Source organism: Acidovorax sp. FJL06 (assembly GCF_003852545.1).
In the GTDB taxonomy this organism is placed as follows: Bacteria; Pseudomonadota; Gammaproteobacteria; order Burkholderiales; family Burkholderiaceae_C; genus Acidovorax.
On the sequence record NZ_QAJR01000033.1, the window covers coordinates 1 to 87,737 of the forward strand.

General features: G+C 67.3%; 76 protein-coding genes and 1 riboswitch. Of the genes, 53 read left to right on the forward strand and 23 right to left on the reverse strand.

Annotated elements, in window-relative coordinates; all coding sequences use genetic code 11:
- Positions 1-206: 206 nt before the first annotated feature.
- The gene (locus DBV10_RS18055; RefSeq protein ID WP_124514988.1) at positions 207-1,325 is read right to left on the reverse strand and encodes an MBL fold metallo-hydrolase; all 1,119 of its coding nucleotides are present in this window, start codon (positions 1,323-1,325) and stop codon (positions 207-209) included.
- A gap of 122 nt (positions 1,326-1,447) precedes the next feature.
- Here DBV10_RS18055 and DBV10_RS18060 point away from each other — a divergent pair, with 122 nt between their 5' ends.
- The 8 genes from DBV10_RS18060 to DBV10_RS18095 all read left to right on the forward strand — a co-directional run bounded on the left by DBV10_RS18060 (position 1,448) and on the right by DBV10_RS18095 (position 9,470).
- Complete coding sequence (locus DBV10_RS18060; protein WP_124514989.1) at positions 1,448-1,843, forward strand: MerR family DNA-binding transcriptional regulator; 396 nt, start codon at positions 1,448-1,450, stop codon at positions 1,841-1,843.
- A gap of 42 nt (positions 1,844-1,885) precedes the next feature.
- Positions 1,886-2,347 (forward strand): PaaI family thioesterase, encoded by a 462-nt coding sequence (locus DBV10_RS18065; protein ID WP_124514990.1) that lies wholly within the window; start codon positions 1,886-1,888, stop codon positions 2,345-2,347.
- Between the two features lie 42 nt (positions 2,348-2,389).
- Positions 2,390-3,580, forward strand: a complete 1,191-nt coding sequence (locus DBV10_RS18070; protein ID WP_124514991.1) for an isovaleryl-CoA dehydrogenase — start codon at positions 2,390-2,392, stop codon at positions 3,578-3,580.
- Positions 3,581-3,633: 53 nt separating this feature from the next.
- Positions 3,634-4,290: a carbonate dehydratase gene (gene can / locus DBV10_RS18075; protein ID WP_124514992.1), complete on the forward strand. Its 657-nt coding sequence runs from the start codon at positions 3,634-3,636 to the stop codon at positions 4,288-4,290.
- Between the two features lie 165 nt (positions 4,291-4,455).
- Positions 4,456-6,261, forward strand: a complete 1,806-nt coding sequence (gene aceK, locus DBV10_RS18080) for a bifunctional isocitrate dehydrogenase kinase/phosphatase (protein ID WP_124514993.1) — start codon at positions 4,456-4,458, stop codon at positions 6,259-6,261.
- A 59-nt stretch (positions 6,262-6,320) separates the two neighbouring features.
- A complete protein-coding gene (locus DBV10_RS18085; RefSeq protein ID WP_124514994.1) occupies positions 6,321-7,514 on the forward strand; it encodes an acetyl-CoA C-acyltransferase in 1,194 nt (397 codons plus the stop codon).
- Between the two features lie 118 nt (positions 7,515-7,632).
- Entirely contained in the window at positions 7,633-8,301 is a 669-nt protein-coding gene (locus tag DBV10_RS18090) for an SDR family oxidoreductase (protein WP_124514995.1), read from the forward strand.
- 38 nt (positions 8,302-8,339) lie between these two features.
- Positions 8,340-9,470 carry an acyl-CoA dehydrogenase family protein gene (locus DBV10_RS18095; RefSeq protein ID WP_124514996.1) on the forward strand — a complete coding sequence of 377 codons (1,131 nt, stop codon included), beginning with the start codon at positions 8,340-8,342 and terminating at the stop codon, positions 9,468-9,470.
- A gap of 3 nt (positions 9,471-9,473) precedes the next feature.
- Here DBV10_RS18095 and DBV10_RS18100 read toward each other — a convergent pair whose 3' ends face one another.
- Positions 9,474-10,664: a hypothetical protein gene (locus DBV10_RS18100; protein WP_124514997.1), complete on the reverse strand. Its 1,191-nt coding sequence runs from the start codon at positions 10,662-10,664 to the stop codon at positions 9,474-9,476.
- A gap of 618 nt (positions 10,665-11,282) precedes the next feature.
- Between DBV10_RS18100 and DBV10_RS18105 the strand changes: the two genes are divergently transcribed.
- Positions 11,283-12,323: a DUF4369 domain-containing protein gene (locus DBV10_RS18105; protein WP_124514998.1), complete on the forward strand. Its 1,041-nt coding sequence runs from the start codon at positions 11,283-11,285 to the stop codon at positions 12,321-12,323.
- 36 nt (positions 12,324-12,359) lie between these two features.
- On the opposite strand, the gene DBV10_RS18110 is transcribed toward DBV10_RS18105, so the two are convergent.
- The gene (locus DBV10_RS18110) at positions 12,360-12,839 is read right to left on the reverse strand and encodes a DUF421 domain-containing protein (protein ID WP_124514999.1); all 480 of its coding nucleotides are present in this window, start codon (positions 12,837-12,839) and stop codon (positions 12,360-12,362) included.
- 129 nt (positions 12,840-12,968) lie between these two features.
- Here DBV10_RS18110 and DBV10_RS18115 point away from each other — a divergent pair, with 129 nt between their 5' ends.
- The 4 genes from DBV10_RS18115 (at position 12,969) to DBV10_RS18130 (ending at position 16,448) form a co-directional block, all read left to right on the forward strand.
- Positions 12,969-13,667, forward strand: a complete 699-nt coding sequence (locus DBV10_RS18115; RefSeq protein WP_124515000.1) for a DUF4197 domain-containing protein — start codon at positions 12,969-12,971, stop codon at positions 13,665-13,667.
- A gap of 188 nt (positions 13,668-13,855) precedes the next feature.
- Positions 13,856-14,272 (forward strand): YchJ family protein, encoded by a 417-nt coding sequence (locus DBV10_RS18120; protein ID WP_124515001.1) that lies wholly within the window; start codon positions 13,856-13,858, stop codon positions 14,270-14,272.
- Positions 14,273-14,322: 50 nt separating this feature from the next.
- Positions 14,323-14,979, forward strand: a complete 657-nt coding sequence (locus DBV10_RS18125) for an HAD family phosphatase (RefSeq protein ID WP_124515002.1) — start codon at positions 14,323-14,325, stop codon at positions 14,977-14,979.
- A 23-nt stretch (positions 14,980-15,002) separates the two neighbouring features.
- Positions 15,003-16,448 carry a patatin-like phospholipase family protein gene (locus DBV10_RS18130; protein WP_233589975.1) on the forward strand — a complete coding sequence of 482 codons (1,446 nt, stop codon included), beginning with the start codon at positions 15,003-15,005 and terminating at the stop codon, positions 16,446-16,448.
- A gap of 30 nt (positions 16,449-16,478) precedes the next feature.
- On the opposite strand, the gene DBV10_RS18135 is transcribed toward DBV10_RS18130, so the two are convergent.
- Together DBV10_RS18135 and DBV10_RS18140 are read right to left on the reverse strand one after the other, a co-directional pair.
- Positions 16,479-17,153, reverse strand: a complete 675-nt coding sequence (locus tag DBV10_RS18135) for a glutathione S-transferase family protein (protein ID WP_124515004.1) — start codon at positions 17,151-17,153, stop codon at positions 16,479-16,481.
- Positions 17,154-17,639: 486 nt separating this feature from the next.
- A complete protein-coding gene (locus tag DBV10_RS18140) occupies positions 17,640-18,644 on the reverse strand; it encodes an AraC family transcriptional regulator (RefSeq protein ID WP_124515058.1) in 1,005 nt (334 codons plus the stop codon).
- A gap of 214 nt (positions 18,645-18,858) precedes the next feature.
- On the opposite strand from DBV10_RS18140, the gene DBV10_RS18145 reads away from it, so the two are divergent.
- The 14 genes from DBV10_RS18145 (at position 18,859) to DBV10_RS18210 (ending at position 33,527) form a co-directional block, all read left to right on the forward strand.
- On the forward strand, positions 18,859-20,589 hold the full coding sequence (locus DBV10_RS18145) for an AMP-binding protein (protein WP_370451199.1): 1,731 nt from the start codon (positions 18,859-18,861) through the stop codon (positions 20,587-20,589).
- A gap of 14 nt (positions 20,590-20,603) precedes the next feature.
- Positions 20,604-22,211: a carboxyl transferase domain-containing protein gene (locus DBV10_RS18150; RefSeq protein ID WP_124515006.1), complete on the forward strand. Its 1,608-nt coding sequence runs from the start codon at positions 20,604-20,606 to the stop codon at positions 22,209-22,211.
- A gap of 25 nt (positions 22,212-22,236) precedes the next feature.
- Positions 22,237-23,118, forward strand: coding sequence for a dienelactone hydrolase family protein (locus DBV10_RS18155; protein WP_124515007.1), 882 nt, complete (start codon positions 22,237-22,239; stop codon positions 23,116-23,118).
- Positions 23,119-23,126: 8 nt separating this feature from the next.
- The gene (locus DBV10_RS18160) at positions 23,127-23,651 is read left to right on the forward strand and encodes a DinB family protein (RefSeq protein ID WP_124515059.1); all 525 of its coding nucleotides are present in this window, start codon (positions 23,127-23,129) and stop codon (positions 23,649-23,651) included.
- Positions 23,648-24,454 (forward strand): enoyl-CoA hydratase/isomerase family protein, encoded by an 807-nt coding sequence (locus DBV10_RS18165; protein WP_124515008.1) that lies wholly within the window; start codon positions 23,648-23,650, stop codon positions 24,452-24,454. Before DBV10_RS18160 ends, DBV10_RS18165 begins: the two co-directional genes overlap by 4 nt.
- A gap of 11 nt (positions 24,455-24,465) precedes the next feature.
- Entirely contained in the window at positions 24,466-25,185 is a 720-nt protein-coding gene (locus tag DBV10_RS18170) for a DUF4126 domain-containing protein (RefSeq protein ID WP_124515009.1), read from the forward strand.
- A 2-nt stretch (positions 25,186-25,187) separates the two neighbouring features.
- The gene (locus tag DBV10_RS18175) at positions 25,188-27,215 is read left to right on the forward strand and encodes an acetyl/propionyl/methylcrotonyl-CoA carboxylase subunit alpha (protein WP_124515010.1); all 2,028 of its coding nucleotides are present in this window, start codon (positions 25,188-25,190) and stop codon (positions 27,213-27,215) included.
- A gap of 228 nt (positions 27,216-27,443) precedes the next feature.
- On the forward strand, positions 27,444-28,364 hold the full coding sequence (locus DBV10_RS18180) for a glyoxylate/hydroxypyruvate reductase A (protein ID WP_124515011.1): 921 nt from the start codon (positions 27,444-27,446) through the stop codon (positions 28,362-28,364).
- A 32-nt stretch (positions 28,365-28,396) separates the two neighbouring features.
- Positions 28,397-29,311 (forward strand): hydroxymethylglutaryl-CoA lyase, encoded by a 915-nt coding sequence (locus tag DBV10_RS18185; RefSeq protein WP_124515012.1) that lies wholly within the window; start codon positions 28,397-28,399, stop codon positions 29,309-29,311.
- A 166-nt stretch (positions 29,312-29,477) separates the two neighbouring features.
- Entirely contained in the window at positions 29,478-29,987 is a 510-nt protein-coding gene (locus DBV10_RS18190; RefSeq protein ID WP_124515013.1) for a YbaK/EbsC family protein, read from the forward strand.
- Entirely contained in the window at positions 29,984-30,241 is a 258-nt protein-coding gene (locus DBV10_RS18195; RefSeq protein ID WP_124515014.1) for a DUF1289 domain-containing protein, read from the forward strand. Before DBV10_RS18190 ends, DBV10_RS18195 begins: the two co-directional genes overlap by 4 nt.
- 80 nt (positions 30,242-30,321) lie before the next feature.
- On the forward strand, positions 30,322-30,984 hold the full coding sequence (locus DBV10_RS18200; protein WP_124515015.1) for a 2-hydroxychromene-2-carboxylate isomerase: 663 nt from the start codon (positions 30,322-30,324) through the stop codon (positions 30,982-30,984).
- A 75-nt stretch (positions 30,985-31,059) separates the two neighbouring features.
- A complete protein-coding gene (locus DBV10_RS18205) occupies positions 31,060-32,889 on the forward strand; it encodes a DUF294 nucleotidyltransferase-like domain-containing protein (protein WP_124515016.1) in 1,830 nt (609 codons plus the stop codon).
- Complete coding sequence (locus DBV10_RS18210) at positions 32,886-33,527, forward strand: 3'-5' exonuclease (RefSeq protein WP_124515017.1); 642 nt, start codon at positions 32,886-32,888, stop codon at positions 33,525-33,527. The genes DBV10_RS18205 and DBV10_RS18210 overlap by 4 nt, the downstream gene beginning before the upstream one ends.
- A 121-nt stretch (positions 33,528-33,648) precedes the next feature.
- Here the strand turns inward: DBV10_RS18210 and DBV10_RS18215 are convergent, their stop codons facing one another.
- The 4 genes from DBV10_RS18215 to DBV10_RS18230 form a co-directional block, all read right to left on the reverse strand.
- A complete protein-coding gene (locus DBV10_RS18215) occupies positions 33,649-36,330 on the reverse strand; it encodes a bifunctional acetate--CoA ligase family protein/GNAT family N-acetyltransferase (RefSeq protein ID WP_124515018.1) in 2,682 nt (893 codons plus the stop codon).
- A 145-nt stretch (positions 36,331-36,475) separates the two neighbouring features.
- Positions 36,476-37,405, reverse strand: a complete 930-nt coding sequence (locus DBV10_RS18220) for a histone deacetylase family protein (RefSeq protein ID WP_124515019.1) — start codon at positions 37,403-37,405, stop codon at positions 36,476-36,478.
- Between the two features lie 187 nt (positions 37,406-37,592).
- Positions 37,593-39,326: a cation acetate symporter gene (locus DBV10_RS18225; protein WP_124515020.1), complete on the reverse strand. Its 1,734-nt coding sequence runs from the start codon at positions 39,324-39,326 to the stop codon at positions 37,593-37,595.
- A 5-nt stretch (positions 39,327-39,331) separates the two neighbouring features.
- A complete protein-coding gene (locus DBV10_RS18230) occupies positions 39,332-39,640 on the reverse strand; it encodes a DUF485 domain-containing protein (RefSeq protein ID WP_124515021.1) in 309 nt (102 codons plus the stop codon).
- Between the two features lie 411 nt (positions 39,641-40,051).
- Here DBV10_RS18230 and DBV10_RS18235 point away from each other — a divergent pair, with 411 nt between their 5' ends.
- Positions 40,052-41,710, forward strand: coding sequence for an MFS transporter (locus DBV10_RS18235; protein ID WP_124515022.1), 1,659 nt, complete (start codon positions 40,052-40,054; stop codon positions 41,708-41,710).
- A 195-nt stretch (positions 41,711-41,905) separates the two neighbouring features.
- Positions 41,906-42,103, forward strand: a complete 198-nt coding sequence (locus tag DBV10_RS18240; RefSeq protein WP_124515023.1) for a hypothetical protein — start codon at positions 41,906-41,908, stop codon at positions 42,101-42,103.
- Positions 42,104-42,239: 136 nt separating this feature from the next.
- Here DBV10_RS18240 and DBV10_RS18245 read toward each other — a convergent pair whose 3' ends face one another.
- Complete coding sequence (locus tag DBV10_RS18245; RefSeq protein ID WP_158616829.1) at positions 42,240-43,358, reverse strand: ABC transporter substrate-binding protein; 1,119 nt, start codon at positions 43,356-43,358, stop codon at positions 42,240-42,242.
- A gap of 123 nt (positions 43,359-43,481) precedes the next feature.
- Positions 43,482-44,597 (reverse strand): ABC transporter substrate-binding protein, encoded by a 1,116-nt coding sequence (locus DBV10_RS18250; protein ID WP_124515024.1) that lies wholly within the window; start codon positions 44,595-44,597, stop codon positions 43,482-43,484.
- 222 nt (positions 44,598-44,819) lie between these two features.
- Between DBV10_RS18250 and uvrA the strand changes: the two genes are divergently transcribed.
- Both uvrA and DBV10_RS18260 read left to right on the forward strand, forming a co-directional pair.
- Entirely contained in the window at positions 44,820-50,693 is a 5,874-nt protein-coding gene (gene uvrA, locus DBV10_RS18255) for an excinuclease ABC subunit UvrA (protein WP_124515025.1), read from the forward strand.
- Between the two features lie 223 nt (positions 50,694-50,916).
- Positions 50,917-51,270 (forward strand): hypothetical protein, encoded by a 354-nt coding sequence (locus tag DBV10_RS18260; RefSeq protein ID WP_124515026.1) that lies wholly within the window; start codon positions 50,917-50,919, stop codon positions 51,268-51,270.
- A 36-nt stretch (positions 51,271-51,306) separates the two neighbouring features.
- On the opposite strand, the gene ctlX is transcribed toward DBV10_RS18260, so the two are convergent.
- Positions 51,307-52,266 (reverse strand): citrulline utilization hydrolase CtlX, encoded by a 960-nt coding sequence (gene ctlX, locus DBV10_RS18265; RefSeq protein WP_124515027.1) that lies wholly within the window; start codon positions 52,264-52,266, stop codon positions 51,307-51,309.
- Between the two features lie 127 nt (positions 52,267-52,393).
- On the opposite strand from ctlX, the gene DBV10_RS18270 reads away from it, so the two are divergent.
- The 3 genes from DBV10_RS18270 (at position 52,394) to DBV10_RS18280 (ending at position 55,492) form a co-directional block, all read left to right on the forward strand.
- A complete protein-coding gene (locus DBV10_RS18270) occupies positions 52,394-52,825 on the forward strand; it encodes an Lrp/AsnC family transcriptional regulator (RefSeq protein WP_124515028.1) in 432 nt (143 codons plus the stop codon).
- A gap of 133 nt (positions 52,826-52,958) precedes the next feature.
- Positions 52,959-53,921: a tripartite tricarboxylate transporter substrate binding protein gene (locus DBV10_RS18275; protein WP_124515029.1), complete on the forward strand. Its 963-nt coding sequence runs from the start codon at positions 52,959-52,961 to the stop codon at positions 53,919-53,921.
- Between the two features lie 80 nt (positions 53,922-54,001).
- Positions 54,002-55,492 carry an NYN domain-containing protein gene (locus DBV10_RS18280; protein WP_124515030.1) on the forward strand — a complete coding sequence of 497 codons (1,491 nt, stop codon included), beginning with the start codon at positions 54,002-54,004 and terminating at the stop codon, positions 55,490-55,492.
- A gap of 22 nt (positions 55,493-55,514) precedes the next feature.
- Here the strand turns inward: DBV10_RS18280 and DBV10_RS18285 are convergent, their stop codons facing one another.
- From DBV10_RS18285 to DBV10_RS18300, 4 genes are all read right to left on the reverse strand, one after another.
- On the reverse strand, positions 55,515-56,324 hold the full coding sequence (locus tag DBV10_RS18285; RefSeq protein WP_124515031.1) for an HAD-IIB family hydrolase: 810 nt from the start codon (positions 56,322-56,324) through the stop codon (positions 55,515-55,517).
- Between the two features lie 47 nt (positions 56,325-56,371).
- Positions 56,372-58,000 carry a peptide chain release factor 3 gene (locus tag DBV10_RS18290; RefSeq protein WP_124515032.1) on the reverse strand — a complete coding sequence of 543 codons (1,629 nt, stop codon included), beginning with the start codon at positions 57,998-58,000 and terminating at the stop codon, positions 56,372-56,374.
- A gap of 124 nt (positions 58,001-58,124) precedes the next feature.
- Complete coding sequence (locus DBV10_RS18295; RefSeq protein WP_124515033.1) at positions 58,125-58,901, reverse strand: SDR family oxidoreductase; 777 nt, start codon at positions 58,899-58,901, stop codon at positions 58,125-58,127.
- Positions 58,902-59,062: 161 nt separating this feature from the next.
- Positions 59,063-60,667: a winged helix-turn-helix domain-containing protein gene (locus DBV10_RS18300; protein ID WP_158616830.1), complete on the reverse strand. Its 1,605-nt coding sequence runs from the start codon at positions 60,665-60,667 to the stop codon at positions 59,063-59,065.
- A 147-nt stretch (positions 60,668-60,814) separates the two neighbouring features.
- Between DBV10_RS18300 and DBV10_RS18305 the strand changes: the two genes are divergently transcribed.
- The 6 genes from DBV10_RS18305 (at position 60,815) to DBV10_RS18330 (ending at position 66,445) form a co-directional block, all read left to right on the forward strand.
- The gene (locus tag DBV10_RS18305) at positions 60,815-61,177 is read left to right on the forward strand and encodes a group 1 truncated hemoglobin (RefSeq protein WP_124515035.1); all 363 of its coding nucleotides are present in this window, start codon (positions 60,815-60,817) and stop codon (positions 61,175-61,177) included.
- A gap of 17 nt (positions 61,178-61,194) precedes the next feature.
- On the forward strand, positions 61,195-62,040 hold the full coding sequence (locus DBV10_RS18310) for a class I SAM-dependent methyltransferase (RefSeq protein WP_124515036.1): 846 nt from the start codon (positions 61,195-61,197) through the stop codon (positions 62,038-62,040).
- Between the two features lie 254 nt (positions 62,041-62,294).
- Positions 62,295-62,374, forward strand: a riboswitch (S-adenosyl-L-homocysteine riboswitch).
- 68 nt (positions 62,375-62,442) lie between these two features.
- On the forward strand, positions 62,443-63,879 hold the full coding sequence (gene ahcY, locus DBV10_RS18315; protein ID WP_124515037.1) for an adenosylhomocysteinase: 1,437 nt from the start codon (positions 62,443-62,445) through the stop codon (positions 63,877-63,879).
- Positions 63,880-64,041: 162 nt separating this feature from the next.
- Complete coding sequence (locus DBV10_RS18320; RefSeq protein ID WP_124515038.1) at positions 64,042-65,040, forward strand: TlyA family RNA methyltransferase; 999 nt, start codon at positions 64,042-64,044, stop codon at positions 65,038-65,040.
- On the forward strand, positions 65,037-65,888 hold the full coding sequence (gene metF / locus DBV10_RS18325; protein WP_124515039.1) for a methylenetetrahydrofolate reductase [NAD(P)H]: 852 nt from the start codon (positions 65,037-65,039) through the stop codon (positions 65,886-65,888). Before DBV10_RS18320 ends, metF begins: the two co-directional genes overlap by 4 nt.
- Positions 65,888-66,445, forward strand: a complete 558-nt coding sequence (locus tag DBV10_RS18330) for a septal ring lytic transglycosylase RlpA family protein (protein ID WP_124515040.1) — start codon at positions 65,888-65,890, stop codon at positions 66,443-66,445. Before metF ends, DBV10_RS18330 begins: the two co-directional genes overlap by 1 nt.
- A gap of 50 nt (positions 66,446-66,495) precedes the next feature.
- Here DBV10_RS18330 and DBV10_RS18335 read toward each other — a convergent pair whose 3' ends face one another.
- Positions 66,496-67,383, reverse strand: a complete 888-nt coding sequence (locus DBV10_RS18335; protein WP_124515041.1) for a 23S rRNA (adenine(2030)-N(6))-methyltransferase RlmJ — start codon at positions 67,381-67,383, stop codon at positions 66,496-66,498.
- A 267-nt stretch (positions 67,384-67,650) separates the two neighbouring features.
- Between DBV10_RS18335 and DBV10_RS18340 the strand changes: the two genes are divergently transcribed.
- The 6 genes from DBV10_RS18340 (at position 67,651) to erpA (ending at position 72,487) form a co-directional block, all read left to right on the forward strand.
- Complete coding sequence (locus tag DBV10_RS18340) at positions 67,651-69,603, forward strand: serine/threonine-protein kinase (RefSeq protein WP_124515042.1); 1,953 nt, start codon at positions 67,651-67,653, stop codon at positions 69,601-69,603.
- Positions 69,604-69,782: 179 nt separating this feature from the next.
- Positions 69,783-70,214, forward strand: a complete 432-nt coding sequence (gene rplM / locus DBV10_RS18345; RefSeq protein ID WP_026437700.1) for a 50S ribosomal protein L13 — start codon at positions 69,783-69,785, stop codon at positions 70,212-70,214.
- Between the two features lie 11 nt (positions 70,215-70,225).
- Entirely contained in the window at positions 70,226-70,618 is a 393-nt protein-coding gene (gene rpsI / locus DBV10_RS18350) for a 30S ribosomal protein S9 (RefSeq protein WP_011804080.1), read from the forward strand.
- A gap of 155 nt (positions 70,619-70,773) precedes the next feature.
- Positions 70,774-71,484 (forward strand): DUF6776 family protein, encoded by a 711-nt coding sequence (locus tag DBV10_RS18355; RefSeq protein WP_124515043.1) that lies wholly within the window; start codon positions 70,774-70,776, stop codon positions 71,482-71,484.
- A 178-nt stretch (positions 71,485-71,662) separates the two neighbouring features.
- Complete coding sequence (locus DBV10_RS18360) at positions 71,663-72,061, forward strand: polymer-forming cytoskeletal protein (protein ID WP_124515044.1); 399 nt, start codon at positions 71,663-71,665, stop codon at positions 72,059-72,061.
- A gap of 60 nt (positions 72,062-72,121) precedes the next feature.
- Positions 72,122-72,487 carry an iron-sulfur cluster insertion protein ErpA gene (gene erpA / locus DBV10_RS18365; RefSeq protein WP_056414289.1) on the forward strand — a complete coding sequence of 122 codons (366 nt, stop codon included), beginning with the start codon at positions 72,122-72,124 and terminating at the stop codon, positions 72,485-72,487.
- 102 nt (positions 72,488-72,589) lie between these two features.
- Here the strand turns inward: erpA and DBV10_RS18370 are convergent, their stop codons facing one another.
- Together DBV10_RS18370 and DBV10_RS18375 are read right to left on the reverse strand one after the other, a co-directional pair.
- Positions 72,590-73,699 carry an anhydro-N-acetylmuramic acid kinase gene (locus tag DBV10_RS18370; protein ID WP_124515045.1) on the reverse strand — a complete coding sequence of 370 codons (1,110 nt, stop codon included), beginning with the start codon at positions 73,697-73,699 and terminating at the stop codon, positions 72,590-72,592.
- 47 nt (positions 73,700-73,746) lie between these two features.
- Positions 73,747-75,117, reverse strand: coding sequence for a M23 family metallopeptidase (locus DBV10_RS18375; RefSeq protein ID WP_124515046.1), 1,371 nt, complete (start codon positions 75,115-75,117; stop codon positions 73,747-73,749).
- A gap of 203 nt (positions 75,118-75,320) precedes the next feature.
- Between DBV10_RS18375 and tyrS the strand changes: the two genes are divergently transcribed.
- A complete protein-coding gene (gene tyrS, locus DBV10_RS18380; RefSeq protein WP_124515047.1) occupies positions 75,321-76,553 on the forward strand; it encodes a tyrosine--tRNA ligase in 1,233 nt (410 codons plus the stop codon).
- A 90-nt stretch (positions 76,554-76,643) separates the two neighbouring features.
- On the opposite strand, the gene DBV10_RS18385 is transcribed toward tyrS, so the two are convergent.
- The gene (locus DBV10_RS18385; protein ID WP_124515048.1) at positions 76,644-77,645 is read right to left on the reverse strand and encodes a LysR substrate-binding domain-containing protein; all 1,002 of its coding nucleotides are present in this window, start codon (positions 77,643-77,645) and stop codon (positions 76,644-76,646) included.
- A 135-nt stretch (positions 77,646-77,780) separates the two neighbouring features.
- Between DBV10_RS18385 and DBV10_RS18390 the strand changes: the two genes are divergently transcribed.
- On the forward strand, positions 77,781-78,356 hold the full coding sequence (locus DBV10_RS18390) for a DUF2917 domain-containing protein (RefSeq protein ID WP_124515049.1): 576 nt from the start codon (positions 77,781-77,783) through the stop codon (positions 78,354-78,356).
- Positions 78,357-78,461: 105 nt separating this feature from the next.
- Entirely contained in the window at positions 78,462-78,857 is a 396-nt protein-coding gene (locus tag DBV10_RS18395) for a DUF2917 domain-containing protein (protein ID WP_124515050.1), read from the forward strand.
- Between the two features lie 142 nt (positions 78,858-78,999).
- Here DBV10_RS18395 and DBV10_RS18400 read toward each other — a convergent pair whose 3' ends face one another.
- Entirely contained in the window at positions 79,000-79,653 is a 654-nt protein-coding gene (locus DBV10_RS18400) for a TetR/AcrR family transcriptional regulator (protein ID WP_124515051.1), read from the reverse strand.
- A 246-nt stretch (positions 79,654-79,899) separates the two neighbouring features.
- On the opposite strand from DBV10_RS18400, the gene fabF reads away from it, so the two are divergent.
- From fabF to DBV10_RS18415, 3 genes are all read left to right on the forward strand, one after another.
- On the forward strand, positions 79,900-81,192 hold the full coding sequence (gene fabF / locus DBV10_RS18405; RefSeq protein ID WP_124515052.1) for a beta-ketoacyl-ACP synthase II: 1,293 nt from the start codon (positions 79,900-79,902) through the stop codon (positions 81,190-81,192).
- A 157-nt stretch (positions 81,193-81,349) separates the two neighbouring features.
- Complete coding sequence (gene glmU / locus DBV10_RS18410; protein WP_124515053.1) at positions 81,350-82,780, forward strand: bifunctional UDP-N-acetylglucosamine diphosphorylase/glucosamine-1-phosphate N-acetyltransferase GlmU; 1,431 nt, start codon at positions 81,350-81,352, stop codon at positions 82,778-82,780.
- A gap of 161 nt (positions 82,781-82,941) precedes the next feature.
- Positions 82,942-83,754: an ATP-binding protein gene (locus DBV10_RS18415; RefSeq protein WP_124515054.1), complete on the forward strand. Its 813-nt coding sequence runs from the start codon at positions 82,942-82,944 to the stop codon at positions 83,752-83,754.
- A gap of 10 nt (positions 83,755-83,764) precedes the next feature.
- On the opposite strand, the gene DBV10_RS18420 is transcribed toward DBV10_RS18415, so the two are convergent.
- Both DBV10_RS18420 and DBV10_RS18425 read right to left on the reverse strand, forming a co-directional pair.
- Entirely contained in the window at positions 83,765-84,817 is a 1,053-nt protein-coding gene (locus DBV10_RS18420) for a diguanylate cyclase (RefSeq protein WP_124515055.1), read from the reverse strand.
- Between the two features lie 181 nt (positions 84,818-84,998).
- Positions 84,999-85,490, reverse strand: a complete 492-nt coding sequence (locus tag DBV10_RS18425) for an Lrp/AsnC family transcriptional regulator (RefSeq protein WP_124515056.1) — start codon at positions 85,488-85,490, stop codon at positions 84,999-85,001.
- A 127-nt stretch (positions 85,491-85,617) separates the two neighbouring features.
- Between DBV10_RS18425 and glmS the strand changes: the two genes are divergently transcribed.
- On the forward strand, positions 85,618-87,558 hold the full coding sequence (gene glmS, locus DBV10_RS18430; protein WP_124515057.1) for a glutamine--fructose-6-phosphate transaminase (isomerizing): 1,941 nt from the start codon (positions 85,618-85,620) through the stop codon (positions 87,556-87,558).
- Positions 87,559-87,737: the final 179 nt, after the last annotated feature.

Consider the following 87,737-nt stretch of genomic DNA (forward strand, 5'->3'; position numbering starts at 1 on the left):
GTCAGGCTCTTACAGCCCAAATCGCCCTTCTGCTCTTCCGAGTAGAAGGGCGTTTTGCTTTTGGGCACCGGGATAATCGAAATCTCCAAACAATGAACAGCGGAGCGGCTGTTTATTTGAAGCATGGCGCTTGATGCTTGGGCTTTGTGGGTGATCAGCTCATCATCTCCTGCACAAATCTCGATCCAGGCGCCGGTGCTGACGGGCTATCGCGCGATGTGTACAGCGCAATCCCCGGCGTCCTCCACCAGGCCGCGTGCGAGTTGAAACCGGTGAACCCCGCCGGAGTCCAGAACGCGTTGCAGTTCCCCGTCCAGCCATAGGCAGTGCAAATGGGCCAAGGCCTCCCCCATGGCGAAGGTCATCTGGTGGGCGTCGAGTTGGCGCTTGAACATGATCGGCAGCACGTCGAATGCAGACAGTGGGCCTTGCCGGGCCGCGGCAAGGATTTCATCGAGCCGATCCCGATGGTGGCTTTGCAACTGGTGGATGCGCTCGTGCAGGCCTTGGAAGGGTTTGCCGTGGGAGGGGAGCACCAGTGTTTCCGCTGGCAAATCCAGGTAGCGCAGCAGGGATGTCAGAAAAAGCCGCAGCGGATTCGACTCCGGCTCTGCGGCGTGAACGCTGACATTGGTGGAGATGCGCGGCAAGACCATGTCGCCGCTGATGAGGGCTGACAGCTCCGCGCAGTACAGCGCAATGTGCTCGGGCGCATGCCCGTAGCCGCTGATGCATTGCCAGGTGCGTCCTCCGATCTCGATGCCATCCCCGTCCATGAGTCGGCGGAAGCGGGATGGCAGCGCGGGAACAAGGGTTGGAAAGTACGACGCCCGCCCTCGCACATGCTGGAGAAATTCCTCATCCTGCATGCCATGTAGGGTGTAAAAATCGGCGCCGGCCTCGCCGCCAAAACCGTTGCGGTCGTACACAGCGGTTCTGGCCACATGGTAGTCGGTGGCGCTGATCCACAGGCGCACATTCCAGCGTTCGCACAGCCAATGTGCCAAGCCGATGTGGTCTGGGTGCATGTGGGTGACGATGACCCGCAAAATGGGCAGTCCTTCCAGGCTGTTGGCAAACACTTGTTCCCACTGGGCCCGGGTGGTCGCGCTGTCGATGCAGCAGTCCACTACGGTCCAGCCATCCACCAGGGCGCCGTGCACATCGGGCTGCCGGTCCCGCAGCAGCCACAGGTTGATATGGTCAAGCGCAAACGGGAGGCCCATGCGCACCCATTGGACGCCGGGAGTGACCTCCATGGCCACCCCTTCGCAAGGCAGGGCATCGCCCAATGGATAGTGGATCTGGTGTTCAAGTGGATTCATGGCCATGGTCGTATGCGTTAGCATTGACGTTAACGTAAACGTCATGCATCCGATGCATTGTAGGGACCGATAGCCCACGGGCTGTCTCCTGCGCGAAACCGCACCGGACGCACGCAGCACACATGGCCACCACCTACACCATCAGCGACCTCGCCAAAGAGTTTGACCTCACCACCCGGGCCATCCGCTTCTACGAAGACATGGGCTTGCTGCAGCCCGAGCGCACCGGGGCTGCGGGCCGCAACCGCGTCTACAGCGCGCGGGACCGCACCCGCCTGCGCTTGACCTTGCGTGCCAAGCGCCTGGGCCTGTCCCTGACCGAGGCCAAGGAGATCATTGATCTCTATGACAGCCCCCGCGACACCGGCGTGCAACTGCGCAAATTCCTCGATGTGCTGGTGCTGCACCGCAAGCAGCTGGAAGAGCAGATGGCCGACTTGCGGGCCAACCTCGAAGAAGTCCAGGAGCACGAGGAAGAGGCCCGGACGTTGTTGCTCAAGGTAGAAAAGCAAAAATGATTCATAATTGACGTTTACGTAAACGTAAATCAGGAGACCGTCGTGACCACGACCCCTTTCGAACCCCGCTGCGCCGACTATGCCGACCGCGTGCGCGCCAGTTTTGCGCGCCAGGGGGCGATGCAGACCCTGGGGGCCCGCCTGGGCCTGCTGGCGCCCGGGGCGGTGGACATCGAGCTGTCCTGGGCCCTGGGGCTGACCCAGCAACACGGTTTCCTGCACGCGGGCATGGTCGCCACGGCGCTGGATTCGGCCTGTGGCTACGCGGGATTCACCCTGATGGGGGCGGATGCGGCCGTCCTCACGATCGAGTTCAAGATCAACCTGCTGGCCCCGGCGAAGGGCGAGCGGTTTCGCATGGAAGGCCGGGTCATCAAGCCCGGCCGCACCATCACCGTGTGCGAAGGCCGGGCCTTCGCCATCGACGGCAGCCAGGAAAAACTGGTGGCCACCATGGGTTGCACCCTCATGGCCGTCACTGGGCGCGACGCCATCCAGGGCTGAGCCCACCATCCTTTCCCTTATCTATTCTGAGGAGACACCCCCATGAGCATTCCCGCCAACCTGCCTGGCCTGAACTTCCAGCTGGGCGAAGACATCGACGCGCTGCGCGACGCCGTGCGCGACTTCGCCCAGGCCGAGATCGCCCCGCGTGCGGCCGAGATCGACCACAGCGACCAGTTCCCCATGGACCTGTGGCGCAAGATGGGCGACCTGGGCGTGCTGGGCATCACCGTGCCTGAGCAATACGGCGGCGCGGCCATGGGCTACCTGGCCCACATGGTGGCGATGGAAGAAATCTCGCGCGCCAGCGCCTCCGTGGGCCTGTCCTACGGGGCGCACAGCAACCTGTGCGTGAACCAGATCAACCGCAACGGCAACGAGGCGCAGAAGGCCAAGTACCTGCCCAAGCTGATCAGCGGCGAGCATGTGGGCGCCCTGGCCATGAGCGAGCCCGGCGCGGGCTCCGACGTGATCAGCATGAAGCTCAAGGCCGAGGACAAGGGTGGCTACTACCTGCTCAACGGCAACAAGATGTGGATCACCAACGGCCCCGACGCCGACACCCTGGTGGTCTATGCCAAGACCGAGCCCGAGCTGGGCGCGCGCGGCGTCACGGCCTTTCTGATCGAGAAGGGCATGAAGGGCTTTTCGATTGCGCAAAAGCTCGACAAGCTGGGCATGCGCGGCAGCCACACCGGTGAACTGGTGTTCCAGGATGTCGAGGTGCCCGCCGAGAACGTGCTGGGCGGCCTGAACCAGGGCGCCAAGGTGCTCATGAGCGGCCTGGACTACGAGCGCGCAGTCTTGACCGGCGGCCCTCTGGGGATCATGCAGTCGGTGATGGACAACGTCATCCCTTACATTCACGACCGCAAGCAGTTCGGCCAGAGCATTGGCGAATTCCAGCTCATCCAGGGCAAGGTGGCCGACATGTACACCGTGCTCCAGGCGGGGCGCTCGTTTGCCTACACCGTGGCCAAGAACCTGGACATGCTGGGCACCGACCATGTGCGCCAGGTCCGCAAGGACTGCGCCAGCGTCATTCTGTGGTGTGCCGAGAAGGCCACCTGGATGGCGGGCGAGGGCGTGCAGATCTTCGGCGGCAACGGCTACATCAACGAGTACCCGCTGGGCCGCCTGTGGCGCGATGCCAAGCTGTACGAGATCGGTGCCGGAACGAGCGAGATCCGTCGCATGCTGATTGGCCGCGAGCTGTTTGCTGAAACCTGCTGACCTGCCGCCCCTCGCCGCAGGCCGATCCACCTTTTGAAAGAGCCAGAAAAACCATGCCCGCATCCATCGAAGACCTGTTTGCCCACAACCGCGCCTGGGCGGCCCAGATGGAACGCGAGCGCCCTGGCTTTTTCACGGGGCTGCTGGCACAGCAAAAGCCCAAGTACATGTGGATCGGCTGCTCCGACAGCCGCGTGCCGGCCAACCAGATCACCGGGCTGGAGCCGGGCGAAGTGTTCGTGCACCGCAACGTGGCCAACGTGGTGGTGCCCACCGACCTCAACTGCCTGTCCACCATCCAGTACGCGGTGGACCAGTTGCGGGTTGAGCACCTGATGGTGGTGGGCCACTACGGCTGCGGCGGTGTGCTGGCGGCGCTGGAGGGCACGCGCGTGGGCCTGGCCGACAACTGGATCCGCCATGTGTCGGACGTGCGTGACCGCCACCGCGACCTGATCGCCTCCATTGCACCCCAATGGCGCCACGACGTGCTGTGCGAGCTGAACGCCATCGAGCAAGTGGTCAACGTCGCCCAGAGCACCGTGATGCTCGACGCCTGGGGCCGGGGCCAGAAGGTCACGCTGCATGGCTGGTGCTACGGCCTGAAAGACGGGCTCATCAACAACCTGCACATGACCGTGGACAGCACCGAAGGCCTGGAGTCGCTCTACAAGGCGGCGATTGCCGGCGTGGCTGCCGTGAAGAGATGATGCACCCCCTGAGTCGCTTCGCGCCTTCCCCCTCTCTCTACGCGCTGCGCGCTACGGGAGGGGGACGCAGCCAGCGGCCTGGCAAAGCCAGTTCCGCGGCCACCTCGCCTGGGCCGTGCCAGTGTCAAGGGCTGCCGGTCGTACTTGGCGCCACGGGCCGTTGAAATGTTCCCGCAACGCCTCGATGCCCCCCAGGCCTATGGCATTGCCAAGGCCATGATGGACGGCTTCAACCGCCATTACCGGCTGTTCCGCACCGAGTCCGCGCGGGCCAAGCACCGCTTTGAAACCAGCGACTGGCACGGCCAGCAGCGGGCGCAGCGCGAGCGCATCGAGTTCTACGACCTGCGCGTGAAGGAGTGTGTGCGCCGGCTGGAGAAAGAGTTCGAGGCGGGCGCGCAGCCCATGGACGTGTGGCACCAGGTCAAGCTGCACTACATCGGCCTCTTGGTCAACCACCACCAGCCCGAGTTGGCCGAGACCTTCTTCAACTCGGTCACCACCAAGATCCTGCACCGCACGCATTTTCACAACGACTTCATCTTTGTGCGGCCCGCCGTCAGCACCGAATACATCGAGAACGACGAACCCGCCGCGCGCCCCACCTACCGCGCCTACTACCCCACGCGCGACACCCTGCCCGAGACGGTGCAGCGCATCGTCGAGAACTTCCAGCTCCAGCGCGAGTTTGCCGACCTGCCGCGCGACACTGCCTGCGTGGTGGCCGCCATGCGCAGTCGCCTGGACAAGGTCAAGCTGCGCACCAACTTCCAGGTGCAGGTGCTCACCAGCCTGTTTTTTCGCAACAAGGGCGCCTATGTGGTGGGCAAGATCATCAACGGCTTCAACGAGGTGCCGTTTGCGCTGCCCATCCTGCACGACGATGCCGGCCGCTTGTTCATCGACGCCGCGCTGTTCGGCGAAGACGACATGCAGATGCTGTTCAGCTTTGCGCGTGCCTACTTCATGGTGGACATGGAGGTGCCCAGCGCCTACGTGCAGTTCCTGCGCAGCCTCATGCCGCGCAAGCCGCGCGCCGAGATCTACAACGCCCTGGGCCTGGCCAAGCAGGGCAAGACGCTGTTCTACCGCGACTTCCTGTACCACCTCAAGCACTCCAGCGACCAGTTCCGCATCGCGCCCGGCATCAAGGGCATGGTGATGCTGGTGTTCGACCTGCCGAGCTTTCCCTTTGTGTTCAAGCTCATCAAGGACTACTTTCCGCACCAGAAGGAAACCACGCGCGAGCAGATCAAGGCCAAGTACCTGCTGGTCAAGCAGCACGACCGCGTGGGCCGCATGGCCGACACGCTCGAATACAGCGAGGTGGCCTTCCCGCGTGACCGTTTTGACGACGCGCTGATTGCCGAGATCGAGAAATTTGCCCCCAGCCAGCTCGAAATCAGCGACCGCGATGGCGACGGCCAGACCGAGGTCATCATCAAGCACCTGTACATCGAGCGGCGCATGATTCCGCTCAACATCTACCTGCAGGAAGCCTTTGACACCGGCCTTGCCGACCCGCGCGCGCGCCAGCAGATGGAGCACAGCGTCATCGAATACGGCAACGCCATCAAGGACCTGGTGGCCGCCAACATCTTCCCCGGCGACATGCTCTGGAAGAACTTCGGCGTCACGCGCAACGGCAAGGTCGTGTTCTACGACTACGACGAGATCGAGTACCTCACCGACTGCAACTTCCGCCGCGTGCCCACGCCGCGCAACGAGGAAGAAGAGATGAGCGGTGAGGTCTGGTACAGCGTGGGCCCGCGCGATGTGTTCCCTGAGACCTTCGGCCCTTTCTTGCTGGGCAACGACGCCGTGCGCGAGGTTTTCATGCAGCACCACGCCGACCTGCTCGATGCCGCCTTCTGGCAGTCGCACAAGGAGCGCATCCAGGCGGGCCACATGTTCGACGTGTTCCCCTACGACACGGAGCGGCGCTTTGCGCATGGCGCTGCGGTCCGCTGACCACCGGTTTCACCCCCCCCCCATTTTCTTGTCCGAATCATCCTCAGGAGACCTTCACCATGTCCGCATCCCCCCAAGACCCCATCGTCATCGTCGGCGCCGCACGCACCCCCATGGGCTCGCTGCAGGGCGACTTTTCCAGCCTGGCTGCGCACGACCTGGGCGGCGCCGCCATCCAGGCCGCCATCGAGCGCGCCGGTGTGTCGCCCGACGCCGTGGGCGAAGTGCTGTTTGGCAACTGCCTGATGGCAGGGCAGGGCCAGGCACCCGCGCGCCAGGCGGCGTTCAAGGGCGGGCTGCCCAAGGGCGCTGGCGCGGTCACGCTCAGCAAGATGTGCGGCTCGGGCATGAAGGCCGCCATGATGGCGCACGACATGCTGCTGGCCGGCTCGCACGACGTGATGGTGGCAGGCGGCATGGAGAGCATGACCAACGCCCCCTACCTGCTGCAAAAGGGCCGTGGCGGTTACCGCCTGGGCCATGACCGCATCTTTGACCACATGATGCTCGACGGCCTGGAAGACGCCTACGAAGCGGGCCGCAGCATGGGCACCTTCGGTGAAGACTGCGCCGCCAAATACAGCTTCACGCGCGAACAGCAGGACGCCTTCGCCACCGCCAGCGTGCAGCGCGCCAAGGCCGCCACCGAGTCCGGCGCGTTTGCGGCCGAGATCGTGCCCGTCACCGTCAAGACCCGTGCGGGCGAGACCGTGGTGTCGGTGGACGAAGGCCCGGGCAAGGTCAAGCTCGAAAAGATCGCCACCCTGAAGCCCGCGTTCAAGAAGGACGGCACCATCACCGCCGCGTCCAGCTCCAGCATCAACGACGGCGCCGCCGCGCTGGTGATGATGCGCGAATCCACCGCCAAAAAGCTCGGTTGCAAGCCCGTCGCCCGCATCGTGAGCCATGCCACCCACGCGCAAGAGCCCGAGTGGTTTGCCACCGCCCCCCTGGGCGCCACGCAAAAGGCGCTGGCCAAGGCCGGCTGGGCTGTGGGCGACGTGCAGCTGTGGGAGATCAACGAGGCCTTCGCCGTGGTGCCCATGGCGCTGATGAAAGAGCTGGATTTGCCCCACGACAAGGTCAACGTGAACGGCGGCGCCTGCGCGCTGGGCCACCCCATCGGCGCCAGCGGCGCGCGCATCATGGTCACGCTGATCCATGCGCTCAAGGCGCGCGGCCTCACCAAGGGCCTGGCCACGCTGTGCATTGGCGGCGGCGAGGCCACGGCCGTGGCGCTGGAACTGGTGTGACCGCAGCGCCCGGGAGCCGCCGGGCGCTTCCGGGGCAGGCTGGTTTTCAGCCTGCTTCTGTTTTGATAGCTGCTACCGCCCGATGGACGGGCGGTAGCGGCCTAATTTGTTCAAGGCAATGAATTCCATACTTGTCATCGGAGCCTCGCGGGGCATTGGCCTGGAGTTGGTGCGCCAGTACACCGAGGCGGGTCGCCGCGTGATCGCCACCGTGCGCGACGCTGCGGGCCGCGAGCGCGTGCAGGCCCTGGGCGCCGAGGCGCTGACGGTGGACGTGGCCCACCCCGCCAGCGTGAGCGGCCTGGCCTGGCAGCTCGATGGCGAGAAGATCGACATCGCCTGGTATGTGGCCGGCGTGATCCGCCGCCCGAACGCCCTCACGCCGCCCACGCAACAGGACTTCGATGCCGTCATGCACACCAACGTGCTGGGCGCGATGCAGGCCATCCCGCAGGTGGCGCCGCTGGTGGCGGATGCGGGCGGGGTGTTTGCGTTTATCTCGTCCTCCATGGCGCAGATCGGCAGCGTGCCCAACAGCAGCGCCTGGCTGTACCGCACCAGCAAGGCCGCACTCAACATGGCTGTGGCGGCCGCGCAGCACGACTACCCCGGCGCCACGCTGGTCACCATCGACCCCGGCTGGGTGCAGACCGACATGGGCGGCGACGGCGCCCCGCTCACGGTGGAAGACAGCGTGCGCGGCCTGCGCAGCACGGTGGCGGGCCTCACGCCCGCCGACCAGGGCCGCCTGCTGCACCACGACGGCCGCCGCGCCGCGCACTGGTAATTCATCTTTCAACGAACAACGACTTTCGGAGACACCCCATGCTGCTGACCCAAGACCAGGAAATGATCCGCGACGCGGTGCGCGACTTCGCCCAGACCGAGCTGTGGCCGAACGCCGCGCGCTGGGACAAGGAACACCACTTCCCCAAGGACGCCCACCAGGGCCTGGCCGCCCTGGGCGCTTATGGCATCTGCGTGCCTGAAGAGTTCGGCGGTGCCCATCTCGACTACGTCACGCTGGCCCTGGTGCTCGAAGAGATCGCAGCCGGTGACGGCGGCACCAGCACCGCCATCAGCGTGACCAACTGCCCCGTCAATGCCATCCTCATGCGCTACGGCAACGCCCAGCAAAAGCGCGACTGGCTCACGCCGCTGGCGCGCGGCGAAATGCTGGGTGCGTTCTGCCTGACCGAGCCGCATGTGGGCTCCGATGCCTCAGCCCTGCGCACCACAGCCGTGAAGCAGGGCGACGAATATGTGATCAACGGCGTCAAGCAGTTCATCACCAGCGGCAAGAATGGCCATGTGGCCATCGTGATCGCCGTCACCGACAAGGGCGCAGGCAAGAAGGGCATGAGCGCCTTCCTGGTGCCCACCAGCAACCCCGGCTATGTGGTGGCGCGGCTCGAAGACAAGCTCGGCCAGCACAGCAGCGACACGGCGCAGATCAACTTTGACAACTGCCGCATCCCGGCCGAGAACCTGATCGGCGCCGAGGGCGAGGGCTACAAGATCGCGCTGGGCGCGCTCGAAGGCGGCCGCATCGGCATCGCCGCGCAAAGCGTGGGCATGGCGCGCAGCGCGTTTGACGCGGCGTTGGCGTATTCGAAAGAGCGCGAAAGCTTCGGCACCGCCATCTTCAACCACCAGGCCGTGGGTTTCCGGCTGGCCGACTGCGCTACGCAGATCGAGGCCGCGCGCCAGCTCATCTGGCATGCCGCAGCGCTGCGCGACGCCGGCAAGCCCTGCCTGAAGGAAGCCGCCATGGCCAAACTGTTTGCCAGCGAGATGGCCGAGCGCGTGTGCAGCGCCGCCATCCAGACGCTGGGCGGCTACGGCGTGGTGAACGACTTCCCCGTGGAGCGCATCTACCGCGACGTGCGCGTGTGCCAGATCTACGAGGGCACGAGCGACGTGCAGAAGATCATCATCCAGCGCGCGCTGGCGTGAGCCTCAACCCTTCATGCGCAGTTCGCGCTCCAGCATGGCCAGCCGCTCGGGCTCGGCATGGTGGCGGGATACGGGGTAGGCGCCCGCAAACGCCTCGCGCGCGGCTTCGGGGCGGCCGCTCCAGGCCAGGGCCAGCGCGTAGTCGCAGGTGCACACCGCCAGCGACGGCCAGGCGCCCGGGGCCTTGGGCACCAGCGCCAGGAACTGCGCGCAGGCCTGGCCCAGGTGGCGGGCGGCCTCGCTCGCCAGGGCCGGGTCGCGCAGTGCGATCAGGCCCCGCACCCAATCGATGAAGGCCTGGCCATGGGGCGGCAGCAGCTCCGTCCTGGTGGCGTCCAGCAGGCGCTGTGCTTCATCGGTGTGGCCGGCCCGTGCTTCGCCCAGGGCCAGGTCCAGCTGCAGGACGGGTTCTGTGGGGCGCAGCGCAATCAGCTCGCGCAGGCGGGCCGTGAAGCCGGCGTGGTCGCCCGTGGCCAGGGGCAGGGTGTAGATGCGCGCCAGGAATTCGCCTTCGTCCGGGGGGCGCATTGGATGGATGCGCAGCCGCAGGATGGCGGCCTCCACCCCCTCGGCGCGTGCATCGAACCAGGCCATGCGCACGGCCGCGTCCCAGGCGGGCTGGCGCAGAAACCGATGGCGTTCCGCCGCATCGGCCAGCCGCTGGGCCAGCACCTTCAGGCGCGGCAGATCGCCCGTGGCGTGTGCGTGCAGCACCTGCTGGTACATGCGCTGGAACCGGTGCAGGTAGGCAAACACCGCAAACGGCACCAGCATGGCCGCAACCAGCCCGCCCAGCACCCACGGGCTCCACTGGCGCCACAGGGCCAGCGCGATCAGCACCGCGCACCCCAGCAGCCAGCCCCGGTTTTTGCGCAGCAGCTGGCGCAGCGTGGTCCACAGGCCCGGGTGCTCCATGGCCTCGATCTGGTCCCGCGCCAGCTGGCGCAGGGCCTTGACATCCAGCGTCCCCAGCACCTCGTCCGCCATCTCGGTCATCGCGCGGGCATGCAGCCCCGAGGTGTGCAGCCGCACCTGGCTCAGCGGGGGCTGCAGGGCGGCAATGGCCTGCAGGGCCTCTTCGGCCGTGCGGGCGTGGACAAACCCTTCCGTGGGGCGGCCCTGGTGGTCTTGGGCCTGGTACAGCCAGCGGGGATGGGCGCCTGGCGAAGGGCGGGGTGGGTCTGCTGTGTTCAACGCGGGGCTCCCTGGTGGTGGTGGCGGGCAGTTTGGGCAGCGCCGCACTATGCAGGGTTTTGCGGCCACGCCCGGCCTCCGTCCGGACGGCCGGGCTTCCGTGCTGGACCATCGGCAGGTCTGGCGCGGTGTCGGGGGGTGTCAGCCAGGTTGTGAGCACGGTGCGCAGTTCGCCTACATCAACAGGCTTCTTCAGCACCCGGTAGCCCTTTGCCTCGGCGTCCCGCAATTCGGGGGCATCGAACTCGTCACTCACCATGGCCCCCGGGCCCTGGGGGCACTGCGCCAGCAGGGCGTGCAGGATGTCGAAGCCGCTTTCGCTGGAGCGCAGGAGCTGATCGCACAGCATGGCATCGGGCACAACCCCGGCATCTATCTGGGAGAACGCCTTGCTGGCGTCAGACGCAAGCGTGGAGGGCTATGCCGCGACCTGGGCATTGCGGGCAAAACCTGTTACACACAGAACGGACATTGGGGATTCGTTCACGGCCCCTGGCCCATGCCGAGGCATATGGACTATGTTTAGCAGTGCATAGGAGCTCTCTTTGTAGACTATCTGAGGGGCCGGGAGGGCTGTGTGGCCCCGTTCCTTCATCTATAGCAGAGAGATTCCTATTCATGACAAGTCATCGCTCAAAAATTACCCAATGTTTCCCGTGGATTGCCCGTGAGGTTGTTCTCGGGGCGGTCATCGTGTTCCTTGTCGGGTGCGGTGGCGGTAGTGACGGTGCGGCGCCACCAAGGACGGAAGGCGCATACACGGTAGGAGGTGTGGTGAGTGGCCTAGCTGCGGGTAAGACTTTGGTTCTGCAGAACAGCGGTGGGGATGATCTGGGCGTGAGTTCCAATGGCAGTTTTTCGTTTGTGACCCGGGTGGACAGTGGCGTGGCATATACCGTCACCGTCAAAACGCAACCCGATGGGCTGCGATGCGCTGTGTCTCAAGGTGCGGGCGCGGTTACGGCCAATGTCAGCAGCGTGTCGGTGCGTTGCGAGGCCCTGCCGGCTGCCATGTACACGGTGGGAGGGGCGGTGGTCGGTCTGGCCAGTGGCGGTGGCGTGGTACTGCAGAACAACGGTGGTGAAGACGTGTCGGTAGGCGGCAACGGGGGCTTCACATTCCCGACAGCGATGGTCGCGGGGGCTGGCTATTTAGTCACCGTCAAGACGCAGCCTTCCTGGCAGACATGCACCATACAAAACGGTGCTGGCACCGTGTCCACCGCCAATGTGCAGGCGGTGCAGGTAAGTTGCGATGCGCTGATTGCTCCGCTGGAGGGCTTTTGGGTGGCAGACCTGTGTCTGCCCATGGCGCTGGGACATGCGTGGACTATTGCGCGCCAGGGGGAGTCGCAGGTCCATGTGAAACAAATGGGTGTGGCCTATGAGAATGGCTCTTGCTCAGGCGCCTTCCGAACCTGGACGCCTTCGGACATGGGCAACGCCGTGTTTACCAAAGTCACATCTTCCGGTCCTTTGACCGCTTTCTGGGGCAAATGGCCCCAAGGAAATGGCGACTACGACTTGGCCATCTGGACCCGTGTCGGGCCCTATCTGTGCTTCCTGCGCGACAACCCCGAATGGCCCAGCACCATGGCGGAAGTCGAAGCAAGAACGGCAGGTGCCATAGCAGGCAAAGCCTGCGCGAGACAGCGTTGAGCGCGATGGCGCAGCGCGAGCGTAGGCGCAATGTCTTTACGCGTCGCCGCCCTTGCGCCGCAGCACCACCGTGATCTGCCCATTGGTCTCAATCGTCGCCCGCTCCACCTCGTGCAGGTGCAGGCAGCCGCTGGCGCGCAGGGCGGCCTCCAGGTCGTCGGTGGAGAGCAGCTCCTGGCGCATGAGGGTGCTGTTCACCTGCCCACCCTGCACCAGCACCTGGGGGGTGCCGTCGATGAGGCGCGCCATCCACGCAAAACGGAAGGTCAGCTGCGCCAGCACCACGTGGCAGACGAGGAGCGTGCTGGCCGAGACCAGGCCGCCCACCAGCGAGTTGTCGCCCGCGTTCATCGAGTTCTGCACGGCATTCGACAGGATCAGCAGCAGCACCAGGTCAAACGGTGCGTACTGCCCGGTCTGGCGCTTGCCCGTGAGGCGCAGGAACACCAGCAGGAACACATAGACCACCACGCCGCGCAGCACGAACTCCCACCACGGCACATTCATATCCCACATCGCAAGGCTCCTTTGCACAGGTTCTTCGTTGGAAGGGTGTTTCGCTCGCCAGTCTACGGGGCTGAGCGAAAATCCCCCGCTACCGCCTGCCGCGCAGGCCGCCCCCCTTTCCGAGAAAGAAGCCGCTCCATGCAACGCCGCCACCTCCTTCAAACCAGCGCCCTGAGCGCCCTGCTGTGCGCCACCTGGCAGCAGGCCTGGGCCTTGTCGCTGGGCGACCTCTCCAGCGCCGACGCGTCCAGCGGGCTCAAGGCCGCCTTGTCGCAGGGCGCGCAGGCGGCGGTGTCGCTGCTGGGCCGCAATGATGGATTTCTGGGCAACCCCAAGGTGCGCATCGGCCTGCCGGGCTACCTGGAGGATGCCGCCAAGGTGATGAAGTCCCTGGGCCAGGGCAAACGCATCGACGAGCTGGTGGTCTCCATCAACCGCGCGGCCGAGGCGGCCGTGCCCATGGGCCAGGACCTGCTGGTGGGGGCCGTGCAGAGCATGACGGTGACCGATGCCAAGAACATCCTCACCGGCGGTGACAACTCGGTCACGGCCTTTTTTGCCGACAAGACGCGTGCGCCGCTGGGCCAGCGCTTTTTGCCCGTGGTGAACGAGGCCACGGAAAAGGTCGGCCTCACCCAGAAGTACAACGCCTTTGCGGGCAAGGCCGCCAGCTTTGGCCTGCTCAAGGCCGAAGAGGCAAACCTGGCGCAGTACGTGACCGGCAAGACGCTGGACGGCCTCTACACCATGATCGGCGAGGAAGAACGCCGCATCCGCCAGAACCCGGCGGAGGCCGGCAGTGCCATCGTCCGCAAGGTGTTTGGCGCGATGAAATGAGGCACCCCGGAGTCGCTTCGCGCCGACACCCCCTCCCGCATTGCTGCGCAATGCGGGAGGGGGCGCCCCCAGCGCGTGAGCTGGATACGCCGCCTTCGCGGCGGGGCGGCCCTTGTGCGGGGGCACTGGCCCTCGCCGCGCCAAGTCCAGAGCAGCGCTACCGATAGTGGATATGGCAATCTAAACCCATGGCACACCCTGAACCCACCGACGCCTGCCCCTGCGGCCAGCTCAACGTGCGCCAGAAGCCGCTGGCCTATGCCGACTGCTGCGGCCGGTACGTGGCGCATTTCGATACCACGCCCGCCCCCGATGCGCCCAGCCTCATGCGATCGCGCTACACCGCCTTTGTGTGCGAGCAGGCCGACTACCTGCAGGCCACCTGGCACCCCAGCACCCGGCCCGCTGCGCTGGACTTCGACCCCGGCACCAAGTGGCTGGGGCTCGCAGTGCGCAGCCACCGCGCCACGGGCGCCGACCGTGCCGAGGTGGAGTTTGTGGCGCGCTACCGCGTGGGCGGGCGCGCCGTGCGCCTGCACGAGACCAGCCGCTTCGTGCGCGAAGGCGGGCGCTGGTTCTACGTGGATGGCGACATCCGCGGCTGATGTTTAAATAAAAATGCTCTCCAGCGCTTGACCAGCAAGCGCTATATGCTATGAAATTTGAAGCAATCCTGTTTGACTGCGATGGTGTGCTGGTGGACAGCGAGCCCATCACCAACGGCGTGCTGCGCGACATGCTGGCCGAGGCCGGCTGGGCCCTGACGCCCGAGGAATGCATGCGCCTCTTCATCGGCAAGACGGTGCGCAGCGAAGCGGCCCGCATTGAGGCGCACACCGGCCAGCCGCTCACCGACGCCTGGATGGCCGCCTTCTACGCGCGGCGCAATGCCGAGCTGGACCTGCGCCTCACGGCCATCGCGCATGTCCACGGCGCCATCGAACGCGTGCACGCCCACCACGGCGGGCGCATCGCCTGCGCCTCGGGGGCCGACCGGTACAAGGTCGAGATGCAGCTGGCCAAGGTGGGGCTCACGCCCTACTTTGCGGGGCGGGTCTTCAGCGGCCACGAGATGCCTGCCACCAAGCCCGCGCCCGATGTCTACCTGGCCGCCGCAGCCGCCCTGCAGGTGGCGCCAGCGCGCTGCGCGGTGGTGGAAGACACGGTCACCGGCGTCACGGCGGGCGTGGCGGCCGGGGCCACGGTGTTTGCCTACGCGCCGCTGGACGACGGCGACGCGGCGCTGCGCGCGGCCGGCGCGGTGCAGGTCTTCCGCAGCATGGCCGAGCTGCCAGGCCTGCTGGGCTGCTGATTCCGGCCGACGGAGGGATGGCGATGCGACACATTGCGCGGTGGGTGGCGCGGGGGGCGGTGGTGCTGGGCGCCGTGGCGGCGCTGGCCGGCTGTTCGTCGGTGAAGCCCTGGGTCAACGAACCCCTGCCGCCAGAGGACCAGGGCGTGCCAGTGCGCCAGTCCGAGCGCGATCCGACCATCCTCGTGGCGGTCACGCTGTCGGGTGGCGGGGCGCGTGCCGCCGCGTTTGGCTTTGGCGTGCTGACCGAGATGCAGGCCACGCGGTTCGCCTGGAACGGCCGCGACACCACCTTGCTGGATGCGACCGATGTGGTCAGTGGCGTGTCGGGCGGCAGCATCGTGGCGGCCTATTTCGCGGCCCATGGCATCGAGGGGCTGCCTCGCTTCGAGCAGGACTTTCTGCGCCAGAACTTCCAGAACAGCCTCATCACGCAGGCGCTGCGGCCCGGCAACCTGATCGACCTGACCTCGCCCTGGCTGGGGCGCACCCACCTGCTCGCGCGGCGGCTCGACGCGCTGTATGGCGGCCTCACCTTTGGCGACGTGGAGCGCCGCCCGCGCCACCCGCAGCTGTTCATCACCGCCACCGACATGTCGCTGGGCACGGGCTTCGAGTTCACCTGGGAGCAGTTTGCGCTCATCTGCTCGGACCTGCGCAAGGTGCCGCTGTCGTTTGCCGTGGCCTCGTCATCGGCCGTGCCGCTGCTGCTCAGCCCCATGACGCTCAAGAACTACGCCGACCAGTGTCCCGCGCGGCAGTCCTCCCTGGCCACCCTGGCCGGTCGCGCGCAAGCCGGCGCAGGCGACTACCGGGCCCGGCTGTACCGCGCGCACGAACTGAGCTACGCCGATGCGCAGCGCAAGCCCTACATCCATTTGGTTGATGGCGGCCTGGCCGACAACCTGGGCGTGCAGCGCCTGCTCGACCGGGCCCTCGCGGGTGGTGGCCTGCGCCAGACCTTCAGCGAAGTCGGCATCCCGCCCGGCACCATCCGCAAGCTGGTGCTGATCACCGTCAATGCGGAGCGCGACCCCTCGGTGGACATCAACCAGAGCGACAAGGTGCCCAACATGGTGCAGGTGGTGGATGCCCTGCTGTTTGGCACCGGCGCGCGCGCCACGCGCGAGACGCAGGAGTTTCTGCGCGACATCACGCGGCAGTGGCAGCAGTCCCTGGCTGCGGGCTCTACCGGCAGCACCGATGTGTTTGCGCCCGATGCCGAGATCCACGTCATCCCCGTCAACCTGCGCGACGCGCCCGACGACATCGCCCGCCGCCGCCTGCTGCAGGTGCCCACGGCGTTGTCGATCACCTCCGACGAGGTCACGGACCTCATCGAGGCCGGTGGCAGCGTGCTGCGGCACTCGCCCGAGTTCCGGGCGCTGGTGCAATCGCTGCTGCGCCCGGCGCCGCATGTGCCCAATGCACCGCTTGCACTGCCTGCGGGGCTGCAGGCCAAGGAGTGAGGGCGCGCGCTCAGGGGCGCTTGAGGTCTGTCAGGGCCGCGTATCCGGCGCCGGGGTTGTCGGAACGCCTTGCACCTCTGCCGCCCGCATCTGCACCTCCATCGCGCGCTGATAGGCAGGTCGCTGCTGCAGCCGCTGCCAATACGCCTGCGTAGCGGGCCCAAACTGCGGCGCCAGCCCCAGGTGCTGCCCCAGCAGCAGCGCATACCCCACCGCCACATCGGCCGCCGTGAAGCGGCCCGCGCACAGGTGCTCGCTGCCGCTGTGGGTCAACGCCGCTTCTACGGCGCGCAGCCGGGCCAGAAACCAGCGGCTGTAGTCCTCCACCACCTGCGGCTGCTTGCGCTCTGCAGGCTCAAACCGGCCATAGCGCAGCACCAGCGTTTGTGGAAAAGTCAGCGTGGCATCGCTCATGTGCAGCCAGTTCAGGTAGGCGCCAAATGCCGGGTGCGTGGGCGCCACGTCCAGCCCCGCATCGGGGTGCGTGGCGGCGAGGTACTGGCACATCGCCGCCGACTCGGTCATCCGCACATCGCCCTGTACCAGCAGCGGCACCGTGCCCAGCGGGTTCTCGTCCAGAAACCACCGCGCCTTGGCGCGCGGCGGGAAGGGGAGCATGTGGAGCTGGTAGGGGAGTTGCAGCTCTTCGAGCATCCACAGGGGGCGGAAGGAGCGGGCGCTGACGCAGTGGTGGAGGTGGAGCATGGGTGTGGGTTGGCTTGAAAGAACGCTGGTTGCGCTTTTTATCTCATCCCCAAAACTGCTTCCAGTTGCGGGCGTTTCACAGTCCGGTATCTGTTTCGCGCGGTCCCGCGCTGTGAGGGCGACCGGAGCCAACGTATTCTCGGCAACTCCTCTCAGCTTTGCTCTGGGCGAATCAAGCCATTCGTTGAGCAGCTTTCCTCCCTTTGATGCGTTGCAGCCTATGCAGCACAGCGCAATGTTCTCAATTGTGGCAATGCTGATGTCATTGATGATGTGCTCCCAAGAGCGCATTTTTGCTCTCTCAAGGCCAAACTCAGAGCCGCAGTAAACGCAGCGATGGTCCCGCTTTAGAACAGCCTCTTCGATCTCTTTGGGGATGCCCCATTGATTTGCCATCTACTCTCCAACTTGGGTTTTTGTGTGGACTTGATTGCACCAAGGTTTTGCACATTGGAGTTAGGCCAATGAAGACGCCTTTCTGATGTTCTACACCCTCACCACCCTCCGAAACTCCCCCGGCGACTGCCCCGTCCACCCCCGGAACGCCCGGATAAAGCTCTTCTCGTTCTCAAACCCCGCCGCCTCCGCCACCTGCTTGATGGGCCGCTGCGTGCGGTGCAGCAGCTCCACCGCGCGGGTGCGGCGCACGTCATCCTTCAGGCCCTGCAGCGTGGCGCCTTCTTCCTTCAACTGCCGGTGCAGCGTGCGTGGCGACACGTGCAACAGCGCGGCCAGTGATTCGGCGCTGTGCTGAGGCAGGGCGTGGGCGGGCTGCCCCGGCAGGGGCGCGGCCAGCAGCTGGCGCACGCGCTGCACCAGCAGGCGGTCGCGGCGGTAGTGCAGCACCGTCAGGGGCAGGGCGTGCTGCAGCATCTGACGCAAGGCCTGTTCGTCGCGGCGCAGGGGCAGTTGCAGGTAGCGGGCGTCAAAGTGGATGGCGGTACGTGGCGCGTGGAAAGTGACGGGGCCCCGGAACAGCACGGCGTAGGCATCGGCATGCGGCGGCGGGTCAAACGCAAACTCCGCCGCGATGAGGGGGATGCGCGAGTCCACCATCCAGCAGGCCAGGCCGTGGGCATTGCGCAGCACCGACACCAAGCAGAACTCGCGCAGCGCGCCCAGGTCGCGCGCCTCGGTGATGCGCAGGGTGGCGGTGTCCCCCTCGGTGCTCAGCTGCAGCGCGATGTCGTCGGTCAGCAGCCCATGGTGCCGGCACCAGCGCGCCAACGCCACCCGCAGCGTGGGCGAGCTGATGGACGCCCGCGCCAGCATGCCGTAGCTGCCCCAGGGCAGGCGGCGGCTGAACCAGCCCAGCGCCTCGTCGTCCAGCTCCTGCATGGCCGCGTCCGAGACCTGCTCCATCTGCCAGGCGGTGATGCGGGCCTGCTCGTCCTGCAGCAGCTGCGGCGCGATTTGTGCCTGGGCCAGCGCGCGTTCGGGGGCCATGCCCCGGCGTTGGTACGCCAGTGCAATGGCGCGCACGAAGGCCATGGGGGTGGCGGCGGGGGCTTGCGTGGCCGAGGGCGCCTGCCAGGGCGATTCGGAAGGGGGGGCAAGGGATTTCACGCTGCCCAGTGTGCCCCAGGCGTGGCACGATTTGCAACCATTGTGGCAACCCATCGGGGAGGCAGGCTTCTATGCTTACGGATCGCAGCCTGCGTCGCATGTGGGCGTGCAGGGCCGGGTGACCCAGGAGACAAAACGAATGATGAGTGCAGCCACCGCAAATCCCGCACCATTGGCAGGCAGCTACGCCCGTGGCGCCACCGATGTTCCCCTGATCGAGCAGACCATCGGCGCCTTCTTTGCCGACATGGTGGCCCGCCAGCCTGATCGCGAGGCGCTGGTGAGTGTGCACCAGGGCCGCCGCTACACCTATGCGCAGCTGCAGGCCGAGGCGCAGCGCCTGGCCAGTGCGCTGCTGGGGATGGGGCTCACGCCCGGCGACCGCGTAGGCATCTGGTCGCACAACAACGCCGAATGGGTGCTGATGCAACTGGCCACCGCGCAGGTGGGCCTGGTGCTGGTCAACATCAACCCGGCCTACCGCACGGCCGAGGTGGAATACGCGCTCAACAAGGTGGGCTGCAAACTCCTGGTGAGCATGGCGCGCTTCAAGACCAGCGACTACCTGGGCATGCTGCGCGAGCTGGCGCCCGAGTGGGCCGCAGGCACCCCTGGTGCCCTGCAGGCGGCCAGGTTGCCGCAGCTGGCCACGGTGGTGTGGATCGACGAAGCGGGGCAGGGCGCCGACGAGCCCGGGCTGCTGCGCTTCACGGACCTGATCGCGCGCGGCAACGCGACCGACCCGCGCCTGGCCGAGGTGGCTGCCACGCTCAAGGCCACCGACCCCATCAACATCCAGTTCACCAGCGGCACCACGGGCTTCCCCAAGGGCGCCACGCTCACGCACCGCAACATCCTGAACAACGGCTTCTTCATCGGCGAATGCATGAAGCTCACGCCCGCAGACCGCCTGTGCATCCCCGTGCCGCTGTACCACTGCTTTGGCATGGTGTTGGGCAACCTGGCGTGCTTCACGCACGGCGCGGCCATCGTCTACCCCAATGACGGGTTCGACCCGCTCACGGTGCTGCAGACGGTGCAGGATGAAAAATGCACCGGCCTGCACGGCGTGCCCACCATGTTCATCGCCGAGCTGGACCATCCGCGTTTTGCCGAGTTTGACCTGTCCACCCTGCGCACCGGCATCATGGCCGGCTCACCTTGTCCCACCGAGGTGATGAAGCGCGTGGTGGAGCAGATGAACCTGCGCGAAATCACCATCGCCTACGGCATGACCGAGACCAGCCCCGTGAGCTGCCAGAGCAGCACCGATACGCCGCTCGAAAAGCGCGTCTCCACCGTGGGCCAGGTGCAGCCGCACCTGGAGGTGAAGATCGTGGACCCCGACAGCGGCGCCGTGGTGCCCATCGGCCAGCGCGGCGAGTTCTGCACCCGGGGCTATTCGGTGATGCACGGCTATTGGGGCGACGAAACCAAGACCCGCGAAGCCATCGACGAAGGCGGCTGGATGCACACCGGCGACCTGGCCACCTTGGACGCCGAGGGCTACGTGAACATCGTCGGCCGCATCAAGGACATGGTGATCCGGGGCGGCGAGAACATCTACCCGCGCGAGATCGAAGAATTTTTGTACCGCCACCCCCAGGTGCAGGACGTGCAGGTGGTGGGTGTGCCCGATGCCAAGTACGGCGAGGAGCTGTGCGCCTGGATCATCGCCAAGCCCGGCACGACACCCACCGAGGACGACATTCGTGCCTTCTGCAAGGGCCAGATCGCGCATTACAAGGTGCCGCGCTACATCCGCTTCGTCACCAGCTTTCCGATGACGGTGACGGGCAAGATCCAGAAGTTCAAGATCCGCGACGAGATGAAGGATCTGCTGGGTCTGGAAGAACAGAAAACCGCTTGAAAGAGCAACACCGTATGACCATTCTCGACACCCAACTCAACGCCCGCTCGGCGGACTTCCTGGCCAACGCAGCCGCCATGCGCACGCTGGTGGAAGACCTGCGCGCCCAGCTCGACAAGGTCGCCCTGGGCGGCGGCGAGGCCGCCCGCGCCAAGCACACCGCACGCGGCAAGCTGCTGCCGCGCGAGCGCGTGCAGATGCTGCTGGACCCCGGCACGCCCTTTCTGGAGCTGGCGCCGCTGGCCGCGCTCAACATGTACCACAACGATGCGCCCTGTTCGGGCCTCATCGCCGGCATCGGCCGCGTGAGCGGCGTGGACTGCATGGTGGTGTGCAACGACGCCACGGTGAAGGGCGGCACCTACTACCCGCTCACCGTCAAGAAGCACCTGCGTGCGCAGGAGGTGGCGCAGCAGAACCACCTGCCCTGCATCTACCTGGTGGACTCGGGCGGCGCCAACCTGCCCAATCAGGACGAGGTTTTCCCCGACCGCGACCACTTCGGCCGCATCTTCTTCAACCAGGCCAACATGAGCGCGATGGGCATTGCGCAGATCGCCGTGGTCATGGGCAGCTGCACGGCGGGCGGCGCCTACGTGCCGGCGATGAGCGACGAGTCCATCATCGTCAAGAACCAGGGCACCATCTTCCTGGGTGGCCCGCCGCTGGTGAAAGCCGCCACGGGCGAGGTGGTGACGGCCGAGGACCTGGGCGGCGGCGACGTGCACACGCGCCTGTCGGGTGTGGCCGACCACCTGGCGCAGAACGACATGCACGCGCTGCAGCTGGCACGCAATGCGGTGCGCAATTTAAATAAAAATAAGGCCCTGGCGCCCGCTGATCAAGCGCCGGAAGCTCCTAAATTTGCAGCGGAAGAGCTGTATGGCGTGATCCCTGTGGACACGCGCAAGCCCTTTGATGTGCGCGAAATCATTGCGCGCATCGTGGACGGCAGCGAGTTCGACGAGTTCAAGGCGCGCTACGGCACCACGCTGGTCACGGGCTTTGCGCGCATCGAGGGCATGATGGTCGGCATCATCGCCAACAACGGCATCCTGTTCAGCGAGTCGGCCCTGAAGGGCGCGCACTTCATCGAGCTGTGCTGCCAGCGCAAGATTCCGCTGGTGTTCCTGCAGAACATCACCGGCTTCATGGTCGGCCGCAAGTACGAGAACGAAGGCATCGCGCGCAACGGCGCCAAGATGGTCACGGCCGTGGCCACGGCGAGTGTTCCGAAGTTCACCATCATCATCGGCGGCAGCTTTGGCGCCGGCAACTACGGCATGTGCGGCCGTGCCTACAGCCCGCGCTTCCTGTGGATGTGGCCCAACGCGCGCATCAGCGTGATGGGCGGCGAGCAGGCGGCTGGCGTGCTGGCCACCGTCAAGCGCGACGGCATCGAGGCCAAGGGCGGGCAGTGGAGTGCCGAGGAGGAAGAAGCCTTCAAGGCCCCCATCCGCCGCCAGTACGAAGACCAGGGCCACCCCTACTACGCCACCGCGCGCCTATGGGACGACGGCGTGATCGACCCGGCCGACACCCGCCGCGTGCTCGCGCTGGGCCTGGCCGCCACGCGCAACGCACCGATTGAAGACACCAAGTTCGGCCTGTTCCGGATGTAGGCCCTTCCAGCACGATCGCACCGCCATGCTCGCCACCGTTCTTCGTCGCATCCTGCCCGCTGCCGCTCTGGGCCTTGCCACGGCATGCGCCGTGGCCGCGCCTGCACTGCAGCGCGTGGACCTGCCGCCGCTGCCCTCCGGCGTGGTGCTGCGCGCGCATTGGCTGCCGGCCGAGGGCGCGGAGCGCCGCCCGGCGGTGCTCGCGCTGCACGGCTGCGGCGGGCTGTACGCCAAGGGCGGCGGCCTGGCCGAACGCTACCGCGAGACGGCCGAGCGCCTGCATGCCGCAGGCTACGCGGTGCTCATGCCCGACAGCTTCGGCTCGCGCGGCCTGCGCGAAATCTGCCAGACCCGCTACCGCGAGCGCAGCGTGGACGTGGCCCAACGCGTGCAGGATGCGCGTGCCGCCCTGGCCTGGCTGGCGGCCCAGCCGCAGGTTGATGTCCGGCGCATCGGCGTGCTCGGCTGGTCCAACGGTGCGACCACCACCTTGAACCTGTTGGAGCAGCGCCGCACCCACCCCGAGCCGGGCGAGCCCGCCATCGCCGGTGCGGCCGTGTTCTACCCCGGCTGCGGCCCGCTGGCCAAGCGCCAGGCCGTGCTGGAGGCCGCCCCGCTGGTCATGCTGCTGGGGTCCCTGGACGACTGGACCCCCGCCCAGCCCTGCGTGGACTTTGCGCGCAGCCTGCAGGCGCGTGGCGGTGGCAGCGACATCACCGTGCAGGTGTACGAAGACAGCTACCACGGCTTTGACGGCACGGCCCCGGTGCGCCTGCGCGCCGACGTGCCCAACGGCACCTCCCGAGAGGGCGTGCACCAGGGCGGCAACCCTGAAGCGCGCACCAAGTCATTGGCCGTGCTCGATGCTTTCTGGAGCCGGGTGCTGGCCGCCCGCACTGCGCCATGAGCACCACCATGAACAGGGGCTGGGCCGCGCACTTCGACCTGCTCGCGCGCTACAACGCGTGGGCCACGGACCGCCTGCTGGGGGCCGTGCAGGCGGTGCCCGATGCAGACTACCGCCGCGACACGGGCCTGTTCTTCCACAGCATCCACGGCACGCTGAACCACCTGCTGGTGGGCGAGCACCTGCTGTGGTTTGTGCGCTTTGCCGAAGGCGCCTCGCCCCGCGTGGCGCTGGACGCCGAGGTGGAGCCTGACCGGGCCCGACTGGATGCCCGCCTGCGCGAGGGCGCAGCGCGCTGGGCGCCGCTGATCGCCGCCTTTGCGGAAGACCGCTGGGACGGCACGCTCGACTACACCACCATGCGCGGCACCCCGGCCTCGCTGCCCTTTGCCGCCACGCTGGCCCATGTGTTCAACCACGGCACGCACCACCGGGGGCAGATCACTGCCGTGCTGACAGCGCTGGGGCACGCCAGCCCCGAACTCGACCTTGTCTACTTCCTCCAGGCCCCACAGGCCCAGGCCACACCATGAGCACGACCCCATCCCCCAGCAGCAAGAACCTGCAGATCACTTACGAAGGCGCCGTGGCGCGCATCACGCTCACGCAGCCCGAGATCCGCAACGCCTTCAGCGATGAAGTCATCGCCGAGCTGACTGCCGCCTTCGCCGAGGTGGGCGCGCGTACCGATGTGCGCGCCGTGGTGCTGGCTGCACAGGGCCCCGCGTTCTGCGCGGGCGCCAACCTCAACTGGATGCGCCGCATGGCCGACTACACGCGCGCCGAAAACCTGGCCGATGCGGGCAAGCTGGCCGAAATGCTGCGTGTGATCTACGAGTGCCCCAAGCCCACGATTGCGCGGGTGCAGGGCGATGTGTACGCCGGCGGCATGGGCCTGGTGGCGGCCTGCGACATGGCCGTGGCGGTGGACACCGCAGGCTTTTGCCTCAGCGAAGTGAAGCTCGGCCTCATCCCCGCCACCATCAGCCCCTACGTGATCCGCGCCATGGGCGCGCGCGCCGCGCACCGCTACTTCCTCACGGCCGAGCGCTTCGGCGCGGCCGAGGCACTGCGCACGGGCTTCGTGCACGAGGTGGTGGCGGCCGACCAGCTCGACGCCAAGGTCGATGAACTGCTCAAGGCCCTGACCAGCGCCAGCCCCAACGCCGTGCGCGCCTGCAAGAAGCTGGTGCTCGACGTGGCCGAGCGCGAGATCAACGCGGGCCTGATCGCCGCCACGGTGGAAGGCATTGCCGACATCCGCGCCAGCGACGAGGGCAAGGAGGGCGTGCAGTCCTTCTTGAACAAGCGCAAGCCGAACTGGCTGCTGGGCTGAGGGCCTCCTCCGTGGACCAGCTCTGGCTCTCCCTCGTGCAGTGGCTCCACACCCTGGGGCTGCATGTCGATGCGGGCACCGCGCGCGAGGTGGCCCAGGGGGCGGCACGGGCCACGGCGCAGCTCGACATGCCCAGCCTGCTGGCCCTGGCCGCCGCACTGGGCTGGGCCAGCGGGTTCCGGCTGTATGCCGTGGTGTTCCTGGTCGGCATGATGGGCGTGCTGGGCTGGATGCCCCTCCCGCCCGGCCTGGCCATGCTGCAGCACCCGCTGGTTCTGATGGTCAGCGGCTTCATGCTGATGGTGGAGTTTTTTGCCGACAAGGTGCCCTGGGTGGACAGCGCCTGGGATGCCATCCACGCCTTCATCCGCGTGCCTGCGGGCGCGGCCTTGGCGTATGGCGTGTTTGGTGCCGACAACGCCACCATGGCCGTGGTGGCGGGGCTGCTGGGCGGTTCGCTGTCAGCCACCGCGCTGGCCACCAAGATGACCACGCGGGCTGCTGTGAATACGTCGCCCGAGCCGTTTTCTAACTGGGGCCTGTCGTTCTTTGAGGACGGCCTGGTGGTGGCCGTGGTGTGGTTGGCCACGCAGCACCCGGTGGCGTTCGGCATCGCGCTGGTCGTGATGGTGGCCGTGTCGGTGCTGCTTCTGGTGGTGCTTTTCAAGTTTTTGCGCGCTGTGGTGCGGCGCCTTTCCTCTTTCTTTTCTGGTTCTGCCAAGGTGGCTTAAAAATGTTTAACAAGATACTCATTGCAAACCGAGGCGAGATCGCTTGCCGAGTCGCCGCCACGGCCCAGCGCCTGGGCGTGAAAACCGTCGCCGTGTACTCCGACGCCGATGCCAATGCCAAACACGTGGCCGTGTGCGACGAGGCCGTGCACATCGGCGGCAGCGCGCCCAAGGACAGCTACCTGCGCTGGGAGCGCATCATCGAGGCCGCCAAGGCCACGGGCGCGCAGGCCATCCACCCGGGCTACGGCTTTCTGAGCGAGAACGAGGACTTTGCCCACGCCTGCGCGGCGGCGGGCCTGGTGTTCATCGGCCCGCCCGCCTCGGCCATCAAGGACATGGGGCTCAAGGCCGAGTCCAAGCAGCTCATGGAAAAGGCCGGCGTGCCCCTGGTGCCGGGCTACCACGGCAGCGACCAGGACCCGGCCCTGCTGCAGCGCGAGGCCGACCGCATCGGCTACCCCGTGCTCATCAAGGCCAGCGCGGGCGGCGGCGGCAAGGGCATGCGCGCGGTGGACAAGAGCGAGGACTTCGCTGCCGCGCTGGCGTCCTGCAAGCGCGAGGCCATCAACAGCTTTGGCGACGATGCGGTGCTGGTGGAGAAGTACGTGCAGCGCCCCCGCCACATCGAGATCCAGGTGTTTGGCGACACGCACGGGGACGTGGTGTACCTGTTCGAACGCGACTGCTCGGTGCAGCGCCGCCACCAGAAGGTGCTGGAGGAAGCGCCTGCGCCGGGCATGACGCCGCAGCTGCGCCAGCAGATGGGCGAGGCCGCCGTGGCGGCGGCCAAGGCCGTGAACTACGTGGGTGCGGGCACGGTGGAGTTCATCGTGGAGCAGCCGGGCGGCTACGAGCGGCCCGACCAGATGAAGTTCTACTTCATGGAGATGAACACCCGTCTGCAGGTGGAGCACCCCGTGACCGAGGCTATCACCGGCCTGGACCTGGTGGAGTGGCAGCTGCGCGTGGCGTCGGGCGAGCCGCTGCCTGTCAAGCAGGCCGATCTGCGCATCACGGGCCACGCCATCGAAGCGCGCATCTGCGCCGAGAACCCCGACAACAACTTCCTGCCCGCCACGGGCGCCCTCAACGTCTATGCACTGCCCGATTGCGTGACGTTTGAACGGGGCGCGGTGCGCGTCGATTCCGGCGTGCGCCAGGGCGATGCGATCAGCCCGTTTTACGACTCCATGGTGGCCAAGCTCATCGTGCACGGCGACACGCGCGCGCAGGCGCTTGCGCGGCTGGATGAGGCGCTGGCGCAGACCCACATCGTGGGGCTGGCAACCAACGTGCAGTTTTTGCGCCGCGTGGCGCGCACCGGTGCGTTCGCCAGTGCCCAGCTCGACACCGCGCTGATCCCGCGCGAGCAGGCCGTGCTGTTCCACCAGGAACCCGTGGGCCTGCCGCTGGCCGCTGCGGCCGCTGTGGCCCAGGCCTTGCTGCACGAGCGCGCCAGCGAAGGCGTGGACCCCTTCAGCCGCCGCGATGGCTTCCATTCGCATGCGCTCACGCGCCGCCGCTTTGAATTTGAGTTTGGCGGCGAACATGCCAAGGCCTGGCTGACCTACGAGCGCGGCGGCAGCCTGCATCTGGCGGTGGGCGAAGGCGATACGGCCGTGGCGGGCCCGCTGGTGTTCATGCCGCAGGCCAATGGCATCGAACTGCAGTTTGCCGGCCAGCGCACCCGTGCCGCCGTGTATGCGCAGGGCGAGGTGGACCATGTGTTCACGCCGCGCGGCGCCACGCAGATCACCGCCATCGACCTGCTGGCCCACTCGGGCGAATCCGCAGCCGAAGGGGGCCGCCTCACGGCCCCGATGCCCGGCAAGGTGGTGTCGTTTGCGGTGAAGGCGGGCGACACCGTCACCAAGGGCCAACCGCTGGCGGTGATGGAAGCGATGAAGATGGAGCACACCATCGCCGCGCCGGCCGACGGCGTGGTGCAGGAGCTGCTGTACGCGCCCGGCGACCAGGTGAGCGAGGGGGCCGAGCTGCTCAAGCTGGTGACCGCCGAGAAGGCATGAGCCTGGCGGGGGCACCCCGCGCGTGACAGCGCGCGGGGTGCAATGCCGTTACCCTAGGTACCCGCTGCACGAATCATCGCGCCGCGTGCATCTGCGGTCTCTGGCGGTCTGCGTCGTTGCAAATACTCGCAATAGCGATGGCTATTGCTGCGTTTTGCGCCTAGCAGCCCATCCCGATCCGCAGCGCCCACTTACCGCTCGATTCGTGCAGAGGATCCCTAAGCCGCCATGAAAATCACCTTTTGCTGTACCGACACCAAGGCCGAGCCCTGGCTGCAGGGCCTGGCCGCCGCGTTGCCCGGCGCTGATATTTCCGTGTGGCAACCCGGCGCGCCGCAGGCCGAATGCGCTGTGGTCTGGGCGCCGCCCCAACAGTTCATGGACGAGCAGCCGGGCCTCAAAGCCCTGTTCAACATCGGTGCGGGCGTGGACGCCTTGCTCAAGCTGCGCCTGCCACCGGGCGCGCTGGTGGTGCGGCTGGATGACGCGGGCATGGCCGTTCAGATGGCCGAGTACGTGTGCCACGCGGTCATCCGCCACTTCCGCGAGTTCGATGGCTACGAGGCCGACATGGCGGCGGGCCGCTGGGGTTACCGCAAGCCGCGCCAGCGCAGCGACTTCCCCATCGGCGTGATGGGCCTGGGCGTGCTGGGCGAACGGGTGGCCAAGGCGCTCGCGCAGTTCGACTTTCCCATCAACGGCTGGAGCCGCAGCCCCAAGGCCATTGAGGGGGTGCGGGCCTTCACCGGTGCAGACCAATTCAATGATTTCCTGGCTGCGAGCCGCGTGCTGGTCAATCTGCTGCCGCTCACGCCCGACACGGCCGACGTGATCTGCAAAGACACGCTGGCCCGCCTGCAACCCGGCGCCTACGTGATCAACGTGGCGCGGGGCGCGCACCTGGTGGACGAAGACCTGCTGGCCGCCATCGCCAGCGGCCAGGTGGCGGGCGCCACGCTCGATGTGTTCCGCACCGAGCCGCTGCCTGCGGGCCATGCGTTCTGGACCCAGCCGCGCATCACCCTCACCCCCCACACTTCGGCGCGCACGCTGCGCGACGAGAGCATTGCCCAGATTGCGCGCAAGATCGCCGCGCTGCAGCGGGGCGATGCCGTGGAGGGCATCGTCAACCCGGCGCGCGGTTATTGAGCCGGCGTGCCTTCGTACTTTCAGGACAGACCATGACCTCCTCCATCCCCTCCCGTGTGCGGCTCATCGACGTAGGCCCGCGCGACGGCCTGCAGAACGAAAAGACGCCCGTGCCCGCCGCCGTCAAGATCGAGCTGGTGCACCGCCTGCAGGCGGCCGGTTTGCAGGAGATCGAGGTCACCAGCTACGTGTCGCCCAAGTGGGTGCCGCAGATGGCCGACAACCACGAGGTGATGGACGGCCTCGCGCGCCAGCCGGGCGTGGCGTATTCGGTGCTCACGCCCAACCTCAAGGGCTTTGAGGCGGCCGTGATCGACCAGCCGAACGAGATCGTGGTGTTCGGCTCGGCCAGCGAGGCCTTCAGCCAGCGCAACATCAACTGCAGCATTGCCGAGAGCATCGAGCGCTTTGCGCCCGTGGTGCAGGCGGCGCTGGCGGCGGGCATCCGCGTGCGCGGCGCCATGAGCTGCACGGTGGGCTGCCCGTATGAAGGCGAAATCGCTCCCGAGCGCGTGGCCTATCTGGCGGGCCTGCTCAAGGGCATTGGTGTGCAGCGTGTGGATGTGGCCGACACCATTGGCGTGGGCACGCCGCGCAAGGTGCAGCGCGCCATCGAGGCCACGCTGCAGCACTTTGGCATCGACGATGTGTCGGGCCACTTCCACGACACCTACGGCCAGGCGCTGTCGAACACGCTGGCGGCGCTGGAGCTGGGCGTGTGGAACTACCAGTCGTCCGTGGCCGGGCTGGGGGGCTGCCCCTATGCCAAGGGCGCCACGGGCAACGTGGCGACCGAGGACGTGGTCTACCTGCTGCAGGGCATGGGCATAGAGACGGGCATTGACCTCGACAAGTTGATTGACGCGGGTGCCTACATCAGCGACTTTCTGGGCCGCAAGCCCAACTCCCGCGCCGCCAACGCGTTGTTGACCAAACGTGCGGGATGAGGATGAAGCACCCCCTGAGACGCTGCGCGTCTTCACCCCTCTCTCGCTGCGCGGGAGGGGGACGCACCCGGTGGCCTGGCGGAGCCAGTTCCACGGGTGCACGGGCTGGGGTCGCGCCTGTGCGATCAAAATAGCCCAGACGATTTTGATTCCGGAGTGAGAAACGATGTGTGGAGCTGAACTGAAATCCCTGCCCGAGGGCGTGCAGCGCGTGGCGGCGGCGCTGGAATCCCTGGGCCACCCCCACCGCCCGCAGATGCTGGACGACGCCGCGCGCACCGCGCAGCAGGCGGCCGATGCGCTGGGCATTGCCGTGGGGCAGATTGCCAAGAGCATCATCTTCCGCCGCAAGAGCGACGACGTGGCCGTGCTGGTGGTCACCTCGGGCGACCGGCGTGTGGACGAGAAGAAGGTGGAGGCCCATGTGGGCGGCAAGATCGGCCGGGCCGATGCCGACTTCGTGAAGAGCCGCACGGGCTTCTCGATTGGCGGCGTCTCGCCCGTGGCCCATGCCACGCCGCCCGTCACGCTGATCGACCAGGACCTGCTGCGCTTTGAGGTGGTGTGGGCGGCGGCGGGGCATCCGCATGGCGTTTTTGCGCTGCACCCCAGCGACCTGCAGCGCCTGACGGGCGCCCCGGTGGTGGATGTGGTTCAGGCGCCGGTGGTGGCATGAATGCTATAGATTTGCTAGCTTCTCGCGCATGCCAGTTGAGCGCAGAAGGCCATTTTGACCAAGAGAATGCCGAGCCGGTGCCCTCGCCCTGCATCTCGGTGTGCCGCATGTCGCCCGACCGCAGCCACTGCGAAGGCTGCTTTCGCACGCTGGACGAGATCCGCCTCTGGTCGCGTGCGGATGGCCCCCTGCGCAGGGGCATCTGGGCGCAGCTGCTGGACCGCGCGGGCATCAGCCCCGGGACGCCCCCCTGAGCGGCTGCGCGGCTGCCCTCGCCCGGGCCGCGCCCGTTTTATGCACGGTGGGTCGCCGTGCAATGACATGGAGAGCTGAAATGAAGCACATCACGTTCTACCTGGACTTTGTCTCGCCCTATGCCTGGCTCGCTTTCGAGCGCCTGCCCGAGGTGCTGGAGGGCCTGAGCTACAGCGTGGCCTACCGGCCCGTGCTGCTGGGCGCGCTGCTGCAGCAGCATGGCAACCCCGGCCCGGCGGGCATTGCGCCCAAGCGCGACTGGACCTACCGCCACGTGACTTGGCTGGGCCATGCGCAGGGCACGCCGCTGCACATGCCGGCGCGCCACCCGTTCAACCCGCTGCCGCTGCTGCGCCAGGCTCTGGCCTGCAGCGACGACGGCTGCATCAACCGCTTTGTGGCGGGCACGCTGCTGCGCCATGTGTGGCAGGGCGGGCACGACGCACTGGACGCCGGGCGCCTGGCCGCGCTGGCCGCCGAGCTGTCGGACCAGATTCGGCCGGGGCAGGATGCGGCGAGCGAGCGCCCCAAGGCTTTGCTGCGCGCCAACACCGAGGCCGCGCAGGCAGCGGGGGTGTTCGGGGTGCCGGCTTTTGGGGTGGAGGGCAGGCTCTTCTGGGGCCTGGACGGCTTGCCCATGCTGCGCGCCTACCTGGAAGGCGACGCCTGGTTTGACGGACCGGATTGGGACGCCGCGCCGGCCACGCCCTCGGGCCTGCCGCCCGCCACCGCCAAGGCTTGATCCGGCGCAAGCGGTGCGCGCGGCGCCCGCCCCGCCTGCAAGCGGCCAGCAAGGGCGCGGTGCTGCAATGGCGGCATGCCCAACGCCTTTTCCTTTGCGCATTCCCCCTTCGACTGCCTTGACCCCGACGAGCAGCGCCTGGTGCGCGCCAGCGTGGACATCGGCTACTACCCCCGGGGCCAGGCGCTGCTGGAGCCTGGCGACACGCCCACGCACCTGTTTGTGATCGCCAAGGGCCATGTGCAGCAGATCGACCAGGGCGACGTGGTGGCCACCTACGGCCCGGAGGATTGCTTCGACGGCCGCAGCCTGGTGGCCGGGCGCGCCAGCAGCCGCTTCGTGGCGGCCGAGGAGGTCATTGCCTACGAGCTGGCGCGCGCGGCGGTGATGGAGCTGATTGCGCGCAATGCCACGTTTGGTGCGCTGCTGTTTGCCGACCTGGGGCACAAGCTCAGTGTGCTGTCCGAACGCGAGCGCCCGCGCGACCTGCCGTCGCTGAGCCTGTCGCGGGTGGGCGAGGCCTTCCTGCGCCCGGCGCTCAGCGTGCCGGCCGACCTGGATGTGCTCAGCGCCGTGCGGCGGATGCATGCAGAGCACACGGCCAGCGTGCTGGTCGAGGACCGGGCCAGCCAGCCGCCGCGCCGTGGCATCTTCACGCGCACGCTGCTGGAGCGCGCCATCCTCGACGGGCGGCCGCTGGCCGCGATGCCGGTGGGTGAGTGGGCGCGCTTTCCGGTCATCGAGGTGCGCGCGGCCGATGCGGTGGGCGATGCGATGGCCCTCATGCTGCGCCACCGCGTGCACCGCCTGGTGGTGGTGCAGGACGGCCGCACCCTGGGCATGCTGGAGTCCCTGGACCTGCTCAGCCATGTCTCCAACCCCTCGCACCTGGTGGCGCTGCAGATCGGCAAGGCCATGCACATCGACGCGCTGGCCGAGGCTGCGGCCCAGATCGATCGCGTGATCGCCGTGCTGTTTCGCAGCGGAACGCGCGTGGGGCTGGTGGCGCACCTGGTGCAGCAGCTCAACGCGCGCCTGTTCGAGCGCGCCTGGCAATTGATTGCGCCGCCGGAGCTGGTGGACAACAGCTGCCTGTTCGTGATGGGCAGCGAGGGGCGCGGCGAGCAGTTGCTCAAGACCGACCAGGACAACGCCCTGGTGCTGCGCGATGGCTATGCGCCGCCCGCGGACCTGGCGGCGGTCTGTGCGCGCTTTTCCGAGGCGCTGGGCCGTTTCGGCTACCCGCCGTGCCCCGGGGGCATCATGGTCTGCAACGCCCCCTGGCGGCGCAGCGCGCAGGACTGGGCGCACCAGGTGCAGGACTGGGTGTGGCGCGCCGACGGTGAATCGCTGATGCACCTGGCCATCTTCCTGGATGCCCATGCCGTGGCCGGCGATGCCGAACTGCTTGCGCAGGTGCAACGCACCCTGGCGGCCCTGGCGACCGACCACCAGGGCATGCTGGGCCGCTTTGCGGCCGCCGCCGACGCCTTCGGGCCTGCGGCCGGGCCGGGCTGGTGGAGCCGGCTGCTCTCGCCCGGTGAAAGCCATGCGCCGTGGAACCTCAAGAAGGAAGCGCTGTTCCCGCTGGTGCACGGCGTGCGCAGCCTGGCGCTGGCGCACCATGTGGCCGCTACCTCCACCACCGGGCGCATCGCGGCGCTGGTGGCCGAGGGGGCGCTCTCGCCCGTGCAGGGCGAGGATCTGGCCGAGGCGCTGCAGGTGCTGATGGCGCTGCGGCTCAAGGCGGGCCTGGCCGAGCTGGACCAGCAGCGCCCCGTCTCCGGCACCATCGACCGCGCGCAGCTGAACAGCCTGGACCGCGACCTGCTCAAGGATGCGCTGGCCGTGGTGCAGCGCTTTCGGCAGGCCCTGCGCACGCGCTTTCGCCTGGAGGCGATGTGACGGGCGCGGCCGACTGGTGGGCCGCCGGCCGCAGGCGCTGGCTGAGGCACCGCCTGCGCGATCCGGCCTTTGCCTTTGTGCTCGATGCGCCGCCGCCCCAGGAATGGGTGGCGCTGGACTGCGAGACCACCGGCCTGGACCGGCGGCGTGACGAGATCGTCTCGATCGGCGCCGTGCGCATCCGGGGCCAGCGTGTGCTGACCAGCGAGCGGCTGGAGCTGCTGGTGCGCCCTGAGCGCGCCGTGCCGGCGCCCAGCGTGCGCATCCACCGCCTGCGCATGCAAGACCTGGCCGCCGGCCTGCCGCCCGCCGAATCGGCGGCGCGCCTGCTGCACTTCATTGGCAGCCGTCCGCTGGTGGGCTACTACCTGGAATTTGACGTGGCCATGCTCAACCGCGTGGTGCGCCCGCTGCTGGGCATGGGCCTGCCGCAGACCTGCATCGAGGTCTCGGCGCTGTACTACGAGCACAAGTTCCGCCAGTTGCCGCCCTACCAGCAGCATGCCAACGCCGACATCGACCTGCGCCTTGACACCCTGCTGCGCGACTTGGACCTGCCGCGCTACGAGGCGCACGACGCCATCAACGATGCGGTGATGGCGGCACTGGCCTTTGTCAAGCTGCAGGCATTGAAGTAGGCTTCCCCTGAGCCGCTTCGTGTCTTCGCGCTCTCTCGCTCCACGCACCGGTTTGGTTGTTTTTTGCTATAAATTGTATAGCTGATTTGGCAGTGCCATCCTGCCCTACGGGCCAAGTTGGTCACAACGCCTTCACCGCCAGGCGGAAGTCGGCGTCTTCCTCGAAGTGCTTGATCTGGAAGCCCAGGTTGCGCATCAGCTTGAGCATGCTGCTGTTGTTGGCGAGGATCAGGCCCTCGATCTGTGCCAGGCCCTTGTTGCGCGCAAACTCGATGATCGAGAGCATGAGCCGCGAGCCCAGGCCCTGGCCCGCGAAGTCGTCGGCCACCAGCAGCGAGAACTCGCAGCTGCGGGTGTCGGGGTTGGTCACGTAGCGCGAGACGCCGATGATGCGCTCGGTGTCGATGAACTCGCCGTCGGCCCCGATCCGGCGTTCGCGGTGCACGGCCACCAGGGCCATCTCGCGGTCGTAGTCGATCAGTGTGAAGCGCGCCAGCATGCGTGCCGGCAACTCGGGCATGGACGAGACGAAGCGGAAGTAGCGGCTCTCGGGCGACAGGCCCTTGACCAGCGCCTGCAGCATCGAGGCATCGTCCGGCCGCACGGGCCGCACCGTGTAGGCCCCGCCACCGCGCAGGGGCCATTCCTGCTCGAAGTGGCCGGGGTAGGGCAGGATCGCCAGGTGGCCGTAGTGCTGGCTGTGCGCGGGGGCATGCTGAATGACGATGCGCGCGTCCACCGCCAGCGCCCCGGAGTCGTCGAGGATGATGGGGTTGATGTCCATCTCGCGCAGCTGCGGCAGCTCGCACACCATCTCTGAGACGCGCAGCAGCACCTGTTCGAGCGCGGCCATCTCGATGGGCGGGGCGCCGCGCCACTCGCCCAGCGTGGCGGCGACGCGCGCGCGCTGCACGAGGCTGCGTGCAAGGAATTGGTTCAGCGGCGGCATTTCCATGCTGCGGTCGCCGATCAGCTCGATCATGGTGCCGCCGGCGCCGAAGGTGATGACGGGCCCGAACAGCTCGTCGGTGACGAGGCCGATGTACAGCTCGCGCCCGCGCCGCTGGGCGGACATGTTCTGCACCGTCACGCCGTTGATGCGCGCATCGGGCCGCAGTTGGGCCACGCGCTTGACCATGTCGTTGTAGGTGTCGCGCACCTGGGTGGCGTTGAGGATGTTCAGGGCCACGCCCTGCACGTCGGACTTGTGCGGGATGTCGGGCGAGTCGATCTTGAGCGCGGCGGGGTAGCCCAGCTGGGTGGCGATCATCATCGCCTCGTTGGGGCTGCGTGCCAGCATGGTCTTGGTCACGGGCACATGGAAGGCCGCGAGCAGGGCCTTGGACTCCAGCTCGGTGAGCACGTTGCGGCGCTCGGCCAGCACGCTTTCGATCAACAGCCGCGCGCCCTCCACGTCGGGCTTGGCCAGGTGCGACAGCGGCGGCGGCGTTTGCTGCAGCAGCTGCTGGTTCTCGTGGTGGTTGGCAATGTTGGAGAACGCGTCCACGCCCGCCTCGGGCGTGCGGAAGGTCGGGATGCTGGCGGCGTTGAGCAGGGCGCGCGCTTCGCTCACGCTCTCGTCGCCCATCCAGCAGCTGAACAGCGGCTTGCCCACGGTGGTGTGCGTCTGCACCAGGGCCTCGGCCACGCGCGCGGGGTCGGCGCCGAGCTTGGGCGAGTAGATCACCAGCACGCCGTCAATGCCCCGGGTGCGGCCCGCCGCAGCGATGGCCGCCGAGAAATGCTCGGGCGTGGCCTCTTCGGAAAGGTCGATCAGGTCCTTTAGGGAAGCCTGGGGCGACAGCTGCGGGGCGAGTGCGGCGCAGGCCTGGGCATCCAGCCGGCCCAGCTGCAGATGCAGTTCGTTGGCCCAGTCGGCGGCCAGCACGCCCGGGCCGCCGCCGTTGGTGATCACCGCCAGGTGCCGCCCGGCAGGCTGGTAGCGCGAGGCCAGGCAGCGCACGGCCGAAAAGAGCTGCGAGAAGGTGCGCACGCGCACCGCCCCGGCGCGGCGCAGCGCCGCGTCGAAAACCTCGTCGCTGCCCACGATGGCGCCCGAGTGGGTGAGCGCGGCCTCGTTGCCCGCAGGCTGGCGGCCGGCCTTGAGCACGATGACGGGTTTGGCGCTGGCGGCCGCGCGCAACGCGCTCATGAAGCGCCGCGCGTTGCGGATGCCCTCCAGGTAGACCACGATGCTGTGCGTCTGGCCGTCCGAGGCCAGGAAGTCGAGGGCATCGGCGATGTTCAGCGCAGTGTTGGGCCCCAGCGAGACCACGGTCGAGAAGCCCACACTGTTCCTGCGCGCCCAGTCGAGCGTGGAGGCGGTGAGCGCCCCCGACTGCGACAGCAGCCCCAGCGGGCCGGGCTTGGCCATGGCGCCGATGATGCTGGCATTGAGCTGTTGGTGTGGCCGCTGGAATCCGGTGCAATTGGGCCCCAGCAGGTGCAGCTGGTGGCGCCTGGCGGTGGCGTGCAGCCGGGCCGCGTCCTGCGCGTTCAGGCCCGCAGAGATGATGAGCGCCGCGCGGCACCGGATGCGCCCGGCCACTTCGAGCGCGTTGTCCATCTCCTCCACCGTGGGCAGCGCGATCACGGCCAGCTCGGCACGCGAGCGGGCCAGGTCGGCCAGCGTTCCGCTCATGCGGATGTCCACGAAGCGCAGCTCGCCGGCGTAGCCCGAGCCGCGCAGTTGGTCGGCCACATGCCGGCCGGCGCCGGGGGGCAGTGCATCGGGGTCCAGTCCGCCGGCGAAGACGACGATGGACGCCGGGTTGAACAAGGGCTGCAGGAAGTGCTTTTCCATGGTGTTTGCGATGAAGCCAGAGCGCTTGGGGCTCAAAGGTTGACGCAGTGCATATCCAACCGTTCAGCGTGAACGGCTGTGCCTGTTGGAAAGTGAAAGCGGCTTCGCATGAGGGGGGCGTGCATCTGGGCCAAAACCGCTCTGTCTAGTCAGCACCGATCAACACTTTGACATGGGCGGCGGCACTGCGTGCCAGCGGGCTCATGACGTAGCCGCCCTCCAGGCAGGAAATGATGCGTCCCTGGGCATGCCTGCGGGCCACGTCGAGCAGGCGCTGCGTGACCCATTCGTAGTCGGCGTCGACCAGGCCGAGGTTGCCCATGTCGTCGTCGCGGTGGGCGTCGAAGCCCGCCGAGATGTAGATCAGTTGCGGGCGGAAGGCGTCGAGCGCGGGCATCCACGCCGCGTCGACCAGCGCGCGGAACTCGCTGCTGCCGGTGCGGCTGTTCATGCCCACATGGACCATGTTGCTGCCGCCGGGGTGTTCGTCGCCGTTCAGCGGGTACAGGCCCTTCTCGAAGATGGAGCACATCAGCACGCGTTCGTCGCCTGCGAGGATGTCGGCACTGCCGTTGCCATGGTGCACATCAAAGTCGATCAGCGCGACGCGTTCCAGGCCGTGCACGTCCAGCGCATGGCGGATGCCCACAGCCACGTTGTTGAAGAAGCAAAAGCCCATGCAGGCATCCCGCTCGGCGTGGTGGCCGGGCGGGCGGATGTTGCAGAACGCGGTGCGGACCTCGCCCTGCAGCACCAGGTCGGTGGCCAGCACGGCGGCACCGGCCGAGCGCAGCGCGGCTGGCAGCGTGAAGGGGTTCATCAGCGTGTCGGGGTCCAGGCGCACGTAGCCGTCGGCGGGCGCCTGGTTGAGAACGCGGCTCACGTACAGGGCCGAGTGGGCGCGCTGGAGCTGTTCTTCATTGGCCAGCGGGGCGTCGTAGGGCAGCATGAAGTCGCGGTAGCCCTTGAGCAGCAGCATGTCGGAGATGGCTTCCAGGCGCTCGGGGCATTCCGGGTGGCCGGGCCCCATGTCGTGTTTGAGGCAGTCGGGGTGCGAGATGTAGGCAGACAGCATGGCGGCGGCGAGGGGGCTCGGGGGGATGGGGTCTATCGCCAGTGTGTGCCTGCAGCTTGACGGCAGACTTGCGACTGTAGGGAGCGCCAGGGCCGCACCTTTGACCGAAGTCAACAACCAGCGCTGCATGGACGAAAAAAAGCCGGGCGCAGGGCCCGGCTTGTGGGGAGCGTGCGTGCAGCGCCGCTCAGTGGCCCGATGCGCCGGCAGCGCCCAGGCCGGTCTCGGAACGCACCTGCTGCTCCGGGAAGGCCGCGCGCTCGCGCTCCGCCACGGCGCTGCGGTCCAGCAGCGAGAAGATCCAGATGCCCGCGAAGCCGATGGTCATGGAGAACAGTGCTGGCGAGGTGTAGGGGAACAGCGCGCTGCCTTTGGGGTTGCCCAGCACCGCTTCCCACACCGAGGGCGACACCACGGTCAGCCCCACCGAGGACACCAGTCCCAGGAAGCCGCCGATCACGGCTCCCTTGGTGGTGCAGTCCTTCCACAGCACGCTCATGAAGAGCACCGGGAAGTTGGCCGAGGCCGCAATGGCAAAGGCCAGCGACACCATGAAGGCGATGTTCTGCTTCTCGAACACGATGCCCAGCACCACGGCCACCAGGCCCAGCGCCAGCGTCGTGATGCGCGAAACGCGCAGTTCGGCAGCGCTGTCGGCCTTGCCTTTCTTGAACACCGTGGCGTACAGGTCGTGCGAAACGGCAGATGCGCCCGAGAGCGTGAGCCCGGCCACCACGGCCAGGATGGTGGCGAAGGCCACGGCCGAGATGAAGCCGTAGAACACGTCGCCGCCCACGGACTTGGCCACCAGGACCGCAGCCATGTTGGCCGTGCCCGCGCCCCCCTTGATGATGCCGTTGGCCGTGTCCGAGAACTCGGGGTTGGTAAGCACCAGAGTGATGGCGCCAAAGCCGATGATGAAGATCAGCACGTAGAAGTAGCCGATCCAGGTTGTGGCCCAGAACACGCTCTTGCGCGCTTCCTTGGCGTCGGGCACGGTGAAGAAGCGCATCAGGATGTGGGGCAGGCCGGCCGTGCCGAACATCAGCGCCATGCCGAAGCTGATCGCCGAGATCGGGTCCTTGATGAACCCGCCCGGGCCCATGATGGCCAGGCCGATGGCATTGGCCTCCTCGGCGGACTTGCCCTGGTTGGCGGCGATGGCGCTCTTCACGGCCACGCCCTTGGCGAACAGCGCCTCGGGGCTGAAGCCGAACTGCGCGAGCACCATGAAGGCCATGAAGCTCACGCCGGCCAGCAGCAGCACGGCCTTGATGATCTGCACCCAGGTGGTGGCCGTCATGCCGCCAAACAGCACATAGATCATCATCAGCGCGCCCACCAGCACCACGGCAATCCAGTAGTCCAGGCCGAACAGCAGCTTGATGAGCTGGCCGGCGCCGACCATTTGCGCGATCAGGTAGAAGGCCACGACCACCAGCGTGCCGCTGGCTGCGAAGGCACGGATGGGGGTCTGCTGGAAGCGGTATCCGGCCACGTCGGCGAAGGTGAACTTGCCCAGGTTGCGCAGGCGCTCGGCCATGAGGAAGGTGATGATGGGCCAGCCCACCAGGAAGCCGATGGAGTAGATCAGGCCGTCATAGCCATTGGCCATCACGGCGGCGGAAATGCCCAGGAACGACGCCGCGGACATGTAGTCGCCAGCGATGGCCAGGCCATTCTGAAAGCCCGTGATGCCGCCACCGGCGGTGTAGAAGTCGGCGGCCGAGCGCGTCTTGGCCGCCGCCCACTTGGTGATCCAGAGCGTGCCGGCAACGAAAAGGCCGAACATGGCGATGGCCGTCCAGTTGGTGGCCTGCTTGGCCGCCTCGCCGACGTCGCCGCCGGCGGCATGGGCCGTGGCTGCGCAGCAGGCGATGGCTGCGGCAAGGCCCCAGCGGGCGGGGTTGGAAAGGTGCATGGCTGTCATTTCTGTACGTCCCGCAGGATGTCTTGGGTGAGTGCGTCGTAGCGGTTGTTGGCGCGGCGCACGTAAATGCCGGTGATCACGATTGTGAAGACGATCACGAACACGCCCAGCGGAATGCCCAGCGTGGTTACGCCGGCGCCGATGGGTTGCGCGAGAAAGGGCTTGTTGAAGGCGATCAGTGCGATGTAGCCGTAGTAAACGGCCAGCATCAGCGCGGTGAGCTGCCAGCCGAAACGGTTGCGTTCGCGGCGCAACTGCTGGTAGCGAGGATGGTTCTGGATGCGTGTGGCCACGGAATCCGTCATGGTGTCTCTCCTTTGGTGTCCTGGAAATGCGTCTCTCGCGGACCCGGCCGGGTGTGCACGAAACGGTGGCGATTCTGGAAAGCCGCGCTGACCCCCTTCTTACGGCGGTGCAACATGAAATGCCTAGGGTTTGTCCTCCCAAGGGTTTTCCTGGGCTGAAATTTAGGTGTTTACCCGGAGGAATTCAGGCTTTTTCGCGGACCTGAAGGGACTTCATCTCGCATCGAGAAAAAAAGCATGCGGGTTTGTCCTGGGGCGTTCCGGGGCGGTGCGCGTGCACTCCAAAAGCCGACGATCCATGTCAGTTTTTGGTCAGAAGGCAAAACGATATTCCGGCTCCAGCACCCGGCGTGCTGTGACGGCGGCGATTTCTCCGCCGATATCGAATCGACAACATTGGAGACAAAACCTATGGCCACCCATCCCGCACCGCGGCCGATGTCACCCGAAGAGAGGAAGGTCATCTTCGCCTCTTCGCTCGGCACCGTTTTCGAGTGGTACGACTTTTACCTGTACGGCTCGCTCGCTGCCATCATCGCCAAACAGTTCTTCAGCGGCCTGGATGCGGGCTCGGCCTTCATCTTCGCGCTGCTGGCGTTTGCGGCGGGCTTCATCGTCCGTCCCTTCGGCGCCATCTTCTTCGGCCGCCTGGGCGACATGATCGGCCGCAAGTACACGTTCCTGGTCACCATCCTGATCATGGGCCTGTCCACCTTCATCGTGGGCATCCTGCCGACCTATGCGTCGATTGGTGTGGCCGCCCCCATCATCCTGATTGCGCTGCGCCTGCTGCAAGGCCTGGCCCTGGGCGGTGAGTACGGCGGTGCTGCCACCTACGTGGCCGAGCATGCTCCGCACGGCCGGCGCGGCGCCTACACGGCCTGGATCCAGACCACCGCGACGCTGGGCCTGTTCCTGTCGCTGATGGTGATCTTGGGCACCCGCACGGTCATCGGCGAAGAAGCCTTTGCCGACTGGGGCTGGCGCGTGCCGTTCATCGTGTCGATCGTGCTGCTGGCCATCTCGGTGTGGATCCGCCTGGCCATGAACGAATCGCCTGCTTTCCAGAAGATGAAGGCCGAGGGCAAGACCTCCAAGGCCCCGCTGAAGGAATCGTTCGGCGAGTGGAAGAACCTCAAGATCGTGATCCTGGCGCTGGTGGGCCTCACGGCCGGTCAGGCCGTGGTTTGGTACTCGGGCCAGTTCTATGCGCTGTTCTTCCTGACGCAGGCCCTGAAGGTCGATGGCGCCACCGCCAACATCTTCGTGGCCATCTCGCTGCTGATCGGCACGCCCTTCTTCATCGTGTTCGGTTCGCTGTCCGACAAGATCGGCCGCAAGCCCATCATCCTGGCAGGTTGCCTGCTGGCCGCACTGACCTACTTCCCTGTGTTCGGCGCCCTGACCAAGGCCGCCAACCCTGCGCTCGCTGAAGCCCAGGCCAAGAACAAGGTGGTGGTGGTTGCTGATGCCAACGAGTGCTCGTTCCAGTTCAACCCCACCGGCACCGTCAAGTTCACCAGCTCGTGCGACATCGCCAAGCAGGTGCTGGCCGGCGCTTCGGTGAGCTACGAAAACGCACCCGCTGCGGCAGGTGCCCCCGCCGTGATCAAGATTGGTGAAACCACCATCACCGGTTACAGCAGCAAGGGCCTGCCCGCCGACGAAGCCAAGAAGAAGGACGGCGAGTTCAAGAAGGCCGTGGCCGACGCGCTCAAGGCCGCAGGCTACCCCACCAAGGCCGACCCGGCCCGCATCGACAAGGTCATGGTCATCGCGATCCTGGTCTACCTGGTGCTGCTGGTGACCATGGTGTATGGCCCCATCGCCGCCATGCTGGTGGAAATGTTCCCCACCCGCATCCGCTACACGTCCATGTCCCTGCCGTACCACATCGGTAACGGCTGGTTCGGCGGCCTGCTGCCCACCACAGCGTTCGCCATCGTGGCCCAGACCGGCAACATGTACAACGGCCTGTGGTACCCCATCATCATCGCCGGTGCCACGGTGGTGATCGGTGGCCTGTTCATCAAGGAAACCAAGGACGTGGACATCTACGCCAACGACTGATCCGTGAGGGCCGGTCTGCCGTGACCTGTCATGGCGGATCGGCACCCACCGGTGTGCAGGGCCCAACCCGCAAGGGGCGGGCCCTGTGTTCCATCAAGGGGCTTGTGCTGCGCACCAGTACAACCGACAACCCTGCGCGCCAGGCCCCTTGATTGAACAAACCCATTCATTCCCAAGGACCCAAGGAGATTTTTTATGTGGAAGATTGCTGTTGGCTTCGTTTTGTTCGCAGCCGTGTCGATGTTCGTGATCATCAAGGCGGGCGACAAGGCCGACATGGGCGGTGAAAAGCATGGCGCCGATGCCGTGCACGCCCCCGAGGCCCCGGCCAGCCCGGCCGCGCCCGCGCCCGCGCCCGCCGCAGCGCCTGCGGCCCCGGCCAGCGCCCAGTAAGCCGCTGGGGCCATGGCCTGGCCCGCCCAGCGGGGGCAGGCCAGGCGTGTACAGATGCCAGATGCAAAAAAGCCCGGAGCACCCGCTCCGGGCTTTTTTCGTGGGGCCACCGTGGCGGGCGCCCGGGGGGCGCGGTTCAGCGCTTGAAGCGGCCGTCGTTGCCGATGATGGACAGGTCGGAGAAATCCAGGCCGCTGTGGTCCGTGGGGCTGTAGCTCAGCTCCATGCCGCCCAGGTCCCATTTCCTGATGCTTTCCAGCCCCGCCAGCAGCTTGGCGCGGTCGGGCTTGGGGCCGGCGCGCTTGAGGCCTTCGACCAGCACCTTGGCGCTCACGAAGCCCTCGACCATGGCGGGCGTGAGGTCGGCGATGTTCTTGGCGCGCGCCAGGTCCAGGGCCTCCTTGATGACCGGGTAGTTCAGCGAGCGCTCGGACGGAAACACCTGCGTGACCACCACGCCCCGGGCCTGGTCGCCCAGGGCCTTCACGAAGCCGCCCGAGGCGTTGTTGGACAAGGTGACGATCTGGCCCGTGACGCCGGCGGCACGCAGGGCCTTGATGCCATCCACCACGGCGGCCCCGGTGCCGATGAAGACCACGGCCTGGGGCTGCTTTTGTGCCACGCGCGGCGCGATGGCGCTGTAGTCGGGCTTGGCGCGGTCGAACTTCTCGACGAACAGGGCCTCCATGCGGTTGGCCTTGAACCCTGCCTGCGCGCCGGCCAGGCCATCCGCGCCAAAGGTGTCGTCCACATGCACCACCCCGATGCGCTGGATGCCCAGCGTGTGCAGGTGCGAGATGGCCTTGGCCACTTCGCGCTGGTAGGGGGCCCGCACGTTGAAGATGTGTTTGCTGACCGGCTGGTGCAGCGCAATTGCACCGGTGGACGGGCCCACCAGCGGCACGCCATGCTGGTCCAGCACCGGGATGATGCCCTGCGTGTGGGGCGTGCCCCGCGTCATGAACAGGCCGATCACGCCTTTTTGCTCGATCAGTGTCTTGGTGTTCTCCAGCGTGAGCTTGGGGTCGAACTTGTCGTCCAGCGACATCACCTCGACCTTCTGCCCGCCCACGCCGCCCCTGGCATTGACGTGGTCGATGTAGAGGGCCGCCCCCTGCATGGATTCGGCCACCGTGGCGGCGGCCGACCCGGTGATGCCCACCGTCTGGCCAATGAGCAGTTGGGCGTGCGCGGCGCCCATCCCGAGGGTGGCCAACAGGGTGCAAAGCCTGCCGGCCCGGCCAATGAACTTCATGGGATGTGTCTCCTGCGTGTGGAGCGCCCGAGTGTAGGCACGGCCACCGGCAGGGAATCTGTAGAAACGCGTAGTGCCAGCAGCCCATGAACCTGGCGCGGCCCGTACCCGGGCCGCAGGATGTCACCTCCTGAACTTGCCGTCCGTGCCGATGATGGACAGGTCGGTAAAGTCCAGGCCCGTGTGGTCGTCCGGGCTGAAACTCACCTCCAGCCCACCGAGGTCGAACTTCTTGATGCTTTCCAGTGCCGCGTGGATCTTGTCGCGGCTGGGCTTGGGGCCGGCGCGCTTGAGGCCTTCGACCAGCACCTTGGCGGCGGCAAAGCCTTCGAGCATGGCGGGGCTGATCTCGCCCGGGCCCTTGGCCTTGGCCATTTCCTGCGCCTCCTTCACCATGGGGTAGGTCACGGCGCGCTCGTTGGGGTAGACCTGGGTCACGATCACGCCGCGCGCATTGGCGCCCAGGCTCTTGATGAAGCCGCTGGAGGCGTTGTTGGACAGCGTCACGATCTGGGCGGCCGAGCCCGCCGTGCGCAGCGCGGCGGTGGCATCCACCACGGCCGAGCCCGATGCAATGATCAGCACCGCCTGCGCGTCGCCCTTGGCCACCTTGGTGGCGATGGGCGCGAAATCCGGCTTGGCCCGGTCGAACTTTTCCGACGCCACGGGCGTGAGCTTGGCCGTGGTGAGCCCTTTTTGCGCGCCCTGCACGCCGTCCGCGCCAAAGCTGTCGTCCGCATAGACCAGCGCCACGCGGGTGATGCCCATGGACGCCAAGTGGGTGATCGCCTTTTCGGCCTCGCGCTGGTAGGTGGCCCGCACATTGAAGATGTACTTGCGCACCGGCTGGTGCAGCACCATGGCGCCCGTGGAGGGCGCGACCAGCGCCACCCCGTGCTTTTCGAGCAGGGGGATCATGGCCTCGGTGTGCGGCGTGCCCCGGGTGAGGAACATGGCCGCCACGTTCTGCTCCTCGATCAGCTTGCGCGCGTTGTCGGCGGCCAGCTTGGGGTCGAACTTGTCGTCGAGCGAGGTGAGTTCGATCTTCTGGCCGTTCACACCGCCCTTGGCGTTGACGGCGTCGATGTACAGCCGGGCGCCGTCCGTGGTCTCCTTCACCCCGGCCGCCACCTGGCCGGAGAAGCCTGCGGTCTGGCCGATCAGGATCTGTGCCTGGCTGGCCGTGCACACGCCCAGCACCAGGGCCGCACCGGCCCACAGTGTTTGCCATTGCTTCATGGCTGTCTCCTCATTGTTCTTGGAAAGGTTGTGGGTAAACGAGCAGTCTAAACCGAGGCCTCCCGCGCATCGGCAAGTTGGCTCCACGGGCGCGGGCATGGGCCCCCGCCTTTTGTCCCGCATCAAAAGCACCGCAGTGCGCCCCAGGGGTAATTCGGGGCCGCAGCAAAGGGGCGGGCAGATCCCTAGAATGTTTCGCCTCACACCCGAAAGACCGCCTCCATGACCCAGGGACAGATCCGCATCCGTGGCGCACGCCAGCACAACCTCAAGAACCTGGACCTGGACATCCGCACCGGCGAGCTGACGGTGGTCACCGGCCCCAGCGGCTCGGGCAAATCCAGCCTGGTGTTCGACACGCTGTATGCCGAAGGCCAGCGCCGGTATGTGGAAACCTTCAGCGCCTACGCGCGCCAGTTCCTCGACCGCATGGACAAGCCCGCCGTGGACAAGGTCGAGGGCGTGCCCCCGGCCATCGCCATCGACCAGACCAACCCGGTGCGCTCCAGCCGCTCCACCGTGGGCACGATGACGGAGCTGAACGACCACCTGAAGCTGCTGTTCGCGCGCGCCGGCCAGTTGTTTGACAAGCAGACCGCGCAGCCGGTGCGCCACGATTCGCCCGAGACCATCTATGCCGAGCTGCAGCGGCGCAGCGCAGAAGCCGGAGATCCACGCATCGTGCTGACCTTCCCGGTCGAACTGCCCGGTGGCACCTCGGCAGAACAGGTGGAGCAATGGTTGTCGGCCAGTGGCTTCACCAAGGTGCAGGCCGAGCGCGAAGTGGCCACGCCCACCGGCCCGCGCAAGGTGCTGGATGTGGTGGCGGACCGGTTCCGGCTGGGCAATGCCGAGAAGGCGCGGGTGATCGAAGCCATCGAGGTCGCGCTCAAGCGCGGCACGGGGCGGCTGAATGTCTATCGTCTCGTGGATGAGGGTGAGTCCGAACTCTGGCGCTTCTCCACCGGCCTGCACTGCCCTGATAGTGACCTGCGCTACAGCGACCCCATTCCGTCGGCCTTTTCGTTCAACTCCGCCGTGGGCGCGTGCGACAGCTGCCGGGGCTTTGGCCGGGTGATCGGCGTGGACTACGGCCTGGTCATCCCCAACGACAAACTCACGCTGCGCGCAGGCGCCATCAAGACCATCCAGACCCCCGCATGGCAAGAGGCGCAGGACGACCTCATGCGCCATGCCGAGGCCGCCGGCATCCCGCGCGACACGCCCTGGTACAAGCTCACCGACGACCAGAAGAAATGGGTGATCGGCGGCGCGCCCGGCTACAAGGACGGGCAGTGGAGCAAGCAGTGGTACGGCATCAAGCGCTTTTTTGAATACCTGGAGAGCAAGGCCTACAAGATGCACATCCGCGTGCTCTTGTCCAAGTACCGCAGCTACACGCCATGCCCCACCTGCGCGGGGGCGCGCCTCAAGACCGAAAGCCTGCTCTGGCGCGTGGGCAGCAAGGACGATGCGGATGTGGCCATCGACCCCGCCCGCCGTTTCATGCCCGAGGGCGTGCAATGGTCGCGCGAACAGCTGGCCGCCTTGCCCGGCCTGTGCCTGCACGACCTGATGCTGCTGCCCATTGACCGGCTGCGCCGTTTCTTCGACCGCATGGAGCTGCCCGTGGGCGACGCGGCGGCGGGCGGCGACGCGCAGGCCCTGAAACTGCTGCACGAGGAGATCACCACGCGCCTGAAATACCTGTGCGACGTGGGCATCGGCTACCTCACGCTGGACCGGCAAAGCCGCACGCTCAGTGGCGGCGAGGTGCAGCGCATCAACCTGACCACCGCGCTAGGGACTTCGCTGGTTAACACGCTGTTTGTGCTGGACGAGCCCAGCATCGGCCTGCACCCGCGCGACATGCACCGCATCACCGAGGCCATGCTGCGCCTGCGCGACGCGGGCAACACGCTGGTGGTGGTGGAGCACGACCCGGCCGTGATGCTCGCGGCCGACCGCATGATCGACATGGGCCCCGGCCCGGGCCGCCTGGGCGGGCAGATCGTGTTTGACGGCACCACGGCCGACCTGCGCCAAGCGGACACGCTCACCGGGGCCTATTTGGGCGGGCGCAAACATGTGGGCTTTGGCTTCAAGCGCATGGTGACGGAATCCACGCCGCGCCTCATCCTCGAAGGCGCGCGCGAGCACAACCTGCAAAACGTGTCGGTCGAATTCCCATTGCAGCGCCTGGTCACCGTCACCGGCGTGAGCGGCTCGGGCAAGTCCAGCCTGATCCAGGACGTGCTGGCCCCCGCGCTGCTGCGCCACTTTGGCAAGGCCACCGACACGCCCGGCGCGCACGACCGCATGCTGGGGGCGGACCATTTGTCGGACGTGGTGTTCGTGGACCAGTCACCGATTGGCAAGACGGCGCGTTCCAACCCCGTGAGCTACGTCGGCGCCTGGGACAGCATCCGCGAACTCTTCGCCGTGGCCCCGCTGTCCAAGCAGCGCAGCTACACCGCCAGCAAGTTCAGCTTCAATAGCGGCGACGGGCGCTGCCCGACCTGCGGGGGCTCGGGCTTCGAGCATGTGGAGATGCAGTTTCTGAGTGACGTGTACCTGCGCTGCCCGGATTGCGACGGCAAGCGCTACCGGCCCGAGATTCTGGAGATCACCATCGAACGCGGTGGCCGCAGCCTCAACGTGGCGGACGTGCTCGCCCTCACGGTGGCCGAGGCGGCCGACCTGTTCGCCAGCGACCGCGACGTGATCCGTGCGCTGCAGCCCATCGTGGATGTGGGGCTTGAATACGTGGCGCTGGGCCAGCCTGTGCCGACCTTGTCCGGCGGCGAGGCGCAGCGCCTCAAGCTCGCAGGCTTCCTGGCCGAGGCAGCGCGCACGGCGGCCAAGTCGCGCCAGGTCGTGGCGCGCAAGGGCACGCTGTTTTTGTTCGACGAGCCCACCACCGGCCTGCACTTTGACGACATCGCCAAGCTCATGCGCGCGTTGCGCAAGCTCATCGACGCGGGGCACTCGCTCATCGTCATCGAGCACAACCTGGACGTGATCCGCGCAAGCGACTGGCTCATCGACCTGGGCCCCGAAGGCGGCTATGCGGGCGGGCTCATCGTGGCCGAAGGCACGCCCGAGGATGTGCGGCAGCACGCCACCTCGCACACCGGGCAGGCGCTGCGCGACTACGAGCTGGCGCTGGGCGCGGGCGGCCATTCGGTGCACGAAAAAGCTGCGGTGCTACGAAAAAAAGAGCTGCTTGGGCAAGAGGGACGCGCGCCAGCGGCCAAAAATGCCATTGAAATCGTCAACGCCAAGGAGCACAACCTCAAGAACCTGAGCGTGGACATTCCGCGTGGCCAATTCAACGTGGTGACGGGCGTGAGCGGCTCGGGCAAGTCCACGCTGGCGTTCGACATCCTGTTCAACGAGGGCCAGCGCCGTTACCTCGAATCGCTCAACGCCTATGCGCGTTCCATTGTGCAGCCCGCCGGCCGGCCCGAGGTGGATGCCGTGTACGGCATCCCGCCCACCGTGGCGATTGAGCAGCGCCTGTCGCGCGGCGGGCGCAAGTCCACCGTGGGCACGACCACCGAGGTGTGGCACTTTCTGCGCCTGCTGTACGTCAAGCTCGGCACGCAGCACTGTGTGAAGGACGGCGCCGCCGTGCAGCCGCAGACGCCCGACAGCATCGCCGCGCAATTGCTGAAGAACTTCCGGGGCCAGCACATCGGCCTGCTTGCGCCGCTGGTGATGAACCGCAAGGGCGTGTACACCGAGCTGGCCGACTGGGCGCGTCCGCGCGGCTACACGCACCTGCGGGTGGACGGCAACTTCTTGCCCACCACCAACTTCCCGCGCATCGACCGCTTCAAGGAACATACGATCGAGCTGCCGGTGGCCAGCCTGGATGTATCGCCCGAGAACGAAGCGCAACTGCGCACCGCGCTGGCCGATGCGCTCACGCACGGCAAGGGCGTGGTGCATGTTCTCTCAGGCATCACAGGCCTGCGCGAAGCCATGGAGGGCGGCCAGTCCACGGCCGGTATTGGTACGCTGCAGGCGTTCTCCACCAAGCGCGCCTGCCCCGTGTGTGCCACCAGTTATGCCGAACTGGACCCGCGCCTGTTCAGCTACAACAGCAAACATGGCTGGTGCCCCGACTGCGTGGGCACCGGCGTCAAGCTCACCAAGGACCAGCGCAAGGTGTTTGACGACTCAGTACAAGACGACAAGGAAAAAGGCCGTGAGCAGACCTTTGCCGAGCCCGAGGTGGAAGACCTGGCGGACACGGCTTGCCCGAGTTGCAGCGGCACACGCCTGAACGCCACCGCGCGTGCTGTGCAGTTTGCCGGTGTGGGCATCACCGACATTGCCGCGCTGTCCGTCACGGACGTGCGCCGCTGGGTCGAGACCCTGCGCATCGAAGGTGGCATGACGGCGCGCGAGGCGGACATCGCCCGCGACCTGGTGCCCGAGATCCAGAGCCGCCTCGAATTTCTGGAAGAAGTGGGCCTGGGCTACCTCACGCTGGACCGGGGGGCGCCCACGCTCAGCGGTGGCGAGGCCCAGCGCATCCGCCTGGCCGCGCAGCTGGGCAGCAACCTGCAGGGCGTGTGCTACGTGCTCGACGAGCCCACCATCGGCCTGCATGCGCGCGACAACCAGATTTTGCTCAACGCCCTGCACAAGCTCGGCGACAAGGGCAACACCCTGGTGGTGGTAGAGCACGACGAAGACACCATCCGCCGTGCCGACCACATCATCGACATTGGCCCGAGCGCCGGCAAACGCGGCGGGCGCCTGGTGGCGCAGGGCAGCGTGGCCGACATCACGGGCGCGGAGGATTCGCAAACCGGCCGCTACCTGCTGCACGCGATGAAGCACCCGCTGCAGCTGCGCCGCAGCATGGCGCCCGGCGGGGTCAGCGCCGAGGCCACAGCGGCCTTTGCCCAGGCCGAGGCGGCAGCGCCCACCGGTCGGCAGAGCGCTGCCGTCAAGAAGCGTGCGGCCCAGGCTGCAGCGCTGGCCGCTGACGCCCTCAATGAAGCCAAGGAGCGTGCCGCCATGCGCTGGCTGACCGTGCATGGCGCGCAGCTGCACAACCTGCAGAACGTGACGGCCACCGTGCCGCTGCACCGCCTGGTGGCGGTGACGGGCGTGAGCGGTTCGGGCAAATCCACCCTGGCGCGCGATGTGCTGCTGGCCAATGTGCAGGCCTGGGTGCAGCAGCGCAGCACCAAGGCCGGGCGCGATGCCATGGATGCAGGCAAGGCGCCACCTTTGGTGGGTTGCGCAGGCCTGTCGGGCTTCGAGAGCATCGACCGCGTGCTCGAAGTGGACCAGACGCCCATCGGCAAAACGCCGCGTTCCTGCCCCGCCACCTACATCGGCTTCTGGGACACCATCCGCAAGCTGTTTGCCGAAACGCTGGAGGCCAAGGCGCGCGGCTATGCCGCCGGGCGCTTCAGCTTCAACACCGGCGAAGGCCGCTGCGCGAGCTGCGAAGGCGCGGGCGTGCGCACCATCGAGATGAGCTTCTTGCCCGACGTGAAAGTGCCCTGCGAGACCTGCCACGGCGCGCGCTTCAACCCCGAAACGCTGGCCGTGACCTGGCGCGGCAAGAGCATTGGCGATGTGCTGCAGATGGAGGTGGACGAGGCCGTGGACTTCTTCGCCACCATGCCCAGCATCGCGCACCCGCTGCAGTTGCTCAAGGACGTGGGCCTGGGCTACCTCACGCTGGGCCAGCCTTCGCCCACCCTGAGCGGGGGCGAGGCGCAGCGCATCAAGCTCGTGACCGAGCTGACCAAGGTGCGCGACGAGGTGGGCCGCCGGGGTCAGAAGGCGCCGCACACGCTGTATGTGCTGGACGAGCCCACCGTGGGCCTGCACATGGCCGACGTGGACAAGCTCATCCGCGTGCTGCACCGCCTGGTGGACGGCGGCCACAGCGTGGTGGTGATCGAGCACGACCTGGATGTGATTGCCGAGGCCGACTGGATCATCGACCTGGGGCCCGAGGGGGGTCGCGCCGGTGGCCGCATCGTGACCGCCGCCACGCCCGAGGACGTGGTGGCCGCAGGCACGCACACGGGCCAGGCGCTGGCGCCCGTGCTGGCGCGGTGAGATGAAGCACCCCCTGAGGCGCTTCGCGCCTTCCCCCTCTCTCATATTGCTCCGCAATCTGGGAGGGGGACGCCCCCAGCGCGGCGGGGCGGCCCTTGCGCGGGGGCCCTGGCTTGGGGCGCGCCCTTTGCATGCGCTGTGGGTGGCGCGTTGCGCCATCAAGGGCTGAGACGTCGGTGGGCGGTGGTAGCGCTCTGAGCCATCTTCCTTGAACATGGACCCCATGCCCACCCGCAACCCCGCTGGCCACACTGTGGTCTGGCTGCACCCCGAAGCCCCGCCCAAGCCCGCCGAGGGCGCGCCCTGCAATGGCTGTGGCCTGTGCTGCCTGGCCGAGCCCTGCCCGCTGGGCGTGCTGGTGTCGCGGCGCCGCAAGGGCGCCTGCGTGGCGTTGCGCTGGAGCGATACCGACCAGCGCTACTGGTGTGGCATGGTGGCCGACCCGGGTGGGGTGACGGGGTTCACCCAGCCCTGGGCGGTGCGTGCGATGTCGGCCCTGGCGCGGCGGTGGATCGCATCGGGCATCGGCTGCGATGCGCGGCTGGATGTGGAGCCGCCTTCTGCCGAGCATCATTGATTTGCTATTAAATAAATAGCTATAAGGGCAAGTCCATCAAGCGGTATCGGCATTTTTTGCTTGCAAAATTTCGCGTCGCGCCAGGTGGATGCCCGCCAGCATGCAGCGCACTGATCCGCCCGCCAGCTCGATGGTGGGCACGGCCAGGGGCAGCAGGGCCGCGCTGCGCTCAATCACGGCCTTCTGCGTGGGCGACAGGCTGGCCGCCGCGCGGGCCGACAACGCCAGCACCCGGCCCCGGGTGCCCTGCAGCTCCAGCGCATTGCCCGCAAATTCGCCGATCTGCCAGGGGCTCAGCTCGATCAGCTCCCGCCCCGTTTCGCGCAGCCGCGCGCGCACGGCGTTGCGCCGCGCGGGGTCGGTGACCAGGTGAAATCCGCCCAGCGCAAAGTCGGTGCCCACGCACAGCATCACGTTGGTGTGGTAGCAGGGCTTGCCCTCGGCGTCGGCCGTGGCAAAGGCCATGGGCTCGTAGTTGAAGTGGGTGCAAAAGCGCTCCAGCGCCACCGGGTCGGCGCGGTTGGATTGCGCGGTGTAGGCGATGCGGTGGATGTGGTCGAGCACCATGGCGCCTGTGCCTTCGAGGAACAGGCCATCGGCCTCCAGGCCGGAGTAGTCGATCACGTCCTGCACGCGGTATTCGGCCTTGAGCCGTTCGATCACGTCGCTGCGCCGTTCGCGGCGGCGGTTCTCGGCATACATGGGGTAGACGGCCACATGCCCGCCCGCGTGGGTGGAGAACCAGTTGTTGGGGAACACCGCGTCGGGGGTGTGGCGCTCGCCCTGGTCGTCGAACAGGTGCACGCGCACACCGGCGGCCTCCAGCGCCGCAGCGGCGGCCGTGACTTCGGCAAAGGCACGGCGTGCGGTGTCCTCGGCGGCCAGGTCGCTGGCGCGGGCCTGGAAGGCGTTGTCCCCAGCGGTTTCGGGGTTGGGGTGGAAGTGGTGGGGGCGCACCATCACGACGGCGCTGGGGGCTTGGGCTGAGGGGGGCATGGTGGGAGAGGGCGGGGCGGTGGAAGGAGAGAAGGCCCAATTCTCTGAACAGCCAGCGCTATTCAATAGCGTCAGGATTGTTCAAAATGCGCTGAAAATTGCCGATCTGCCAATTGCAAGACCCACTATGACCAAGCTTGACGACACCGACCGCGAAATCCTCAGCATCCTGCGCGCCGATGCGCGCACGCCCGTGGCCACGCTGGCGCAAAAGCTGCGCGTGTCGCGCGGCACGGTGCAGAACCGGCTGCACAAGATGGAGGAAAGCGGCGTCATCACCGGCTACACCGTGCGCTTGCGGCCCGATTCGGAGCCCCAGCGCATCCGCGCGTGGATGAGCATCGCGGTCGAAGGCAATGCCGCGCCCGCCGTGATCCGCGCGCTGCGCGGCGAGCCCATGGTGGGCACGCTGCACACCACCAATGGCCGCTGGGACATCGTGGCCGAGGTGCGCGCCGAGAGCCTGGAGGCGTTCGATGCCGCGCTGGGCCGCATCCGCCTCACGCCGGGCATCGCCAACACCGAGACCAGCATCCTGCTGTCCACCTACAAGGCCTGAGCAGCGAGCGACGGCGGAGCGCGCACGGGCTGGCGCTTTGGAGACAGGCGCTAGGGGTTTTCTGCATGCCCTGGCGGGTGTGGCCTGCAGTTCAATGGCGAAGTCTTTGTTTTTGCCTTTCAGGAGCCCCGCCATGCAACGTCGCCAGATCCTCCAATGGGGTGCCGCCAGCCTCGCCGCCCCCGCGTTCGCGGCGCAGGCCCAGAGCTTTCCGAGCAAGCCCATCAAGCTGGTGGTCGCCTTCCCGGCAGGCGGCCCCACCGACATCACCATGCGTGCGCTGGCCGACAACGCCAGCAAGATCCTGGGCCAGCCCGTGATCGTGGAGAACAAGCCCGGCGCCGGCGGCACCTTGCCCGCGCAGGCCCTGCAGGGCGCGGCGGCCGACGGCTACACCATTGCGCAGATCCCGCTGGGCGTGTTCCGCCTGCCCTACACCACCAAGATCAACTGGGACCCGGTCAAGGACATCAGCTACGTGCTCAATGTCACCGGCTACGCGTTTGGCCTGGTGGTGCCGGCCGACTCCCCGCTCAAGACCTGGACGCACTTCGTGGCCTGGGCCAAGGCCAACCCCGGCAAGCTGAGCTACGGCTCCACCGGCACCATGACCAGCCCGCACCTGACGATGGAACTCATCGCGCAGCAACTGGGGCTGGAGCTGCTGCATGTGCCTTACAAGGGCAGTGCCGACCTGATGCAATCCATCCTGGGCGGGCAGATCATGGCCGCGGCCGACTCCACGGGCTTTGCCCCGCAGGTCGAGGCCGGCAAGCTGCGCGTGCTCAACACCTGGGGCGCCGAGCGCCTGGCCAAGTTCCCCGACGCACCCACGCTCAAGGAGCTGGGCCTGAACCTGGTGCAGAACTCGCCCTTTGGCATCGGCGCGCCCAAGGGCACGCCCGACGCGGTGGTGAAGCGCCTGCACGATGCCTTCAAGCAGGCCATGGAGCAGGACAGCTACCGCACCGCCCTGGCCCGCTACGACATGGTGCCCATGTACATGAGCACGTCGGCGTACAAGAAGTTTGCGCAGGACACCTTTTCGCGCGAAAAGGCGCTGGTGGAAAAACTGGGCCTGGCCAAACCCGCTTGAGGCAGCCCCCTTCGGAGGGGGCAATGCGTTCCGTGTGATGATCCGCCCCAACATTGAACGGAACACCGCGAGCATCCTTTATGGCATCCCCCTCCGACAACAGCATCAGCATGGCCCTGTTCTGCGACTTTGAAAACGTCGCCCTGGGCGTGCGCGATGCGCAGTATGAAAAGTTCGACATCAGGCCCATCCTGGAGCGCCTGCTGCTCAAGGGCAGCATCGTGGTCAAGAAGGCCTATTGCGACTGGGAGCGCTACAAAGGCTTCAAGGCCACCATGCACGAGGCCAACTTCGAACTGATCGAAATCCCCCACGTGCGCCAGTCGGGCAAAAATTCGGCCGACATCCGCCTGGTGGTGGACGCGCTGGACCTGTGCTACACCAAGTCGCACGTCAACACCTTCGTCATCATCAGCGGCGACTCGGACTTCTCGCCGCTGGTGTCCAAGCTGCGCGAGAACAACAAGCAGGTGATCGGCGTGGGCGTGAAGCAGTCCACGTCCGACCTGTTGATCGCCAACTGCGACGAATTCATCTTTTATGACGACCTGGTGCGCGAGAAGCAGCGCGCCCTGGCCCGGCGCCAGAACCCCGGCGCGGCCCCCGCGCCGCGCCGCACGCCCGAGGAAGAGCGCCACCGCAAGGAAACCCAGGAGGTGCGCCGCGCCCAGGGCGTGGAGCTGGCGGTGGAAACCTTTGACGCCCTGACCTCCGAGCGCGGCGACAGCGGCAAGATCTGGGCCTCGGTGCTCAAGGAGGCCATCAAGCGCCGCAAGCCCGATTTCAGCGAGGGCTACTACGGCTTTCGCACCTTTGGCAACCTGCTCGAAGAGGCGCAGGCGCGAGGCCTGCTGGAGTTTGGGCGCGACGAAAAGTCGGGCGCCTATGTGTTCCGCAGCCTCGGTGCGGCGGCGGGCAGCGCGCCGGATGCGGCGGGCCACGCCGAGGCACCGGCCGAGCGGCAGGGCGCGGCGGGCTACTTCCGCCATGACTTCCACGCGGTGGCATCGGTGCCGGCGGATGCTGGTGGCGAGGGCGGCGGGCGTGGTGGCCGTTCGCGCGGGCGGCGCGGAGAGGGGGCTGCGCGTTCCGGGGCTCCGCAGCCTGCGGATGCACGGCCGGAGTTGTCGGCAGACGGCCGCGCCGAGCCGGCTTTTGATGCGCGCGACGAAGTGCTGCCCGAACGCCCGGGCGGCCGTTATTTCAACCAGCCAGCGCCTGTGTTGGCGCCCACGGGGGCCGGGGGCGGCGTGGAAGAGGGCGGGAGGACCTTGGCCATCATCGAGCATGCCGAGGCATCGGAGCCTGCGGCACCAGCGGCGCGGGCCGAGCCCGCTGACACCGCGGAGGTAGAGCCCGCCGCTTCTGCCTCTGCCCCCGCTCCCCGCCGCACGGCCAACACGCCGCGCAAGGCCGGCGGGCGCAAAGCGGCCGGGGTTGCTGTGGAGCCCGGCCCGGATGCGCCCGCAGCCTCGGCGCCAGTGGCAGCATCGGCCCCCGCCCAGGCAGCCAAGGCCCCTGCACGCAAGCCACGCAGCACGGGCAAAAAAACTTCTGAACCTGCGGAGTGACCCCGCCTGCGGCGCGGCTGCTTTAGCGGCCCGCCAGAATCGCGCGCGCCACCTCGGCAAACCCGGCACCGCGCTCGCCCTGCGTCACGTAGCGGGGCAGGTGCTGCAACTGCGGCACAAACCGCGCGATATTGGCCACGCCCACGCTGTGGGGGAAGTGCTGGAACATCGCCTGGTCGTTGCCCGAGTCGCCCACAAACACCCAGCGGTCCAACTCTTGCGCGAGGTTGCGGCCGAACAACTCGCGCACGATCCAGCAGGCGCCCTGCCATTTGTTGAAGTCTCCAAAACAACCGTGGATGTGGATGCTGCTCACCGTGGTCTGCATGCCCGCGCGCTGCAGCAGGGCCAGCACCTTCTGCACGGTGTCGGAGGAGTGCCGGTCGAACTCGGCGTAGTCAAAAGCCAGGTCGGTTTCACGCCCCGCGCTGTCGCGGCTCAGGGCCACACCGGGCACCTCGGCCGCCACCAGGGCGGCGATGTCGTGCATGCGGGCCCGGTTGGCCTCGCGTGTGGCGGCATCCTGCTGGTAGAGCTTGGTGGGCGGCGACTGGCGGCGTGGGCCCTGCACAAACGCCACCGCCCCGTTTTCCGCCACCATGGCGTCCACGGGCCAGGCCACACCAGCAGGCCCGGCCATGAAGGGCTCGCACCAGCCAATCGGCCGCCCGGTGATGGGGACCACCACCAGGCCCGCCGCCTTCAGGTCGGTCAGGGCTTGGAGTGCATCGGGCGTGATGGCGCCTTCGGTGGTGAGGGTGTCGTCGATGTCGGTGAAAACGCCCACCAGGTGAGGGTGGGCTTCATGGGGCCAGAGGTTCAGGGATTGCATGCAGCGTATCCAGTGCCAAAGAGCACGGTGGTCTGAGGCGAAGTGGGTCAACCGGCCTTCTGCAACGCCAACCCCGCATGCTCCCGCAGCGGATGAAAATGAATCTTCGGAAACCGTTCCTGCGCCAGCCGCACGTCATACGGGCTGGTGCACAGGTACGCCAGCGTGTCGGCCGCATCGTGCGCCAGGCGTAGCGGGTAGGCGTCGGTGAAGGCGCGCAGGTCGGCGGCGTTGTCGGCCGTGATCCAGCGGGCGCCGGTGTACTGGCAGCCTTCCAGGCGCACGTCGGCGTCATATTCGGCCTTGAGGCGGTGCTGCACCACTTCAAACTGCAGCTGGCCCACGGCGCCCAGCAGCATGTTGCCGCCGGCGTCGGGCTTGAAGACCTGGATCGCACCTTCCTCACCCAGCTGGGCCAGGCCCTGCTGGAGCTGCTTGGTGCGCAGCGGGTTCTTGAGCACCACGGTCATGAACATCTCGGGCGCGAAGAACGGCAGGCCGGTGAACTGCAGGTTGGCGCCGTCGGTGATGGTGTCTCCGAGCTGCACGCCGCCGTGGGTGGTGAATCCGATGATGTCGCCCGCGTAGGCCTCTTCGACCGCCTCGCGGCGCTGGGACATGAAGGTCACGACCGAGGTGGGGCGCAGCTCCTTGGCGGTGCGCTGCACCTTGAGCTTCATGCCCGGCGTGTATTTGCCCGAGGCCACGCGCACAAAGGCGATGCGGTCACGGTGGTTGGCGTCCATGTTGGCTTGCACCTTGAACACCACGCCCGAGAAACCTTCGTCTTCGGGCTGGATGGTCTTCACGACGGGTTGCCGGTTGACTTCGAGCGTGCTCACGCGCGGGCCGGGGGGCGGGGCCATGTCCACCAGGGCGTCGAGCACCTCCATCACCCCGAAGTTGTTCACGCCGGAGCCGAAGAACACGGGGGTGAGTTTGCCGGCCAGGAAGGCCTCGTGGTCCCAGGCGGGCGATGCACCGGTGGCCAGCTCCATGCTGTCCATGGCGGCGTCGAATTCGGCGCCGAAGCGCGCGCGCAGCGCGTCCACATCGGTGAGTGGGATGGATTCAAAGTCCTGCGGGCGGCGTTCGCTGCCCGACTCGAACACCGTCATGGTTTTCGTGCGCAGGTTGATGATGCCGCCGAAGGCCTTGCCCTGGCCCACCGGCCAGGTCATGGGGCAGCAGGGCATGCCCAGCTCACGCTCCACTTCATCCATGATGTCCAGCGGGTCGCGCACTTCGCGGTCCATCTTGTTCACGAAGGTGATGATGGGGGTGTCGCGCTGGCGGCAGACCTCGATCAGGCGGCGCGTTTGCGCTTCCACGCCGTTGGCCGCATCGATCACCATCAGCGCCGAATCGACGGCGGTGAGCACACGGTAGGTATCTTCCGAAAAGTCCTTGTGGCCGGGCGTGTCGAGCAGGTTGACCACGTGGTCGCGATAGGCCATCTGCATCACCGACGAGGCCACCGAGATGCCGCGCTGCTTTTCGATTTCCATCCAGTCGGAGGTGGCGTGGCGGCTGGCCTTGCGGCCCTTGACGGCGCCAGCGATCTGGATCGCGCCCGAGAACAGCAGCAGCTTTTCCGTCAGCGTCGTTTTACCGGCGTCGGGGTGGGAAATGATGGCAAAGGTGCGGCGGCGCCGGGTTTCGGGGGCGTAGGACACAGGGGGGTTCCAAGAGGGATTGGGCTCGCTGCGGCAGGAGTCTGCGGCAGCTGGCGCGACAGGCGCGGGGCGCCGAATCGGCCGATTTTACCGGGCGAGCAGCCCAGCCCCCTCTGCCGCGTGTTCAGCCCGTTGGCGCCTGCGTATGGCGGGCGTACATCTTCTGCATGCCACCGATCCAGCGCTCGTAGTCCTGCCCCTTGTTGCGGAAGTACTGCGCCACCTCGGGGTGGGGCAACACCAGGAAGCGGCCGTCCTGCATGGCGGCCAGCACGTCGCCCGCCACCTGTTCGGGCGGCAGGATGCCGTCGTGCGAGGCCGAGCCGCCGTCGCCCGTGACCATGGCGGTCTGCACCGACTGCGGGCACAGGCAGGCCACGCCCACGCCCTTGCGGCCGTAGGCGATGCGCAGCCACTCGGCAAAGGCCACGGCCGCATGTTTGGTGACGGCATAGGGGGCGGATTCGACGATGGTCAGCAGCCCGGCGGCCGAGGCCGTGACCAGGAAGAAGCCCTCGCCGCGCTCCACCATCTCGGGCACCACGGCGCGGGCGGCCCAGACATGGGCCATGCCGTGGATGTTCCACATCGCGTCCCACAGCGGGTCTTCCAGCTCGATGCCGCCCGGGCGGCCCAGGATGCCGGCGTTGGAGATGTAGGCGTCCACGCGGCCATAGCGTTCGCGGGTGGTGGCCACCAGGGCCTTGATGTCGGCCTCTTTGGACACATCGCAGCGCACGGCCAGGCCACCGATCTCGTCGGCCACCGCCTGGGCGGGTTCCAGGTGCAGGTCGGCCACGACCACGGCGCGCGCGCCCTCCTGCGCACAACGCCGCGCGATGCTGCGGCCGATGCCGCTGGCGCCGCCGGTGACGATGACCACTTTGTCTTTTGCTTCCATCAGATGCTCCAGTTGCGGGAGGCGACAGTGTGGTGCGGCGCGCAGTCGTGGTCAGCCGCGCAGGAGACACCGGGCGCGGCGGCCCAGGCATGCTGTGACGCACAAGCGATGAGCGCATGCGTCCACGCCTCCATCCAGGACCATGCCATCTCCGGCGGGCGTCACCCCATGCCGATGTGCGCGGCCCCCTGGCGAAACAGGGCGGCGCCCTGGGGGTCGAAGTGGAAGGCCGCCAAGAAGTCGTCGGCCTGGTAGTTTGGCAGTGCCTGACGTATTTCCGCCGCATAGCTGCGTGCCAAGTCGAGTGATCCCGCCAGTGCCAGGCTGTAGGCCGCAATGGCGCGGATGTGCGTGTGGGCGTTGGGGCGGGCCGCGGCCTGGACGGCCCAGTCCGCAGCCTCGTCGAACCGGCCCAGGCGCACCAGCGCAATGGCGCGGGCCCCCAGCATGCCGAAAAGCAACGGGTCGAAGGGGCTGAGCAGGCGCGCGTGGTCCGATGCGGCGATGGCCGCCTGCGGGTCGCCTGCCTGGGATTGGACAAAGGCCAGCGTGTAGTGCCCGAGCGCGAAGCTGGGGCTCAGGTGGATGGCCTGTTCCAATTCGACCACGGCCGGGGCTTGCTGGCCGCGCAGCCACAGCGCCCGGCCCATGGCCCAGTGGGCCGCCGGGTTGCGGTCGTCAGCGCCCAGGCTTTGGCGGGCGGTGGCCAGGGCCAGGTCGCAGGCGGCTGCGCGTTCGGACCAGCCCTGGAAAGCGTTCTGGAAGTGGGTGAACGAGAGCCCGGCGTAGGCACGCGCGAACGTGGGGTCCAGGCGCACCGCCATGGCGAAGAAGCCATGTGCACGCGCGTTGTCGGCCGGGTTGAAGCGGTACATGTGCCACAGCCCGCGGTGGTGGGCCTCCCAGGCATCGAGGGTGTTGGGCGGGCGCAGCAGGGCGCGGTTGCGTTCGGCCAGCTCGATCTCGCTGGCGGCGATGGCGACGATCTGGCTGCCAATGTCGTCGAGCACGGAAAAGGCGTCGTCCAGGGGGCGGTCGAAGATGTCGGCCCAGACCACGCGCGCGTTGCGGGCCTCGACCAGTTCGGCCGTCACCACCAGGCGCTGCGCGTGGCGGCGCACGGTGCCGCTCACGACATAGTCGACATCGAGCAGGCGTGCGGCCTCCTGCGGGCCCATGTCGCGTTCATGCAGCGCGAACATGGTGCCCTGGGCGATGACGAACAGGCTGCGTAGCTGGGCCAGCCGGGTGATGACGTCATGGGCCAGGGCGTCGGCCGTGCCGCCGCGTGCACTGGCCACGGGCGAGAGGTCGGCGAAGGGCATGACGGCGATGGAGGCGCGGTGCGGGGGCGTGTCGGCCTCGCTGGGCACGGGCGGCGTTTTGGTGCTGGGGCCGTCCTCCTGCCGGGGCGCTGGCGGCTCGTGTTCCGTGACCGTGGCCACGAAGCGGTAGCCGCGGCGGTGCAGGGTGGCAATGCAGGCTTGCTCCTCCCCGCTGTCCCCGATGGCCTGGCGTGCCGCCTTGATGCAACTGCTCAGGGCCGACTCGCTGACCACCTTGCCGGCCCACAACGCATCCAGCAGTTCCTGCCGGGTCACGATGCGGTGGCGCTGCTGCACCAGGTAGACCAGCAGGTCGAACACCTGCGGCTCGACCTGGCGTGGCAACGCCTGGCGCCGCAGGGTGAACAGCCGGGTGTCGAGTTCACAGTCTCTGAAAGTCAGCAGCACGGGCCACTCCTTCACCGAAACAGCGGGGATCATACGGCGCCCACCCCTCTCCATCAAACCCCCACACCCTCCCCATTGCGGCGCCAAGCCATCCCGTGCGGCCGGGGGTATGGTTGCCTGCAGTGGCCCGGGCCATCCGGGCAGCGAAGGCAACACCTTCATGACCGAAAGGAGTTCACCATGGGTACCACGCTTTACCAGCGGCTGGGCGAATCGGCGGGCATTGCCCGCCTTGTGGACGATGTCATCGCCGCCCACCTGGCCAACCCCCTCGTCAAAGCCCGCTTCGAGAACGTCAAGGACCTGGAGCGCACCAGGAAGATGGCGACCGAGTTCTTCTGTGCCGGTGCCGGGGGGGCCCAGGCCTACACCGGCCGGGACATGCTCACGGCGCACAAAGGCATGAACATCAGCGAGCAGGAGTACCTGGCGGTCATGGATGACATCGTCGGCGCCATGGGCAAGAACGGGCTGGACGATGGCACGAAGAACGAGGTCGTCGGCATTCTTTACTCGCTCAAGGGCCACATCATCCGCGTCTGACCAGGGAGGCACCCCAAATGGACTCGCAATTTGAAAGCATCCGTGAACAGCAGAAAGCGTCCTGGAACCGGTTCTCCGCGGGCTGGAAGAAATGGGACGAACTGTTCATGGATTTCATGCGCCCGGTGGGCAATGAGATCATCCACCTGCTCGATCCGAAGGGCCAGGACGTGGTGCTCGATGTCGCGGCCGGCACGGGAGAGCCCGGTCTGACGATTGCCGCGCGCATTCCGCAGGGGCGGGTGGTCATCACCGATCTGGCGGCGAACATGCTGGAAATCGCCGGGGAGAATGCGCAGCGCCGCGGGCTGAGCAATGTGGAAACCCGCGTGTGCGATGTGTGTGCGCTGCCTTTTGCGGACCAGAGCTTCGACGCCATCAGCTGCCGCTTCGGCTTCATGTTCTTCCCCGACATGGCCTTGGCCGCCCGGGAGATGGCGCGCGTGCTGAAACCTGGGGGGCGCGTGGCCACGGCGGTCTGGAACGTCGCGGAGAAGAACTTCTGGGTCACGGCCACCATGGGCGCGATCCACCGGAACATGGCCTTGCCTGCGCCGGTGCCGGGCGCGCCTGGCATGTTTCGCTGTGCCCAGCCGGGCTGGGGCGAGGCGCTGTTCGCGCAGGCCGGGCTGAAAAACGTGTCGGTCCGGGAGGTGGCGGGGCGGCTCGACTGCCAGACCGCCGACGTGTACTGGCATGCCATGACCGAAGTGGCGGCACCGGTGGTCGCTGCATTGGGCCAGGCCGACGACGCCACGAAAGAGAAGATCCGGGAAGAGGTCTACCAGGCCATTCAGCAGAAGTTTCCCGATGGCAAGGTCCAGATTGACGCCAGCGCACTCGTGGTTTTTGGCGAGAAATAAATGAAAGGGCGCTGCCGCGCCTGCACCGGTGAGCCCTGCGCATGCTGCGCCATGGGCACCGGTGCGTGCGCGCCTGGCGGTGGCTGGCACGCCATGCGCGCTGTCTCGCTGTCTGTGGGGCGGCGCTGCGCATCTGCGCCGCCGTGTTCCGGTCGCCCTGCGCGCACCGTGCACTCCCTCGTTTCACTGGGGCTCCAAGGGCCGGAGGCTGCGATGGGCATGGCGCTGGGTGCGCGAGTCCGTATAATCGCCGTCCATCCGAGGAGCGTTGCAGCGCCCCCAGCACAGGCGGGGCGTGAGGCTCGGAGTCATCTAGCAACGACGCTCATCCACTTCTCGTGTGGTGAGCCTTGTCACTCCCCCGACCAGTGGTTTTTCAAACATGCTTTGGAGCACACCACCATGAACGCACGCGTCAACGCCCCGGTCAACACCGACTGCCTCATTGCCGACATCGGCCTGGCCGATTGGGGCCGCAAAGAGATCCGCATCGCCGAAACGGAAATGCCCGGCCTGATGGCCATCCGCGAGGAATTCGCAGCCAAGCAGTCGCTCAAGGGCGCGCGCATTACCGGCAGCCTGCACATGACGATCCAGACCGCCGTGCTGATCGAAACGCTGCAAGCCCTGGGCGCCGACGTGCGCTGGGCCTCGTGCAACATCTTCTCCACGCAGGACCACGCCGCCGCCGCCATTGCCGCCACCGGCACGCCCGTGTTTGCCGTGAAGGGCGAGACCCTGGCCGAATACTGGGATTACACCCACCGCATCTTCGACTTTGGCGCCAAGGGCACCGAAGGCGAAGGCCCGAACCTGATCCTGGACGACGGCGGCGACGCCACGCTGCTGATGCACCTGGGCAAGAAGGCCGAGAAGGACGCGTCCGTGCTGGCCAACCCCGGCAGCGAGGAAGAGCGCATCCTGTTCGCCGCCATCAAGGCCAAGCTGGCCGAGGACAGCACCTGGTACAGCCGCAAGAGCGCCGACATCATCGGCGTGACCGAAGAGACCACCACCGGCGTGCACCGCTTGAAGGAAATGTCGGCCAAGGGCACGCTGATGTTCCGCGCCATCAACGTGAACGACTCGGTCACCAAGAGCAAGTTCGACAACCTGTATGGCTGCCGCGAATCGCTGGTGGACGGCATCAAGCGCGCCACCGACGTGATGATCGCCGGCAAGGTGGCTGTGGTGGCCGGCTACGGCGACGTGGGCAAGGGCAGCGCCCAGGCCCTGCGCGCCCTGAGCGCCCAGGTGTGGGTGACCGAGATCGACCCCATCAACGCGCTGCAGGCCGCGATGGAGGGCTTCAAGGTCGTGACGATGGAATGGGCGGCCGACAAGGCCGACATTTTCGTGACCACCACCGGCAACCGCGACGTGATCACCTTCGAGCACATGGCGGCGATGAAGGACCAGGCCATCGTCTGCAACATCGGCCACTTCGACAACGAGATCCAGGTCGCCAAGCTCGAAGAAAACTGCCAGTGGGATGAGATCAAGCCGCAGGTGGACCACGTGATCTTCCCCGATGGCAAGCGCATCATCCTGCTGGCCAAGGGCCGCCTGGTGAACCTGGGCTGCGGCACGGGCCACCCCAGCTTCGTGATGTCGAACTCGTTCGCCAACCAGACCATCGCCCAGATCGAGCTGTTCACCCACAGCGACTACTACGAAAACGGCAAGGTCTACGTGCTGCCCAAGCACCTCGATGAAAAGGTGGCGCGCCTGCACCTGAAGAAGGTGGGCGCCATGCTGACCGAGCTGAGCGACGACCAGGCCGCCTACATCGGCGTGCCCAAGCAAGGCCCTTACAAGCCGGACACGTACCGCTACTGATCGAAGCCAGCGAGAGAGGGGGATGCCCCCTCGCCACAGGCTTGAAACCCCGCTCGCGACCGGGCGGTGGTATGTATGGATTGTTTGCTATATAAATAATAGCTATCAACGTATGATGGTCGCGCTGTAGCGGCTGTTTTTACTCAAAAAAGGATGGGCGCCATGCGCGCAGATGTGTTTTTGGTGGAGCGGGGGCATGCCGCCACCCGCTCGCAGGCCCAGCGCCTGATTGCGTCGGGTGTCGAATGGCGCCTGTCGCCGCTCGCGCCCTGGCAGAAGGTGGCGAAGAATGGCGACGACATCCCGGCCATTGCCGAGGTGCAGTTGCTCGATGGCGCCGAGGCCAAGTACATCTCGCGCGGCGGGCTCAAGCTCGAAGGCGCGCTCGACGCGCTGGGCCTGCCCGTGCAGGGGCTGCGTTGCCTGGATGTGGGGCAGAGCACCGGCGGCTTCACCGACTGCCTGCTGCAGCGCGGCGCCGCGCAGGTGATCGGTGTGGATGTGGGCCATGACCAGTTGCACGAGCGGCTGCGCAGCGATCTGCGGGTGGTGTGCGTGGAGGGCCTGAATGCCCGCTCGATGACCGCCGAGACCCTGGTGCAGGCCTGCGAACTGGCGCTCTCGGAAGTCATCGAACTGGAAGAGGACAACGAGACCCAGCCCGAGGCGCCCTACAGCTGGATGCGCAATGGCGGCCAAGTGGACGAGGACTACGACGACAGCGACGATGCCAAGGAAAAGGACATCGAAGCCTTCAAGTCCGAACGCGCCGAGCTGGCCAAGGCGCGCGCCCAGGGCACGCTGCCGGTGGAGCGCCGCCGCCGCGCCGACCGGGCAGACGTCGATATCACGCCCGCGTTCGGTCTGGTGACGGGCGACCTGTCGTTCATCTCACTCACGCTGGTGCTGCCCGCGCTGGTGCCGCTGCTGGCGCCGCAGGGCGACCTGGTGATGCTGGTCAAGCCGCAGTTTGAGCTGCAGCCGGGCCAGGTGGGCAAGGGCGGTATCGTGCGGGACGAGGCCTTGTACGCAGTCGTCGAGCAACGCATCCGCGACTGCTGCGCCGGGCTGGGCTTGAGCGTGCGGGCGTGGCAGGACAGCTCCATCCAGGGTGGCGACGGCAACCGTGAATTCTTTATCCATGCAAGGAGGGCTGCATGAATGCTGCCAATGCACAGGGCACCGGTTTCCCTGTGAGTTTTGAGTTTTTCCCCCCCAAGACGCCCGAAGGCGCCGACAAGCTGCGCGTGGCCCGCCAGCAGCTGTACGCGCTGCACCCCGACTTCTGCTCGGTGACCTACGGTGCGGGTGGCTCCACCCAGGAAGGCACCTTCGGCACCGTGCGCGAGATCCTGGCCGAAGGCGTCGGGGCCGCCTCGCATTTCTCCTGCATCGGCGCCACGCGCCAATCGGTGCGCGAGCAGCTCGCTACGCTCAAGGCCATGGGCGTCAAGCGCCTGGTGGCGTTGCGCGGCGACCTGCCCAGCGGCTATGGCGCGGGCGGCGAGTTCCACTATGCGAGCGACCTGGTGGCCTTCATCCGCGCGGAGACGGGGCGTGACTTCCACATCGAGGTGGCAGCCTACCCCGAGGTGCACCCCCAGGCGCGTTCGCCCGAGGCCGACCTCAAGGCCTATGTGGCCAAGGTGGAAGCGGGTGCGGATTCGGCCATCACCCAGTATTTCTACAACAGCGACGCGTACTTCCGTTTTGTCGAAGACACTCAGCGTCTGGGCGCCGAGGTGCCGGTGGTGCCGGGCATCATGCCGATTGGCAGCTCTACGCAGCTGATGCGGTTTTCGGACGCCTGCGGCGCTGAGATCCCGCGCTGGATCCGCCTGCGCCTGCAGGCGTTTGGCGACGACACGGCCAGTATCAAGGCCTTTGGCCTCGATGTGGTGACCGACCTGTGCGACCAGCTGCGCAGCGCGGGCGTGCCGGCGCTGCATTTCTACACCATGAACCAAAGCGCCGCGACGCTGGAGATCTGTCGCCGCCTGGGGATCTGATGGGCGCGTGGGGCCTGCCATCGCCCGCATGCTGTGCTGCCGCCCGGTTGGTGCAGTGTGTGGCGGCGGCCTGGCTGCTGGGCGGGTCGCTGGCGGTGGCCCAGGCCCAGGGCCTGTCGGCGCAGCCCGATGCGCTGGCCCCCCACCTGTTGACGGTGCCGGGCGAGGCGATGCTGATCGACCCACCCGCCCCGCCCGCGCCTTCGGGCGCCGAGGCCTCGGCCCTGGGCCTTCCTGCCGATGAGGTGGGGCTGGCCTCCTGGTACGGGGCGCAGTTCCACCGGCGGCGCACGGCCAGTGGGGAGCTATTTGACATGCGGGCGCTCACGGCGGCGCATCCCACCCTGCCGTTTGGTTCGCGGGTCTGTGTGCGCAGCCAGATGACGGGCCGGTCGGTGGTGGTGCGGATCAATGACCGGGGCCCCCACACCCGCAACCGGGTGATCGACCTCAGCCGCGGTGCAGCCGAGGCCCTGGGCATGATCGGCCTGGGGCTCAAGCCGGTGGAGCTGTTTGCGCTGGACGACGACGAGAAGGACTGCCCTGCGGCGCCTTGAGGCGGCGCTGCCGCGCAGGCCCGCGCAGCACCGGCAGACCTCTCGGCCTGTCAGCCGCCGGATTCGAGCGTGTGGGTGGCGTGCTTGTCCTGCGCCAGCAGCTCCGCCATCTGCGGCAGCGCGGTCTTCAGGGCGGCCTTGAGCGTGTAGGGCGGGTTGATCAGGAACATGCCGCTGGCGGGCAGGCCGGGGCGCTTGACTTCACCCGCAGCCGTTTCGACGAGCTTGCTGTTTTTCACCGTGAGTGTGGCGTGCAGCCAGCTTTTGCCTGCCTTGGTGGCCAGGGTCTTGAGGCGGCGGGGCAGATCATGGGCCTCGGGGCGGGGAATGATGGGGTACCAGAACGCATAGGTGCCCGTGGCAAAGCGCTTGAGCGAGTCGCTCGCCATGTCCAGCACCTTGGCATAGTCGCTCTTGATTTCATAGCTGGGATCGCACAGCACAAGCGCGCGGCGGGCCGGTGGGGGCAAAAATTTCTTGATGCCCTCAAACCCGTCTTCGTGCAGCACGGCCACCTGGCGGCCGGCTTCCAGCTGGGCGACGTTGCCCGCCAGGGCGCGCAGGTCGGTCGGGTGCAGCTCAAACAGCTTGAGCTTGTCGTGGTCACGCAGCAGGCGCTGGGTGATGAAGGGCGAGCCGGGGTAGACCCGCAGCGTGTTGCCCTGATTGAAGGCGCCCACCATGTCCACATAGGCCTGCAGGGCCGGGGTGAGGGCGGGTGTCGTGGGGGCAAAAAGGCGGGCGATGCCGTCGGCGGCCTCGCCGCTGGTGCTGGCGTAGTCCCCGTCCAGCCGGTACAGGCCCGCGCCTGCGTGGGTGTCCAGCACGGTCAGGGCCGCGTCTTTCTCGGTGAGATGTTGCAAGGCGGCAATCAAGACCGTGTGCTTGAGCACATCGGCGTGGTTGCCTGCGTGGAAGGCGTGGCGATAACTGAACATGGCCCAATGGTAACGAGTGCGCCCCTGCGGTGGCCTTTTTCGCGGTGCCGGGGGGCGTGGTTGGGTGTATCTTTCCGGGCCACGGCACAATCGGAATCGCCGGTTTGCAGCGAGCGTGATGTTTTTGGCAGACAGGTCGCCATTTGTTAGCCATTTGTTTCGAAATCACCGGCTGCCATGCTTCATGATCGCGCCTGCGGCGGTGCTGGCGCCCCGTTGCGCCCCTGATCCGCCATCGACACCGCAAGCACGCCACGTCCTTTGACCATGACCGAAAGCCCCCGCCAAGCCCCCGCCACTGGCGTCAGCCATGTCGATGCGCTGCCGCCCGGCACCCGGCTGGCCGAGTTCGAGATACTGGCGCTTCTGGGGGTGGGGGGGTTTGGCATGGTCTACAAGGCGTTCGACCATTCCCTGCACCGCGCAGTGGCCATCAAGGAATACATGCCGTCGGCCCTGGCCGGGCGCTCCGAGGGGCAGTCGCTGTGGGTGCGCTCCTCGTCGGACCAGCAGACCTTCCAGGCCGGCCTGGCCTCGTTCGTGGGCGAAGCCCGCCTGCTGGCGCAGTTTGACCACCCGTCGCTGGTCAAGGTGTTCCGCTTCTGGGAGGCCAACAACACGGCCTACATGGTCATGCCGCTCTACAGCGGCATGACCTTCAAGCAGGCGCGCGCGCAGATGCGCACGCCGCCGCCCGAAGCCTGGCTGCGCAAGCTGCTGTGGTCGGTGCTCGATGCCCTGCGCGTGCTGCACGATGGCAACACCCTGCACCGCGACATCTCGCCCGACAACATCTTCCTGCAGGACAACGGCCCGCCCGTGCTGCTGGACCTGGGGGCGGCCCGGCACGCGATCAATGACCAGGACCGCAAGCACACGGCCGTGCTCAAGGTGAACTACGCGCCGATCGAGCAGTATGCCGATGGCGACGAAGAGCTGCGCCAGGGGCCGTGGAGCGACCTGTATTCGCTGGCCGCCGTCATGCACGGCTGCCTGGCCAACGACACCCCGCTGCCCGCCACCCTGCGCTCCATCCGCGACCGCATGGTGTCTTTCTCCCGCATCGCCAAAACCGTCAAGCGGCAGTTCGGCGTGGAATATTCGGCGCCTTTTGTGGCGGCGATTGCCCAGTCCCTGGCGCTGCGGCCCGAGGACCGGCCGCAGAACATCGACGCCTTTCTGCAGGCCATGGAGATGACCTCGGCGCCGGACGATGTCCAGCATTTCGATTTCCGGGCCGAGCTGGGCGACATCTGGGTCGAACCTGCCGACCAGCCCGGGCCCGGTTTGCTCACGCCCACGGTGGACGTGACCTCTGCGCCCCGGATCGTGGCCGAGATGCAGGCCCAGGCGCAGGCCAAGAGCGTGGCGGCCGTTGTGGCCATCGCCGACGCGGGAGGCCCGCAAGACCGGTCATCGGAGGAGGTGGGTGGAGACACGGTCGTGCTCGGCGGGCCTGACACCGTGGCGGCCGACCCCGGGGACACCGTGTTCATCGACGCCGGTGACACGGTGGCCGCCGACGACTCCCGCTACGGCGGGTGGGGCAGCCATCGCCCGCAGGGCGCGCAGCCGCAGGCCCGTGCGTTGGAGCGCGACACCGTGCGCCCGTCCGCCAGGCCCGCCAAGGCGGCGCGGCGCTCGCCCCTGGTGGCCGGGCTGGTGGTGGCGGTGCTGGTGGTCGTGGCGTCTGCCGCCGGGTTGCGCTGGGCCCAGAGCGGCAAGGCGCCCCGCGACGACATCATCACCGAGATGGCCGAGCGGCCCGCCGCGCCCGCTTCGGCGGAGGCCGTGTTGACGGAAACCGCTGCGGGCGTGCCGGTGGCGGAGGCTTCCGCCCCAGCCACCCCGGACCATGCTGCGGGCACCGCTGCCACAGCGTCTGCGCCCGCACCGGCCTTTGTTGTGGCCTCGGCACCTCGCGTGCCCCCGCGCACGGCCAAGCGCGCGGCGGCCGAGCCCGGACCCGCGCCCATCACGGTGCGCGAGGAGCCCGTGCCCCCGCCCCCGCCGGTGGTGGCCGAAACCAAGCCCAAGCCCGCACCGGCGCCACGCCCGCCTTCGCCGCAGGAGGCCTGCTCCGATGCCAACTTCCTGTCCCGCCCCCTGTGCATCCACCAGGAATGCCAGAAGCCATCGCAGGCCGGGCAGCCCATCTGTGTGGAAAACCGCCGCCGGTACGAGGCCGAGGAGCAGCGCCGCCGCCAGACGCCCAACTAGGCGCGCTGGCACTTTGGAGCGGCTGCTTGCGCCCCCATGGGACAAATTCGTATAATCGAGGGCTTCGCAGCGCTTTTGTGGTCCCGCGGCGAAGATCAAGTGCCACCTAAGAGGCTTCCGAAAGAGGAGCACCGACCGTGGAAAAGGACCCGCCAAACCCTCTTTTCAAGAGAAAACTCATGACTACTACTTTCAGCGCAAAGCCCGCTGAGGTCGTGCACGAGTGGTTTGTGATTGACGCGACCGACAAGGTCCTCGGACGAGTAGCCAGCGAAGTTGCTCTCCGTTTGCGCGGCAAACACAAGGCCATTTACACGCCTCACGTCGATACCGGTGACTTCATCGTCATCATCAACGCAGCCAAGCTCAAGGTCACCGGCACCAAGTCCCTGGACAAGGTGTACTACCGCCACTCGGGTTACCCCGGCGGTATCACGGCCACGAACTTCCGCGACCTGCAAGCCAAGCACCCCGGCCGCGCGCTGGAGAAGGCCGTCAAGGGCATGCTGCCCAAGGGCCCCCTCGGCTACGCAATGATCAAGAAACTCAAGGTGTACGGTGGTGCAGAGCATCCCCACACCGCCCAGCAGCCCAAGGCTCTGGAAATCTAAGGAGCCTTGAGATGATTGGTGAATGGAACAATGGCACCGGCCGTCGCAAGTCCAGCGTCGCCCGCGTGTTTCTGAAGAAGGGTTCCGGCAAGATCACTGTGAATGGCAAAGACATTCAGCAGTATTTCGGCCGCGAAACCTCGATCATGATTGCCAAGCAACCGCTGGCGTTGACCAACCATGTCGAAACCTTCGACATCCAGATCAACGTGCACGGTGGCGGTGAATCCGGCCAGGCTGGCGCTGCCCGCCACGGTATCACCCGCGCCCTGATCGACTACGACGCGACGCTCAAGCCCGCACTGAGCCAAGCCGGCTTCGTGACGCGTGACGCCCGCGAAGTGGAACGTAAGAAGGTCGGTCTGCACTCCGCACGCCGCGCCAAGCAGTTCTCCAAGCGTTAATCCTTGGTTCTGCCGGGATGCCGCCCTGCGCGGCATCTGCTGCAAAGTATTCCCTCGGGGTGCTTTACAGAGAAAAACCGCCTTCGGGCGGTTTTTTCGTTTATGGTGCGCTCTTTTCTTTGGGGCCGTATGTCCATGACACGCCTGTTGACCCTATGCGCTTTCGCCTGCTGCGCCGTCGGCTGACCATCAGCGCCCCCCGGGTGGCCATCCGCAGTGCACTGCCCTGGCCCTTTCGCTGGCTGGCCCTGGCCGTGGTGCTGGGTTTTTGTGCGGCGGTGGCGCTGTGGGCGTTCGAATTTGGCAAATCCATTGCCGGGCTGGACACGGTCTCGCGCGACGACATGCTGCGAATGAAGGCGGAGGTCACACGCCTGCGTGACGAAGGCCAGGAGCGCCAGACCGTGGCGCTGACCGCTGAAAGCCTGCTCGCCACCGAGCGCGCTGCCAAGGAAAGCCTGATCGCCCAGGTGCGCCAGCTCGAAGCCGACAACCGGACGCTGCGTGAAGACCTGGGCTTCTTTGAAAAATTGATTCCGGCGGCCAAGACCGATGGCCTGGCGATCCGCGCCCTGCAGGCCGAAGTGCTGGGGGGGATGCAGTTGCGCTGGCAGGTGCTGGTCATCCAGGCGGCCCGCAACGCGCCGGACTTCAATGGCCGCCTGGAGCTGGTGCTGGCGGGCACCCAGGACGGCAAACCCTGGACGCAGACCCAGCCCGCGCAGGGACAGCCCCTGCAGGTCAAGCAGTACCGCCGTGTCGAGGGCGTGCTCGATCTGCCGCCCCATGCCGTGGTAAAAACCGTGACCGCGCGCGTGCTGGACGGTGCCACCGTCCGCGCCACGCAGACCATGGCCATCGAGTAGCCGCAGGCGATGGATGGCCTTGCGCACCGCCCTGTGCCTGTGTCCGGCGTTCAGCGTTCGGCGTCCAGCGGCCTCTGCGCTCCCAAGTCCTGCGCGGCGGGGGCGCGAAGAAGCCTTTCCTTTCCTTCAATCCGCACGCGGGCCTTCGGGCCTGCCTGTCTCTCCAGGAGTCCTGCCCATGTTTTCGCGTAAGAAGCAGCCCCCCATCAAAAGCCTGGTCGCCCAGGGGACGAAGATCGAGGGCGATGTGCAGTTTGCCGAAGGCATGCGCATCGATGGCGAGTTGGTGGGTGATATCCGGGCGGGCGCGGAGCAGCCCAGCATCCTCGTGATCTCGGAAACGGCGCGCGTCGAAGGCGCCATCCATGCCGACCATGTGATCATCAATGGCCAGGTGCTGGGCCCCGTGCATGCGGGCGAGCTGCTGGAGCTGCAGCCCAAGGCGCAGATCACCGGCAACGTGCACTACAAGGCGCTGGAGATGCACCAGGGGGCCGTGATTGCGGGGCAGCTGTTCCCGACGGCCTTGCTGGTCGAGGAAAAGCCCCCACTGAAGTTGGCGTCAAACAACCCGTGACCTGAATTCCCGAGCGGTTTGCAGTAGTATTAACCCCAAAGACTGAACCCGGAGTACCCCATGAGCGCTGTTGCCGACAACATCCAGACCGAAATGCCCGCCCCCATCCTCTTCACCGACAGTGCGGCGGCCAAGGTGGCGGACCTGATTGCCGAAGAGGGCAATCCTGACCTGAAGCTGCGCGTGTTTGTGCAAGGCGGCGGCTGTTCGGGCTTCCAATACGGCTTTACCTTTGACGAAATCACCAACGAAGACGACACCACCATGACCAAGAACGGTGTGTCGCTGCTGATCGACGCCATGAGCTACCAGTACCTGGTGGGCGCCGAGATCGACTACAAGGAAGACCTGCAGGGCGCCCAGTTCGTCATCAAGAACCCGAACGCCACCACCACCTGCGGGTGTGGCTCCAGCTTCTCGGCCTGATGGGCCTTGGGGCGGGCCGGGAGGCCGGTGCCCCGGATGCACCAAAGACAAAAACCGCCTTCGGGCGGTTTTTTCATGGGTGGAGAGATTCCGCTGCTGCGCTCAGGCCGGGTACACCGCGCCCAGCACGCGCGGGCCCGCTGCCCCGGTCACGCTGGGCAGGTTGCCGGGGGCCTGGTGCAGCGCCTGGCGCGCCAGCCAGGCGAAGGCGGCGGCTTCGACCTGCAGGGCGGGCAGGCCCAGGGCATCGGTCGCCACCACCTGCAGCGAGGGGCTGCCGGCCTGCAGGCGGCGCATCAGCTGGGTGTTGAGGGCCCCACCGCCACAGATGGCCAGGGTTTTGCTATCTTTTTTGTAGCTGTCAACGCATGCTGAGCATGCGGTGGCGGTGAATTCCGTCAATGTGGCTTGCACATCCTCCGGCGGGGCATGCCCGAAGCGCTCCAGGTGGGCGGCCAGCCAGGGGGGGTTGAACAGGTCGCGCCCCGTGCTCTTGGGCGGCGGCTTGTGCAGAAAAGGCTCCTGCATCAGCGATGCTAGCAGGTTGGGCAGCACCTGCCCGGTGGCGGCCCAGGCGCCATCCCGGTCAAACGGCTGGCCCGTGTGCTGCTGGCACCAGTGGTCCATGAGCGCATTGCCGGGGCCGCAGTCAAACCCCAGCACGCTGCCCTTCGCGCCCAGCACGCTGAGGTTGGAGATGCCGCCGATGTTGAGCACCAGCACGGTTTCATGAGGCCGGCCGAAGACGCCTTGGTGGAAGGCGGGCACCAGCGGCGCGCCCTGGCCACCGGCCGCCACATCGCGGCTGCGCAGGTCGGCCACCACGGCGATGCCTGTCTGCTCGGCCAGCAGGGCGGGGCTCAGCAGTTGCAGGGTGTAGCCCGTGCCGTCGAACTCTTGGGGGCGGTGCCGCACGGTCTGCCCATGGGCACCGATGGCGCGGACGGCGCCGGGGGATTGGCCGCTGCGCTGCAGCAGCGCCTGCACCACCTCGGCATAGGCGCGCGACAGTGCGTTGCCTGCAAGGGCGGCGCGGTGCAGTTCGTTGTCGCCCGGGGTGTTGAGGGCCAGCAGTTCGGCACGCAGCGCGGGCGCAAAGGCGCTGCCCACGTGGTGCGTGACCTGCATGCGCGGGCCCGAGAAATCCGCCAGCACCCCGTCGATCCCGTCGAGCGAGGTGCCCGACATCAGGCCGATGTACAGCTCGGACATGGCCCGTCGGGTCGTGTGCTGGGGCGTGTTGGGCGCAGACGCAGAGGTCAGTTCGCGCTGGCCTGTTCGATCAGCGCGGCGGCGTTCAGCTGGACGCGCATGTTGGAGGCCAGGCGGTTAAAGGCCGGGCGCGCGGCCGCCGAGACGGGCGCAGCCGCTTCGCTCTTGGCCACAATGGTCATGGGGTCCTGGTGCACGCCGTTCACGCGGAATTCGAAGTGCAGGTGGGGGCCCGTGGCCCAGCCGGTGGCGCCCACGGCGCCCAGGGTCTGGCCCTGTTCGACCGACTGGCCCTGGCGCACGTCGATGCGGCTCAGGTGGGCATAGACCGTGACATGCTGGTTGCGGTGCTTGATGAAGACCACGTTGCCGTAGCCGTTCTGCACCCCGGAGAACTCCACCACGCCATCGCCCACGGTGCGCACGGCCGTGCCCGTGGGGGCGGCGAAGTCGGTGCCCAGGTGGGCGCGCCAGGTCTGCAGGATGGGGTGCAGGCGCATCTTGAAGCCGCTGGTCACGCGCGAGAACTCGACCGGCGAGGTCAGGTAGGCCCGGCGCATGCTTTCGCCGTCCAGGGTGTAGTAGGCGCCCTTGGTGGCGTTGGACTCCTGGAACCAGACCGCCTGGTGGGTCTTGCCGTTGTTCACGAATTCGGCGCTCAGCACGCGGCCGCTGGACAGGGGCTCGCCATCGGCTTCGAGGGTTTCGTACACCACCGAGAAGCGGTCGCCCTTGCGCAGGGAGCGGCGGAAGTCGATGTTGCCCGAGAACAGCTCGGCCACCTGCACGGCCACGGCATCGGGGATGTTCGATGCGTCGGTGGCGGCGAACAGCGAGCTGTGGATGATGCCGCCGGACAGCCGGCTGCTGGTGGTCATCTTGGCGGTTTCGACGCGCGACGTGAACTTGTTGTCGGCCGTGCGCTCCACGACCAGGCGGCGGAAGTTGCCGCTGTCGTCGGGCACCCAGCGCACCTTCAGGCGGATCAGGCGGTGGTCATCGGTGGTTTCAGCCGACACGGTGCGGCCCGAGCGGCCCAGCACGTTCTGGCGCACCGGCGTGTCGCCGCGCATGAAGGCGGCTGCGGCCGGGTCGGCCACGCCCAGGCGCTGCAGCAGCGACTCGGGGGTGTCGCTGGAGCGCACCTGCTCGGAGCGGAACAGCGAAAAGCCGGGCGTGTCGAGCTCGCCCAGCACCAGGTTGTCGGCCAGCGATTCAACGGGGTAGTTCACCATGCGCACCGGCAGCTCGGCTGGATCGGGGGCAAAAGATGCCACGGCAAAAGCGCCGCCGCCGCCCGTGAGCAGCAGGGCGGCAATGGCGGCAGTGATGCGTTTGGGGTGTTGTTGGATCGTGCGGGACAGTCGGTCAAGCAAAGCGGTGCTGGCGGTGCGGACCGTAGTGAGGCCGTGAATCAAAGGTCTATCCCCAGGGTGATTGCGGTTCCGTGGCACACCCCCGGTGTGAATGCGGGGCGGGGCCAGGAGCACAGACTGTCAGGCTGCAGCCATTCGACAGGTTGATAAAAACAGGTCGAAACGGCGGGCCCACTAGAATCCGCCTCTGCAATGTGGGCTGAAGTATAGCGGCGCGTGCTGTCTAGACATCCCAAAAAACCCTTATGAATCAATCTGCTGTTACAACAACCCCGGTCTCCGATGGTGTAGGACGGGCCCTCGAAATCTCGCTGCGCGGCGTGCAGGAGCTGCTGCCGCAGGACGAATGGGTCAAGAAGCTGGCGCGCTCTGAGGCCACCGGCCAGCCGCTGCGCATCAAGCTGGGGCTCGATCCCACGGCGCCCGACATCCACATCGGCCACACGGTGGTGTTGAACAAGATGCGGCAATTGCAAAATCTGGGCCACCAGGTGATCTTTTTGATCGGCGACTTCACCAGCCTGATCGGAGACCCCTCGGGCCGCAACAGCACGCGCCCGCCGCTCACGAAAGAGCAGATCCAGGCCAACGCCGAGACCTACTACCGCCAGGCCAGCATGGTGCTGGACCCGGCCCGCACCGAGATCCGCTACAACAGTGAGTGGAGCGAGCCCCTGGGCGCCAGCGGCATGATCCAGCTGGCCTCCCGGTACACCGTGGCGCGCATGATGGAGCGCGACGACTTCCACAAGCGCTTCACCACCGGCCAGTCCATTGCGGTGCACGAGTTTCTCTACCCGCTGATGCAGGGCTACGACTCGGTGGCCCTGAAAAGCGACCTGGAACTGGGTGGCACGGACCAGAAGTTCAACCTGCTCATGGGCCGCCATCTGCAGCAGGAATACGGCCAGGAGCCGCAGTGCGTGCTCACCATGCCGCTCTTGGTGGGCCTGGACGGCGTGGACAAGATGTCCAAGTCCAAGAACAACTACATCGGCATCACCGAAGAGCCGAACTCCATGTTCGCCAAGGTGCTGTCCATCAGCGACACCCTGATGTGGGACTGGTTCACCCTGCTGTCGTTCCAGAGCCTGGCCGAGATTGCCGCGCTCAAGGCCGAGGTGGCGGGCGGGCGCAACCCCAAGGACGCCAAGGTGATGCTGGCCAAGGAAATCACCACGCGTTTCCACAGCGCGGCGGCGGCCGATGCGGCCGAGCAGGACTTCATCAACCGCAGCAAGGGCGGTGTGCCCGATGAAATCCCCGAGCTGAGCCTGTCGGGCGCGCCTTTGGGCATTGGCGCGCTGCTCAAGCAGGCCAATCTGGCGCCTTCGGGCAGCGAAGCCAACCGGCTGATCGACGGCGGCGGCGTGCGCGTGGATGGCAGCGTGGTCAGCGACAAGGGCCTGAAGCTGGCCGCTGGCACCTATGTGGTGCAGGTGGGCAAACGCAAGTTCGCGCGGGTGACCCTGGCTTGATTGAAAGAAAATTGGCCGCAGGCGCTAGGGAAATAAGCGCTGGCAGCTATCAAAATGAAAGCGCTGAGGCCGTAGGGCCCAGCGCTTTTTTCATGACCCGTCCAGGTTGTCGTTCAGGTCCGGATCGGGCACATCCCCGATCGCCTCGCGCGTGGCCTGGGCCTGCACCTGCAGCCAGGCGCAGAACGCCTTGATCTCTGGCCGGTGTGCACTGCGCGGCCCCACCATCAGCCAGTAGGACAGCGGCGAGTCGATGCGGTGGCCGGGCAGCACCTCCACCAGATCGCCTGCGGCCAGGGCGTCGGCGATCAGCGGCATGCGGGCCAGTGCCAGGCCCTGGCCGGCCAGCGCGGCCTGCACGATCTGGTGCGCGTAGTTGAAGTACAGCCAGCGCTGGGGCTGCAGCTTGGTCAGGTCGCGGGTGTCGAACCAGCGGCGCCAGCTCAGGTATTCGAGGTAGTGGGTGCGGTGGGCGTCGCCCGCTTCGATCAGGGTGAACTGCGCCACATCGGCCGGGGTGCGCAGCGGTTTGCTGCCTTTGAGCAGCCAGGGGCTGGCCACCACGGCCAGTTGTTCGCCAAACAGGCGGGTGCCGCCCTGGGTCGCGCCGCTGGGCATGGCGTAGCGCAGGGCCAGGTCCACGTCCGAGGTTTCCAGGTCGACCTGCACATCGCTTGCATCGATGCGGATGTCGATGCCCGGGTTGTCGCGCTGGAACTCCTCCATGCGCGGGATCAGCCACATCGATGCAAAGCTGGCCCAGGTGGTGATCGCCACGCTGCGGCGCCCGGCCGTCTGGCGCACCAGGCGCACGGCGGCGTCCATGCGCTCCAGCGCTGGGGCCACGGCGCGCTGCAGCTGTGCGCCCGCGCTGGTCAGCTCCACGGCGCGCGTGTGGCGCAGGAACAGCGCCACGCCGACTTCTTCTTCCAGTGCCTGGATCTGGCGGCTCACGGCCGACTGGGTGAGCGCCAGCTCGTCGGCGGCGGCGCGGAAGTTCAGGTGCCGCGCCACGGCCAGAAAGGCGCGCCAGTGGCCGGTGGCCACGGGCCGGGTGCGCAGGACGGCGGGGGAGTATTCGGCTGAGGCCATGGGGGCTCCAGATGGGTTTTGATTCATGCGTTGGTGGAATGAATAGCGTACCGCGTTTTCATTGGACTGTGTGTGGCGCAGGGATCACCATTCAGGCTCCGTAACACCTGTTTCATCCACCCCAAGGAGCCTGTCATGCCCGCCCGCAACGTTCTGGAATCGCAACAATCCGTCCAAGCCGCCGTGGCTGGCCGACCTGCGGCCGGTTGCTGGAAACTGGCCCCCGGCCGCGCCCTGTCGCTGCACCCGCGCGAGCCCAGCGTGCTGGAGATCGCCCAGGGCCGGGTCTGGCTCACGCTGAGCGGGGCCTCACCCACCCCATTGCCCGCAGACCTGCCTGCCGATCTGCCCCGTGGCGTGGCCGACCACATGTTGCAGGCCGGCGATCGCCTGGCGATTGCGGCTGGCCAGCATGTGGTGATGGAAGCCTGGAACCCCGCTGGCCTGCCCGATGGCGGGGTGGCCTTCCATTGGAAGGGTGCCGCCGCCCTGGCGAACGGGCAGGGCGCGCATGTCCTGCGGCGCGGTGCCGACTGGGAGTGCGGCGTGGTTCAGCCCCTGCGCGACCTGGCGCAGGCCCTGGCCCAGGGCGGGCGCGCCGTCGGCCAGGCTGGTGCTCAGGTGCTCGGCGCCACGGGGCGTCTGGCCCTCGGAATCGCCCGTTTTGCTCTCTTTTGGATAGCGGATCTGCGCGAGCGCAGGCCCGTTTGAGCACGACATGCAAGAAGAGCATCAATCGACGCACTCCTTTTCATTGGACGCTGTGGCTAGCACAGCGCACCATAGAGTCCATCAAGGGTAAACCCGGAGATTCACATGACCATCACCTCGCAGACCTTCAAGTTCCTCTCCACCGCTGCCACGGCGGCTGCCGCCCACGGTGCCAGCACCTTGCTGCCAGGCAAGGCCCTCAGCCTCACGCCCCGCGCGCCCATGGCGCTGCGTGTGGCCGAAGGCCAGGCCTGGGTCACGCTGGATGCCGGCCCTTACGGCACGGGCGCCGAAGCCGGTGACGTGTTCCTGCACGCCGGCCAGACCCTGTGGGTGGCCGCCGGCCAGCATGCCGTGGTCGAACCCGTAGGCCGTGAACGCCTGCAATACCGCTGGACCCGCACGCCGGTGGAAGTTGCCAGCACGGCCACCCCCTGGTGGCGCCGTGCGGCGTTTGGCAGCCCGTCGGTGGCTGTGGCCAGTGACGCCTGCTGCGCCTGAGGCGCCTTGCCGAGGGGCCGTGGCGGTGGTCACGACACCGCCCGCTTGATGCCCACGGGGTTTTGTAGAAAAAAGAGCTTCTAGCGCNNGCGCTAGAAGCTCTTTTTTTGATAGCGGATGGCTTGTTGCGGCTTCTTGGGCCTCAGGCGCCTGGCGTATCCAGCAAGCGGATCAGCTGCTCCTGCAAGGTGGTCAGAATCTCCTCGGACAACCCCGGCTGCGCCGCCGCCGTGGCGCGGGCCAGCACCAGGCCTCCGACCATGGTGGCCAGCACCTCCATGGCGCGGGCGCGGTGGGCTGCTGCCGTTGCCGTGGTGGCCGCGTCGGTGGTGTCTGTGGTGTCTGTGGTGCCGGCCGGGGCGCACGCAGCGGGTGCCGTGTCGGCCAGCAACTGCGCAAAGCGCTGGATGTTGCGCTCGATGCCCTCGGCAAACACCTGTGACAACTCGGGCCCCGCGCGTGCTGCGTCCACCGCCAGCGCGGCGGCGGGGCAGCCGCTGCCGGGGGTGTCGCGGTGCTGGGGCGAGAGGTAGCTCTTGATGCGGTCGGCCACATTGGTGTTGGGCGTGTGGCCGTCCAGCGGGGCAATCGACCAGTCGAACGCGCGGGCGCAGGCCTCGCGGACCAGCGCGTCCTTGGACTCGAAATGCCGGTACAGCCCGCCATGCGTGAGCCCCGCGTCGCGTGTGATGTCGGCCACGCCCACGCCGGTGAGACCGCGCTCGCGGTACAGCCGGGCGGCGGCGTCCAGGATGCCCTGGCGGTTTTCGGCGGCCTGTGCTTTGGAGACCTTCATGGACAACGCCTCGTATTGATTGCGATCGTACGCAAAATGCAGTTTTGTGCTTATGATGACGCTCCCAATCATAAACGCACGACTCCTTTGCGGCGGCGTGACCGCGTGGCGTGCCACCGGGCTGCCGCTGGCCCCTGGCACCCCGGGGCCGCAGGGGGGCGGCAACCAGCGAGGTGATTCCATGACCCCCAGCCTTCTTTTCCCCCGCGCCACCCCGGCGCCCACCGTGCCCGGAGTGGCCTGCTGATGCGCCGCGTCGTCATCACCGGCATGGGCCTGGTGTCGCCCCTGGGCTGCCAGGTGGAACTGGCCTGGCAGCGTCTGTTGGCGGGCCGCTCGGGCATCACCCCGCTGCCCGACGCCGTGGTCGAAGGCGTGCCCGCCAAGGTGGCTGGGCAGGTGCTGCCGTTGTCCGAAGACCCCGAAGGCGGCTGGGACGTGGACGCCATCGTCTCGACCAAGGACCAGCGCAAGATGGACCGCTTCATCCCCTTTGCGCTGGGCGCTGCGGACCAGGCACTGGCCCAGGCGGGCTGGCCTGCGGTGGGGGGGGATGAGGCGGCGCTCGCACGCACGGCCACCGTCATCGCGTCGGGCATCGGCGGCTTTGGCGCGATTGCCGATGCGGTGCGCACCACCGAAACGCGCGGGCCGCAGCGGCTGTCGCCGTTCACCGTGCCCTCGTTCCTGGTCAACCTGGCGGCGGGGCAGGTGTCCATCCGCCACGGGTTCAAGGGCCCGCTGGGCGCACCGGTCACGGCCTGCGCCGCCAGCGTGCAGGCGCTGGGCGATGCGGCCCGCATGATCCGCTGCGGCGAGGCCGACATCGCCGTGTGCGGCGGCAGCGAGGCCGCCATCGACCGCGTGAGCCTGGGCGCGTTTGCGGCGGCCAAGGCGCTGTCCACGGGCTTCAATGACACGCCCGCGCAGGCCTCGCGCCCATTTGATGCCGGCCGTGACGGCTTTGTGATGGGCGAGGGCGCGGGCATGCTGGTGGTCGAGGCGCTGGAGCATGCGCTGGCACGCGGCGCACAGCCGCTGGCCGAGCTGGTGGGCTACGGCACCTCGGCCGATGCGTACCACATCACCTCGGGGCCGGAAGACGGCGACGGCGCCGCGCGCAGCATGGCCGCCGCGCTGGCGCAGGCGGGCCTGCGGGCCGATGAGGTGCAGCATCTCAATGCCCACTCGACCTCCACCCTGGTGGGCGACCGGGGTGAGCTGGCCGCGATCCGCCGCGTGTTCGGCGCGGGCGCGGGGCCCGCGATCACCTCCACCAAGTCGGCCACGGGCCACCTGCTGGGCGCGGCGGGTGCGGTGGCCACGATCTTTACGGTGCTGGCGCTGCGCGACCAGGTGGTGCCCGGCACGCTGAACCTGCACGCGCCCGATGAGCAGGCGCGGGGCCTGGATCTGGTGGCGCTGGCGCCGCGCCCCCTGGCGCTCACGCACGCCATGGTCAACGGCTTTGGCTTTGGCGGGGTGAATGCGACCCTGGTGCTGCGGCGCTGGCCCGTGGCAGACGCTGCGGCGGGTTGATGACCACGGCGCGGGCGGGGTGTGGGTGGATGCTGCCGGTGGCGTGACCGGCGGGCGCCATCTGCAGCGCCCTGGGCCCTGCGGGCGGCGCAGCCGATAATCCCGCACCGGCCCGCGCGGCGCACCGCCCCGGGCCTCCGATCTCCAGACGCATTCCATGACCCCACTCGACATCCTCATCATGGCGGCCGGCAAGGGCACGCGCATGAAAAGCCGCCTTCCCAAAGTGCTGCAGCGCCTGGCCGGGCGCCCGCTGCTGCACCATGTGCTGGACCAAGCGGCCCACCTACAGGCGCGCAGCGCCATCGTCATCACGGGCCATGGTGCTATCGAAGTAGAAGCTGCTTGCGCAAGTGCAGCGGGCGCTGGCGGCACTTTTGATCTCAAGTTTGCACGCCAGGAGCCCCAGTTGGGCACGGGCCACGCGGTGCAGCAGGCCGTGCCGCATCTGCGCGATGACGGCACGGCCGTGGTGCTGTCAGGCGATGTGCCGCTGACCCAGGCCGACACGCTGCGCGCGCTGGTGGCCGCCAGCGGCGGCGAGCAGCTGGCGCTGCTCACAGTGGCCCTGCCCGACCCCACGGGCTATGGCCGCATCGTGCGCAATGCCGGTGGCGCCGTGCAAGGCATCGTCGAACACAAGGACGCGAGCGACGCCCAGCGCGCCATCACCGAGGTCTACAGCGGCATCATGGCCGTGCCCGCGCGCCTGCTGTGTGGCTGGCTGGCGCGGCTGACCAACAACAACGCCCAGGGCGAGTACTACCTCACCGACATCGTCGCCATGGCCGTGGCCGACGGCGTGCCCGTGGTGGCGCACCGCATCAGCGATGCGCTGCAGGTGGCGGGCGTGAACAGCCCGCTGCAACTGGCCGAACTGGAGCGCGCCCACCAACTGCGCACCGCGCGCGGCCTGATGGAGCAGGGCGTGCGCCTGGCCGACCCGGCCCGCTTTGACCTGCGCGACGATGCCCGTACCGGCGTGCGCGGCGAGCTGCTGTGCGGGCAGGATGTGGAGATCGACGTGAACTGCGTCTTCACCGGCCGTGTGGAGCTGGGCGAGGGCGTGAGCATTGGCGCCCACTGCTGCATTGCCAACGCGCGCATCGCGGCGGGTGCCGTGGTCCACCCCTACACCCACATCGACGGCGAAAAGCTGGGCGCCACCGTGGGCGAGGGCGCGCTGATCGGCCCCTTCGCCCGCCTGCGCCCCGGCGCACAACTGGGGCGCGAAGTGCACATCGGCAACTTCGTGGAAGTGAAGAACTCCACGATGGCCGATGGCGCCAAGGCCAACCACCTGGCCTACCTGGGCGATGCCACCGTGGGCGAGCGCGTGAACTATGGCGCGGGCAGCATCACCGCCAACTACGACGGCGCCAACAAACACCGCACGGTGATCGAGGCCGACGTGCACGTGGGCAGCAACTGCGTGCTGGTGGCGCCCGTGACCATTGGCGCAGGCGGCACGGTGGGCGGTGGCAGCACCATCACCAAGAGCACGGCGCCCGGCGCGCTGAGCGTGGCGCGTGGCAAGCAGGTGAGCATTGCCAACTGGAGTCGCCCCAGGAAGGGAGGCACCCCCTGAGGCGCTTCGCGCCTTCCCCCTCTCCTTCGGGAGGGGGACGCACCCGGTGGCCTGGCGGAGCCAGTTCCACGGGTGCACTGGCGGGGGGCGTGCCAGTATCTACCGATGTGAGCAGGCGGGGCGTTGCTGAATGCCGTGCCAGGTTCAGTGGGGTGTGAGTCATGAACGACGAAGACATTCAAAAGACCGTCGAGAAACTGCGCGCCGAACTGGCCCGCAGCCAGCAGCAGGTGGCCGACATGGCGGCCGCGCAAGAGGAGTTTGTGCGCGCCGTCTCGCACGACCTGCGCGCGCCGCTGCGGCATGTGACGTCGTACGGCGCACTGGTGCGCGAGGTGCTGGGCGATTTGTCGCCCGAGGTGGCGCAGGGGGCCGAGGTGCAGGAGGCGCTGGGCTTTCTGAGCACCATGGACCAGTCCGCCCGCCGCATGGGCCTGATGATCGACGGCCTGCTGGCCCTGGTGCGCGCCAGCCGCGCCCCGCTGCGCCCGCAGCCCGTGCCGCTGGCGGGCGCAGTGGCCGAGGCCCGCGCCACGCTGGCCCCTGCCGAGGCGGGTCGGGCCGTGGAATGGTGCGTGGATGCCAACCTGCCCACGCTGCAAGCCGACCCGGTGCTGCTGCAGGAGTTGCTGGTGCAGTTGCTGGGCAACGCGCTCAAGTTCACACGCCCGGTGGCGCAGCCCTGCATCACCGTGCGGGCCGATGCGGCACCCGAGGGCAGCGTGGCCTTCACGGTGCAGGACAACGGCGTGGGCTTTGACCCGGCGCGTGCGGGCGGCTTGTTCGGCGTGTTCCAGCGCCTGCACCGCGAGACCGAGTTTGACGGCGTGGGCGCTGGGCTGGCGCTGTGCCGCGCCATTGCCCAGCGGCAGGGTGCCATGGTGACCGCCACGGCGGTTCCGGGGGCGGGCTGCACGGTGCGGGTGGCGTGGCCTGTGGCTGCCGACGCAGCGCAAGAGCCAGGGGCTTGGTAGAAGAACCTGCCTACACCGCCGGCGCCAGCGCCGGCTCGATGTAGCCCGACACGCGGTTGCGCCCTTCATGCTTGGCCGCGTACAGCGCCACGTCGGCCGCATCGATCCAGGCGCGCAGGCTGCTGTGGCGGTGGTCGGCCGGGGCCACGCCGATGCTGCTGGTGATGCGCAGCTCGGGCAGATGGCGCAGGCGCACACACTCGGTCTGCTCACGGATGCGCTGGGCGATGGTGAGTGCGTCGCGGGCGTGCATGCCGGGCAGCACGATGGCGAACTCATCGCCGCCATAGCGCCCCGCGCAGTCGCCCGCGCGCACATGGCCGCGCACCACATGGGCCAGCGCGCGGATCACTTCGTCGCCCACGGTGTGGCCGTGCAGGTCGTTGATGCTCTTGAAATGGTCGATGTCCAGCATCAGCATGCAGGCGGGCTCGTCGGTGGTGTGGTGGCGGCGCAGCGCGGCCTCGGCCTGCTCTTGCCAATGGCCGCGGCCGAACAGGCCGGTGAGCGCGTCCACGCGCCGCAGCTCATCGAGCATCTGGTTGTGGTGCGTGGCCTTGCGGATGAGGTGGTAGCTCACGATGCTCACGGACAGCGTGTGCAGCACCATCACGGGCAGGCAGGCCACCATCACCAGCATCGATGTTTCGGGGGCCCACTGCATGCCGGTGAGCAGGGTGCTTGCCGCACCGGCCACCAGCATCGCCACCAGCGCGCGCGCCCACAGCCCCCGGATGCCGGTGGTGATCTTGTCCACCATCGACAGCGTGACCAGCAGCACGCTGGGCAGCAGGTTGAAATGCATCAGCGGCACCAACGCGGCGGCCAGGGCCGAGTCGATGAGCAGGTTGCGGGTTTCGGTGCGGTAGGGGTCGGCGCTGCGCCGGGTGAGCAGGTAGGCCCCATGGGGCCAGGCAAAGCAGGGCAGCACCATGCACAGCCATGCCAGGGCCGAGGCCTGGCGCTCCCACAGCACTGCGCCCACCAGCACGCCGCCCAGCCCCATGCCCAGTATGCGCAGCGGGTAGATGCGGCGGGGCATCTGGCGTCGGGGTGTCGGCATGGGTCTGTGGAGGGGGCCCGGGCCTGCCGCAAGGGGCGCAGGCACGGGCAAAGGTCAATGATGCGAAGGAGCTTACAACGCCCATCCGGGCGATGCCAGCAAGAAATGACCAGGGGCGGCCCTGGGCGTGCGCGCTCTGCTGGGGCGCCTTTTTATCAAATTTGATAGCGCATAGCGCTTGTCAGTCGGGCGCTAGAGGCACTTTGGTGTCGAATTTGGCTCGCCGCGTCGCAAAGAAGGCCTTCACATTGCGCACGTTGGCATCGCCCGTGAACAGGCGCTGCGACAGCGCGAGGTAACCCGGCATGTCGCGCGTGTGCACCACCAGCACAAAATCCGGGCCCGGCGACACGCGCCAGCACTGTTGCACGGCCGCATCGGCCACGGCACGGGCCTCAAACGCATCGAGCAGCTCGGCACCCTGGCGGTCCAGCGAGACTTCGACGATGCAGGCCAGCCCATGGCCCTGGAGGGCAGCCAGTCGGTCGGGCTGCAGGATGGCCACCTGGCGCTCGATCAGTCCGGCATCCTGCAGGCGCTTGACGCGGCGCAGGCAGGTGGGGGGCGACACATGCACCTGCTCGGCCAGCGCCTGGTTGCTTTGGGCGGCGTCGGTTTGCAGCAGGTTGAGCAGCTGCAGGTCGGTGGCATCGAGCGTGATTTGTTCCGTCATTGGTGATATTTTGAACTTAAATTTCACANNTGTGAAATTTAAGTTCAAATTTTATTGAATATCAATCAAACATTTCTTTTGTGGCTGCCTACCATCGCACCATCGTTTTCCAACCAAGGCATTCACCATGTGCGGCATCGTCGGCGCAGTCTCCACGCGCAACATCGTTCCCATCCTCGTGCAGGGCCTGCAGCGGCTGGAGTACCGGGGCTATGACTCCTGCGGCGTGGCCGTGCATGGCGCCAGCATCGATGCGTCGCGCCACGGCACCGCGCGCGGCGGCCTGCAGCGCGCGCGCAGCACGGCCCGCGTGGCCGAGCTGCTGGCGCAGGTGCAGGCCGAGCAGGTCGATGGCGCCACCGGCATCGCCCACACGCGCTGGGCCACGCATGGCGCGCCCGCCGTGCACAACGCCCACCCGCACTTCAGCCATGGTCTGGGTGCGGACGCCGCCGCCCAGCAGGCCGGGCGCGTGGCGCTGGTGCACAACGGCATCATCGAAAACCACGAAGAGCTGCGCCGCAGCCTGCAGGCGCGCGGTTACGTGTTTGCCAGCCAGACAGACACCGAAGTCATCGCCCACCTGGTGGACAGCCACTACAGCGGCGACCTGTTCGAGGCCGTGCGGGCCACGGTGGCCGAACTGCACGGTGCCTACGCCATCGCCGTGATCCACAAGGACGAACCCCACCGCGTGGTGGGCGCGCGTGCCGGCTCACCGTTGATTCTGGGCGTGGGCTCGGGCACCGGAAACTCGGTGGCGGGCGAGCACTTCCTGGCCAGCGACGCCATGGCCCTGGCGGGCGTGACGGACCAGATCGTCTACCTGGAAGAAGGCGACCTGGTGGACCTGCAGCTGGGCCGCTACTGGATCGTGGGGCAGGACGGTGCAGCCTTGGCCCCCGCAGAGCGCCCCGTGCGCACCGTGCAGGCCCACAGCGGCGCGGCCGAGCTGGGCCCTTACCGCCACTACATGCAAAAGGAAATCTTCGAGCAGCCGCGTGCGATTGCCGACACGCTCGAAGGCGTGGAAGGCATCGTGCCCGAACTGTTCGATGGCATCGGTCAGCATGGCCAGCCCGGTGCCGCCGCCTGGCGCGTGTTCAAGGAGATTGACAACGTCCTCATCCTGGCCTGCGGCACCAGCTACTACAGCGGCTGCACGGCCAAATACTGGCTCGAAGAAATTGCCGGCATCCCCACCCAGGTCGAAGTGGCCAGCGAATACCGCTACCGCACCAGCGTGCCCAACCCGCGCACCCTGGTCGTCACCATCAGCCAGAGCGGCGAAACCGCCGACACCCTGGCCGCGCTGCGCCATGCGCAGTCCCTGGGCATGCCGCACACGCTCACCATCTGCAATGTGGCCACCAGTGCCATGGTGCGCGAATGCAAGCTCGCCTACATCACCCGCGCCGGCGTCGAGATCGGCGTGGCCAGCACCAAGGCCTTCACCACGCAGCTGGCGGGCCTCTTCCTGCTGACGCTCGCGCTGGCCCAATCCAAGGGCCGCCTCACCGAAGCGCAGGAAGCCGCCCACCTCAAAGCCATGCGCCACCTGCCCGTGGCCCTGCAGGCCGTGCTGGCGCTGGAGCCCCAGCTCATCAGCTGGGCCGAAGACTTTGCGCGCATGGAAAACGCGCTGTTCCTGGGCCGGGGCCTGCACTACCCCATCGCGCTGGAAGGCGCGCTCAAGCTCAAGGAAATCAGCTACATCCACGCCGACGCCTACCCCGCTGGCGAACTCAAGCACGGCCCCCTGGCCTTGGTGACTAGCGCCATGCCCGTGGTCACGGTGGCGCCCAACGATGCGCTGCTCGAAAAGCTCAAGAGCAACATGCAGGAAGTGCGCGCCCGCGCGGGTGTGTTGTACGTGCTGGCCGACGGCGACACCCGCATCGAAAGCAGCGAAGGCATCCACGTGATCCGCATGCCCGAACACTACGGCGCGCTCAGCCCGCTGCTGCACGTGGTGCCGCTGCAGCTGCTGGCGTATCACACGGCTTGTGCGCGGGGGACGGATGTGGACAAACCCAGAAATTTGGCGAAAAGTGTCACGGTGGAGTGACGTTCTGGGTGGGGGAATGTGGTTGACTCCAACAAATAAAGTCAGTCGGGCACAAATAAAGTTCGTCGGGAAAATTTCACATTAAGAAATGAAAAGGCGCCTCAAAATGAGGCGCCTTTTCATTGTTAGATCACAAAGCTATGGGGGAGGTGGATGGACTGCTTCTGTTTAGGGTTGTG

Coding starts and splice junctions, on each gene's coding strand:
- DBV10_RS18055 (WP_124514988.1), bottom strand. CDS start 1,325: ATGAATCCACTTGAACACCAGATCCACTATCCATTGGGCGATGCCCTG.
- DBV10_RS18060 (WP_124514989.1), top strand. CDS start 1,448: ATGGCCACCACCTACACCATCAGCGACCTCGCCAAAGAGTTTGACCTC.
- DBV10_RS18070 (WP_124514991.1), top strand. CDS start 2,390: ATGAGCATTCCCGCCAACCTGCCTGGCCTGAACTTCCAGCTGGGCGAA.
- can (WP_124514992.1), top strand. CDS start 3,634: ATGCCCGCATCCATCGAAGACCTGTTTGCCCACAACCGCGCCTGGGCG.
- aceK (WP_124514993.1), top strand. CDS start 4,456: ATGTTCCCGCAACGCCTCGATGCCCCCCAGGCCTATGGCATTGCCAAG.
- DBV10_RS18085 (WP_124514994.1), top strand. CDS start 6,321: ATGTCCGCATCCCCCCAAGACCCCATCGTCATCGTCGGCGCCGCACGC.
- DBV10_RS18090 (WP_124514995.1), top strand. CDS start 7,633: ATGAATTCCATACTTGTCATCGGAGCCTCGCGGGGCATTGGCCTGGAG.
- DBV10_RS18095 (WP_124514996.1), top strand. CDS start 8,340: ATGCTGCTGACCCAAGACCAGGAAATGATCCGCGACGCGGTGCGCGAC.
- DBV10_RS18105 (WP_124514998.1), top strand. CDS start 11,283: ATGACAAGTCATCGCTCAAAAATTACCCAATGTTTCCCGTGGATTGCC.
- DBV10_RS18110 (WP_124514999.1), bottom strand. CDS start 12,839: ATGTGGGATATGAATGTGCCGTGGTGGGAGTTCGTGCTGCGCGGCGTG.
- DBV10_RS18115 (WP_124515000.1), top strand. CDS start 12,969: ATGCAACGCCGCCACCTCCTTCAAACCAGCGCCCTGAGCGCCCTGCTG.
- DBV10_RS18120 (WP_124515001.1), top strand. CDS start 13,856: ATGGCACACCCTGAACCCACCGACGCCTGCCCCTGCGGCCAGCTCAAC.
- DBV10_RS18125 (WP_124515002.1), top strand. CDS start 14,323: ATGAAATTTGAAGCAATCCTGTTTGACTGCGATGGTGTGCTGGTGGAC.
- DBV10_RS18130 (WP_233589975.1), top strand. CDS start 15,003: ATGCGACACATTGCGCGGTGGGTGGCGCGGGGGGCGGTGGTGCTGGGC.
- DBV10_RS18135 (WP_124515004.1), bottom strand. CDS start 17,153: ATGCTCCACCTCCACCACTGCGTCAGCGCCCGCTCCTTCCGCCCCCTG.
- DBV10_RS18140 (WP_124515058.1), bottom strand. CDS start 18,644: ATGGCCTTCGTGCGCGCCATTGCACTGGCGTACCAACGCCGGGGCATG.
- DBV10_RS18145 (WP_370451199.1), top strand. CDS start 18,859: ATGATGAGTGCAGCCACCGCAAATCCCGCACCATTGGCAGGCAGCTAC.
- DBV10_RS18150 (WP_124515006.1), top strand. CDS start 20,604: ATGACCATTCTCGACACCCAACTCAACGCCCGCTCGGCGGACTTCCTG.
- DBV10_RS18155 (WP_124515007.1), top strand. CDS start 22,237: ATGCTCGCCACCGTTCTTCGTCGCATCCTGCCCGCTGCCGCTCTGGGC.
- DBV10_RS18160 (WP_124515059.1), top strand. CDS start 23,127: ATGAACAGGGGCTGGGCCGCGCACTTCGACCTGCTCGCGCGCTACAAC.
- DBV10_RS18165 (WP_124515008.1), top strand. CDS start 23,648: ATGAGCACGACCCCATCCCCCAGCAGCAAGAACCTGCAGATCACTTAC.
- DBV10_RS18175 (WP_124515010.1), top strand. CDS start 25,188: ATGTTTAACAAGATACTCATTGCAAACCGAGGCGAGATCGCTTGCCGA.
- DBV10_RS18180 (WP_124515011.1), top strand. CDS start 27,444: ATGAAAATCACCTTTTGCTGTACCGACACCAAGGCCGAGCCCTGGCTG.
- DBV10_RS18185 (WP_124515012.1), top strand. CDS start 28,397: ATGACCTCCTCCATCCCCTCCCGTGTGCGGCTCATCGACGTAGGCCCG.
- DBV10_RS18190 (WP_124515013.1), top strand. CDS start 29,478: ATGTGTGGAGCTGAACTGAAATCCCTGCCCGAGGGCGTGCAGCGCGTG.
- DBV10_RS18195 (WP_124515014.1), top strand. CDS start 29,984: ATGAATGCTATAGATTTGCTAGCTTCTCGCGCATGCCAGTTGAGCGCA.
- DBV10_RS18200 (WP_124515015.1), top strand. CDS start 30,322: ATGAAGCACATCACGTTCTACCTGGACTTTGTCTCGCCCTATGCCTGG.
- DBV10_RS18205 (WP_124515016.1), top strand. CDS start 31,060: ATGCCCAACGCCTTTTCCTTTGCGCATTCCCCCTTCGACTGCCTTGAC.
- DBV10_RS18215 (WP_124515018.1), bottom strand. CDS start 36,330: ATGGAAAAGCACTTCCTGCAGCCCTTGTTCAACCCGGCGTCCATCGTC.
- DBV10_RS18220 (WP_124515019.1), bottom strand. CDS start 37,405: ATGCTGTCTGCCTACATCTCGCACCCCGACTGCCTCAAACACGACATG.
- DBV10_RS18225 (WP_124515020.1), bottom strand. CDS start 39,326: ATGCACCTTTCCAACCCCGCCCGCTGGGGCCTTGCCGCAGCCATCGCC.
- DBV10_RS18230 (WP_124515021.1), bottom strand. CDS start 39,640: ATGACGGATTCCGTGGCCACACGCATCCAGAACCATCCTCGCTACCAG.
- DBV10_RS18235 (WP_124515022.1), top strand. CDS start 40,052: ATGGCCACCCATCCCGCACCGCGGCCGATGTCACCCGAAGAGAGGAAG.
- DBV10_RS18240 (WP_124515023.1), top strand. CDS start 41,906: ATGTGGAAGATTGCTGTTGGCTTCGTTTTGTTCGCAGCCGTGTCGATG.
- DBV10_RS18245 (WP_158616829.1), bottom strand. CDS start 43,358: ATGAAGTTCATTGGCCGGGCCGGCAGGCTTTGCACCCTGTTGGCCACC.
- DBV10_RS18250 (WP_124515024.1), bottom strand. CDS start 44,597: ATGAAGCAATGGCAAACACTGTGGGCCGGTGCGGCCCTGGTGCTGGGC.
- uvrA (WP_124515025.1), top strand. CDS start 44,820: ATGACCCAGGGACAGATCCGCATCCGTGGCGCACGCCAGCACAACCTC.
- DBV10_RS18260 (WP_124515026.1), top strand. CDS start 50,917: ATGCCCACCCGCAACCCCGCTGGCCACACTGTGGTCTGGCTGCACCCC.
- ctlX (WP_124515027.1), bottom strand. CDS start 52,266: ATGCCCCCCTCAGCCCAAGCCCCCAGCGCCGTCGTGATGGTGCGCCCC.
- DBV10_RS18270 (WP_124515028.1), top strand. CDS start 52,394: ATGACCAAGCTTGACGACACCGACCGCGAAATCCTCAGCATCCTGCGC.
- DBV10_RS18275 (WP_124515029.1), top strand. CDS start 52,959: ATGCAACGTCGCCAGATCCTCCAATGGGGTGCCGCCAGCCTCGCCGCC.
- DBV10_RS18280 (WP_124515030.1), top strand. CDS start 54,002: ATGGCATCCCCCTCCGACAACAGCATCAGCATGGCCCTGTTCTGCGAC.
- DBV10_RS18285 (WP_124515031.1), bottom strand. CDS start 56,324: ATGCAATCCCTGAACCTCTGGCCCCATGAAGCCCACCCTCACCTGGTG.
- DBV10_RS18295 (WP_124515033.1), bottom strand. CDS start 58,901: ATGGAAGCAAAAGACAAAGTGGTCATCGTCACCGGCGGCGCCAGCGGC.
- DBV10_RS18300 (WP_158616830.1), bottom strand. CDS start 60,667: ATGATCCCCGCTGTTTCGGTGAAGGAGTGGCCCGTGCTGCTGACTTTC.
- DBV10_RS18305 (WP_124515035.1), top strand. CDS start 60,815: ATGGGTACCACGCTTTACCAGCGGCTGGGCGAATCGGCGGGCATTGCC.
- DBV10_RS18310 (WP_124515036.1), top strand. CDS start 61,195: ATGGACTCGCAATTTGAAAGCATCCGTGAACAGCAGAAAGCGTCCTGG.
- ahcY (WP_124515037.1), top strand. CDS start 62,443: ATGAACGCACGCGTCAACGCCCCGGTCAACACCGACTGCCTCATTGCC.
- DBV10_RS18320 (WP_124515038.1), top strand. CDS start 64,042: ATGCGCGCAGATGTGTTTTTGGTGGAGCGGGGGCATGCCGCCACCCGC.
- metF (WP_124515039.1), top strand. CDS start 65,037: ATGAATGCTGCCAATGCACAGGGCACCGGTTTCCCTGTGAGTTTTGAG.
- DBV10_RS18330 (WP_124515040.1), top strand. CDS start 65,888: ATGGGCGCGTGGGGCCTGCCATCGCCCGCATGCTGTGCTGCCGCCCGG.
- DBV10_RS18335 (WP_124515041.1), bottom strand. CDS start 67,383: ATGTTCAGTTATCGCCACGCCTTCCACGCAGGCAACCACGCCGATGTG.
- DBV10_RS18340 (WP_124515042.1), top strand. CDS start 67,651: ATGACCGAAAGCCCCCGCCAAGCCCCCGCCACTGGCGTCAGCCATGTC.
- rplM (WP_026437700.1), top strand. CDS start 69,783: ATGACTACTACTTTCAGCGCAAAGCCCGCTGAGGTCGTGCACGAGTGG.
- rpsI (WP_011804080.1), top strand. CDS start 70,226: ATGATTGGTGAATGGAACAATGGCACCGGCCGTCGCAAGTCCAGCGTC.
- DBV10_RS18355 (WP_124515043.1), top strand. CDS start 70,774: ATGCGCTTTCGCCTGCTGCGCCGTCGGCTGACCATCAGCGCCCCCCGG.
- DBV10_RS18360 (WP_124515044.1), top strand. CDS start 71,663: ATGTTTTCGCGTAAGAAGCAGCCCCCCATCAAAAGCCTGGTCGCCCAG.
- erpA (WP_056414289.1), top strand. CDS start 72,122: ATGAGCGCTGTTGCCGACAACATCCAGACCGAAATGCCCGCCCCCATC.
- DBV10_RS18370 (WP_124515045.1), bottom strand. CDS start 73,699: ATGTCCGAGCTGTACATCGGCCTGATGTCGGGCACCTCGCTCGACGGG.
- tyrS (WP_124515047.1), top strand. CDS start 75,321: ATGAATCAATCTGCTGTTACAACAACCCCGGTCTCCGATGGTGTAGGA.
- DBV10_RS18385 (WP_124515048.1), bottom strand. CDS start 77,645: ATGGCCTCAGCCGAATACTCCCCCGCCGTCCTGCGCACCCGGCCCGTG.
- DBV10_RS18390 (WP_124515049.1), top strand. CDS start 77,781: ATGCCCGCCCGCAACGTTCTGGAATCGCAACAATCCGTCCAAGCCGCC.
- DBV10_RS18395 (WP_124515050.1), top strand. CDS start 78,462: ATGACCATCACCTCGCAGACCTTCAAGTTCCTCTCCACCGCTGCCACG.
- DBV10_RS18400 (WP_124515051.1), bottom strand. CDS start 79,653: ATGAAGGTCTCCAAAGCACAGGCCGCCGAAAACCGCCAGGGCATCCTG.
- fabF (WP_124515052.1), top strand. CDS start 79,900: ATGCGCCGCGTCGTCATCACCGGCATGGGCCTGGTGTCGCCCCTGGGC.
- glmU (WP_124515053.1), top strand. CDS start 81,350: ATGACCCCACTCGACATCCTCATCATGGCGGCCGGCAAGGGCACGCGC.
- DBV10_RS18415 (WP_124515054.1), top strand. CDS start 82,942: ATGAACGACGAAGACATTCAAAAGACCGTCGAGAAACTGCGCGCCGAA.
- DBV10_RS18420 (WP_124515055.1), bottom strand. CDS start 84,817: ATGCCGACACCCCGACGCCAGATGCCCCGCCGCATCTACCCGCTGCGC.
- DBV10_RS18425 (WP_124515056.1), bottom strand. CDS start 85,490: ATGACGGAACAAATCACGCTCGATGCCACCGACCTGCAGCTGCTCAAC.
- glmS (WP_124515057.1), top strand. CDS start 85,618: ATGTGCGGCATCGTCGGCGCAGTCTCCACGCGCAACATCGTTCCCATC.